The sequence below is a fragment of the Pseudobutyrivibrio xylanivorans genome, assembly GCF_010906925.1.
In the GTDB taxonomy this organism is placed as follows: Bacteria; Bacillota; Clostridia; order Lachnospirales; family Lachnospiraceae; genus Pseudobutyrivibrio.
The window spans coordinates 1-115,343 of sequence record NZ_VTVE01000003.1; the positions used below are offsets into that span (position 1 = coordinate 1).

Below are 115,343 nucleotides of genomic sequence, written 5' to 3' on the forward strand. Positions count from 1 at the left end.
AGATGAGATATCCCCTCCTTCAAGGAGATAAGATCCCTTAAAGACGATAAGGTAGATAGGTTCAAGGTGTAAGTGTGGTAACACATTCAGCTGATGAATACTAATAGATCGAAGGTTTATTCTAAAAGATGTTAGCGTGTTCTCGTGACACTGTATGAAGTTTTGAGGTTGCTATAAATACCTTTTGGCCTCATGGCTCAGTTGGTTAGAGCGCCGCCCTGTCACGGCGGAGGTCGAGGGTTCAAGTCCCTCTGGGGTCGTTGAATTTAATAAACAGTTTGGGATCTTAGCTCAGCTGGGAGAGCATCTGCCTTACAAGCAGAGGGTCACAGGTTCGAGCCCTGTAGGTCCCATTTAAGTGAATATAGAAATATGTTAATAACATGGGCGGTTTCCCGAGTGGCCAAAGGGGACAGACTGTAAATCTGCTGCAAATTGCTTCGGTGGTTCGAATCCACCACCGCCCATCTTTTTTAATATCGCGGGATGGAGCAGTCTGGAAGCTCGCCGGGCTCATAACCCGGAGGTCGGTGGTTCAAATCCATCTCCCGCAACTCGGTGACTCGCCATTATGATTGCCTGACGGCAAAGAGGCTCGTCGCTGTTCATGATTTGCTTCGCAAATCTTGAAATTTTGTGCCCAGATAGCTCAGTTGGTAGAGCAGAGGACTGAAAATCCTCGTGTCGTTGGTTCGATTCCGACTCTGGGCACTATTTTTATGTCAAATATAGTCTTTAGGTTAATTCCTAAAGGCTTTTTTTGTTATATAGTCATAAGAAAACTTTTCGTAATTTTTAAGTAAAGATTACTTTTTGCACCTAAAAGGTAAAAAAAGAGCCACCAAGAAAGCCTAAAATATAGGATAATTCTAAAAGTGGCGAGATTTATTAAGATATTTGGTTTTTTGAAAAATGAATTAAAATTTACAGACTATTGCATCAATAGTTGAAACGTGATACCATGGATTTGCACGCGCCACTAAAGCAGTGCAAAGGAGAGGTGTTATGTTTATAGGTAGAAAGAACGAAGTAGAAAAACTAAGTGGTTTTTACGAAGGGGACAAATGTGCTATCGCGGTTGTATCCGGTCAGATAGGTATTGGAAAGACTACATTACTTCAAGAGTTTGCACAGGATAAAAAGGGGTTATTTTTTGAGGCATATGAGACTACTGGCAAGCACCAGATGGAGCGTCTCAGCTCATACATGGGCAGCAAGAAAACCTTTGATCCAGCAGGCTTCTGCAAAGAAATTTCAAAGAGAGCTGCAAAAGAAAAACAGCTTATTATCATTGATCAATATCCAAATATTGTGAAGGCAGATCCGGAATTTGATAAAGTACTCCATGATTTTGTTGTTGGAGAATGGAAGGATTTACCAATTAAATTAATATTGTGTTCTGATGCTTTTATGCTTGTAGACAAGTATATTAAGGGGAAAAAGGCCATCTGGAGTAAGAATATTGACTTGGATTTAGTATTAGAGCCATTGGGCTTCTATGATTCATGCGAGTTTTTTGATGATGCTAGTCCTAAGGAAGCAGCATTTCTTTATGGTATTACAGGTGGTATTCCTTATAATCTTGCTAGAGTTGCTGCATTACTAGGTGTATCAGGATTTGAAGATTTTGGCCTTACACAGGTTTCAGAAGAGGACAAGATCAAGCAGATTGCTGCTAGACTTTTCTTATGCGGTAGATCAAGTGTTGGTCTTAATCCAGAGCAGGTAATGTCCACAGAGCTTAGAGAGCTAGCATATTATAATTACATGCTTGCAACATTGGCTAGTGGCCTTAATAGAGTTAATCAGATATCAGCTGCAGTAGATAAGCCAAAGGACGTAGTAGTTCCTTATTTGAATTCACTTATGGCAATTGGCGTATGTACTAAAGATACAGCTATTACTGAGGTTACTAATAGAAAAAAGACAAGATATTCAATCGTAAATACAAGTACGCTTTTCTGGTACAAATATGTGGTTCCTAATTTCGATATGTACATGTCAGGTGATATTGACGGTATGTGGGACCATATAAAAGAAAATATTCAAGACTATATGAAAGAGGTATTCATTAAAATTTGTGGAGAATACCTTGAAAATGAAAGTGATAAGAATCAGCTTCCATTCACTGTTGAGGAGATTGGAAACTGGTGGGTTAATGATGATGAAGCCGGCACAACGGATGGCTTTGATTTAGTTTCACTTGGTAAATGCGAGAATAAGGCGGCTACTATATTCGCGCAGTGTTACTACAACAATGAGCCAATTGAGGTTGCACAGCTTAAGTCGCTTATTGAGAAGACAAAACAGCTTCACCGTCAGGGAGATGCATTCTACATAGTATTTGCAAATGCAGGATTCCATGAAAATGCTATTACCATTTCATCAGCAATCAAAAATATTATGTTGATTACCTTAGATGAAATGAGATAATATTGACCCGGTCAGGCAGGCTGACTAGGTACACGTTTTAGGAGGAGAACAATGACAAATCAAGAGCTAAAGAAAACAGCTAATGAGGTTCGCAAGGGCATCATCGAAGGTGTTCACGCAGCTAAGGCTGGTCATCCAGGCGGATCTTTATCAGCAACAGAGGTATTTACTTACCTTTACTTTGAAGAGATGAATATTGACCCAAAGAATCCAAAGAAGGCAGATCGTGATAGATTTGTGCTTTCAAAGGGACATACTGCTCCAGGTCTTTATTCTACACTTGCTCAGAGGGGTTTTTTCCCAGTAGAAGATTTAAAGGGCCTTCGTAGCATTGGCTCACACCTTCAGGGTCATCCATGTGTGCAGCATACACCTGGTATTGACGCATCATCTGGTTCACTTGGACAGGGTATATCTGTTGCAGTAGGAATGGCTCTTTCTGCAAAGCTCTCAAATGAATCATATAGAGTATATACTCTTCTTGGAGATGGTGAGATTCAGGAAGGTCAGGTATGGGAAGCATCAATGTTCGCAGCAGCAAAGAACCTTGATAACCTTTGTGTAATCGTTGATAACAACGGACTCCAGATTGATGGACGTATTGAGGATGTTAACAGCCCATATCCTATTCCAGACAAGTTCAGAGCATTTAATTTCCATGTAGTAGAAGTTGCAGACGGAAATGATTTTGATCAGCTCAGAGCAGCTTTCAAAGAGGCACGTGAGACAAAAGGCCAGCCAACAGCTATCATCATGAAGACTGTTAAGGGCAAGGGCGTTTCATTCATGGAGAACCAGGTGGGATGGCACGGAAAAGCTCCTAACGACGAGGAGTATGCTATCGCTATGGAAGAATTGGGAAAGGCTGGTGAGTAAGTATGGCAGACGTTAAGAAAATCGCAACTCGTGAGAGCTACGGTAATGCTCTTGTCGCTTTAGGCGAAAAATATGATAATCTTGTAGTTTTGGATGCAGACCTTGCAGAGGCTACAAAGACAGGAATTTTTAAGAAAGCTTATCCAGACCGTCACATTGATTGTGGTATTGCAGAGTCAAATATGGTTGGCATTGCAGCTGGTCTTGCTAGTACAGGAAAGGTTCCATTCTGCAGTTCATTCGCAATGTTCGCAGCAGGTCGTGCATTTGAGCAGGTACGTAACTCAGTTGGTTACCCACATCTCAATGTTAAGATTGGTGCTACTCACGCTGGTATTTCAGTAGGTGAGGATGGTGCATCACACCAGTGTAACGAGGATATCGCACTTATGCGTACAATCCCAGGCATGACAATCATCAATCCTTCTGATGATGTAGAGGCAAAGGCTGCAGTTGAGGCAGCATATAAGATGGATGGTCCAGTTTACCTTAGATTTGGACGTCTTGCAGTACCTGTAATCAACGACAACGCTGATTACAAGTTTGAGATTGGTAAGGGCGTAGTTCTTAAAGAGGGCAAGGACCTTACAATCATCGCTACAGGTCTTGAAGTAAATGAGTCTCTTGAGGCTGCTAAGAAGCTTGCAGAGGACGGAATTGATGCAGAAGTAATCAACATCCATACAATCAAGCCAATCGATGCAGACCTTATTGTAAAGAGCGCATCAAAGACAGGAAAGGTTGTTACAGTTGAGGAGCACTCAGTTATCGGTGGTCTCGGCGGTGCTGTAGCAGAAGTTCTTTCTGAGAAGTGCCCAACAAAGATGCTTCGTATCGGTGTTAAGGACACATTTGGTGAGTCAGGTCCAGCTGTTAAGCTTCTTGAAAAGTATGAGCTTGATGCAGCAGGAATTTACAAGCAGATTAAGGCTTTTTTATAAGATAATTATTAAGGGCACATCCATGTGATGTGCCTTTTTTCATTAGAAAATTTTCAATAGATGAAGTTGTAAGTTGATTACGTATAGGTGGGGATTATGTTAAAAGAAGTGTTAACTGTTAATGTAGATATAAAAGAAGAGTATGAAGTAAAGGGACAATCTGGCTCAGCAAAGATGATACTATTTGAAGGCTATATAGATTGTGATGCTTTTAAAGGGAAGATAATGCCGGGAGGAGTAGACACTCAAAGACAAAAGCCAGGAGAAAATGTGACTCTTTCAGCAAGATATATTGTTGAAGGAACTGATAATGAAGGAAAAGAATGTAAACTATTCATCGAGAATAATGGTGAAATATTAGAAGATGGTACTATTGTTACTAGACCAGTAATATATACTGACAGCGAAGCGCTTTCCTACATAGAAAAAGCCGAGCTAACAGGCACTGTAGAGGCAAGTCAGCTCGGCGTAATAATTCATATTTATACGAACTTGTAAATTGTAGTAGAGTGAGCCTTTACGCCAGCCTTTGCAATTGGCTGTGCAAACTCTGGTACATTGATAGCATTTGGGAAGAACTGTGATTCAAAGCAAACACCGTAGCGCTTGTCATATGGGAAATCACCCTTTCCAATATGAGAAGAATCAAGATAGTTACCAGCATAAAGCTGTACGCCAGGTAAATCTGTATAAACTTCCATCTTTCTGCCGCTCTCAGGGTCTTCAAGTGTACAACTTGGCTTAGTGAGAGATGGGTTATTTAAGCAGTAATTGTGGTCAAAACCACCAGCCCATTTAAGCTGATCATAATCTGCTTCTGTATCCTTAATAAGTGGCTTTGGAGTAGTGAAATCCATTGGAGTGCCCTTAACATCGCGGCATTCTCCGTGTGGAATAGACTCAGAATCAGTGTGTGTGTACTTGTCAGCATCAATCCATACAATCTCGTTCATTACGGAACCTGAGTCATGTCCATTAAGGTTAAAGTAAGAATGGTTAGTTGGGTTGAAGATTGTATCAACATTAGAAACCCCTGAATATTCAAGCTTTAAAGCATTGTCATCAGAAAGAGTATATGTGATTGTGATGTCCATCTCACCTGGGAAACCACATTCCATATCTGCTTTGTGACAAGTAAATGTAATATGGCTATCGTCAACTGACTCAACATCCCAAATACGCTTGTGCATTGGATTGAATCCAGAGTGCAAGTTGTTCTTGCCGTCATTGGCATCAAGCTTGTACTCAACACCATTTAAAGTGAATTTAGAATCGCCGATGCGGTTGCCGTTAGGGCAGATGCAGCAGCCAAAACCAGGACCATTTACAAAATAGTCTTCGATTTTCTCATATCCTAAAACAACATCTGAAAGGATACCCTCAGAATCTGGAACCCAAAACTCTAATAGGTTGCATCCATAGTTCATTATTTTAGCTTGCATACCATTTTTATTTACAAGTGTGTAAGCAATGATATCTTCGCCGTTTTTAGTGACGCCTAATTTTTCTTTTTCCACGTGAAAACCTCCCTGAATATTTAAAATAGAATCCCGCTGTGCCATAAAAGACCACATAGATAATGATAAAGGTCTAATGGGGTAAATACAAGATTTAAGCTGTATTTAAGCAAATTTTCGAAGTGTAAATGTCAAAGAAATGCCATTTGTCTTGTTAATGATTTTGAGAATGATTAAAATAAAAATATGAGTGAATCGGCGAAAAAACGAAGGATAGCAGATAAAAAAATCTTTCGATTAATAAAATTGCAAATCGTACTATTACTCATTCTTGTGGCAGGTATTACCTATTACTACGCCAGTGGGTACGCAGCTGAAGTCTCTGCACTGAAAGCAGAGGCTATTAATATTGTAAAACATTCTAGTGTAGATACGTTTAGGCAGATAGAGACTAGCGAAGTTTACGATTCAAATGGTAATACCATTTCAATTCTTAAGGGCGAAAAGGATGTATATTATATTACCTACGATCATATCCCGACTTATGTCTGCGAGGCCCTTATTTCCATTGAGGACAAGAAATTTTATAAGCACAGCGGAGTGGATTATAAAGCTATAGCTAGAGCTATTTTTGCTATGATGAAAGATGGCGAGGTAACTCAGGGAGGAAGTACTATAACTCAGCAGCTTGCCAGAACTATTTTCTTAAGCAATGAGAAAACATGGCAGAGAAAAGTAGAGGAAATATATATAGCTTCAGAAATGGAGAAAAAATACTCCAAGGAGCAAATTCTTGAGTTCTATCTTAACAATGTATATTTTGCCAATGGATATTATGGAATTCAGGCGGCAGCAAAGGGTTATTTCAGCAAGGATGTGACAGAGCTTAGCTTGTCTGAAATATGCTATTTACTAGCGATTCCAAACAGTCCTACATATTATGATCCTGTAATTAATCCTCAGAATACAATTACTAGAAGAGATTTAATTCTTACATCTATGTACAAGGATGGAGTAATAGATGAGAAGACATACAACAATGCAAAAAAACAGGAGATTGTACTTGAAAGGCCTGATAGCGTAAAAAACAATTATGTAGAAACTTACGTATATTATTGTGCTACAAAGGCATTGATGGAGACTGAAGGCTTTGAATTTAAAAATGATTTTGCATCAGAAGAGGCAAAAGAAGCATATGAAAGAGCTTACGAGGAAGCTTACAACAATTGTAATGCAAGTCTTTTTACATCGGGCTATAGAATATACACATCCATAGATTTAAATAAGCAGCAGAAACTACAAACAACCATAGACACAAAGCTAGAGGAATTTACAGATGTAAATGACGAAGGAATACTTGCGCTTCAGGGGGCAGGAGTATGCATAGATAATAGCACTGGAATGACAGTGGCTATAGTTGGTGGTAGGAGTCAGGACGTTTCAGGATACACTTTAAACAGGGCATTTCAAAGCTTTAGACAGCCGGGAAGTTCTATAAAGCCGCTTATTGTTTATACCCCAGCTTTAGAGATGGGCTACACTCCAAATGACATAGTGATGGATGAGAAATTTGAAGGTGGACCTGAAAATGCTGGAGGAAAATATGCTGGAGAAATAACACTTAGAGATGCTGTAGCATATTCAAAGAATACAGTAGCATGGCAGCTATATGAGCAGGTGACACCAGAAAAGGGCATTGGATACTTGAATACCCTTGGATTTAGTCATATAGAAAAGGATGATTATGGAATGGCGGCGTGCCTTGGTGGACTTACAGTAGGTGTAAGCCCTCTAGAGATGGCAAAGGGTTATGCAACCATATTTAACGATGGTTATATGAGAGATCCAGGATGCATCATGAAGATAACAGATGCAGCTGGAAATATCCTATACGAAGCCAACCAGGAAGAGGTGCAAGTTTATCAAGAAAATGCTGCCAGAACTATGACAGATATGCTACAATCAGTAATAGCGGTCGGTACAGCAAAGGGAAATGATTTAGGTGAAATGCCTTGTGCTGGTAAAACAGGAACTACCAATAGTAACCGAGATGGATGGTTTGTTGGATACACTCAGTATTACACCACTAGCGTGTGGGTGGGATATGACATTCCAAAACAGATGCCTGGATTGACAGGGTCATCTTATCCGGCAGCTATTTGGCAGGAATACATGATGGATATTCATGAGGGTTTGCTTCCGGCAGAGTTTTTAAGGCCAGTGGAATACATTGGCACTGAAGAGCAGCAGGAAGAACCGGTGATAGATGAGGAAGAAAGCCCTGAGGACCAGGAGGGCCAGGGGGAATTTGATCAGGAGAATCCTCAAGAAGATGATGATACAGTAACATATCAGCTGGTGACTCAGACATTTGATGGAACTGAGATTCCACCGGGGGTAATTCCTGAGAACGCAACAGATATACAGATTACTACGACTACAGAAGGTCAGTAATAATAAAGTAATGGAGGATTTAGGAGAGTATGGCAAAGTATGGATTTGGGTTGGATTTAGGTGGCACAACATGTAAGTGCGGCTTATTTACAAATGAAGGAGAACTACTTGATAAGTGGGAAGTACCTACAGATACTAGCAATGGTGGAGTTAATATTCTTAAGAACTTAGCTACAGCAGTTAAGGAAAAGATGGCAGAGAAAAACATCTCAGCTGATGATGTTTCAGGTGTAGGTATCGGTATTCCGGGACCTGTATCAGGAGATGGTGTTGTAAATCGCTGTGTAAACTTAGGTTGGGGCGTTTTCAATGTAGAAAAAGAATTCTCAGATGAGCTTGGCGGAATAAAAGTAAAAGCAGGAAATGACGCAAATGTAGCAGCTCTTGGCGAGGCTTGGATGGGAGCAGCTAAGGAATATTCAAGCTCAGTAATGGTTACACTTGGAACTGGTGTAGGCGGCGGAGTAATTATCAATGATGAAATCATCACAGGTGCAGCAGGTGCAGCAGGTGAGATTGGACATATCAGAGTAAACTATACAGAGGAGATGACTTGCGGATGCGGTAATCATGGATGTCTCGAGCAGTATTGCTCAGCTACAGGTATCGCTCGTCTTGCAAAGATTCGCCTTGCTATGAATGAGGATGAAAGCGGACTTAGAGCTATTCCTACAGAGAATATTGATGCAAAGGCAGTATTTGACGAGGCTAAGAAGGGCGATGTAGTTGCAAAAGAAGTTGTAAAGCGCGCATGCGAGTACTTGGCTCAAGGTCTTCAGGTTATCTCAGCCGTTGTAAACCCAGAGGCATTTGTTATTGGAGGCGGTGTTTCTAAGGCTGGACAGATTCTTATCGATGAAGTTGAGTATAGATTCAACCAAATCGCATTCCACGGATGCCGCAATACTAAAATTATTCTTGCAACACTTGGCAACGACGCAGGTATCTATGGAGCGATGAAGCTTATCCTTTAATTTGAAATCAGATTTATAATAACACGAAAAAAAGACTTGTAACTTCAGCCAAAGTTACAAGTCTTTTTTAATCAAGGGTTTAAATTATTTTTTTAAAACTCCTGCATATCCATTCTCTACGATATTTGATGCCTGAGTTGTGAGTGTGTCGAAATCGATTTTACGGCCGCCCTTAAGCCAGTCTCTATAAATAAATGTAATAGAGATTGTGTATGAACGAACGATTGATGGATAGTCAGTTCTTTCAAAGAACTTTGCAAATGGTTCACTGCGAAGTACAGAATCTGTAACTGATTCATAGAAGAATGAATAGTGGTCGTCGCAAAGAAGCTTCTTTTGTACTTCGTTACATGATTCCAAGTAAATATAGAAGTTTTTGATACATCCTGGAAGGTCAAAAGCTTCAGCGTATGAGCCAATGCTTTCGAGAATGTCTGATACAATTTCCTCCTCAATTTCTTTAACTAAATCATCAAGTGATGAATAGTGTAAGTAAAATGTCTTTCTATTGATGCCAGCCCTGTCAGTAAGTTCAGTAATAGAAATCTCGTTGTAATTCTTCTCAAGAACAAGTTCATAAAATGACTTTCTTATAGAAGTTAAAGTTCTTCTAACCCTTAAATCCTTACTTCTTTCTCTCATTATAATACTCCTTCAACATTGTAAGATGTTTATATTGACCCTCAAAAATTGATACATAAATAGAATGCACAACTGCAAGACTAACATATTTGATGTATCTTTGTCTACTATACCACGGAAAAATCAGCCCGAGTAAGTTTTAATAGATTTTTTATAATTTGTTTGTTGATTGGACACATTTAAGAGTGTATACTAACTCTTAGTTCGGAAGCGGACTATTCGGAAACGAACAAGTAGTGCGCAATTAAGTTAAATATAATCGATTAAGAGGATTAAATCAAGGGAAAGAAAGGAAAATTATGATAGGAGAAGAGTTCGATAAGAGAAGGCATTTTGGCTTTATGCTTGATAATGCTGCTCGAGAAATTAAAAAAGCTGTTGGCCGAGGCGTAATAGAAATGGGTGAAGTTCCATGCAATTTAAAGAATGCATGGCTTGTAGGATACATTGAGCGCCAAAGTGACCCAGTATTCCAAAAGGACTTAGAAAAGACATTTCATTTCCCTAAATCCACACTGGCTGACATGATTCAGTGTTTGGAGAAATCAGGATATTTGGCTAAGGCTCCTGTGGATACAGATGCCAGAAAAAAACAGATAGTTGTCACCGAAAAAGGAAAGAACTTCAGCACACTTGCCGAGAAAGAAATAATGGCGGTTGAGGACTACATTACAAGGGGGATTCCAGAGGATCAGATTGATTTACTGGTTGAAATATTTGAGAAAATTCAGCAAAACGCTAAGGACTATAAGTCTTATGTAGAGTTGAAAAAGGAGGATTAAGTTTTGGTTAAAAGGATATTGCATGAAATAAAGGAATATAAAGCAGCCGCTTTTCTCACTCCTTTTTTTATGATTCTTGAAGTTGCAATGGAGATGTATATCCTGCGACTTGTAGGAGATTTAGTAAGTGAAGGAGTAGAAAAAGGCGACTTGTCTGCTATCTATAAAATAGGTGCCATGATGCTTATCAGTGCAGCAGTTGGGCTGTTTGGTGGAATCATGGGTGCTGTATTTGGAAGCAAAGCATCAGCAGGTTTAGCGAAGAACCTGAGAAAGAGCATGTTTGAAAACATCCAGACTTTTTCTTTTGAAAACATTGATAAGTTTTCAACTGCAGGTCTTGTAACTCGTCTTACAACTGATGTTACTAACATTCAAAATGCTTTTATCATGATTCTTCGAATGGGATTTAGAGCCCCTGTGACTGTAATATCAGCTATGATTTTGTCGTTTACTATCAGCCCAAAGATTGCATCTATTTTCTTGGTTGCAATGATTTTACTCCTCATTGTAATGGCTTTTGTAATGACAAAGGCACGTCCGCTTTTTGATACTTTGTTTAAGAAATACGATGCTTTAAATGCATCAGTTCAGGAAAATATTACTGGAATGCGTGTTGTTAAGGCATACGTTAGAGAGGACTACGAGAAGAGCAAATTTAAAGAGGGAAGCGGCGGCATTTACAATTTCGCTACTGCAGCTGAAAAAATGGTTGTATTTACAATGCCATTTATGACCTCTGTTGTTTATACATGTATCGTTCTTATTAGCTGGTTTGGAGCTAAATTTATAGTTATCGACAAGACACTTGAGACAGGTGATTTACTTTCGCTTTATGGATACTGCATGAGTATGCTTATGTCGCTTATGTTCTTTGCTATGATCTTCATCATGGTAACAATGTCTATTGCAAGTATGCAGCGTATCTATGAGGTGCTTGAGGAAAAGACTGCAATCACAAATGGTGATGATCCAATTTATGAAGTGCCAGATGGCTCTATTCAGTTTAAAGATGTAGTATTTGGCTACAACAAGACAGCTGAAAAGCCAGTACTTGACCATATTAATCTAGAGATTAAGTCTGGAGAGACTATAGGAATTCTAGGTGGAACTGGTTCTGCCAAGACTACATTAGTCTCTATGATTTCACGACTTTATGATGTAGATGAGGGTCAGGTTCTAATCGGTGGACACAATGTTAAGGAATACGACGTGGAGACAGTGAGAAATCAGGTCTCTGTAGTACTTCAGAACAATGTGCTTTTCTCAGGTACTATTGCTGAAAACCTTAGATGGGGTGATAAAGAAGCCAGCGATGAGGATATTAAAAGAGCAGCTAGACTGGCATGCGCTGATGAGTTCATTGAAAAGTTCCCTGATGGATATAACACTCACATTGAGCAGGGTGGAACCAACGTATCGGGTGGACAGCGCCAGAGACTTTGTATTGCAAGAGCCCTTCTTAAGAAGCCAAAGATTCTTATCTTAGATGACTCTACATCTGCAGTAGATACAGCTACAGATGCAAGTATAAGACGTGCCTTCAGAGAAGAAATCCCAGGCACAACAAAGCTTATTATCGCACAGCGTATTTCATCTGTTATGGATTCAGACAGAATTATTGTAATGGATGATGGAAAGATAGATGATTTTGGAACTCATGAAGAGTTGCTTGCTAGAAATGAAATCTATCGCGATATATACCAGCAGCAGACAGGTGCTGGAAGCGGTGATTTTGATAAAGTAGACCAGGAAGGAGGTGCCGACAATGCCTAGAAGACCAGTACCAGGACAGATGCCAAAGCTCACAAAAGAGCAGAAGGCCAAAAGACGCGGCGCCCTTGGCCGAGTATTTAAATATGTTGGACAGAGATATTGGCTCGCCATGCTTACAGTAGCGTTTAGTATTTTTGTTGCTGTACAGTGCAACGCAAAGGGTACTGCATTTATGCAGACTCTAGTAGATGACTATATTACACCAATGGTAAAAAGTGGAAGCACCGATTTCACTGGCTTAGCTCATGCTATAAAAACTATTGTTGTCTATTATGCAGTGGGTATAGTAGCCACTTATTTATACAATTATTTGATGATTTATGTAGGACAGGGAACTCTTAGGGATCTTCGAGATGACATGTTTGAGAAGATGGAAGATTTGCCAATACGCTATTTCGACACACATGCCCACGGTGATGTAATGTCGATTTATACCAATGATATTGATACAATGCGACAGATGATTTCCCAGAGTTTTCCTCAGATATTTAACAGTGTAATCTCTATCGTAACAGTATTTATCTACATGGTAAGGACCTCATGGGCACTTACTATTGTAAGTATATTAATGATTGTTCTCATTGCCTTTACAACAGCAAAGGTTGCTGGTAGTTCAGGAAATTATTTCCGCAAGCAGCAGCAGTCCCTTGGTGCTGTAAACGGAAATATCGAGGAAATCATGAACGGCCAGAGGGTCGTTAAGGTATTCTGCCACGAGCAGGAGGCAATTGAAAAATTCAATGAGCTCAATGAAGAGCTTTACAACAATGCATACAAAGCCAACAGACTTGCCAACAGCCTTGGACCTATCAATATGCAAATGGGAAATGTCAGCTACGTAGCATGTGCAGTAGTAGGTGGCACACTTGCAATCAATGGCTGGATGGGTCTTACAATTGGTGCATTAATAGCATTCCTTCAGTTTAACCGTTCATTTAACATGCCTATATTCCAGGTATCACAGCAGTTCCAGTCTATCGTACTTGCAATGGCAGGTGCCGAGCGAGTATTTGACTTAATTGACGAGACTCCTGAGACAGACGAAGGCTACGTAATGCTTGTTAACGCCAAGGAAGAAAACGGACAGATTGTAGAATGCAAGGAGCGCACAGGCATGTGGGCTTGGAAGCATTATCACAAGGCCGAAGGCACAACAACCTACGTTAAGCTTGAAGGTGACATCGTATTCGACGACGTAGACTTTGCATACAATCCAGACAAAACAGTACTTCACAACATCAAGCTATTTGCAACACCAGGTCAGAAAATAGCATTTGTTGGTGCAACAGGTGCAGGTAAAACAACCATCACCAACCTTATCAACAGATTCTACGACATAGCAGACGGTAAAATCCGCTACGACGGAATCAACATTAACAAAATCAAAAAGGCTGACCTACGCCATTCACTTGGAATAGTACTTCAGGATACACACCTTTTTACAGGTACAATCGCTGACAACATCCGCTACGGTAAGCTGGATGCCACAGAAGAAGAGGTAATTGCAGCAGCAAAGCTTGCCAATGCTGACAGCTTCATCAGAAGACTTCCTAATGGTTACGACACAGTAATCAAGGGAGACGGCGGCAACCTCTCACAGGGCCAGAGACAGCTTCTTGCCATAGCAAGAGCTGCTATCGCAGATCCACCAGTACTTATCCTAGATGAGGCTACATCATCAATCGATACACGTACCGAGAAAATCGTGCAGGACGGCATGGACAAGCTTATGCATGGACGTACTACATTCGTCATTGCCCACCGCCTCTCTACCATCCGAAACTCTGATTGCATCATGGTCCTTGACCAAGGTCGCATTATAGAGCGTGGTAGCCACGATGAGCTCATCAAAGAAGGCGGCAAATACTACCAACTATACACTGGCAAAATCCAAAACGCCTAAGCCAACCGCCCTTCATAGCACACAACTGATACCCGGCGCCCCAGCCCCACATCCCGCTTGACTAAGTGTGGCTTATATGGCTTTATACATGCATTAAGAGGCACCTGTGGTATCACAGCATGAATATTTGGTTTTTCTACACGCAAATTGACAACAGACATTTCATGTGTCTTTCTCAAGCCTTTACAGTTTTCAAAAAAGTAGCTTATGTGTGGACACACGGCACATTAAGATGGCAGTTAAAAATGGTTTTGAGGGTGTTTGGAGCGATTTTGGAATGAACTTAGAAAAATATAAAGCAGGTTTTGTAATATATTTGCAGCTGCCGCTAGGATGGCGGCAGCAGTGGTCACGCTGAGACACGATGTCGAATGTGCCACGGTGCAAATATATACAAAACCTGCTTTTTAATTTTTCTTAGTGAATGTATCATGAGCCCCAAACACCCTCTTAGAATCATTTTGAAAACTGCCATAGATATTAATTGGGTGTCCACACAGCAAAGCTACATTTTTGAAAACAGTTCATTCTTAGAAAGACACATGGCTGTTGTCAATTTTTGACGTGAAGAAAAACTACAAATATTCGCTGAATCGATACCACAGGTGCCCTTATGCATATCTAGAGCCATAAAAGTTCCTACAAGCGGGATGTGGGGCTAGGGGCGCCGGATGGAAAACTTGAAATGCTATGAAGGGTGGGGGATGAGGCGGGATTTGGCTAGATAGTTGGTATGTATTTCAACCTAGGTGGGGTGGGTATGAAATGTCAGACAATTGTGATATAATGTAACTAAGTTTTTTGGACCGTTGTTTAGCATTTCGACGTATAAGGTGTTGAAGAATGGAATTTAAGTCGATATCTAAGGAGAGACTAATGTCTACAGATGAAAAAATTGCAAGCGTAAGAGCTTCCTTTGCTATGGAAGACATGATACTCACTCCTGAGGAGATAGAGCGTGGGAGAATGATTATCGAAAAAGAGGTTGATGTGGAGGATGTAGTTCGACAGATTACATCTAGGTATGTTTCGGTAGGATAAGCCCATGATGGATGAATATTATCGCTATGAGTATGAGGATAACGGACAGTACTGCTATCCACACACTCATGTCCTCAAGAACAAACTTGATATTAGGGATAAGGACGAGCTGTTCAAGGTGGAGCAGGAGCTTAGCTCGGCGAGATATTTTGAGATTAGCCAGCGTCCGATTCCAGGAGATTTTTCTTTAGAACATCTTTGTGCCATTCATAGGTATTTGTTTCAGGATATATACGAGTGGGCGGGTCAGATTCGCACCGTAGATATTTCAAAGGGCACTATTTTCTGCCTGACTCAGTTTATAGAGATAGAATTTAAAAGGGTCCATGAGTGGATAATTCATAATAATTATCTAAAGGATGTGGATAATAAGACAGAAATGGCTGAGAAGCTTGCTTACCTGATTGGTGAGATTAATATGATTCATCCATTTAGGGAAGGTAATGGCCGCGCTCAGCGAGTATTTATAGAGTATATCTGCAAGAATAGTAACCACTTTGACATCGATTTTTCTAAGACTACAAAGAACGATATGATACTTGCCAGCAAGGAAAGTTCAGTGCTAAATTATCAGCCTTTTGAGGAACTTTTGTATGGATGTCTTGTGGAAATGGAATAGCGAAATAATACACATGTTTCGGTAAATGTGCCAACATATTCTAAAGCCCCTGTTCTAGGGGCTTTTAACATATTAATTTCACATAAATTTCATAAGAAAAACTGCGTTAATATATAAAATTAATAATAGATTATGCCGATATGGAAATCGTAGTGGTATATCTACGTCTATTTTTTGTATAAAAAATAACAGAAAAAGAGGGTTGGCACATGAATAATAGCATGAATATTTTAAGAAGATTAATGGCTTTCTTGCTAGCATTGTTGCTTGTAACAACAATGGTTGGAGACGACTTTTACACCAGGGCTGAAGGTGAAGTCATAGAAAGCACTGAAGAATCCGGAGGCGAGGAAAGCGCAGCGGCACCTGAGGAGAGTGCTGGAGGCGAGTATACTGCACCAGAGGGAGAAGCTTCTGTAGATGAAGCCGCACAAGTGGATGAGGCTGGAACAGGAGAAATTACGGGAGAACCTGGCATAGATGGTGAAATCGCAGGCCAGGATAATACAGGTATTGATAATCCTGTAATAGTAGACGAAAACGGAAATATTATTACTCCAGAAAATGGAAATGAAGCCTCAAATGAAGATGGGGCTAATAATGATGCCAACAACCCTAATCCTATAGATACACCAAGTGACGAGACAAATAACTCGACTACAGAAAACAATGGCTCTTCAAATGACCAGATAACAGAAGAGGAAACCGAAACTCCTAAGGTTGAGGAAGAGAAAGAATCCGAAAAAGAAGAACTTGAGGAAAAGGAAGACTCTGAAAAAGAAGAGTTAGAAGAAAAGGAAGAGAAGGATAAAGAGTGTAAACACGAGTGGAGCTATATTAGCAATGGCGATGGCACTCATGAGAAGATTTGCGCTCTCTGTGGTGAATCAGTGACTGAAGACTGCTCTATGGAAGATGGAGCATGTATTCACTGTGGATACACTGAAGAAAAAGAAGACGAATACGAATATGAGTACGAATACACACCAAATGGTGATGGAACTCATATTAAGAGAACTATAAAGCGCAATAAGAAAACAGGCGAAGAAGAAATCTCTGACGAAACAGAGGAATGCGAGTTTGATGCTGACGGCGTATGTATCCATTGCGGATTCAAGATGGAAGACATGGGATACAAGCTTGTCTATACAAAAATTTCAAAGACAATCGATGGCGTAGTAATTACTGTAAAGGGTGAAATGCCAGAGAATGCAACTGTAGAGATCCAGCCAATCAGCCTTGATTACGCTGAGCAGATTCTGGACAATGCTGGAAAAGAAAACAACGAAGTATTTAGAGCTTACGATATTACAATTTACGATGCTGATGGAAACAAGTATCAACCACAGACTGATGGTGGTGCTGTTGAAATCACAGTAAGTGGTATTGGTGAGTTAAATGATGTGGATGATAGTGCAGTAGAGGTACACCGTGTAGAGGAAGGCAATGGAGTTACAAAGCTTGACTCTAGTGTAAGTGGTTCTGATGTAACATTTGAGTCAGAGCATTTCTCATACATTATTATTTCTGCAGAGGAGACTTTGCCAGAGGATTCATTTACTGTTCAAGGAGGATCGAAACTAGCAACAAGTGCTCAGGCTACAAAATATACAAGAGTAACAAGTGCATACATATATATAGAGCTAGAAGAGGAGGAGGATGCTCCAACACTTACAGCGACCTTCTATGATAGTAATAGTTCCACAAACGATAAACCAGGAGCCGGAAATGCCATAGCAACAGCAACATGCGCAGGAATTACTGCCTCTAATCCTGGTTGGTATAAGGCAGAGTTTAATTTCACATATACAGCAGGTACCGATTCTTACGTAAATCCAGGTGATTATTATTCAATAGTAATTTCTGGTTTTGCAGGAAGAAATTATGAAGTAAAGATGGGACTAAGCTCGCATAACACTTATACCATGACTGGTAACAATGCTTTGTTACAGCCTGGTGTACTTGGAACTATAGGACTTACTCTTGAAGAAATAGATGCTCCTGATGATGTAACAGGAATTACAATCACATCTCAGAACAAGACATTAGATGGAGACAAGATTTACTATTCAGTTGGTGAGACAGATAAGTTAATTGCCACACTGACACCTAATTATGCAAGATCAATTAAGTGGACAATAGATTCAGGAAGTTGTATTAGCCTAGGCTCAGATGGAAGCATTACAGCTAACTCTGCAGGTACGGCAGTAGTTCAGGCAAAATACAGTGACACTGTGTTTGCAAAGGTAACAATTACAGTATTTGCTATTTCACTTTCTGATACAACATCAGGTTCATACACAACTAATTATTCAGTTGAGTATAATGCTCAGCCACAGAAGCCTCATGTAAAGCTTTCTGATGGAACAACAAACTATGGCGAGGACCAGCTTGGAAGCATTAGCTACTCAAGCAACAAGGATGCTGGTACAGCAACAGTAAATATTCCATATACAAGCTCTGGTGGAGTGACTTACACATTTACAAAAGACTTTACTATTACTCCAAAGCTTTTGACATGGGATGCTAATTTTGTAAGCGCTAATTTTGTAATTGATACATCAAAGAACACTGTATCATCAGTTACTGGAGCAACAAGCGGACTTACAGATGTTCCACTTACACTAGGTACTGATTACACAGTAGCACTTTCTGATAAGACTACTGGTACAGCAGGAATAAGCTATAAAGTTACTATTACAGGTAAGGGTAACTACAAGACAGAAGATGGCTCTAACTATGGAACTTATGTTGTAGACACAAGTGCAGATGATATCTCAAAGTACCTTGAAGTACATTGGGTAAATGATGAAGAGCCTTCATTTGAATATACAGGAAAGGCAATCACAACTCCTACAGACGATTGGGCAAATTACTTTATATTCTACGAAGCAGGCACAAAGAAAGTAGCAAGCTGGGTTGCACCAAAGACATCAACAAGCGGTAATACAACTGCTACATATACAGATAATGAAAATGTAGGTGATGCTACAATTAGCTTTGCTGTAGATGGTTACAAGGGTACACTTACACTTAACTTTAATATTTACGAACTATCAATCAGCAATAACAGTAGTGTAGTAGCTACACTTGCTAAGTCAGAGTACACACGTACAGGCGAAGAAATAAGACCTGCAGAAGATCTTACTGTTACATTTAAGGTAGATGAGTCTACTACAAAGACACTTGTAAAGGATACAGACTATGAGCTTACTTATTCTAATAACACAGCAGCAGGCATAGCTACCATTACAATAAAGGGTATTGGAAACTTTACAGGTCAGCAGACAAAATCATTTACAATTACACCTAACTTTACAGATGATGCTGTAATCTGGGTAAATCAGAATGGTAATTATAAGGCATCTAGCAGTACAGGATGGAAGTCTGGATATTCGAGAGTTTATACTGGAAGCGTGATTCAACCAACTGCTCACTTATATTTGGGCGGTACTCGATTGACACAGACTCAAGTAAATAGTACAGCAGATGGTTACTATGTAGAGTGGGCTGATAGCGTTACCGCTGATAAGCACAAGGCATCTGAGCTTACAACTAATGCAGGCACAAAGTATCTTGTCTGTGTTGGTACTGGTAAATATAATGGATTCTGCGCTGCAGCAGAGTATACAGTTTCAAAGGTAAATATTGGAACAAATACAGATATTAGCTTTAATTTAAATACTACATCCTTTACTTATACAGCAGATCCTGTAGAGCTTAAGAGAACAGACTATACATTATCATTTAATGGAACAGACCTTGTAGAAGGCGCTGATAAGGACTTTACAATTGTTTACAATAACAATCACACTGATGTAACTAATTCAGCAAGCTTTACAATTAAGGCCTCTGAGAACAATTACACAGGTTCATTAAGTGGTACTTTTGCAATTACACCAGCAACAATTAAGGACAGCAATATTACCCTTGAATACACAAGCATTGCTTATACTGGTGCAGAGAATAAGCCAGGTGTTACATTGACACTTGATAATGGGAACTTTGTAAGTGATAGCAATTACACACTTTCATACGCTGATAATATTGCAGCAGGAACAGCTACTGTTACAGTAACTGGTGTTAACAACCTTACTGGTGCAGTGCCAAAGACATTTACAATCACATCTAGAAGTGCGGCTAATTTAACAATAAAGCTCAATGGATATCAGGTAACTGACAGCGAGTTTAGCCCAGCAAGTGGTTCAAGTGATTTATATAAGTACTGCTCAAGCTATAAGCCAAAATATACAGGCAAGAAGCTCAGACCTAGCGTAGAGGTATTTGATGGAGCAACACAGCTTAGCTATGATGACTTCACATATACATACGTTAATAACGAAAACGTTGTTGAATATAATTCATCTAACGTATCTACATTAAAGTCAAGCTATGTAAAGATTAGTGGCCAAGGTAACTACTATGGAACAGGAGATATCTATGTCTTCTTCGAAATCCAGCCTAGAGACCTAAGCGCAAGCACAATAGATATAACAGTTGCTGCACCTGATTGGTCAGCAAGCCACACTGGCACATATAGTCCAGTGATTACAATCGTTGATAATGGCTCAGATTTGATATCAAGTAAGCGTGGTAAGGCTCTTGATCCAGCAACAGCTTACACTGTAACAGCAGATAGCACAGCAACAAAGGCGGGCTCAGGCTATACAGCTACTATTACAGGTAAGGGCAACTATACTGGAACAGTAGAAGAGACCTACGGTGTTGGTCATGATATTTCAAATCCTACAACAGTTGTACTTAAGAATCCTTATGATGCAACAGAGAATTATTCACTTTCAGAGGGATACTATCAGGTTGATTATATAGGCTCTGATAAGACTCCTTACGAAGTGCTTACAGTAGATGGTGCTACTTTGAGCTCATCAGAGACTAGTCCTTCTAATTATCAGTATCTGGTAGAAAGTAGAACTTCTGATGCTGGATATGACCTTTATAATTCACATGGTGATCAGAACATTATCACTGTAGTACTTAAGGGTAATGAGGATAAGGGTTACTACGGTACATACACATACAAGTATAGAATCAAGAGAATTGATTTATCAGTAAACGGAAGCACTCCAAGCAATTCTCATGTTTCAATTACTTGTGAAAATAATCCTGCTACTAGAAAGTTCACAGGCGAAGAGATTAATGTGGCACATACTACTGCTGGAGATGGTGAACTTACTATTACATACAAGGTGGGTTCTTTCTCTGAAGAACTTAAGTATGGTGCAGATAAAGACTATACAATGACTCCAGAAACCATCGGACCAGCAAAGGGGGTTACATCTGTCTCTGTTGCCGCAACAGCAGAAAGCAATTACAAGAATGGATTCAATTACACCTATACAATTGGTGATGGTGAATTAAAGAAAATTGATATTGCAGAAGGTGGTCAGGTTTACAAAGACGACAGTGGCGTATACTGGGTATACTACACAGGCTCTGCAATCAATATTGATTCAAATTTAACTGTATACAATTCTGGCGATAAGCCACTTACACAGGGCAGAGATTATACATTAAGCTATGACACAACAGGTCTTGTAAATGGAATTGGAACAATTACGATCACAGCAACTGGCGCTGGTAATTATGCAACTACATCAACAGCAACGGCTACATTTGAGGTACGTGCAATTGATGTAGGTGGAGATGACTTCAAGATAATAGTAGGTTCTCCTTACTATGAATTTACAGGAAGTCAGATTAAGCCAGCAGATATTACTGTATACTACGGAACAACTCTTCTTAGAGAAGATACAGACTATACATTAAGTTATGGTACAAATACAGTTCCTGGCAAGAACCTTAGCGAAAACTATGTACAAGTAACAGGTAAAGGCAAGTATCAAGGAACGAAAAAGGCAAATATTAATATTTACCTGATGCTTAGAAATATGAGCATTTCCCAGGAGGGAGGCAAGCTTGTTGCTAAGAATGGCCTTGTAAAGGTTGAGCTTGATAACACAACATTTACAGCAGGCGCGACACCTACAGCTTATGTTTACTATTCAACTGGAACTGATACATGGTCATCAGCTATTGAGTCTTCATACACAGTAGGCTCTGCTACAGAGTACAACTACACTGTTACAGGAAGCCAGCGACCAGGTAAGGGCTCGGTAACAGTTACAGGCCAGAGCAGTGGCGCCAAGAATTTCGTCAGTGGAAACATTACATTTGACAATGTTCCATTTAAGACACCTATAAGCAGCGCCGTTGCAAATGCAAGACTGCTCCAGAGTGACTTTGCATACACAGGTGGCGATGTAAATGTTGATGCATACATTGCACTTGCATACGGTGAGAAGGATGTGGACTACACAGTTACATATCCAACAGATATCAAGTCAGTAGGTGCTAAGACAATTACACTTACAGCAAAGCCTGATTCTGCATATTATACTGATTCAGTTCAGCTTACATACAATATTAAATACGATTTGAATGATGCAGAGATTTCTCTTTCTGGAACAGGAATTACTTACGGTGCAGATGGAGTATATCGTGCAGCATACACAGGCGCTGATATTTCATTTAGCGTGACTGCTGTATGTGGAGGAAAGACAGTTCCTTCTGCTTCACTTGCAATCGACCCTAGCTCAAAGACAGTAAAGAATGTTGGAACTCATACTATTACAATTTCCAAGGGCGAAACAGCAACAGATGTAATGGGAGATCCTCAGACAATAGAGCTTGAGGTAAGTGGTATTGATATCACAGATTACTATAAGGCCTTTAAGCAGAGCGATGGCTCATATGCTGAATCATATACTGCAGAATTTACAGGCAGTGATATTAAGCCTAATGTCTTAATTAAGCCTGAAGCAGATAGTGCTACAACACTTGTTAGAAATGTAGACTACACACTTGATTATCATAACTGTATAAATGCTACTCAGACAGAGCGTAGTACATACGTAACAGTTACAGGTATGGGTGCATATTCTGGTACATTTAATATGTACTATACAATTACACCTGTTGATTTATCTAAGTGTACTATAAGCGTAGAGCAGGCAGTATACGCAGGTCCTGGTGTTCCAGTAAAGCCAGCTGTAAGAATTACTTATGGTACTCTTACACTTAAGCGCGGTACAGACTATCAGATTAATGATGAGACGGCATACAAGAACAATGACATCGGTGCGACTGATTATCTTGAGGCTGAGGCCACCAGGATAGGTCAGCTATTTACTGCTTATCCATCAGTAACGATTGCAGAGGGTACAAATGGAAATTATACAATTGCTGGTAAAACATTAAATGTAGACTTTAGGATTAAAAAGCTAGATTTACGTAGCACAACAGTAACTATTGGAAAGACAAGTGCCGAATACACAGGAGATCCTGTGCCACTTGACAGCAGCATGTTAAGTCTTGAGGTAAATGGTACAATACTCGAATACAATAGCGACTATGAATTGACTATCCTTAATTCAAATAATGTTCCTGTATCTGAGATAGTAGATAAGGGAGATTATACAATCACAATTACTGGTATCAGAAGTTGTGACCAGTCAATAACAAAGAGATTTACTGTTACAGACAGATCAATTCCTGCAAACTATTTAAATGGCACAGGAAAAATCTCTATTGCAGTAGGTGATGTATCTACAATTGGCGGTACACCAACAGTTGTTATTAAGGATGCAGGTGTGGCTGGAGCATCAGCAGAGAATCCAGTTACATTGAACGATGGTTCAGATCCTACAAAGCCAACAGACTATACAATTACTGTAGTTGGAAATGATAAATCCGGTGAAGGTGGATGGGATACTTCAAAGACTCAGGATTCTTACGGAAACTATGATGTAAAAGAAGGCTCACCTTATGTGATTATCACAGGTACAGGCAACTATAGCGGCGAGCAATTTAAGGTACCATTTAGTGTTGGTAAGTCACTTTCTGATCTTGCAGCAGAAGGCAAGTTCTCTTACCACAAGGATGGCACATACATTCAGGAGTTTACATATGACGGAGTAAGTCATTTACCTAAGCTTACAGAAGTATATGTTGTAGAGGATGATGGAAGTCACACAATTCTTACAGAAGGTACAGACTTTGAAATCCAGGTAGTAAACGAGTCTGGAGATGTTGATACAGTAAACGCAGGCGTTAAGACTGTAAACATCATCGGTAAGGGAAGATATTACGGCACAGTAACTGACTCTTACAAGATTAATACAAGAATCCTTGAAGGTGAGGTTACATGGAAGAATAGCTATACTCGCGATACAAGTGGAGTAAATATTGATAAGGTTACTCTTAAATTAGAGGGACCTGACCTTACTACACTTACAGCAGCTAAGTCATCTGAGATATTTGGCGATGCTTCATTCGCAGGCTACTATTATCAGGAATATGATGGAAAGCCAATTACACCTACTATCACAATTACTGATGGCGGTCTTGCAAGCGGCTCTACAGCACAGGTGCTTAGAGAAAATGTTGATTACACAGTAAGATACGACGACAACAATAAGTACTATGACCCAACAGTTCCTGATGCTAAGATGGCATGCGTAACAGTTACATTCCCAACAGATTCAGGTAACTATGCAGGTTCAACAACAACTATTAAGGCATACTTCATAATAGGCCAGAGCTCTATTGGAGATGGTAAGTTCAAGGTACAGTTTGAGCGTGAAGATGAGCTTCAGCTATTAGATTATGCATTTGACTACACAGGTACATATATAACTCCAGCAGTTGTAGTATCTAACACATCTGATGCTAAGCTTAAGGAAGGCACAGATTACAAAGTTTACTATACAACTGAGTTGTTGGAAGACACTTCAACTGAAAGCTTGATTGAGGCTAACAAGAAGCAGCCAAGAGATCCAGGCAAGGGATATGTATATGTAGAAGGTATAGGAAGCTACAAGGGAGTCCTTTACAGAGAGTACAAGATTATGGCTAACATGGATCAGTGTACATTTGTAGGCTACAAGCCTGACGGTGTAACAATTGATACATCTGTTGAAGGCATTCCAGATCAGTTCCTTACAGGTCAGGAGATTGACCCAATATTTGCGGTAATTCTCTACAGATCAGATGGAACATACATGACTCTTACAAAGAATACTGATTATACAGTAGTTGTATCTTCTGATGACAACTATACAACAACAGGTAAGGTTACAATTACAGCTAAGAATCCTTACTTCAGAGGAGAAAAGGTAGGTAACTTCAATATCGCTCTTGATAAGAGCCTTATAAAGATTATCAACTTCAATGAGGAGTACATGTACACAGGCCGAGCTATTAAGCCTGACTTTGAGACAAATTATCCTAATATTTTAGTAGATGATAGTCTCACAGAATACTTCAGAAGAACTTACAATCCAAATGGTTCATACACTGACGTACCAGTTACTTCAGATGATGACCTTAAGAATGTAGGTACTATAGCAGCTACAGTTCACTGGTTCGTAGAAAGTGATCCTACTCAGACAGGTGAGCAGACAGTAGAGTACAAGATTATAGAGCGTCCAATCGACGATTGTAAGGTAGTACTTGCTAAGACTCAGAGATACACAGGTAAGGCCCAGACTCCAAGCTTTACAATATTCCTTAAGGTTGAGGATATTGATGGCAAGGCTAGAGTTTATACTCTCAAGGATTCTGACTACACTGTTACATACGGTGGAGAGATAAGCGGCACAGGTACAATTACAATTAAGGGTACTGGCAACTTCTCAGGAACAAGACTTGATAACTTTGAAATAGCTCTTTGGCCAATAGTTAACTTACATGTTACAGCATATACTCAGGATAGCATTTCAGTAGCATGGGCAAGAGATATGTATTCAGAGGGAACAGAGCTTGATATTGAGAACCTTGGAACAGGCGCAACTCAGACAGTCAGAGTAGAAGGCAAGGCAACAAGCTACACATTCAAGAACCTTACAGGTAGCACAAAGTACAGAATTTCAGCACGTGCTTATGTGGGAACTGGAATATTTAGCTCTAAGGATGTAAGCATCGAACAGGCAACTGAGATTTCAACAGCAGCATTTAGAGTTGCAAGTAACTCAGCTGGTTCAATGACAATTACATGTACAAATTCTGCAAGCGTAACCATGTACTACATCTACCGTGATGACAACACAACATCTAAGGCAGACGATACACTTATAGCAGTAATTCCTAAGTCATCTGGTGCAGAAACAAGCTACACCAATTCTGGCTTAACAAGTGGAAAGACCTACTATTACTACGTACAAGGCTACTACCTTGACAGCAACAAAGACCTAGAGCTTGTATCAGAATCTGATTACGTAAGCGCAAAGGCAAAATAAACAAAATTGAGGCAGCCCCATCTTCGGATGGGGCTGTTTTTTTGCCTTAATAAAAATAAGAAAAGTATTGTAAGAACAAGCGTTTTTCTATACAATTTAAGTATCTATTGATATTAGGATAGGGAAGGTATGTCTGAAAGAAAAAAGTTCATCATAGGCGGATTCGAATTTGAGACCTACTATGAGTACCGAGGAGCCCAGGAGGACGTTAGAAAAATAGAGTGCATCAACCAGGAACTTGATATTCAAGACCCTGAGGTGGCATTGCGCCTTTATAATGATATAAGAGACGGTATTATTACTTTTAACAGTCCAATTGGACAGCAGTACGCAGAGCATGTAGCAGATATAGTTGCCAAGAAATCAGCAGGCCTTCTTGATGATAGAGAGATTATCGAGGAAGCAGCTGGTAGAGCCAAGAGTACAAAGGCATTGGGGTATGTTTTTGTGGGACTTGCGGTAGTGCTTATTGGTGTGTTTGCAAGTGTGGAAATCAAGGAAATAATTCACACTAGAAAGTTGGCAAAGCTTGACGACCAGGTACAGAGTGCCGCAAATGCCACAGGAAACACTAATAATTCACAAAATAATGTTAATAATAGTAATGTAATTGACGATATACATTCTGTAGAGAACCAAAATGGGGGTGAATCAGGAAATACTGCACCTGCAAATGAAATTGATGATGATTTTATCCATAGTCAGTGGGATGCAAATTATGCAGCAGGAGAGAGACCGATCCTTCCTGAAATGAATGAATTATACTCTCAAAATAATGATTTTGTAGGAGTTCTTACAGTAGTAGATACAGATATCAACTATCCGGTTATGCAGACACCTAGCGATCCAGAGTACTATTTGAGACGTGATTTTTATGGTGAGAGCAGCACAGCAGGGACTCTATTTGTGGATTATAGGTGTGACATAGTTAATCCTACCACTAATACAATTATCTACGGACATAACATGCGTTCAGGTACCATGTTTGGTGGCCTCAAGAGATATCTTGATTATGATTATTATCAGGCGCATAAGACTATAATATTTAAAACTCTATACGAGGAGCAGACTTATCAGGTAGTAGGCGTGGGACTTTCCGAAGTAGGTTACGAGGACGATGACACCTACAAGTACTATGATTTTATAGATGCCCTGACAGGTGAGGAGCTTCAAGAGTTTATAGATAATATCCAAAGTTTATCGGTATTTGACGAGACTATTGATATTACTAGCGATGACAAATTATTAACTCTAAGCACATGCAATACATACACCGAAAACGGCAGAATGTTTGTTGTGGCTAAGAGAATAAAATAAATACAATAAACTATAATCTTTAAACATTTGGATTTAGGGATGGGAATGCTATGGCTAAGATGAAAAAGGGATTTTTGAAAAAACTAGGATGTATTCTTATTAGCGCATCTATTATTCTGACGGGCTTTACTTTCTTTGGCTCGACAACTTCAGAAGCAGAAGGTACCTGGGAAGGCAGTACCTATGTAGTTACAGATGGACATATCGAGCTAGGAGAGCTGATGGGATATGAAGACACCCTCACAGGAGTTACCTGCGATGGCAATCTTACTATCGATGACAGTGCTCTTTCAGGATTCAATTCACTTTCAACTATAAAAGTAAATGGAAATCTTAATCTAGGTCATAGTGCATTAAAGGGCGACGAAGCATTAAGCAGCGTTTCATGTGAGAGCATGTCAGGTGCAGATGCAACTACATTCCTTGGCTGTACTAATATTGCATTTAGTATTTCTGGCGGTGATTATTACATACACAACAAGGGACTTTATACAGGCACAAAGCTTATATATGTTCCAAGTAAGGCTGTTTCAGACAACAAATACATTATAAAAGAAGGCACAACAGTTATCGGTGATTATGCACTTGATGATACATCAATTACTAATCTTTCATTCCAGAATAACAGTGCTTCTAGCATCCAGACTATTGGAACACATGAAAAATGGCCTACAGATGGAACACACATTAATATAACAGGTGCAGGACCTACAAGTCCTATAGTTGAGTATTTCTCACACAATTATCCAAACGTAATCTTAGACGGTGCTTCAACAACATACACAATCACAGTAAACGCTGTATGCGATGGCACTACATTTGATACATATACAACATTTAAGACAGAGGGCATCGAGCTCACTGTTAATGCAAAATCTTATGATGGCTACACAATTAGCGGAGATTCTTCTAAGGTAATAACAGCAGATGCTGACGACACAATTAGCTTTACTTACACCAAGGATTCTCCAGGACCTACACCACCAGGTCCAGAGCCACCAGGACCTACTCCTACAACCAAGTACAATGTAACTGTTGTAGAGCAGGCGGCAGATGGCACAGTATTTAAGAACGAGACAAATCAATATGAGGCAGGTGCTACAATAAGCGCAACACCTCATGATGGCTATACAGCACAGGCTCCTACAACTTATACAGTAGTGGTAGCTGACAATCAGTCAGTTACATTTACCTACACTAAAAATGGTAGCGGTGGTGGCACCGGTGGAGGTGGTTCCGGCGGTGGCTCATCTAGCGAGAGCAGCACACCTGCTCCTGTTGTGAAACCAGGTACTGTATCAGCTGAGGCACAGACAACAAACAAGTATCACATAACAGAGGGTGCTAACCAGACAGTAGTAGCTGGCTCAGGCCCAGTACGTATCGTATGTGATGGTCCAGTTGACAAATTTGCATATCTATTAATAGATGGCAATGAAGTAGACAAGGCAAACTACACAATGGAGTCTGGTTCTACAATCATTACTCTTACAAAAGAGTACGTAGCTAACCTTGCAAATGGTGATCATGCTGTGCAGTTCCAGTACACAGATGGTTATGCATTTACAACACTTAAGATTACAGGCGGTACAGCAGCTACAACAACTGCTGGCAAGACAACAACCACCGTTACATACAAGGTAAGTTCAGATGGCTCAATTTCTTCAGGACACACACAGGACAGTACTCCTAAGACAGCCGACGGATTTGATAACAGATATCTTCTTTGCCTTGCAATCTTCTTACTTGGAGCAGGCGCAATTCTTTTCAGCCGCCAGAAGAAGTTAGAAGCAATACTTGAAAGCCAGAGAGATGAGTATTAAACAGGTGGAAAAATGATTATTGAAACTATTATTTATGTGGCATTAATAATTGGATTATTTATGGTATGTGATAATAGCTTATCAAGGAGGTACTATGTCCCATTTAAGGTGGTATGTAGTGCCTCCTTTTTGGCTATTCTATTCATTAACCATTACTTTTCAGAGAAGCTGACAATGATGATGTGGGCTCTTTTTGCATGCTTTGTAGGTGATATTCTAATGGGTCTCTACAACACCTACACCCGAAAGGAGTTTATGATACTTGGCATTATATCCTTTATGATAGGTCACGTTGGTCTATTAAACTATATGTGCCGAATTACAGACAGAACTAGTGCCCTAATCTACATTCTGCCTTGTATATCATGTGTCTTACTGGCATGGCTGAGAAGCCACTTTAGGCTCCATATGGGAAGTTTATTCGTGCCATGCCTAATCTACTGCTACTTCATCACTACCATGACGCTAAAGGCCCTAGAATGCGGTTTACAGGGCATGTTATGGCTTGCCATTGCCGGAATCCTCTTTTGGATTAGCGACTTCACAATCATATTCCTATATTTCTATCACTACAGAAGCAAATCAATCAAGCGCATAGTCCACTTCATAAATCTAGCCACATACTATGCAGCCATCTTACTATTTATATTTAGCTTATAACCCATTTATTCACAGCGCCAAGTAGGCTAAAAGCCCTGCCCAGGCCCGCCACCGGGGTGTGGAAACAATTTTGCGAATATTATAGTTTTTCAATATGCAAAGAGTGAACATCTAGCATGCGTCTTTTTAAGGGGTTAAAATGCAGCCAAGGAAAGCTGCATTTTAATCCTCCTTCGGAGGACAGCACATTTAAATAAATGTGCTGCTAGTACAGAAATGATTAAGCTTGATGCTTAATCATTTCTTATACATTGTTTTCAAAAATGTAGGCTACCCGTGCGGACACATAATTAATTTTAATGGCAGTTGTATAAAATGATTCTTAAGAGGGTGTTATGGGCTCATGATACATTCACTAAGAAAAATTAAAAAGCAGGTTTTGTATATATATGCACCGTGGCACATTCGACATCGTGTCTCAGCGTGACCACTGCTGCCGCCATCCTAGCGGCAGCTGCAAATATATTACAAAACCTGCTTTATATTTTTCTAAGTTCATTCCAAAATCGCCCATAACACCCTCAGAACCATTTTTAAACTGCCATCTACGCGTACGGTGTGTCCGCACAGTAGCTACTTTTTTGAAAACTGTGGAGGCTTGAAAAAGACACATGCCTATAAGAGATGTGAACTTTGCATATATGAAAAACATAATATTCATGCAAGGTTTCCACACCCCGGTGGCGGGCCCAGGCAGGGCGGGGCAGGGTAATAAAAAGCATAAGGGCGCTGTGAAAGAAGAGTTATAGCAAATAAAAAACTCCCAGGGGATGCCTGGGAGTATGTGGCTTAGTTGTCGGCGCTTTCTTCCTCTTCGTCTTCTTCGGTGACGATGTCTTCCTCTGCGTAGCTTGGGTCTACAACCACGTATTTGTTGGATTCTCTAAATACGGTGTCGGAGCTACCCATCTGGCATACGGTGATTATGTCGCCGTTTTTAACATCTGAGGCCTTGATTGAAAGAACCTGGCCTGATTCGTATTTGGTAGGTACCTGTTCGCCGTTGACAAATACCTTGGACCATTTAGTAAATTGCTCACCGTAAATGTGGTATCTGCCATTGAAGAAGTAGGCCTTATCAATTGTGACATCAAGTACACCCATTTCGATTTCGGTCGGCTTATATGAGGTACCGTATTTGTAGGTGTAGCGGTTACCATACATGATGTCGTATTGGAGTAAACGCAAATCATTCATGTAGTCGCCTGTGCCGTATTTCTTGCCCTCGGCCATAACACGCTGGTGATATGCGTTGATGTTGCCGTTGTGAATACCAAGTCTGTTAAGGTACTCAGAAATAAGCTGGTATGTAGTGAGGTCCTTGTCCTCTTTTGGCATACCGAAGTTGTTCCATGTGAAGTATTTTGTCTGATAGAGGTCTCCTGTAGCGACTTCATCCTCTGTAAGTCCCATAGTAGGGAGGTGATCTCCGAACATGATAACAAGTGTGTCCTCGCCTCTGGAATCAAGAGCATCAATGTACTGCTTAAGGAAATCATCTACGTTGTAAATACGGTTTACGTAGTATTCCCAAGCGTAATTCTCGCCCTCTGTTTTGCCGTTGGCCTTAACTTTGATAGCTGGATCAGTCTCTACTGGGTAAGTAGGGTAAGAACCGTGACCTTCTACTGTGATTGTGTAAACAAAATCGCTACCATCAGTTGAATCCATGGCATCCATTGTGCCTCCGATGAGAATGTCATCAGTTGGCCAGTTGCCAAGTGGAGTGTATTCTGTAATATCAAGCATTTCCTTAGAAGAGAATGTATCAAATCCCATCATAGAAAATGCGTTAGCTCTAGAGTAGAAGTTACCACCATTGTTGTGGACAATGTGTGTGGCATAGCCATCATCGTGAAGTACGTCGGCATAGCTTTCTACGTCAGTTTCCTTAAGGATAGTCTTCTGTGGGTACTCACCTGGGCCAAAGAAGTTGCAGCTAAGGCCTGTGAGAATCTCAAACTCAGAGTTACATGTACCAGCACCAACAACAGGAACAATACAGTGACCTGTCGAGTAGTTGTCCTCGAGATAGTGAACGAAAGGAATTGGATCTTCGCTTGTCTCAAGGAATTCACACTCAGACACATCATAGAATGACTCGAGGAGCATAACAACGATATTAGGCTTATTGTCACCAGTGTCGATTTCTGTGACTGTAAGATTGCCATCTGACTGACCATCCTCGCCAGCAATATCGTATGTTGTAGTCTGGATTGAATCCACGTAAGCTTGGTCAGCTTCGATGATGGATTTAATCTTTGAGTCTGAATAACCAAATGGTCTGTTCATACCTCTATCAAGTACCGAGGTAGAAAAACCATACAAATAACCGTAATCAAGATAACCCTGTGAAAGGTTGCCAAAGTATGAAGTCATAACACCAGAGCTTCTAAGGAAGATGGTAGTAGGATAAAGAGATATGAAAAGTGCAATTACAAGCACAAGTCTCTGCCAGAAAGGCTTCACATCTTTTTTCTTTGGACCAAACTTTGCGTAAATAACTAATATAATAATGTAGATGATAAGCGCAATAATGGAAATGATTGCTTGTGTTGCTGAAAAGTAATTGCTATCTTGCATAGTCAGCAAATCGCTTATCATATAAAGGTCGGTGTAACCAAAAGGCGATACACGGTTTAGTAGGATAATACAGTTAATAATACCGAGTATTATAAATATCATACTGATAAATAGTCGCCACCAGCCCCTGCGTCTACTGAGGAATACAATGCTAAGTGCAACGAATATACAGTAGGAATTAAATAGGAAAGGACCGGTGTGATCTATTACGAAACCACAGGCCTGAACCAATGAGTGCCTTGATAGCCACTCCATAATAAATACAAGTAACATAGAAAGTGGAATGTGCATCCAAAATGCATAGTCAGTCCACAGTTTTATCCAACCTTTATGAAATTTTGAATCGAAGTACCATTTGGCTGCCTTTGAATTAGCAAGGGCAACAAACGGCTTTTTTATTATCTGACGTCCTTGTTTAAAAAAGGCGCCGATTTTGCCAAAAATCTTTTTCATGAGCCCTCCGATTATGTTAAACTTATCTTTGAAACATAATCCAACGGATTATAACACTTTATTATTTATTAGGCAAGAAAGCGAGATTCGTTTTAAATGAAGCTTCAATTTCACAAGAAGGGTATACCTACAAATATTCTCAAGAGAATGGCAGTGCTATTTGTGGTATTTATCATTTCTGTAGTTTTTTTTGAAATAATAACAAATATATCAGAAAGCGTTAAAGTTAGTAAGCAATCAGATGCAACGCTTCCTATAGTATCTATCAACTTTTTAGGCGATGCATCAACAGAGCTACATGGCTATGTTAATGAGATGGACCCTGCTTATATGAGAGATGCCATTATTCCTCTTGATAGCGAGAGAAATGTTAACATATCTATCCAGTGCAAGGATTTTGACGTGGATTCGTTAGAGTACGCTATTTTATCTCTTGACACTCAGAGAAATATTTCAAAAAACAAGCTAAATTTCAATAAAAAAGGTGACATAATTACAGCTAGCTTTCAGGCTGAGAACCTTATTGAGAAAAATGAAGAGTACCTTCTTGTTTTAACAATTAAAAATGACGAACGTGAAGTATACTATTACACCAGAATTATGCAGCCTGAGGGATGCAATGAAGAAGATATATTGGATTTTGCCCAGTATTTCCACAAAACAGCACTTTCCGATGATGCTGGCGACCTGGCTACATATATAGAGCCTGATCCATATACAACTAGTGAGGATTTAAGCCATGTAACCATTAATTCATCTTTGTCGCAGGTTGCATATGGTACCTTTGATGGCAAACAGGTGGGAGATGTAAGGGTATCGCTTACGGATATCAGTACCAATTACATAACGTTGACATTTAACTACTTGCTCACTAGAAAAAATGATGATAAAAGCGAGTATTATACCTGTTCAGAAGATTTCAGAATTAGATATACAGCGGACAGAATATATTTACTTGCCTATGACAGAACTATGGAGCAGTTGTTAGATGAGGATTCTGTTGTTATCAAGAATAATCTTTTGAATATAGGTATTACAGATCCAAATGTACAATATCTCTCTAATGAGACAGGTACAATCGTATCATTTGTACAAAATGGTAGTTTGTATGAGTACAATCAGACTGACCGTAAGATGAAGGAGATATTTACTTTTGTAGATAACCCAACAGATTCTAGACTTACATATGACCAGCATCAGGTACTTCTTTTAAATATAGATGAATCAGGAACAATGGATTATGTGGTTTATGGATACATGAATTCAGGAAACCACGAGGGTCAGTGTGGAATCAATCTATTCCATTATGATGCTATAAACGATGTCTCTACGGAGCAGGTATTTATCACTACTTCAAGCTCATATCAGATACTGAACGCTAATTTCTCAGAGCTACTGTACGAGACTGCAGATAATGATTTTTACATCATGGTAAATGGTACATTGCTTTACATGTCCCTTAATGAGCTTACAACCAAAGAGCTTATGACTGGTCTTGACGATGCTCAGTATGCCGTATCTGGCTCAAGAAGATATTTAGCATGGATGGATGAAGCCACAGTGGCTGAAGTAATCCACATTATGGATTTGGAGACTGGCTCAAGTTTTGATATAAAAGCTAATGAAGGTGAGGTTCTTAAGCCTCTTGCATTTATAGAAGATGACTTTATTTATGGAGCAGTTAAAAAGAATGACATTATGGTGGATGGTGCAGGATCTACTATCTATCCAATGTACAAGCTAACTATCTCCGGTATCTCTACAGGCAAAGCATATGAGCAAAAGACTTATCAAAAGAGTGGTTACTATATTAATAATATAGATTTACAGTCATATACAATTTATCTGGACCGAATCAAGATAGATGCTGATGGAACAATTCTTCCCGTAGAGGAAGACACTATTAAAAATAGTGTAGGTGAGCAAAACAAGGCAGTTCCAATTAACACAGCCATGGATGATGTAAAACAGCAGGTTGTGATATTTAGTATGACTCCATTGGAGGAAGATGAAAAACTTGGAAAAGTAGATTACGAAATGACTGGTCTTGTGCTTGCTGATGAAAGCAGAACTGTTTCTGTAGCATCGGCAACTAGCTCAACACAGTACTTTGTATATGTAGGAAGTAAGGTATCACTGGCCACAGATGATTTGATATCTGCTATAGCAGAGGCAGATGCTAATATGGGTATCGTACTTGATAACGAGCCTAAATATGTATGGAAACGTGGCCGCAAGTCATACCAGAACACAATTACAGGTATAGCAGTTGGTTCTAGTGATTCCGAGGCTAGTGGAATGGCAAGAGCACTTTCGGCGATGCTGGTTCATGAAGGCGAAAATGTCCAGGTTCATAACCTCATAGAATCAGGAGAGACTCCTATTTCAATACTTTCAAGGACATTGAAGGGATATGACATACTAGACCTTACAGGAGCATCATTAACCCAGGTTCTCTACTATGTAAACCTAGGAAATCCGGTATATGCTTACACCGGTGATGACACAGCAGTCTTAATTGTTGGATATGATGCAGCTAACATTATTTACTTTGATCCTATGACCAATACAAACTCAAAGATGGGATTAAGTGATGCACAAGAATATTTTGAAACATACGGAAATGTATTCGTAAGTTACATAAATTAATAAGATAAAATAAAAGGCCTGGTTCGAAAGAACCAGGCCTTGATTTTAATATTCGCCAGCTTTGTACCTGTTGATAAGCTTTTCGATACGTCCATAAGGATTGAGAAGCTCTGAGATTGAGCAGTCATGATTAAGAGTATCGATGATATATGCGATGTACTTAGACATGTCACACTTAATAAAGTAGTCTCTGTCCTGAATCTCCTGTGGGAGATATGTAAGGTTTGTAGTAACCACCTTGTAGATGATGCCGTCAGCAACTGCCTGATCGAACTTGTCCATTCCGTTTGTGAAAAGACCAAATGTTGCAACTACGAAGATGCGGTTAGCATTACGCTTTTTAAGCTCTGTAGCTACATCAATCATAGACTCGCCTGAAGAAATCATATCATCTACGATGATAACGTCCTTACCTGCTACATCGTTACCTAAGAACTCATGAGCAACGATTGGATTACGTCCGTCAACAATGCGGCTGTAATCACGACGCTTGTAAAACATACCAACATTAACACCAAGTACTGATGCCATGTATACAGCTCTCTTTGTACCGCCCTCATCTGGTGAGATGATCATAAGGTGGTCATTATCAAGAGTTAAATCCTTGCAGTTCTTAAGGATGCCCTTAAGGAACTGATATGTAGGAGAAACAGTCTCAAAGCTGTATAAAGGAATAGCATTCTGAACACGTGGGTCGTGAGCATCAAATGTGATGATGTTATCAACACCCATGTGGATAAGCTCCTGAAGAGCCATAGCACAGTCAAGAGACTCGCGTCCGCTACGACGATGCTGTCTTCCCTCATAGAGGAAAGGAATAATAACAGTGATACGCTTAGCCTTGCCCATTGCAGCTGCAATGATACGCTTTAAGTCACAGTAGATATCGTCTGGACTCATGTGGTTCTCATGACCACATACAGTGTAAGTAAGGCTATAATTAGTAACATCAACAAGAATGTATAAATCAAGTCCACGGACAGATTGATTTATAACACCCTTACCCTCGCCTGAACCGAAACGAGGACACTCTGCGTCTACGATGTAAGAATCGCTGCGATAACCAGCAAGTGTAATAATAGACTGGTCGCTCTTGCGCTCCTGTCTCCACTGAAGGAGATAGTCGTTAACCTTCTCAGCAATCTTTGAACAGCTCTTGTGAGGAATTAATCCTAACTCAGCCATTGGGGGTGTGTTTTCCAACACGATTTCATTGTTTGGCATGTTTTGCTCCTTGAATAATATTTAATTGTTAATTACTTTCTTTATACGAATATCCTCGCCTATTAGTTTGAGAACGTCATAGTTAGAGAATACTCTAGAAGTAATGCGTTCACTGTAAGTGTCCCTCATCTCTTCAAATGAGAGATTAGTAGAAATGATAGTGGATTTGTTCCTAAGGAGTCTCTCATTGAGACACTGGAATAATCTCGCTGTAGTAAAAGAATTCTGGAACTCAGTTCCTAAATCATCAATTATCAATAAATCACAATCAAAAATCTGGTCGTGAATGTCTGCTACATCAGCGTTTTTCTTGAAAGTTTGCTCCTCGAAAACGCGGAAAAGTTCGAAGGCTGTAAAGTAGATTACAGATACGCCATCGTCCAAAAGTGCCTTAGCAATACAGTTAGAAAGGAAAGTCTTTCCGCAACCCGTCTGCCCAAGCAACAAGAGATTACCACCTTTTTCTTTAAAATTCTGCACAAAGTTTTTAGCTCTTTCTAGGGCTATTTGTGCAGTGGCACGGGCGCTAACCTCAGAATTACCCTCAAAATAGTTTTCGTCGTATACATTTAAGTCATAAAAATCAAAGTTTTCCTTTGAAAGGATATTGCTGATGTTAGATTGCTTGTAAATGATATTAATGGCTGCCTGCTTGAAGCAATGGCAACGCTTACCATTGATGAAACCAGTATCCTTACAATCAGGACAATCGTAAGGAGGCTCTAAATAGTCAACAGGAAATCCATGTGATAAAAGAAGGGATTCTCTGCGCTCTTTGAGCTCGTTAAGGCGGCGCTTTGACTCAGCTGCTGCCTCTGATACATCTTTTCCATCTAGTATTGCTGTGATAGAAGTAACTGAAACGGAAGAAGCCTCTGCGTCAAGTTCGGCAAGGGCTGGGATGGCCTCGTACACTTCATCTGTACGATATGAAACAATTTGGTTGTTACGTGACTGCTTATGATTATATTGGCGCATAAGCGCATCATATTGTTCGTTTGATAATGCCATTTTTCTTCTCCCCCTTTATGAAATCTAGTACCCCAATAACTTCTTCTCCAGAGCCTCATAGTTGTAATCGCGCTCTGTAAAATTCTTGAATTTGTTGTTAGTAGGCTTTGACTTAGCTGTAGTAGCAGAAGTCTGACGAGCCTTTGCAAAAGAATCCTTTGCTGAGTTCTTTGCCTGGAAGTCCTCATCAAGCTTAGCAATGTCATCTAAGCTCTTAACAGATGCTTTGTACCATTTAGTAAGAATAGAGTCCGCATACTTAAATGATGGTCTATTAGTCTGTGAGATTGTTCTAGAGCAAGCCTCGCAAATAATATCTAAACTAAGACTATATGTGTTAGCCCATTTATCAATATAGTTGAGCTCAGACTCAACCAAATCTCTTCCTGAGATGCCCATGGCCCTTTTGATGCCATAGACAGTGTTGTTTCTGTCGGCGCTAGTCTTTCTGGCAGCCTCGACTGTGGTGATACCGTCCTCTGCCCAGTTTCTGGCAACAGTATCCATGTAGTGGAAGCTAGTGTGACCGCCGTCGATGCATGTCTCGATAAGATACTGAATCAAATCTGGAGTCATGTGTAAGCTGTCGTACCAGAAAAGTAAAGTAGTTGTATCGCTAGTAGAAAGTGGACGACCAAGATAAGTCTGAGTAACGAAAAGCAAATCGCTAACGTCGGCCTCTTCCTTGAAAGCCTTTAATTCGTCAGGGCTGTAATTTGGTCGTACAACCTCTAGCTTGTTTGTTTTATTAGTGATAGGTGATGGATTATGATCTGGTGCGCTAGCAACAAATGGGCTAGCACACGCAGCATAATCAGCTTGTGGTGCAGAATCGAAGGTGTTCGCATCCACTAAACAGATTCCTGAAAGCTCATTATCTGAAGAATATTCAAGATGAAGCAGGCCCACTTTCTCCCAATAAGTGAAAGCTCGCATTACGTCTTTTTCTGTGTGGTCTAAGCAGTCCGCCAACTGCTCGATGGAAAATTCGTACCCATCTTTATTTAGACAACGAAGTAGATAAAGGTAAGTCTTGACGTATTCCCCATTGGCATCTTTCATGAAATCATCAATAAAAGTATTAGAAACACAAGTAAAACCCGAGTTATTACTAGTGTGCAACATGATGTCAGCCATAAAATTATCCTCTCCTCGTAACTTGAGGCAAATTATATCAAAGGATGAGCAAAAAGAAAAGGGCATGACCCCCGCAAAGCCTTGTAAATAAAGGGTTTGTGAGAATTGTGGACAATGTGGATAACCCGTATACTTACCATAAAAAAGGCAAAAAAAATCCACATTTAGGTCAAGGGAAAAACCCCTTGAAAAATGTGGATAATGTGGATAACTATTTGTTAAGTAGGTTTTCGCCTACTAAATACACGTCTCCGGCGCCCATAGTTATCAACAGGTCATTGTTAATAAGATTTTTTTCTAAAAATTTTTCACAGGCATCGAATGAACCTAAATAATGTACCTCTGTGCCTAACTTTTCTATTCTATCTGCAATGTCTTTTGCGCTGACGCCATAGATATCTGGCTCTCTAGCTGGATAGATATCTGCAAGAACAACCATGTCTGCTGCTGAAAGTGCCTGAGCAAAATCATCAAGGAAGCTCAATGTTCTGGTGTATGTGTGAGACTGGAAGCAAACAATTAATCTACCGTGAGGATAGTTCTTGGCAGCTGCAAGGCTAGCCTTAATCTCTGTTGGGTGATGAGCATAGTCATCAATAACTGTAGCCCCATTAAAAGTACCCTTGTATTCGAAGCGGCGATGAGCGCCACCGAACTTAGCAAGGCCTGCGATAATGTGCTTGTAATCAATACCCATCTCAAGGCAAAGAGCTATAGCAGAAAGGGCATTGCTTATGTTGTGATCGCCAGGTACGTTAAGAGATACTCTCTCAAGAGGTGTGCCATTAAATACAGGAGTGAAGCTAGCATAGCCCTTTTCATTATATGAAATATCAGAAGGGACCATATTAGCATCGCCCTTAAGTGCGTAAGTGATTACCTTGCATTTAACATCCTGAGTGAAGTAGTTAACATCATCTATTTCATTATTAATGATAAGTACACCGTCAGCAGATGTGTTTTCCGCAAATTTCTTAAATGAAGCGCGAACATTTTCAAGGTTCTTGAAGAAATCAAGATGATCTGCTTCTACATTTAAGATAATGTTGTATTTAGGGAAAAATGAGTGATAGCTGTTAGTATACTCACATGCTTCCGTAATAAAGATATCACTGTCGCCAACATGAACGTTGCTGTGGATGGCATCCAAAATACCGCCAACAGAAATAGTTGGGTCACTTGCCGTCTCAAGGAGAATCTGGCTGACCATGGAAGTGGTAGTAGTCTTGCCGTGTGTTCCAGCAACTGTGATAGAGCGACTGTAGTTCTCCATAATTTCGCCAAGTAGCTCGGCTCTAGTAAGCATTGGCTTGCCAGAGGCCTTAGCAGCCTTGAACTCTGGATTATCCTCGTGGATTGCAGCAGTGTATACGATTAGATCGATATCATCTGTAATATTAGCTGCAGCCTGTGGATAATTAATATTAGCTCCAAGGGCACTTAAATGCTCTGTGAGCTCTGATGATGCACGGTCAGATCCTGAAATAGTAAATCCGGCACCAAGTAATATCTCAGCTAAACCACTCATACTGATGCCGCCAATTCCTATAAAATGAACGTGAATCTTGTCGTTAAAGTTTATTTTGTACATTTCAAATCTTCTTCCTTATATTTTAATAAGTAGTAAAAAAATCCAACATATCAACATTACCCCCAATTGGATTTAGTTTCAAGAGTTTTATTGTGCTATTTTAGCAAAACATTTAGTGAAGTTTACTTCAAATTGTCTAACAATTAACAATCCTTTCGTAAAAATTATGAATATTATTGCGTGCAATTGAACACTTTGTTATACTAAATGCATAAGATTGTGAATTTCTTTAGGGATTTGCGTGATTAGGGGGAGTTCTTAGGGGTTTTTATATGGGGACATCCCTCATTGACAGCATGAGAAAGGCAGATGATAGGGATGATTAGAAAAGAAATGATCGCAATGCTTCTTGCTGGCGGGCAGGGGAGCCGCCTGGGCGTGTTGACGTCAGACGTAGCAAAGCCAGCAGTCTCTTTCGGAGGAAAGTATAGGATTATCGATTTTCCTCTTTCAAACTGTATCAATTCGGGGATTGATACCGTTGGCGTTCTAACTCAGTATCAGCCGCTGGTCCTAAATTCTCATATTGGAATTGGTATTCCATGGGATTTGGACAGAAATAATGGTGGTGTAACAGTACTTCCACCATATGAAAAGAGCGATACAAGTGAGTGGTATTCCGGAACGGCCAATGCTATTTTCCAGAACATTAAATACATGGAGAATTATAATCCAGAGTATGTGCTTATCCTTTCAGGTGACCACATATATAAGATGGATTATGAGGCCATGCTTGATTTTCATAAAGCAAAGGGTGCAGATGTAACTATTGCCGTTATTCCTGTGCCAATTGAAGAAGCTTCAAGATTTGGTGTAGTTATTACTGATGATGAAAAGCGCATCAGTGAATTTGAGGAGAAACCTCCTCAGCCACGAAGCAATCTTGCTTCCATGGGTATCTACATTTTCAGCTGGAAGGCTCTTAAGGAATCACTTTTAGCACTTAAGGATCAGAGCAATTGTGATTTTGGTAAGCACGTGCTTCCTTATCTTCACGAGAAGGGCTCACCGATGTATGCTTATGAGTTCAACAGCTATTGGAAGGATGTTGGAACCCTTGGCTCATATTGGGAAGCCAATATGGAGCTTATTGATTTGATTCCAGAGTTTAACTTATATGAAGAGTTCTGGAAGATATACACCAATCAAAATATTATCGAGCCACAGTTTGTTGCTAGTTCAGCAGTGGTTGAAAAGGCAATTATAGGAGCTGGTGCTCAGATATATGGAGAGGTTTATAACTCAGTACTTGGTGCTGGTGTTGTAATAGAAGAAGGAACAGTTATCCGCGATTCAATTATTATGGAAGGTGTTACCATCGGTAAGAATTGCGTGATAGACAAATCGATTATCGCCGAGAATACGGTAGTAGGCGAAGGCACAGGAATAGGTCAAGGAGAAGAGGCACCTAGCAAGTTGAATGCCAGCATATATGGATTTGGTCTTGCGGTTATAGGTGAGAATTCAACTATTCCAGCCCATGTAACTATTGGAAAAAATACAGCTATCAAAGGCGAGACTAGCGATGCAGATTATCCTGACGGACAGCTGGCTAGTGGCGGCTACATTATCAAGGCAGGTGATCGATTATGAAAGCATTAGGAATTATACTAGCGGGTGGAAACTCAAGCAGAATGCAGCAGCTCACCGATAAGAGAGCCATTGCTGCTATGCCAATAGGAGGCAGCTACAGATGTATCGATTTTGTCCTTTCGAATATGACAAACTCGCACATACAGACAGTTGCCGTACTTTCACAGTACAATGCAAGATCTCTTAACGAGCATCTTAATTCGTCAAAATGGTGGAACTTTGGTAGAAAACAGGGAGGTCTCTTCCTATTTACTCCAACAGTTACTACTAATAATAGTTGGTGGTATAGAGGAACCGCAGATGCCATTTGGCAAAATATTGATTTCTTAAAGAAAAGACATGAGCCTTATGTTATTATAGCAAGTGGTGATTGTGTTTATAAATTAGATTTCAACAAGGTTCTTGATTATCACATTGCTAAGCAAGCCGACATTACAGTGGTCTGCGCTAAGTTGCCAGAGGGTGACGATATTAACCGCTACGGAGTAGTGGAAATGGATAGAGATGGCAGAATATTGGAATTCGAGGAGAAGCCAATGGTTGCCAAATCAGACATTGTTTCAGCAGGCGTATATGTAATTAGGCGAAGAGCTCTCATTGATTTGCTTGAAGAATGCAACAAAGAGGGCAGATACAATTTTGTTACAGACATTCTCATAAGATACAAGAGCATGAAGAGAATCTATGGATATCGCATGGAAGGCTATTGGGCTAACATAGCTGACGTAGATAGCTACTTCAAGGCAAACATGGATTTCTTACGCAAGGATGTTAGAGATAGTTTCTTCCATACAGAGCCAGGAGTTTTTTCAAAGACTCACGACCTGCCACCTGCAAAATACAATTCAGGCTCGCGGGTTTCAAATTCTCTGATAGCAGGAGGATGTATTATCAATAGCACAGTAGAGAATTCTGTACTGTTTAAGAAAGCGTTCGTTGGCAACAATTCAGTTGTTAAGAATTGTGTCATCTTGAACGGAGCATACATAGGGGACAACGTGCACGTAGAAAATTGCATTGTTGAAAGCCATGAGACATTGCTCAGCGGATCCACATATATTGGGGAAAATGGAATCCGCATAGTAACCGGAAACAAGAATCGATACGACATGCCAGTTGGGGAGGTATAACACAATGCAAATTACAGACATTAGAATTCGCAAAATTGAGAAGGAAGGCAAAATGAAAGCGGTTGTTTCAGTAACAATCGACGAGGAATTTGTAATTCACGACATCAAGATTATTGAAGGAGATAAGGGACTCTTTATCGCTATGCCATCAAGACGTGGTTCAGAGGGCGGCTATAAAGACATTGCACATCCTATTCGCTCTACCACAAGAGAGCAGATGCAGACAATGATTCTTAATAAATATAAGGAAGAGTTCCCAGAGTAGGATTTATGTTTTTAATTGTTGGTCTAGGCAACCCAGAGAGGAAGTACGAAGGAACCAGACATAATGTAGGCTTTGAAGCTATAGATGTCATTTCTAAAAAATATGGAATAGAAGTCAACCAAAAAGAGCAAAAAGGCTTGGTTGGCAAAGGCATGATAAATGGCTACAAAGTTATTCTGGTAAAGCCTCAGACTTATATGAACCTTAGCGGAGAGTGTGTAGCACCTCTAGCTGATTATTACGATGTGGATCCAGAGACAGAGCTAGTTGTGATATCAGACGACGTTTCACTTTCTACTGGCAATATTAGAGTCAGAAAAAAGGGAAGCGCTGGAGGCCATAATGGTCTTAAAAATATCATTGCTCTTTTAGGCTCTAATGTATTCCCACGTATTAGAGTTGGAGTTGGAGAGTGTACAGATGGGGACATGGTTAGCCATGTGCTTGGTCGCTACGATGCTGAGGATAGAGAGCGCGTTGACGCGTCAATGGAGAAGGTTTTAGGCGCCGTGGAACTGTTTTTAGCAGGTGAATTAGATGCTGCTATGAATAAGTACAACGTTAAAGAAAAGCTTGATTAAATGGTAAAGGGCGTATCTTTTATGGATACTGCCCTTTTTGTGTGTGTTTTATTATTTACAATATGATATAAAAAAATTATACTTTAAAATGTAATGCAAAAAATAACATTATTATCTTGAATAAGAGGGAGATCAGAAGTTGGAAAAAAGTATTAAAATCAAAGCAAAGATGCTAGGCAATGTTGAAATATCATATCAAGGAAAGCCATTTACAATTGAGCGTAATAACACAACAAAAGTAAATCAGCTGTTTCAGATGTTATTATATTTTCCTAATGGATTAACTAGGGATCAGATTATGTACAATCTTTTCCATAACGAGGAGATTGCTGATCCATCTAACAGCCTTAGAGCGCTAGTTTTTCGTCTTAGAAGAGCCCTTCCTAAGGTAGGCCTTCCAGAGGAAGACTATGTATATGTAAAAAGAGGCGTCTACAAAATCAATCCATCAATTGTTGTAGATTGTGATGCTATCGCATTTGAGGAGGCAGCCAAAAAGGCATTGGCATGTGAAGATGCCAAAGAACAGCTTCTTCTTTTACAGGCAGCATGTGATATGTACACAGGAGATTTTTTGCCAGGACTTAGCGGTTCTGATTGGGTAATCACTGTTCAGGTACGCCTTAAAAAGCTATATGATCGATGCGTAAAGCAGATTTGTGAGCTTTCCATTGTATCAAAGGATTTCAAGACTGTTTACGAGGTATCCAGCAGAGCAAATAATTTTTATCCTTATGACGGATGGCAGACATATGAGATGCAGGCTTTGATTGAGCTTGGTAAGTCAAAGGAAGCTCTTAAGCTTTATGAAGATACAGAGAATCTCATGTTTGAGGAATTAGGCGTTTCTATTTCTCCACAGATGACAAGACAGTTAGATCTTCTTGGTGGTCAGATTAAAAACAGCACTGACATGATTAGTGAGGTTAAGAAGAATCTCGACACCTCGAAGGAAGACATAGAGGGTGCCTTCTATTGCACTTATCCTAACTTTGTTGAGAGCTATAGATACATTAAGAGAGTAATTAAGCGTTCTGGTCAGGCTGCATGGCTTATGCTCTGCACTATTACAGACGGCAAGGGATTTGCTCTTGATAGTTCAGATAGATTGACAACACTCGCTGAAGAGCTTTCAGAGGCAATTAGATTAGCTGCCCGCGGTGGTGATATGTACGCGAGATATTCTAATAATCAGTTTGTAGTGCTATTACTTGACATTACACAGGAGGACTGTGTACTAGTTCAGGCTCGAATTAACGAGAATTTGAGCAAGGAATCTAGAAAGAGATATATTAAGTACAATGTTGCTCCAGTTAATCTTCAGAGTGCAGGTACAGATGAGGATACAAGAGAGCTTAATGACATGATTCAAGGAGAAAAGTAATGGCAATTTCAGCGAGAATGGGAAGAGCTGCCAATTGCATTGGCATTATTGTCGATAAGCAAGTTGATGGCTTTTCTGGAAGAATTACCCATAGATTTCAAAAAGATCCGGTGTTGTTCACAGATTTACCAGAGCTTTTTTGTAGAATAATAGAAGTGCTGGATGGATTGAACTATCCTGCCCGTAAAATCAACAAAAGACAGTTTAAGGGCTGCAAGGTGCCAGCTAAAAAAATCAAGCTTAAGCAGGGAATGAAACCTTCGATTCCAGTAAAAGACCTTTTAGGTGGTGAAGAAGGTTTTGTAGTTATGGTAGTTGGTCGTGACAACAGCACGATGCAGGGCGTAGTATATGATTCTGCACTTGATAAAGATTTCAAATTCAACGGGGATGTTGAGCTTTATCGAATACTCTACAAAAATTAAATACTAGGGGACACTGGAGGAAGCAAATGAGAAAAGTCAGCAATTTGCTTTCACTGATTGTTCTATGCGTTAGCTTAGCGGCTTGTGGAACCATGGGAGGTCCAGCCACTGAAGACTCATCAGGCACATCATCAGGTGGAGCACAGGCAAAGGAGTCGAAACAAGGAACTAGGGATAATACTATCCGAGTCCTTACTCCTGAGGCCAGTGGAACGGAAGTCTACGAAAATGATGATGCCTCTATTGATGTGAGCAATGCCAGCGATGGCTATGTGATGGTTGCATATAAAGGCTCGGCGGCTAAAGTAAGAATGCTAATAGAAACACCAGCAGGTAATACGTACAATTACCTAATGGATTTGGACGGTACCTATGATGTCTTTCCACTTTCAGAGGGAAGTGGTACATACAAAATCGGTGTTTACGAGAATCTGCATGATAATCAATATGCAGTGGCATTTTCGCAATCGGTGAATATAACCCTTAAAGATGAATATAGTATGTATCTGTATCCAAATGCTTACGTTCATTTTACTGCAAGTTCTACAGCAGTAAAAAAAGGACAAGAACTTGCTGCTGGAGCAGACACGGATTTAGATGTGGTGGAGAATGTTTATCATTACATTACCAAGAACATCAAATACGATTATGACAAGGCAGAGACAGTTGAATCTGGATATGTGCCAGATGTGGATGAGACACTTGCAACGGGCAAGGGAATTTGCTTTGATTACGCATCTTTAATGGGGGCAATGCTCAGGTCACAGGGAATACCTACAAGACTTGAGATTGGATACGCCGGTACGGAATATCACGCATGGATTTCTGTATATACAAAAGAAACAGGATGGATAGACAAGGTGATCCAGTTTGACGGTAGCAAATGGACCCTTATGGACCCAACACTTGGTTCATATGCCAATTCAAGTACCATTAAGGATCACTTAGCAGATGATACGTATTACCAGTTAAAGTATAAATACTAATTAAGGTGGGGCTATGAGCGATAAAAATAGAAAAAAATTAACTTCTGAGGAACTGTATGCTTTCTCCGATGAAATGGGAATGATGATTTCCAGCGGAGTTTCTGCAATTCAAGGACTTACAATGATGCTAGATGAGTCTGCGGGAGGCGAGGAAAAAGAGCTTCTCACAGAAATGGAGCAGGTTGTAGGTGAGACAGGTTCCCTTTCTAAAGCAATTGATGATTCAAATGTATTTCCAGATTATTTTGTAGAAATGGCAAAGATGGGTGAGACTACCGGTAAAATGGATTCGGTGCTCACTAATTTGGCTGCCCATTATTCACGAGAGATGGCTATCAGCAATGCAATCCGAAGTGCGGTTACATATCCACTTATGATGGTTGCAATGATGCTGATTATCATAATCGTGCTTGTTACTGAGATTATGCCTGTATTTGACCGAGTATTTAAACAGCTGGGTGGTACAATGGATGGTCTTTCTGGCGGCTTCCTTGCCTTTGGTAGTTTCCTTAAAGAGCATGGCATTATCTTTTTGATAATTCTTTTGGCAGTTATTGTGTACCTCATTGTTTTGAACAAATCAAAATGGGGTAAAAATCATAGAAATGGCCTTCTATATAAGAGCCGTCATTTTAAGTCAATTCACTCTAAGATTGCAACTAGCCGATTCGCTTCCGCTATGGCAATGACTCTTTCAAGTGGTATGGATGTAATGACAGCACTTGACGTCAGCAGCCGTATTGTAGAGGCTCCTGAATTTGAGAAAAAGGTTGAAAAGTGCAAGGATGCCTTTGCAGAGAGCATGGACATAGGAAGAGCATTTTCTGCATCTGGCATTTTTGGCGGATTATATGGTCGTATGGCTATTCTTGGCGCAAAGACAGGTAATATGGAAACTGTTCTTGAAAAGGTAGCCACTACATATCAGGAGGAGGCAGATGAGGAGATTAATGACTTAATCGCTGTTGTAGAGCCTACTCTTGTAATAGTTTTATCTGTTATTGTTGGAATTATTCTTTTATCAGTTATGTTGCCACTTTTGAACATCATGTCAGGGATGATTTAGTATGAGCAAGACTAGATTTGGAAGCCTAGACGGCATTCATCAAATTAAAAAGAAAAACTTTGCTAGTACCGCCATGGTATCAGCTTTGCTTTTTGTGCTTATTTTTATAGGCTTTCTGTTTGCTGTGTCAAAAGCTACAGAGGGGTCAGTCTCAGAACAGAGACAGAGTCTATCGGATGCTATTGATAGAGCTGTTATCCAGTGTTATGTAACAGAGGGCAGATATCCTGAGAGTTTTGAATACCTTAAGGAAAATTACGGAATTATCTACGATGATGAGATGTTTAGAGTGGACTATGTAATTTACGGCTCTAACATGAAGCCAGACGTGACAATAATCAATCTACAGTAATTTGGAGGAACAGCTTTGAGTAAAGCGAAGAGTCGAAAACATAATATTGATATCATGTTCCTCATGATTTTATTTTTGATATTCACTTTTTCTGCAGTGAGTGTTCTTTTGATGGCTGTTAATTCCTATAGAAGTGTTGTATCTGCTAACGAAAGCAATGCCAGTGCAAGAACTGCTATTGCATATATTAGGGAGGCAGTAAGACAGCACGATAATGAAGGGGCAGTTGATATCTCAAAGATTGACGGAACAGACTGCATTAGAATGGCCGAGGGAGAGGGCTTCTACTTGTATGTTTATGAGTATGATGGTTATCTTATGGCTCTTGAGGCAAAGGATGGTTCGGGGGTTACAGCTGATTTTGGCGACAAGATTTTAAAAATAAATAGTATGGATTTTGAGAAGGCATCAGATTCCAACACTATATATGTAAATATTGAGGATGAAAGCGGCGAAAAAGAGCAGGTTAGCATAGGAATTAAATCTAGTGTTAATAAAACTCCTTTTATCGAAGAGCCTCAGGAAAAGGAGGGTGACCATGAAGAATAGAAATAATGGCTCCCGAATTTTTCTTACGGAGCTTATGTTTTCAATCTTTTTCTTTATCATAGTAGCGGCTATATGTGTCCAGGCATTTGCTGGAAGTTTTGCTAAGAGCAAGGAAGCAGGTACACTTACGCAGGCAGTCAATGTGGCAACAAATGCAGCAGAAGAATATCTTACTAATGATGATTTTAGTTGCTTTACACAGTACTATGATGACAATTGGCAGAAAATCGACGATGGAAGCAATGCCACCTACAAGGCAACTGGTATAGTGACTGATCCTGAGACAAAGGGCAAATGCCAGTCCATACATTTGGTGGTTTCGACAATAGAGGATGAGGAGATTTATTCGATAGTGGTTGAAAAGGCCCTTAAGGAGTAAATATGGAGCACGCAAAGAAAGAACAGAGATCAATTATTAATATAGGAACAAGCCTGATGGTTGTTATTCTCATTGGTCTTGCATTTGCAGTTATTGCGGCTCTTACTATTTCATCAAGCCACAACAACTACAATCTTAGTAAAAAGCTTGCTGACCACACTGATGAATACTATGAGGCAAGCAATCAGGCTTATGAGAAAATTGCTGAAAGTGACTGGGCAGACCAGGAATTTCAGGTAGATATTAATGACAATCAGATTCTCTCGGTTCAGGTTTCTGGAGGAGAGATTACAAAGTGGCAGGTAGAGAACACTGGTAGCTGGGATGCCGATAGCACTCAGCCTGTTATGACAATAGAAGATTAATCGGGAGGGACTATGGCAATAGACATCGTAAGCTATTTAACAGACGCAGTAAAAAAATATAAGGCATCGGATGTGTTTATTATCACAGGTCGTGAGGTTTCTTTTAGAGTTAATGATCTGGTTATGACACGTTCTGAATTGGAAAATCAGTACTCTGAAAAATCAGAGCCAGATGAAGGCCCGGTTATGCCTGCAAAGGCTGAGGAGCTAGTTGAGCAGATATACAAGTTAGCTGGCCGAGATATTGAAAAATATAAAGAGCATGGGGATGATGATTTCTCATTTGCAATAAAAAATGTATCACGTTTTAGAGTAAATGCTTTCAAACAAAGAGGCACTTATGCAGCAGTAGTGCGTGTGATTACATTTACTTTGCCAGATTATAAGGAGCTTATGATTCCTGAGTCTGTAATTAATCTTGCAAACGAGTCCAAGGGCCTCGTGCTTGTAACAGGTCCTGCCGGAAGTGGTAAGTCTACAACACTTTCTTGCATTGTCGATAGAATTAACAATAATTACAACAAGCATATTATCACTCTTGAGGATCCGGTTGAGTATTTGCACAGGCATAGCAAATCCATCGTTTCTCAAAGAGAGATTCATCTTGATACAGAAAATTACGTGACAGCTCTTCGTGCCTCACTTCGTCAGAGTCCTGATGTTATCTTATTAGGTGAGATGCGTGATGCGGAGACCATTTCTGTTGCTATGACTGCAGCAGAGACCGGTCATTTGATTTTATCTACATTACATACAATCGGTGCAGCTAATACTATCGACCGAATTATCGATGTGTTCCCATCAGAACAGCAGCACCAGATTGCTTTGCAGCTTTCTATGGTTATCAAGGCAGTTGTGTCTCAGCAGCTTGTTCCAGCTGTGGATGGAACTCTTGTGCCTGCCTTTGAAGTAATGACAGTTACTCCTGCCATTCGTAACATGATTCGTGAGAATAAAGTGCCTCAGATTGAGGGTGTAATCTATTCTAGTGACACAGATGAGATGGTTTCTATGGATTCGAGCTTGTATAAATTGGTTCGAGAGGGTAAAATCACTAAGGATACGGCCATGGAATATGCCGTAAACGCAGAAATGTTAGGAAGAAGATTAGGAGTTTAGAGAGAAAATGGAATGTTTTAAACCGATGCTGTTTTCTTGCATGAAAAAGTATAGCAAGGAACAGTTTGCAAAAGACGTAGTATCTGGAATCATTGTGGCAATCATCGCATTGCCACTTTCTATTGCACTTGCACTTGCTTCAGGCGTTGGTCCTGAGCCAGGTCTTTATACTGCAATAGTGGCTGGCTTTTTGATTTCATTTTTTGGTGGTAGTACAGTTCAGATTGCTGGACCTACAGCTGCCTTTGCTACAATTGTTGCTGGAATAATAGCTACAGATGGAATGGATGGACTTATCATCGCTACCATCATGGCTGGTATTATTTTGATTGTGCTTGGACTCATTAAGGCTGGCGCATTAATCAAATTTATTCCTTATACAATCACAACCGGTTTTACAGCCGGTATCGCAGTTACTATTTTGATTGGCCAGTTCAAGGATTTCTTTGGAGTAGATTTCAGGGGTGAAAAGCCAATCGAGACAATTGATAAGTTAAAAGTATTTTTCAGCAATATTGATACAATCAACTATCAGGCAATGATTGTTGGTATTGTATGTCTTGCAGTGCTTATTATCTGGCCTAAGTTTTTCCAGAAAATACCTGCATCAATCATCGCTGTATTTGTTGGAATTGCTATGGTAAAGGGTCTCAATCTTAAAGTAAACACTATTGGTGTTCTTTATCCAGACTTGAAGGCAGGCCTTCCATCTGTTTCAGTTCCACATTTTTCATTTGCACTTATTAAAAATGAGATGCCAAATGCATTCACAATTGCTATCCTTGCTGCTATTGAGTCCCTTCTTTCAGCTGTAGTTGCTGATGGTATGGTAAATAGCAAGCACAGAAGCAACCAGGAGCTTATTGGACAGGGAATTGGTAATATCGGTTCAGTATTGTTTGGCGGTATTCCTGCTACAGGAGCTATTGCTCGTACAGCTGCCAATATCAAAAATGGTGGTCGTACACCAATTGCTGGTATCGTACATTCAATTACACTTTTAGTTATTCTTGTAGTGCTTATGCCATATGCAAAGTTCATTCCAATGCCATGTATCGCAGCTATTCTTTTCCAAGTAGCTTACAATATGTGTCAGTGGAGACCATTTGCAAGACTTGTAAAATATGCTCCAAAGTCAGATATCATCGTACTTGTTTTAACATTTGTACTTACCGTAGTATTTGACCTTGTTGTTGCTATTGAGTGGGGTATGATTGTTGCCTGCATTCTCTTCATTAAGAGAATGAGTGAGGAGACTCATGTCAGCGGTTGGACATACCAGAAGGACGACGAGGAGTTTGTAGATGATCTTCGTCCAGTTGCTAAGGAAATCCGTGTATTTGAGATTACAGGACCACTTTTCTTTGGTGTATCAGATATGCTTGCAGAGAGCATCAATGTAAAGGACTTCACAAAAGTTTTAGTTATCAGAATGCGTTCAGTTCCAGCCATTGATGTAACAGCACTTCGTGCTCTTAGAGATCTTGTGGATGGAGCTGAGAAGAAGGGTGTCACAGTAGTATTCTCACATGTTAACGAGCAGCCTCGTCATATGATGGAAAAGGCTGACTTTATTAATCGAGTTGGTGCGGATAACTTCCAGCCAAATATCGATGCAGCTTTAGATAGGGCTGAAAAATTAGTAAATAATTAGTTTTTTAAATCATGGTTAAATTATGAAAACATTTCTTGAACCATTTAAATCACTTACAGCTGTAGAGTCTCTTAGAGAGGCTCTACATAAATATGGGAAAGTTTACGATTTAACTGGGTGTGCTGATAAGGCACACCTTATTTTTGGTATAGGCGTAGATGCAAAATACAAGCTTATCATCACATCAGATGAACTTAAGGCTAGAGAATTATATGATGAGTACCGTTTCTATGATTCAAATGTAGTGTATTTTCCTGCAAAGGATTTCCTGTTCTATCAGTCTGATATAAGAGGAAATGCTTTGACTAGAGAGCGTATGCAGGCTATTGAGGCGGTTATTTCGGAAAATAGCTGTACAGTAGTGACTACTATCGATGCTTTGATGAACAAGCTACCAGCCCTTTCTTATTTTGAAGATGGAGTTGTTGCTATTTCTGATACAGACACAGTGGAGCTTGAGGCACTTCGTCGCAAGCTTGTAGCTATGGGCTATGAAAATGTAGGCACCTGTGAGCATCCGGGCGAGTTTGCTGTCCGTGGTGGTATTATCGATGTTTTTCCTCTTACCAATGATTTGCCAGTTCGTATAGAGCTGTGGGGTGATGAGGTGGATAGTATTCGCTCCTATGACCCATCAAATCAGAAATCTATTGAAAATATAAATTCTGTTTTAATATTTCCTGCAGTAGAGCTAATATTAAGCGCTGAAGAGGTTGAGGCCGGTCTTAAAAAGATTGAGGCTGAGCGCGATGAGCGCTATGAAGCATACCGCAAGGAAATGAAGACAGAAGAGGCATATCACCTTAAGACTTATGCAGATAGAGTTGTGGAAGAGACTAGAGAATGGGGCTTAAGCCAGGAGCTTGAGACCAACCTCACTTATTTCTGCGACAAGCTAGGTTCCTTTATTGATTTTATGCCAAAGGGCACCTATGTATTTGTAGATGAGATTCAAAAGGTGATAAGCAAAGGCGAGGTAACAGAGACTGAATTTTCCGATGCAATGACTAGACGTGTCGAGTCAGGATATATGCTCAAGGGCCAGATGGACATGCTCTATGGAGTTTCAGAGATAATAGGCAAAATAGAAAAATTCCCTACTACCTTGATGTCTGTTTTAGATGCCAAGAATAAATACATCAAGTCTGCAGATCATTTCAGTATCGCAGTTCAAGGGGTAAACGCATACAACGGCAGCTTTGAGCTTTTGACAAAAGAACTGCTTCAATATAAAAAACGCAAATATAGAGTTCTTCTTGTGACTAGCTCAGCCACTAAGGGACAGCGTCTAGCAGAAGACCTTTTAGAAGAGGGATTGAATGCATATTTTACTATGGATTTAGACCATGAGATTAATCCTGGTGAGACTATGCTATGCGTTGGTAATATTAAAAGAGGATTTGATTACCCTGATTCTGCTTTTGTAATGCTGTCTGATGGAGATATCTTCGGACATGTAAGAAAGAAAAAGCGCCGTGTTAAGAAGTATGAGGGTGAGTCCATATCTTCATTCTCTGACTTGCATGTTGGAGATTTTGTAGTTCACGAAAACTATGGTCTTGGTATCTACAAGGGTACTGAACAGATGGAGCTTGATAAGGTTATCAGGGACTATATCAAGATAGAGTATGCCAAGGGAAGCAATCTCTACGTGCTTACATCCCAGCTTGATCAGATTCAAAAATACTCTGGTCCAGACGGCAAAAAGCCAAAGCTTAATTCTCTTGGAGCAGGTACTCAAGAGTGGAATAGAACAAAGCAAAAGGTTCAGTCTGCTGTAGGTGTGGTTGCAAAGGAGCTTGTTGACCTTTATGCACTTCGCCAGAATACAGACGGATTCGTATATGGGCCTGATACAGTATGGCAGCGTGAGTTTGAGGAAAGTTTCCCTTATGAGGAAACTGATGGCCAGCTGGAGGCAGTTGCAGCTATAAAAAAGGATATGCAGTCTAAAAAAATCATGGATAGACTTATCTGTGGTGATGTAGGTTTCGGTAAGACTGAGGTAGCAATGCGTGCTGCTTTCAAGGCTGTACAAGAGGGCAAGCAGGTTGCGTACTTGGTGCCTACCACAATTCTTGCTCAGCAGCACTACAACAATTTCATCCAGAGAATGGGTGGCTATCCTGTTAATATGGGACTGCTTTGCAGATTTAGAACTCCAGCTGAGCAGAAAAAGACGATTGAAGGCTTGAAAAATGGCATGGTAGATATTGTCATTGGAACTCACAGATTGCTTTCAAAGGATATAGAATTCAAGGATTTGGGACTCCTTATAATAGATGAGGAGCAGCGCTTTGGCGTTAACCATAAGGAACGTATTAAGCAGATGAAAAAGACTGTAGATGTACTTTCCCTATCTGCTACTCCTATTCCTCGTACCCTTCACATGTCTCTTGTTGGAATCAGGGATATGAGTGTTTTGGATGAGCCACCTATGGAGCGTACTCCAATTCAGACCTTTGTTTTTGAATACAATGAAGAGATGGTTCGAGAGGCTATAGTGAGAGAGATGGCTAGAGACGGCCAGGTCTACTATGTCTTTAACAGGGTAAGAGGCATCCAGGATATGGCAGCAGAAATAGAGCGCCTGGTTCCAGAGGCGACTGTTGGCTATATTCATGGACAGATGACAGAAGCCAAGGTTGAGGACGTTATGATGCAGTTTATCAACCATGAGATAGATGTGCTTGTGGCCACAACTATCATTGAAATTGGCCTGGATATTTCTAACGTAAATACGATAATTATTCATGACTCTGACAACATGGGTCTTTCTCAGCTATACCAGCTTAGAGGCCGTGTGGGACGAAGTAACAGAACAGCATACGCATTTTTAATGTATAAAAGGGATAAGCTTCTAAAGGAAGTTGCAGAGAAGAGACTGGCAGCAATCAAGGAATTTACCGACCTTGGTTCTGGATTTAAAATCGCTATGCGAGATCTTGAAATCAGAGGAGCAGGTAATCTTCTTGGAGTAGAGCAGCATGGTAACATGACAGCTGTTGGTTACGACCTATACTGTAAGATGCTTAATGAAGCTGTTAAAATCGAAAAGGGTGAGGTTACAGAGGACCAGTTTAACACCACTGTGGATGTTAATATTGAGGCATATCTTCCTGATACTTATGTTTCAAACGAGGAGCAGCGAATAGATATTTATAAACGAATCGCAGCTATTGATTCTGAGGAAGCAAGGGATGAGATGCTTGATGAGCTTGTGGATAGATTTGGCGAGCCAAAGAGATGTGTTCAGAATCTCCTTTGGGTAGCAATGCTCAGGGTAAAGGCCCACGACGCATATGTTACAGCTATCGAGCAGAAGCAGGATATCATCAGAATTGTTATGTATGAGAAGGCTAAAATCGATGTAACACAGATTCCATCCCTTCTTGAGAGGAACAATCCACATATCACTTTTGCAGCTGATCCAAAGGCTCCTGCGTTTATATTCAACACAAAGGCAAATACAAGAATTAAGCCTAGTGAAATATTTGATTATTTGCAGGATTTCCTAATGGATTTAAAGAGCATTAAAGTTGATAATTAAAACAATATTAACTATAATGAAAAGGCTTGAAAATATATTGGGTGGAAGACACTCAGGAGGAAGTTAGTATAATGAAAAAGGCAGTATTAAAAACAACATGTGTGGCAGCTTTAGCAGGTACAGTTCTTCTTACAGGCTGTGGTAACAAAATCAAGGACAGCGCTACATTAATTACTATAAAAGGGGAGAACACAAAAGAGACTATCACTCTTGGATATGGTAATTTTGTTGCTCGTTATCAGCAGTCGTTATATGAGCAGTTTTATCCAATGATGGGCTATGATGTTTCAACTATGTGGTCTCAGGATATGATGGGCGGTCTTGGATATTCAATGGAGGACCAGACCAAAAGTGGAATCATTACAGATATAGAGCAGATGTATGTTGTAAAGCAGCATGCAGCTGATTACGGCATTACTCTTTCTGATGAGCAGAATAAAGCAATTGCAGATGCTACTGCAAAGTTCATGTCAGATAACTCTAAGGATACACTTGAGGAACTTGGAGCTACAGAGGAGTACGTTAAGAGATACCTTGAGGAGAAGACAATCTACAAGCTTGTGGAGACAGCAGTAGAGGATGCAGAGGATGCTAATATTACAGAGGATGATTGCTGGATGCGTACATTCTCTTATGTACAGATAGATACTTCTGGAACTGACCCAACGACAGGTACTGTAAAGGAGTACACAGATGAGGAGCTAGCAGCATTTAAGGATCAGGCTGATAGCATTGCTGCAGCATCAGATTTTGATGCTGAGGTAGAGGCTCAGGAGCTTACAAGCAGCACATATTCATACCTCAAGGGCGAGGAGTCAGATGAGAAGATGGATATGGCTATTATCTCAGCAGCAGAGGAGCTTGAAGAGGGTGACACTTCTGATGTAATCGAGGTTGAGGGCGTTGGATATTATGTAATCCACCTTACTTCAGACCATGATGAGGATGCATCAGCAGATAAGAAATCATCTCTTAAGACAGACGCATTTAATTCACTTGTAGATACATGGATGTCTGCTTATGAGTTTACTTTAGATGATGATCAGTGGGCTAAGGTTACATTTACTGATCACTTCAAATCTAAGCCAGTAGAGCAGCCTGAAGAGACAGAGGCTCCAGCAGATGATGCAGAAGCAACAGATGAGTCAACTGAATCTACAGAAGTAACAGAGGATGAAGATTCAGCAGAAGAGACTGAAACAACAGAAGATACAGCAGCAGATTCTGAGGAGACACCAGAGGAATCAACTGACGAAACAGCTGAATAATCTGATGTAGAGTAAATATGAGATTTATTCTTAACTACGTTAAAAAATATAAAATAAAAGCAATACTTGCCCCACTTTTCAAAATGCTAGAGGCGATATTTGAGCTTTTGGTACCACTTGTTATGGCATCCATCATCAACAAGGGTATCGCAAACTCAGATACCCACTACATTGTTATGATGAGTGGGGTTTTAATTATATTGGCAGTTGTAGGACTTATGTTTTCTATTACTGCTCAGTATTTTAGTGCCTATGTAGCTGTGTATTCAGCAGCTGAAATCCGAAAGGATTTATTCCAAAAGATTCTAGGACTTTCACAGGGGACCAAAGAAAAAATAGGTGAGGAAGTATTAACTACTAGAATCACTGCTGATATTAACCAGATTCAAAATGGTATCAATATGGTGCTAAGACTTTTTCTTCGTTCACCATTTATAGTGGCTGGCGCTACAATTATGGCATTTATTGTTGATATTAAATCAGCACTTACTTTTATAGCTGTGGTAGTTGCCTTATCTATTTTTGTGTATTTTATTATGAAGTACACTCTTCCTAGATATAAAGCTATAGCAGCTAAACTAGAAAAAGTACTCCATGCAGTTTCTGAAAATCTATCGGGGGCAAGAGTGCTTAGAGCATTTTGTCAGGTTGATGAGGAAGCAGAGGCATTTCAAAATAAGACATCAAATCTAGCAGAAATGCAGATTCATACAGGCAAGATTTCTGCCCTATTGAATCCAGTTACTTATGTAATAGTAAACATTGGAATAGTAGGACTTATATACGTATCAGCACAGAGAGTTGACAGAGGATTTATCCTTAGAGGAGATGTTGTAGCTCTCGTAAATTATATGGGTCAGATTTTAGTTGAGCTTATAAAGCTGGCAAATCTTATTGTTCTTCTTATGAAGGCATTTCCATCTGCAGATAGAGTATGTGAAATAATGGAGATGAAATCAGATGAGAGATGTCATGAAATAACTGCTACAGCAGATGAGACTTTTATTGTAAAGGGTGCTATTTCAATTAAGAATGTATCCTTTAGCTACAACAATTCAAATGAAATGGACTTGGAAGGCATCTCACTTGAAATAGAGCCTGGCTCTACCCTTGGAATAATTGGTGGAACTGGTTCTGGTAAGAGTACATTACTCAAGTTGCTGACTCACACATATGACGTTAGTGAGGGTAGCATTGAAATTGATGGAAGAGATGTAAAGACCCTTAGTGATAGTTCTATAGCTAAAATATTTGGTATAGTGCCTCAAAAGGCATCTCTATTTAGTGGAACAATACGTTCAAATATGACAATGTATAAACAAGACGCATCTGATGATGAAATTAATTCAGCATTAAATATCGCTCAAGCGTCTGATTTTATCGCAAAAAAAGAGGGGCTCGATACTATAGTTTCAGCTAGAGGAAATAATTTTTCTGGTGGTCAGAAGCAACGACTTACGATAGCAAGGGCACTTATGGGAAAGCCTGCTATTTTAGTCCTTGACGACTCTGCCAGCGCTCTTGACTTGAGTACAGAGGCACACCTGAGGAAAGCTTTATCAGAGCTTAGCTGGAATCCTACAATTATAATTGTTTCCCAGAGAGCATCTTCAGTTAAGGATGCAGATCAGATTTTGGTACTAGAGGATGGTAAAGCAGTTGGATTAGGTACACACGCCCAGCTTCTTTCAAAATGTGAGGAATACGAGGAGATATATTACTGTCAGTATCCTAGAGAGGAGGCCGCCAATGAATAAACAGCCTCAATCTAAGATATTTAATCGGATTTTATCAGAGTTAAGAGAATACAGATTTAGCATATTAATATCAGTTGTTTGCGCACTATTTACCGTGTATCTGACCCTTTTGATTCCAATTCTCACTGGTAGGGCAGTGGACTGTATAGTAGCTAAGGAAAATGTAGATTTTGACAAGCTTATCTATATTCTTCAGCTTATGGTTGTAACAGTGGTAGCTACATTTTTCACTCAATGGATTATGAATAGAGTGAACAATCGTATTACCTATAGTGTTACTAAGAATTTGAGAGATAGAGCTTTTGCAAAGTTGCAGCATGCCAAGCTTTCTGATATTGATTCTCACCCTCACGGTGATTTTGTAAGTAGAATAGTCTCTGATGCAGATACTTTTGCAGATGGACTTTTAATGGGATTTACACAGGTATTTACTGGAGTACTGACCATAATAGGCACTATTTATTTTATGATAACAATCTCTTTAAAAATTGCTTTGATTGTTATTATTGCAACACCAGTATCTCTTCTTATTGCGAAGTTTATTTCAGAAAAGACTTACAAGTTTTTTGGAACGCAGGCAAAACTCAGAGGGCAGGAGACATCCTATATAGAGGAGATTATCGTAAATAAAAATATAGTTCGCAATATGGATTATGAGGATGATGCACTAGAGAATTTTGGAAGTATGAATAATGATTTGGCAGATGCATCAATGAAGGCCACATTTTATTCTTCGATTGTCAATCCAAGCACACGCCTGGTTAATAATCTTATATATGCGGCTGTAGGCGTATTTGGGGCTGTTATGGTTACCACAGGAGGTATAACTGTAGGTGGTCTTGCCAGCTTCTTGTCCTATGCAAGCACCTATGCCAAGCCATTTAACGAGATTTCTGGAGTTATAACAGAGTTTCAAAACGCTTTGGCTTGTGCGTCCCGTTTGTTTGAGGTGATTGACGCTGATGTGGAGCTTGATGAGGGAGTGGATAAGCTTATTGAACCTCGAGGCAGCATAGAATTTAAAAACGTATGCTTTTCTTATGATAAAAGTAAAAAGCTTATTGAGAATCTTAATATAAAAGTAGAGCCAGGCCAGAAAGTTGCTATTGTAGGACCGACTGGTGCAGGCAAGAGTACTATCATTAATCTGCTTATGAGGTTTTACGATATTGATTTAGGGCAGATTCTTATAGATGGCAGAGATATAAGAGAAATACCTCTGGATGATTTACGCAGTAATTTCGGAATGGTATTGCAGGAGACATGGCTTAAGAATGCTTCAATAAAAGAAAATCTTAAGATGGCAAATCCTGAGGCTTCTGATGAAGAAATAATAGAGGCAGCCAAGGCTAGTCATGCCCATAGCTTTATTAAGAAGATGCCATATGGTTATGACACTGTGATTAATGCAGGAGAGGGAACCCTATCCCTTGGTCAGTTACAGCTTTTATGTATTACAAGGGTAATGTTAAATATTCCTCCGATGTTAATATTAGATGAGGCGACAAGCTCGATAGATACAAGAACTGAGCAGAGAATACAATCAGCATTTAATAAAATGATGAATGGCCGCACTACATTTGTGGTTGCTCACAGATTGTCAACAATTAAGGGCGCTGACCTGATTTTATTCATCAAAGATGGAGCCATTGTGGAGCAGGGTAATCATTCTCAATTGTTGCAGAAAAACGGCTTTTATGCTAAATTATATCGGAGTGATTTTGAAATTAATTAGGAGATAAAATGGAACAGTATGTAATTAAGGGCGGCACTGCTCTCTCAGGAGAGGTTGAGATCAGTGGTGCTAAAAATGCAGCCTTGGGAATTTTGGCTGGCGCCATTATGACAGACGAAACCGTTACAATTGAAAATTTACCAAATGTTAAAGATATAAATGTTCTTATCGGTGCGATTGAGGATATTGGAGCAACTATTAACCGCGTTGATGACCACACAGTTGAAATCAACGGAGCTAGTATCAACAGACTTTCTGTAGACTATGAGTACATTAAAAAGATTCGTGCTTCTTATTACTTAATGGGAGCTCTTCTTGGTAAGTACAAGAATGCTGAGGTTGCTCTCCCAGGCGGATGCCTCATTGGTTCACGTCCTATCGACCTTCATGTGAAGGGGCTGAAGGCACTAGGAGCTAATGTAGATGTATCTTATGGCCTCTGGTCTGCTCGCGCTGACAAGCTTGTAGGTAACCACATTTTCCTTGATAAGGTATCTGTTGGTGCTACTATCAATATTATGCTTGCTGCAGTTCTTGCAGAGGGCAAGACTACTATTGAGAATGCTGCTAAAGAGCCACACGTAGTAGATGTTGCTTCGTTCCTTAACAGTATGGGTGCTAATATCAGAGGTGCAGGTACAGATGTTATCCGCATTGTTGGTGTAAGCGCACTTCATGGTACTACTTACGCAGTTATTCCAGATCAGATTGAGGCTGGTACATATATGTGTGCGGCAGCAGCTACACATGGCGATGTTTTAATCAAAAATGTTATCCCTAAGCATTTGGAGGCCACTTCAGCCAAGCTTATGGAGGCAGGTTGTATTGTTGAAGAGTATGATGATGCAGTTCGTGTAATTGCTAAGGACCGCAAGCTTACGCATACTCATGTCACAACACTTCCATACCCAGGATTCCCTACAGATATGCAGCCAGAGATTACTGCAGTTCTTGGAATCGCTAGTGGTACTAGTACAGTTACAGAGTCGATTTTTGAGAATCGTTTCAAATATGTTGACGAGCTTGCTCGCATGGGTGCCAATATTAAGGTAGAGAGCACTGTAGCAATTGTCACAGGTGTTGAGAGATATACAGGCGCACAGGTTAGCGCTCCAGACCTTAGAGCAGGTGCTGCTCTTATCATCGCAGGTCTTGCAGCTGATGGCTTTACAGTCATTGACGATATCAAATATATCCAGCGTGGATATGAGGATATCGTTGGTAAATTTACAAAGCTTGGTGCTACATTTGCAGAGGTTGATTCAGAGCATGAGCTTCAGAAGTTCAAGCTTAAAGTTTCATAGTTTTTAGAAATTATGGGTTGCCGAGAGGCAGCCCTTTTTTGTTTGGTAGGAAATATGTTTGAAAATTAAAGAATATAACCACAGGTTAATTGAAATGTGGATAAAAATTTAGGTAAACTTTATATTTAATTTATGTGTCTTAAAAAAGCTATAAAGATATTGAACAGATATTGTAGACATGCAACAATATACCCGTTGCAACAGAAATGAGCATTAAATTGCTCATTTCGAGAATTACTATTTCACAAACCTAATAGAAATGGAGGGCAAAGTTATGAAAAACAAAAAGTATGTATCTTTTGCACTTGCTATGGCAACGGCTATTGGAACTGCCGCATTTAATCCTGACATTGTAAATGCAGAGGAAAATAATGCGTCTGAAGTAGTGGCAGTAGATGAGGCCACAGAAGCAGCACCAGAAGAAACTGCTGTGGAAGAAGCTGTGGATGAAAATGTAGAGTCTACGGCAGATGAAGCAGAACAGCCTGTAGAAGGCTTATCAGATGAAGATGCTGCTCTTATGGAAAAATGCAAGAATCTCACTCCATTTACAGAATTAAATGGGGATAACAAGGATGCTTATCTTGTATTAGTGGAAACAAAAACGGGAATTAACATATATAGAGAAAATGAATTTGTTAAATATAACATCGAACCAACAGATGAATACTACTATAACTGCCAGATAGAAAATCCTGAGGTTCTAGACTTAGTATATTCAACAGATGGAAATGAAGATATTAGTGAGGTCCATCTGATTGGTGAGGTTGGTGCCTTTAACATGAATGGACCTGAAATGCAGTACGAAGTATTTAAGGGATATGAATGCACTGATGCTGTTGACGGAGAATATCTCGACCCAGATGGAAGCTATTTTAAAACCTTGCTGTTAAACCCTCAGGAGTTGGCAGTAAGAGGAGAGATTGAAAGTTTAACACCTGGTACTAGAATGGACTACTCAGATGGGGAAGGCTTCTACGGTGGTGGATATGTTTTCTACTCTAAGTACGATAATGGCGGTGACGTAGAGTGTAACGTGGGTTACGACATTCAGAGAAATGAAGACGGTTCAGTAAAGCTTACAATTGGTGCTTACAATCAGGAGAAAAATTTCGCTACAGCAGTTGAGTATAATCTTCTCCCAGGTGTAATTGCATATAGAGCTAATTTTGAAGCAGAATAAACCTAGATTATTTACTAAGGGGGTCACTTATGTGGCCCTCTTATTTACCTTATACAAAAAATCTAGGAAAAGTGTATAATGGAGACAGTGACTAATAGCAAGGAGAAGATATGGAGCATTACAAATTTTTCCAGAATAAAGAATGTGAATATTTTCCATGTCACAAGACAGATCACCCAGAGGATTTTAATTGTCTGTTTTGCTATTGCCCCCTTTATCATTTAGGGGACAAATGTGGAGGCAATTTTAAGTATACAGATAAGGGTGTAAAATCTTGCGTTAATTGCTTGCGGCCTCATATTAGAGAAAATTACGATGAGATAAATGAGGCACTTCGTAAATTAGAGAAAGAATAGAGGATAGTGAGATGGACATCACAGAAGAAATTGAGTTACACGATTGTCCTATTTGTGCAGGAGCAGGATTAATCGAGGAAGAGGACCATGGATATTATGTGGCATGCCTTGATTGCGGTAGCTATACTGGCACAGTTGGATACAAGGACGAGGATGGCAGAAAGCAGGCGGCGGAGCGAGCAGCTATGCTTTGGAATACAGGAAAAGTTATTAATAGTGCACCTGGCGAGTAGATGCAGAAAGAGGGGGCGTTATGCGACAGACTCAAGATAAAGCAAGAAATTTAACAATGATGATGGATGAGTACGAGCTTACAATGGCTAATGCGTACTTCAATGATCCTACAATTGACAACAACACAAAGGTAAGCTTTGATGTGTTCTACAGAGTCAATCCAGACGGCGGTGGTTTTGCGATTTTTGCTGGATTGCAGCAGATTAAGGACTACCTTCTTAATATGCACTTTGATGATGAGGATATTGAATACTTAAGAAGTGTTGGACACTTCACCGAGGATTTCTTAGCATATCTTAAGGATTTCAAGTTCACGGGTGATGTGGATGCATTTCCTGAGGGAACAATCATGTATCCAAATGAGCCTATAATTACTGTTACAGCACCTATTATCCAGGCTCAGCTTGTGGAGACAGAGATTTTAGCCCAGGTAAATCATCAGTCTCTTATTGCCACAAAGGCTAGTCGTATTGTAAGGGCAGCAGCAGGTCGTGCAGTATCTGATTTTGGTGCCAGAAGAGCCCACAATAATGATGCCGCTATATATGGAGCAAGAGCTGCCTATATCGGTGGCGCGAGTGGTACAGCTACAGTTTCTGCGGGTCAGTATTTTGATATCCCTATTGGCGGTACTATGGCTCATAGCTACGTAATGTATTTCACATCCGATGATAATGACTATAGGAAATCAGAGTTAGAGGCTTTTAGAAGTTTTGCAAAGAGCTATCCTAACAACTGTATTTTGCTTGTAGATACCTATAATGTGCTGAAATCTGGCGTTCCAAATGCAATAAAAGTGTTCCAGGAAATGAAAAATGCAGGAATTCTTTCAAAAAGCTATGGTATACGCATAGATTCTGGCGATTTAGCGTATTTAACAAAAAAGTCTAGACAATTATTAGATAAAGCTGGATTTGTAGACGCAAAAATAATTGTTAGCAATTCACTTGACGAATATACAATCACATCTATCCTTCAACAGGGTGGACAGGTTAATTCGTTTGGAGTTGGCGAGCGACTTATTACTGCAAAATCTGAGCCAGTGTTTGGAGCTGTTTACAAATTATGTGCAGTGACTGATGCAGCCACAGGAGATGTGATTCCAAAGATTAAAATCTCTGAAACTGTAGAGAAAATCACTAATCCAGGCCTCAAAGACGTGTATCGTATAAAGGATGAAACAGGTCGTGCTGTAGCAGATTTAATAGCAATTAAGGGAGAAAGGGTTGACATGAGCGCAAAAGGAGGGTATAAATTTGTAGACCCCGAGCAGCCATGGAAGAGCACTCATATATTTGAGGGCTGCACGGCGGAGCTTTTGCAACAACCACTTATTAGGGGAGGTAGCGCGGTATCTGACGACGAGCCAATCCAGACTATCCGTGACAGAGTACAACAGCAGCTTGATACAAGCGTATGGCCAGAGGAGCAGCGATTTGAGAATCCTCATCGCCACTATCTTGATATGACACCTGCTTATTATAATATGAAAATGGATCTTCTTAGAAAAGAAGATAGGTAACTTGTGTGGCGAAATTAAAGGGAGATATAATAATGCCTTTGTATCTTTTTGTTTGCGAGAATTGCAAGAAAAAAGTCTACCTGAATATGGAAGACTATAAGAAATTCATTGATACTGGAAGACAGCGTCTATGTCCTGAATGTAAGAGGATTAAGGCGGCTGCAGCTGGTCAGCAGACCATGACTCACAGTGTAAGTTAAAAAGAGGCGGTTTTGAACCGCCTCTTTACTATTGTTTAAAATTATTCATCTTCAGAATAATCTGCCACAAATTGTTCTTCGTTTTCGAAATCCTCTGCCTTATATGTTGGTGGTACAGTTTTGAATCTATTTGTTTTTTCCATCAAGATATTTGCTTCGGCAGAAAGTTCTTCAAAAACAGCTCGCATCTCTTCTATGTCACTAGTCTCGTTGATACCCATTGCAAAACTCTGCAGGTTAATTGCGGAGAATTGAATATCCGAAATAATGTCATTAAATGTTTCTTTTATTGAATTAAGTGCAATAGAAGTTTCTTTTAAATCGCCAGGAAATTCAGGGATATCATCCACAGTCAAATTGCCCTTTTCCATTTCCACAATCATAGATTTCTGCTGGGAAATCATGGTAGATAGCTGCTTGATGATTTCATATAATTTATCCTGAAGCTCGCCTAGCTCATCTTCCTTGTTGGAAATATTTAAGTTGGTAGAGAAATCTCCGGCTAAAATTCTATCTAGCGCAGGATTAATCTTTTCAATTGGCTTTAATATACGTGTAATGGCAAGTGTCATTTCTCCAGCAATAAGGAATGCACAGAATATTGCAATGAATAAACTGATGCGAATGCCTCTATCAACAGTCTTGTAGAGCAATTTCTGTGAGTATGCAACGCCAATTCTCCAATCGCAATTCTCTAGTTTTGAAACAGAATAGGTAACTTTATCTCCGTTATAATCTCTTCCAGTAGATAGACCATGTTCAGTTTTAGATTCAAGAATATCTTTAATCTCAGGAATAACATCAGCGGCTGAGGTGACTTTATTAATATTTGGTTGATAGTCAGGATTTTTATGGGCGACAATCCTATCTTCTGAGTCAATCAAAAATCCGTAAGAGCCATTCTCAAAGTCAAGAGAGCTAACATATTCATTGATGGTTGAAACATCAGCATCTGCACCTACTACACCTACTAATTTTCCATCTAGATAAATAGGACTAGCAGCAGTTGCAAGCATTAAATCAGGTCTTGTTGCGCTGATATATGGATCAATAATGCTAGATGCTCCAGTTTCTTTTACGGTTTTATACCAAGTGCGCTCTCTAGGATCTACACCAGATGCATATGTAACACCTCTAGCCATATACATGTCACCCTCTTCGGTGGCAACGTAAAGAAAAACTAGATTCTGATGAGATTCCCCAAATTCATCTAGAAGAGCGATTATCTCATCTTTTTCTAGTTCGCCATCGGCTTCCAATGTATCTGCAATATCGATAGTAACACCTCTTATTTGATTAACCCATGCATCTACCTGTGAACCGCAGAGTTCTGTAGCTATAGTGAGCTCTCTATTTTGCCCTTTTATGATTCTGCGGGTCATATAAGTCATGTTGACTATAGAAACTAAAATTATGGATATAAGAAGAGATATAACCACGTGCTTAGTCACTCTAGCACGGACGGTTGTCCTGTATTCTTTTTCCATTAGTGCCCTCCGTAAAAATATTGCTGACGAATCCATGAACTCATGCATTCGAAAAAATCGGTACACTGCGGGAATATATCCCGCATTATCATGTACTGTCATTTTATGACATAAATAAGGGCATTTCGTGAAAAAACTATTGAAATTTAAAAAATTTTAGGAACGAGAAAATACAAAACAATCGTAACGGATTGCTTTGCCTTCAAGAGAATAGCTTGGCTTTTTGTCAGCAAGAAATGGTCCCTTAAGGGGACGCTTTATAATGATTCGCTTTGGATTAGCGGCAATTGCAGCATTTAAAAGTTCTTCCTCAACAGAGCAAGGGCTTTCGATTTTTTGCAAAAGTTGGAACTTCTTTTTTATCATGGCGCTTTTGCTTCTGCTAGGAAACATAGGGTCAAGTAAGATGCTATCTGGCAAATAATCAAGGTTTTGCATAGCCTGTATGCTATCAGCGTGATGAAAATGCATCCTTGCCACAATTGGTGCAAGCTCTGGTATATTTTTAGCTCTATCAAGTCCGTCCTCTAGAAGGAGTGCAATTATATCATCGAATTCATATAAATCAACATCAAAGCCTGCAGCGGCAAGGATTAGAGAGTCTTCCCCAAAGCCTGCAGTGGCATCGATTATTTTTTGAGGCATTGGCTGACCTTTTATTCGAGCAGCCTTTACCTGCATCTCGTTTTGCAAATTGCTTTGCTTTAGGCGTGGAAGCATATCTTTAAAGTCAACCATGATGGATAATTTTCCATCTGTGAGAGTTAGACCATCCTCTGTATATTTAAGCTCAAGACCTACTTCTCTAAGCTTTTCATTTTGCGTGGTAAGATTTGTGTTAACCATAAATATCCTCTGTTAAGAACCTTTTTTGAAATCTCAAAAATAATAATAACATAAATTGATTATAGGTTTTTGTGGGGATTTTACAAAATTACGCGCAACCGATTGCAAATAGAAGATTTTTGTGTTAGTTTTCTAAATTGCAAGGGTTCCAAATGCAAAAGGATGTGCAAAGAGGTTGGAGAAAATGGGACATACATTAGACTCAATAGCAAAAGAGCTTGGAATGAGCAAAACAACAGTCAGTCGAGCAATTTCTGGAAAAGGACGTATTTCCGAGGAGACTAGACGAAAGGTAAATGAATATATTAAAGAAATCAACTACAGTCCTAGCGCTGTGGCTCGTTCTTTGGCTGCAAACCGCACATTTAATGTGGGGCTTGTTTTTCCTGCAGACTCGGCATTGGGGGAGATGCCATATTTCCAAACCCTTATGACTGGTGTATGTGATAGAGCTATAGATTTCGAGTACGACGTACTTATAATATTAGCCGATAATGATGGAATTCTACCTCTTAAACATGCAGTTCAAAATAAAAAAATTGATGCTGTAATTGTCAGCCGTTGCGAGAAAGATTCAAAGGTTATTAATTTCTTAAAGCAATGTGATATTCCATATATTGTAGTTGGAAACCCAATGGACCCAGAGGTTCCTTATGTTGATCATGACAATGAGGGGGCTACATCTAGAATGATAGAAACCCTCATAGATGCCGGCATTAAAAAGATGGCTCTTATCGGTGGTGGAGAAAATATAAATGTTACTCTTAGCCGATTACAGGGCTTTAAAAATGGTTTCAAGAATAAGGGATTACCAGTAGATGAATCTCTTATTTTCTTAAATATGCATAAAAGTGTGCGCTTAGACTCTGTTTTAAAAGAGGCGTTATCTGAAGGAGCGGAGTGTATTGTTTGTATGGACGATATGCTGTGCAACTCGGTGTTAAATTGCCTCCATAACGATGGGATATCGGTGCCAGAGGATGTAAAGTTGTGCTCTTTTTATGATTCTAATTTGCTTTCAACATCAAAACCATCAGTGACAAGTCTTTATTTTGACGCCAAAAAACTTGGCGCTCTTGGACTTGAGCTTTTGATGCGCAATCTAGATGGTGAAAGTATCGCAAATCAAACCCTAAAAGACTTTAATATCCAAATGAGAGACAGTACAACTTAGTATATTTTCACAAAATAATCACATAAAAGTGGTGAAAAATGCTTAGTTGACGAACAACAAACCTAAGGATAGTATAATATTCAAAGGACAACCGGTTGCTCAAAATGCGCAACTAGAGGGATAAACAATTAGAGAAAATGGAGGATGGTTAGATGAAGAAGAAATTAGTTTCAGCGCTTCTAATTTCAACAATGACACTTACAGCTTTTGTAGGTTGCGGAGAGAAAAAGGAAGAGAAACCAGCTGAAGGTGGCAGTGGAACAGAGAGTCAAGGGGAAGTGTCATCAGAGGATGCAATTGCAAATCTTATTGCTTCAACAGAGGGAACAGTTGACATTGAGCTTTGGTGCTCAGAGACAGAGGCATATCAGAAAGTTATGAAGGAACGCTGCGATGCTTTTGAGGCACAGTATCCTGATGTTGATTTCAATATTACAATTGGTTCAGTTTCTGAAGCTGATATGAAGGACAAGGTTTTAGAGGACCCAGAGAAGGCAGCAGATGTGTTTGTATTCCCTGATGATCAGCTTGAGGCACTTGTAAAGGCTGGAGCTATTAATGAGATTCAGGCTCAGTACACATACAATATTGATGAAGTAGATACAGAGACAACAATTGAGCCAGGAAGTTATGATGGAAAGCAGTATGGTTACCCATTCACAGCTTCTAATGGATATTTCTTATATTATGATTCATCAGCACTTTCAGAGGAGGATGTAGCTTCTTGGGAGGCACTTACGGCAAAGGCTGATGAGCTTGGCAAGCAGGTAGGATTCGAAGTAGCCAATGGTTGGTATTTATATGGTTGGTTTGCAGGCGCAGGCTGCAGCCTTACAGAAAATGCTGATATGTCAAACAACTGTGACTGGAATTCTGAGGCTGGACTTGCGGCAGCAGAGTCTCTTGCAAAGGTTACATCAGCAAAATCATTCAAGAGCTATGGCAATGACGATTTGCTTGCAAACTTAAATGATGGCAAGGTAGTAGCTTATGTTTCAGGAACATGGAATGTAAATGCTTTTTCTGACGCTTATGGCGATGGATACGCTGCAGCAAAGCTTCCAACATTTGATGTAAATGGTGAGGCAAAACAGATGGGTTCATACTGTGGATACAAATACGTAGGTGTAAACTCATTCGCAGCAAATAAGGGATGGTCAATGCTTTTGGCTGAGTTCCTTTCAAATGAAGAGTCACAGGTAGCAGTATATAAGGCAACAGGTGAGGGCCCTTCTAACAAGGCTGCACTTGCTGAGGCATCTTCACCAGCTCTCGATGCACTTGCAGAGCAGTCATACTATGCAACACTGCAGCGTGTAGGCGGAAATTATTGGACACCAGCAGAATCACTTGGAAAGAATATTCTTGAAGGCAATGTATCACAGCAGCTTCTTGATGAGGCAGTAGCAGGAATTGAGCAGCCAGTTGATGCGGCACAATAATAGTTCAATGAAATAAAAAATGACCATGTTAAGCAAACAGGCTTTGATTAGAGGTCAAAGCTTGTTGCTACATGGTTTTTTATTGATGATGAAATGATGTCTTAAGAATAGGGATAATTTATGAGAAACTTTTTTAAGAAAAGAGCTGCTAGTCTAAAGGAATTTGGCAGTGCTGTGAAAAATGGTGATATCTGGGTAAAGCTCTCACTTTTAATCATGGGAATGGGATACTTCGGAAGAAAACAAATTCTTAAGGGAATTCTCATGATATTACTTGAGGTGGGAGTAATTGCGTCATTTGTTTCGGTATTTTTACCATATATGTCAAAACTCTCAACACTTGGTACAGTGCAAAGAGAAATGATATTTGACCCACTTACAATGTCAGAGACGGTCAATGACTATGATAATTCGCTTTTGATATTGTTGTATGGAATCATTGGAATCTTGATTATTATTGCGTTTATCGCTTTATATATTGGAAATATTAAGGCTGTTTATAGGCTTCAGGAAATGAAGAAGAATGGTGAGCATATAAATAGCTTTAAAGAAGATTTAATGAGTTTTAAGAATGACAAATTCCATATTACTCTACTTACAATTCCTGCTATTGGAGTAATTATTATCAATGTCATTCCAATTCTATTTATGATTTGTATCGCATTTACGAATTATGACGAAACTCATCAGCCACCAGCTTATTTATTTACCTGGGTAGGTATTAAAAATTTTGTACGACTATTTACAAATAGCCAGACATTAACTTTTGGATACACATTTGTAAGAGTCCTTGCCTGGACACTTATATGGGCTATTCTAGCAACAGCCACTACATTTATAGGAGGTATTCTTTTAGCGCAATTCATCAATCATGAGCACACAATGGCAAAGGGGCTATGGAGAACACTGTTTGTAATTACAATAGGTATTCCTCAGTTTGTGACACTTCTTCTTGTGGGTAAGATGTTTGGTGATTACGGTATCGTAAATACCATATGCGAGAATGTTGGAATATTAGATTTCTTTAAACATATAGGACTGTTAAAACAAAGCGCAGGATACATACCATTTTTGTCTCAGCCAGGCTGGGCCCACGTGACAATTATCCTGGTAAATATATGGGTAGGTGTTCCATATCAGATGCTTGTTGCTACAGGAATTTTGATGAACATTCCATCAGATCAGATTGAATCGGCAAAAATAGATGGTGCAACAAAATTCCAGACATTCTGGAAGATAACAATGCCATATGTACTATTTATAACAGGACCTTCATTGATACAGTCAGTAATACAAAATATCAATAACTTCAACGTAATTTATTTGCTGACACATACATATAAGACTACAAATATGGCACTTGCTAACTCAAATGCCAATGAAGTAGATCTTCTTATAACATGGTTATTTAGACTGACAAACGAATACAGTAACTTTAAGATGGCGTCAGTTATTGGAATTATTACATTCTTGATTAGTGCGGCACTTTCACTTTTGACATTCTCTAGAATGATTGGTGGAGATAAAGAGGAGGTGTATAGATAATGAAAAAGACAAGTAAAATCGTGGCAAGACATATTTTTCTAGCACTTCTAGCATTTATATGGTTAATACCAATTATCTGGCTTGTAGTCACTACATTTAGTGCACAAAAGGGAATTAATACTAATCATTTCTTCCCTGAACATTGGACCCTAGCAAATTATCACCAACTGTTTTTTGAACCTGATAGCGCTGCCAATTTTCCAGCATGGTTCAAAAACTCAATGATAATCGGTGTATGTTGCTGCATTATTTCGTCCCTTTTTGTAATAATGACAGCCTACGCATTTTCATTTCTCAGATTTAAGGGAAGAAAGCAGCTGATGAGTTTTTCATTGATTCTTGGAATGTTTCCAGGAGTACTATCGATGATAGCGATTTATTTTGTATTAAAACTCATTGGACTTACTGATAGTTTATTAGGTCTTATTGTTGTATATTCTGGTGCATCTGGTTTAGGATATCTGATTTTAAAGGGCTTTTTTGATACTATTCCAGTGTCATTGCACGAGGCTGCAAAACTGGAAGGGGCATCAGAGGCAACAATTTTTAGTCGAATAGTTGTGCCACTGTCAAAGCCTATGATCGTATATACGGTAATTAATTCATTCTTGAATCCATGGATGGATTTTGTAATGGCTCGACTTATGATTAAGTCAAAAGATCCATCTCAGTGGACTATGGCTATCGGATTATTCAACTTGCTTCAGAGAGCGCTCATCAATCAGTACTTTGCATATTTCTGCTGCGGTGGATTGATGGTTGCTTTGCCTATAGCAATTCTGTTTATAGTTATGCAGAAATTCTATGTAGAAGGTGTAACAGGTGGCGCTGTAAAAGGATAAGGATAACTTACAGTTATCCTTATCCTACGACGCAACCTTTGCGAAGCAAATAACAAATGGTTGCGTCTTCCCGTAGATAGAAGAGGAAGTAAAGGCTAGCCGCCTTATCATACGACGCAACCTTACAGACGGAGGATAATTAATTGAATTTACCAGCAATAAGTCATGACCCATTTGGAAAAGATGCGTACATGATAAAAGATGATACATTAGTTGTAGTCCTCAAGGCAGCAAAGGGAGACTTGAAAAAAGTCTCCCTCTTTTTTGGGGATAGAGTAGATATTCATAAAGAGGTTCAGGTAAATGAAGTACCTATGGAGCTTACTGGCTCAGATGAATTATATGATTATTTTGAGTGTATAGTATCAAGTCCGTTGACTAGGATTTGCTATTATTTTCAAATAGAAGATTTCTTTAGTGTGAGTCTGTTTTATAGCGAATATGGATTTACAGAGCAGATGAATAGACAGCGAATTGAATATTTCCAATATCCGTATTTACGTAGAGAAGATATGATTGAAATGCCTGAATGGACAAAGGATATGGTGATGTATCAGATTTTTCCTGACAGCTTTGCCAGCGAAAAAGGAGGCATTTCAGGACAATCCAAGAGAATAAAAGAGAGAATAGGGGCTGATGAGACAGATGGATTGGTAGAGTATAGGTCTAATCTCGGTGGAAATATAAAAGGAATTGTGGAAAACCTTGATTATATTGAAGACCTTGGTGCAAACTGCATCTATATCAATCCGATTTTCAAGGCTAACAGCTATCATAAATATGACACTGTAGACTACATGGATATAGACCCATGCTTTGGAACAATTGATGATTTTAAAACCTTAGTAAAGGCTGCTCATAAACGGGGAATTAAAATTATATTAGATGGTGTATTTAATCACTGTGGCCCAGATTTTTTTGCATTTAAGGATGTACTAAAAAAGGGAAAAGAATCAAAGTATGTAGACTGGTTTTATAAGCTTAGATTCCCAATTGAGACCAATCCATATCCTAATTATGAGGCTTTTGCATATGTGGCGAGCATGCCAAAACTTAACACAGGCAATCCAGAGGTTTTAGAGTATTGTTGTAATGTTGGAAGATTTTGGATTCGTGAATGCGGTATTGATGGATGGCGTATGGATGTCGCCAATGAAATAAATCATGAATTCTTTAGAGAATTTAAAAAGGCAATTAGAGAAGAGAATCCAGACAGCTTTTTAATTGGAGAGATATGGGAAAATTCGGAGAACTGGCTGTTGGGCGATCAGTTTGACTCTACTATGAATTACACATTTATTAGTGTATGCAAGGAGTTTTTCGCTGAGGAGTCAATAAATGTACAGCAGTTTGATGAAAAGATTCAAAAGATGATTCATAGATATCCATATCCTGTAAGTCTGGCTCAGATGAATTTTCTTGATACCCACGATGTAGGCAGATTCTTAAGCTTTTGCCATGGAGATGAGAGGAAACTAGAGCTTGCCTTAGCATTTATGATGTGCGCCCCTGGCATTCCATCTATTTTCTACGGAGATGAAAAAGCCATGGAAGGATTAGAAGAATGGGAATACAGACGACCTATGGAATGGGATAGAAAAACATCAGTATTTGATTTCTACAAGAAATGGACGCATATACGAAAAGGCAGCAAAGCCCTTAGCCGAGGCAATTATCACACGGAATATATTGATAATGAAAACAGAGTATATGCATTTTCTCGTCAGTATGAAGATGAGAAGAAAACTGTGATTTTCAATGCTTCAGAGAAGCAAGTGTGTCTAAATCTTGGGAAAAATGTGAATTGCGCCCCATGGTCTGTAGCGATTCTAGAATAGTTCATATTTTTTGCTTAAACTCATCACAAATATATTGTACAATAGTGCCTGCGATGGGGGGAATTTGTTACCTAAAGGAGGACACCTGTGATGGCTAATGAATTCAAAGAGTATATTACATTTGTAGTTAATACTAAAGACGGCGCAGAAGTTGAAATGGCAGTAATCGACCAGTTCGAATTTGAGAATAAAGGATATGTTGCAGCAGCATTAGTTGATGGTGATACTGTCAGCGACGAGGGTTGCTTCATCTACCGAGTAAAGGTTGGGGAAGACGATTTCAAGGTAGAGAAGATTACAAACCAGATTGATTATAATCGCATTGCTGAAGCATACATGGACATGATTTAGCAGTTACTTTAGTAGAAATGATGGCTCCGGAGTTTTCCGGAGCTTTTTTATGTGGGGGAGATGTGAAAAGTACCATACCATCTCATGTGAGGCGCAAAATGAGCCGGGGAGCAGAATAAAAGAGAAATAATATAAAGAGTTAATGAGGAAGATGCACCAGTTAAAAAGTAGTTTAAGTGAAAAGAGAATGATATAATGAAATTCAATGTAAAAGGGTTCAAATCAAAGCTAGCATGGAATCAATAATAACCTAGAGGTGCAAAATATGTTTTTTATAATGGGAATCACAGATGGGAGAAAGGATTTAGATTTCACCCAGACTGTCATATGCGATAATTGTGGTAAATATGGAAGGTATCAGGTGTTTATGCTATATACGGTGCTGTCACTGTTTTTCATACCAACCTTCAAATGGAATAAAAGGTATTATGTGCAAATGAGTTGTTGTGGGACAGTCTATGAGCTTAATCCTGAAATAGGAAGACGTATTGCAGCAGGGGAGGATTTACAAATTAGATCTCAGGATATGACAAAAGTTAATCAGGGAAGAAGCTATGGATTGAAGCATTGTAATAATTGTGGTTATGAGACTACAGAGGATTTTGATTTTTGCCCAAAATGCGGTATTCATTTTTAAAATAAACTAGAAAAGGGAGAGAGTTAATGAAAGCAAAAAGATTCGCATATACGATATTAGTGATAATATCACTTATTTATTCGGTGATAGTGTACATGGTAGGAAGCGGCACTTTTTCATTTGCCATATGGCTGGCAGTTGCGGCATTTTTTGCATTCCTACTATTTATGAATAGTAAGGATAGATGGAAAAAGGTACCTAAAGGAATCAGTGGTATATTTAATGGTGTAGTGGCAGCTTCTCTTGTGGTGTTTATCATCTGCCAGGGGTGTATCCTTAGCCAGTTCTTTTCAAAGGGAGAGGCGGATGCTGACTACCTAATAGTCCTTGGGGCACAGATGAGAGATAATGGCCCTAGCATTGTGTTTAGGTATAGGCTTGATGCAGCAGCTGATTATCTAAAGAAAAATCCTGATGCAAAAGTTGTAGTCACAGGCGGACAGGGAGCAAATGAATCCATCAGCGAGGGTGAAGGCGGAAAAGCCTATCTTATTGAACAAGGTATATCTGAGGATAGGATTATAGTGGAAGATGAGTCTGTTAATACAGAGGAAAATATCGTAAATGCGTTAGCCCTCATTAAGAAAGATACCACAACAAGTGAGAGTGATTTAAAATTTGCTGTAGTGACCAACAATTTCCATCTGTATAGGGGCACACTTTTGGCCAAGAGACATACAGATGCTAAGATCACTGGAATTGCAGCACGTACAGAATATCTGTATATTCCAAACAACATGGTACGAGAATCTTTTGGGATACTAAAAGATTTAGTATAAATCTGAACTATTACTTTTAGGAGGTGGAGTATGATAAAAGTATATGGCAGTAGACATTGCCCAGATTGCATCAATTTTGAGCATAATCTAAATAAAAATGGATTGGAATTTGAGTTTGTAGATATCAACGAGAACATGCCTAATCTCAAGGCCTTTCTCAATATGAGAGACAATAATCCAGCATTTGAAAAGACAATTAAATATGGATATGTAGGAATACCTGCAATTGTCTACGAGGATGGCAGCGTTGACTTGCATTGGAAAAATTATTTAGAGGATAAGGGGATTACAATTGAGTATGTAGCTGGAGAACAGCAAGCGTGCTCAATTGATGGAAAAGGTTGCTAACATGAAGTCGGACTTGATGAAAAATAAACTAGTTGTATGTTTGCTTGCAATACTTTGCTGTTTGCTGTGGGGCAGTGCTTTTCCAAGTATAAAGATAGGTTACAAGATATTTGAAATAGGACAGGAAAGCAGTATGTCCCAGGTATTATTTGCAGGGACCAGGTTTTTTCTAGCTGGAATTCTTGCAATAGTATTTGGCAGTATCCTGCAGAAAAAGTTTTTATTTCCTAAAAAAGAATCCTGGAAAATGGTGTGTACACTTAGCTTTTTCCAGACAGTGTTGCAGTACTTTTTCTTCTATATGGGACTTGCCCATGCATCGGGAGTGAAATCTTCCATAATAAATGGAATGAGTACTTTTTTTGCTATCTTGCTTGCTTGCCTAGTTAGAAAGCAGGAAAAATTAACTGGCAACAAAATTGCCGGCTGCATACTAGGGGCAATAGGTGTGATAATTGTAAGCCTTGCAGGAGGAAGCCTTGGAGATGGCTTTGCCATAAATGGAGAGGGATTTATCCTTGTGTCATCCATTTCCTACGCCATTTCATCGGTGCTTATTAAGGAATACTCCCTGAGAGAAAATCCTGTTACCTTAAGTGGATATCAGTTTGCCATTGGGGGACTTTTCATGATGATTGTAGGTTTTTTAGCAGGCGGCAGTCTTCATATGACATCGGCAGCGGGGATTCCACTTATAATCTACATGGCACTTATTTCATCAGTATCCTACTCAATTTGGGGCATACTTTTGAAATATAATCCGGTGTCATCTGTCACCATCTATGGATTTACCAATCCTATATTTGGAGCAATCCTCTCAGCAGTTTTCTTAGCCGAGTGGAACACAATTAACATCCGATATTTAGTGGCCCTTGGGCTAGTAAGCCTTGGAATATATATAGTTAATCGAGAGTAAAGCATTAAAATCAGGCGGGCAATTTGGCTGGCCTGTTTTTTTCTGCCTAAATTTGATAAATTTAATAGCTATTTGATATAAACGGTTATAAAATTTGAGGTAAGATGCATAATGTTAAAAGATGGAGGAAATAAATGAGCAACAAACTATTTGATGTAGAAAAATTTGCAGCAGTGGCAAGACGTGCTGTGGCAGAAGGAATAGTATTACTCAAAAATGATGATAATGCGCTTCCGCTGAAAAAGGGTGCTAAGATTGCCCTATTTGGCAGAAGCCAGTTTAACTATTATAAAAGCGGAACAGGCTCAGGAGGTATGGTAAACACAGCCTATGTTGTAGGTGTGAGAGAAGCCCTTGAGTCAGACGATAGATTTAGCCTTAATGCAAAGCTTAAGGATACATATGATGAGTGGATTAAGGATCATCCTTATGAGCTTGGAGAGGGATGGGCAGCAGAGCCATGGTTCCAGGAGGAGATGCCTATCTCAGCAGATTTTGCTAAGGAAATCTCAGAAGAATCAGATGTGGCAATTGTGCTTATTGGACGTACTGCAGGTGAGGATCAGGACAATAGCAATAAGCAGGGCAGCTATCTTCTCACAGATGATGAGAGGGAAATTCTTAAAAATGTAACAGCAGCATTTAAGCAGACAGTAGTTCTTTTAAATGTTGGAAACATCATAGATATGAAGTGGGTTGAAGAGTACAATCCAAGCGCTGTTGCATACATTTGGCAGGGCGGTCAAGAAGGTGGAAATGGCGCTCTTGATGTGCTTTCTGGCGATGTGAATCCATCAGGTCGACTTACAGATACAATCGCAAGGGATATTACTGATTATCCTTCAGATGCTAATTTTGGCGGGGAAAAATGTAATATTCAGCAGGAAGATATCTATGTAGGCTATAGATATTTTGAGACCTTTGCAAAGGAAAAGGTACTTTACCCATTTGGATTTGGACTTTCATACACAACTTTTTCTATAGAAGCAAAGAAATTTGAAGGTGAAGACGATAAAGGCTATTTCACTGTTACAGTTACAAATACTGGAAAGAGAAAGGGACAGCAGGTTGTTCAGGTCTATGTTTCAAAACCACAGGGAGTCCTTGGAAATCCAGTAAGAGAACTTATAGCATTCGGAAAAACTAAGGAGCTTGAGCCAGGAGAGTCACAGGATCTTCAGTTTACTTTCACTTCATATCAATTATCCAGCTTCGACGACAGTGGCGTTACAGGACATAAAAATTCCTATGTATTGCAGGAGGGAGAATATACTTTTTACGTTGGTGACAATGTTCGCTGTGAAGAGATTGCAGGAGTTTATAGTGCAGCTGAAACAAGGGTTGCAAAGCAGCTTTCAGAGGCACTTGCGCCAGTTGTTGATTTTGAGAGGATGAAGCCAGTTCCACAGGAAGATGGCACATTCAAGGTATCATATGAGCCAGCTCCAAAGGCCACCATTGATGGGGATGACATAAGAAAAAATAACATGCCACAAGAGCTGACAGGAAACAAAAGTGGCCTGAAGCTTCTTGATGTATTTGACAATAAGTGCACTATGGAAGAGTTCATTTCACAGCTTTCTAATGAAGAACTCTTTTGCATAGTTCGCGGTGAGGGGATGAGTTCTCCAAAGGTAACACCAGGTTGTGGAGGAGCATTTGGCGGTGTGACAGATTCTCTCCTAGAAAAGGGGATTCCTGTTGCATGCTGTACTGACGGCCCTTCTGGAATCAGAATGGATTGTGGTAAAAAAGCATTTGCAATGCCAAATGGAGCTTGCCTTGCCAGCGGATGGAATCTTGAGCTTTCAGAGGAGCTATATAATTGGGAAGGTCTTGAAGTCAGAAAAAATAAAGTTGATGTGCTTTTAGGACCGGGCATGAATATTCACAGACATCCACTTAATGGACGCAACTTTGAGTACTTCTCAGAAGACCCATATGTAACAGGAAAAAATGCAATAGCCCAGCTTAAGGGAATGCATAAATATGGTGTGACAGGAACAATCAAGCATTTTGCTCTTAACACTCAGGAAACTGGAAGACATACAGTTGAGCATGTGGCATCGGCTAGAGCCATTCGAGAAATATATCTAAAGGGATTTGAAATGGCTGTAAAGGAAGGTGGCGCTCACGCATTGATGACCACATACGGTTCTGTAAATGGTTATTACACATCATCAAGCTATGATTTGGTCACAAGAATTCTCAGAGAAGAATGGGGATTTGATGGAATCGTCATGACTGACTGGTGGGCAAAAGGCGGCAAGTCTTACCATGGTGATAATTCAAATATGGCAGCTATTGTTAGAGCACAGAATGATTTGTACATGGTTACAGGAAATGCTGAGCTCAACACAAATAAAGACAATCTTGAAGAGGCAATTAAAACAGGTGATATCACAAGAGAAGAGCTTCAGAGATGTGCTGCAAATATTTGCAAGTTCATTATGAATAAGCCTGTGTTTGCACGCTACATAGATAGAGACAATGACGTAGATAAAAAGCTGGCAGAGGAAGCTGACGATGAGGAGCTTGCTTTTGACAAGATGGTGCTATGTGATGTTGATGAAACAGGAGTTGCAACAATTAATCCTGCTGATATTAACACAGGAAGAAATAGCACTACTATGTTTACAGTTTCATTTAAGGAGCGAGGAGATTACAAGCTAAAAATGACTGTAAGGGCAAATGCTACAAGCGAGCTGGCACAGATACCACTTAGCATTTTCAGAGATAAATTGCTTGTGAAAATGATTACTCTCACAGGAGAGGACAGTGATTGGCAGACAATAGAAGTGCCTTTCGACGCATGCGCAATGACATTCTTCATGAAGTTCTATTTCGCTCAAGACGGAATGGAAATTAAGGACATTAAATTTGAATTAGTCAAATCTAGGGAGGAAGAATTTAGGCTTATGTTTGCTCGAATGGGCGAAGAATAAAATCAAGGGGATTGGTATGCTTAATAACAGTACAAAGGGAAAAATCGTATTTACGGATAATAATGGTTCATTCAAAATAGGAAAGCCAGAAGATACAAGCTATCTGTATTTTCCTATAGCATCAGAGGCTGGATTAAAATCAAGCCTTACACCCAATTTAGGTGGTGACTCAATGGTGGACCAGGAGACATTTATCCTAGAGCCTACCAGTGTGGAGAATCTTCATAACAATAAAAATACCAGAAATTTTTGGCTCTATATGGAAGACGGAAAAGTATGGTCTGCCACTGGCTCATCAGCTGAGCAGGAGAGTCAAAAGTTTACAATGGACCAGGATGAAAGTGCGGTGGAGGCAGGTTTCATGTGGCACAAAGCTACTCGAATTAGCAACTGCTTCGATATCAGCGCTGAGATTTTATCCTTTGTACCTGTAAATGAAAATGTTGAAATCATGTCTGTAACTATTAGAAATACAGGCAGTGAAGAAAAGCTAATAACACCTATTGCGGCAGTGCCAATATACGGCCGCTCAGCAGATAATCTCAGGGACCATAGAAATGTTACTTCCATGCTCCATCGAATCGCAACTACAGAAGAGGGAGTACTTGTTAAGCCAACTATGTCTTTTGATGAAAAGGGACATAGACCTAATAATAAAACCTATTTTGTAATTGGACACAGAGAGGATGGAATAAATCCAGAATCATTTTTCCCTACAGTTGAGACATTTGTAGGAGAAGGTGGCAGTTTCTTTAAGCCTAGATCTGTATATAGGCAGGAGGAAGGACTAAGGGCTGGAGAAAAGCTGGCGGGACTTGAGGCTGTAGGTGGACTTAAGTTTTCTAAGATAAAGCTTGCTCCTGATGAATCTGTAACATTTAATATCTTGATTGGAGTTACAGAGGATGAAAAAGAAATAGAAAAACTTTCTAAAAAATATGCGTATAAATCGGCAGTGGAAAAAGAGTTTCAGACCACAAAAGAGTACTGGCAGAAAAAGGTAAATGTTAGCTTTCACACTGGTGATAAAAACTTTGATGAGTTTATGGCATGGGTTGCTTTCCAGCCATTTCTTCGCCGAGTATACGGCTGTTCATTTTTGCCTTATCACGATTATGGACGCGGTGGACGAGGCTGGCGAGACTTGTGGCAGGACTGTTTGTCCCTTCTTTTCATGGAGCCAGACAATGTGCGCCAGATGATAGTTGCCAATTTTGGTGGTGTCCGCATGGATGGAACCAATGCAACCATTATTGGTGAAGGACTTGGCAATTTTATAGCCGACAGAAATGGAATTGCTAGAGTGTGGATGGACCATGCATTTTGGCCATTTAGAACACTACTTTTATACATCAATCAAACAGGCGACTACAGCATTTTAAAGGCGAAAGTCCCTTATTTTAAGGACTCAATTGTACGCCGTGGTACCGTAGTTGATAAAAAATATGAGGTGGTGGATAACAAGCAGCACACAGAGGATGATAGTGTATATCTTGGTTCGATCATTGAACATTTGCTGGTGGAAAACCTGTGCGCCTTCTATGAGGTAGGACAGCACAATGTTTTAAAACTAAGAGGTGCCGACTGGAACGATGCACTTGATATGGCATCAACAAATGGCGAATCCAGCGCATTTTCATATGCCTATGCTGGCAATCTTTTGGAGCTTGCAAATCTGATTTTTGCAGTATCAAAAGAGGATGGAATAGATGAGATACATATTGCAACAGAGCTAAAGCGTCTACTTGACTTAGATAGTTACGACTCGGTAGAGGAAAAAACTAATAGACTTGCAGAATACTGTCGGTCATGTGAGGGGAATATTAAAGGAACTCAGGCATCAATTCCTGTAAATGTTCTTGTGGAAAAACTAAGAGGCATGTCTTCTTGGATGACAAACCATTTGAACAAGCAAGAATGGCTTGAGGGTAATAAAGGCGAAGGCTGGTTTAATAGTTATTATGATGACAGCTGTCGCATGGTAGAGCGCTTTAGCGATTCTGATGAAGAAACACGCATGATGCTGACTGGTCAGGTCTTTGCCATAATGGGCAATGTGGCCACTGACGAGCAGATTCATAAAATAGTTCAAGCAGCTGATCACTATCTGTATAAGGAGGCTATTGGTGGCTACCGTTTGAATACGGATTTTAGAGAAGTGAAGTATGACCTAGGCAGGATGTTTGGATTTGCCTACGGGGAGAAGGAAAATGGCGCGGTATTTTCACATATGTCTGTTATGTACGCAAATGCGTTATATGGCAGAGGTTTCGCAAAAGAAGGTTTCAAATCACTCAATGCCCTTTTTGCAACAGCCATGAATTTTAATGTCAGTCACATGTATCCGGGAATACCAGAGTATTTCGACAGCAAAGGTAGAGGAAAGTATCCATACCTGACAGGTGCAGCATCATGGTATTTACTGACAATGATTACAGAGGTGTTTGGCGTAAAAGGAGAGGCTGGAAATCTTGTAATCGCACCGGCTCTTTTGAAGGAGCAGTTTGATGAAGAAGGTAAGGCGAGAATCAATCTTACATTTGCAGAAAAGAAGTTTGATATCGTATATACGAATCCATCAAAGCTTCAGTTTGGAGAGTATAAAATAAAAGAAGCAAGCTTAAATGGAGTTAAACTTGCTGTAGAAAACAATAAAATATTAATCCCTCAAAAAAACGTTGAGAACCACGAGAACAACGAAATCCTGGTGGTGTTAGGGTAACCTACAGACTAGCGATGAGCTGGTTTAGATAGTAACCCCTTTCCTTTACGGAGCTGGTAGGTAACAAGCTCTTAGGTCTATGAACGAGGCATGTTAGCCGAGAGAATAGACTCTAAGGCTTGTGGCCGTAACCAGCGGACAAAAGTAACCAGCGGACTAGGTCTTGGCTAGCCTTCAGTTTTCATAATATCACGAGGGGTTCCCTTCCAATGAGTACCGTAGTATTTTTCGCGGTACTTTTTTGGTGTAAGCCCAGTTTCCTTCTGGAAAAGCTGACTGAAGTGACTCTGGGATGTAAATGAAAAATAATTAGCAATGTCAGCCAGTGAATAATCGCTGTATCGAAGCAGATTCATCGACGCTTCTATTTTAGCTTGGCGAATGTAATCGCTGGTGGATGTGCCAAGCTCATCCTTGAAAAGTCTGGAAATATAGCTGGCGGAATTGCTAGTGTACTCGGCTAAATCTTTAACTGTAATTCGTTCCTTCAGATGAGAGTAGATGTAATTTAAGCACTCTGTCATTGGACGAGAAAGGTTAGCACTTCGATTGATGATAATCATCTTATTTGTATAGTCTAAAACCATCTTGTCGTGGAGCTTTTCCAAGTCCTCAAGAGTAGAAATATCGTCAAGCTTTTGAATGTAAAAATCACTGAGACGATAGGCTCTTTCCATCTCCATTCCGTTGTCTACACAAAGTCTTGTTATGAGAGCAATAGAAACAACAAAATGATATTTAAAATTCTGAACAATATCTCTAGAAAGCTTGCCTATTCCCTTTGGATTTAAAAACTCATGATTCTCAATATTCTTATGAATTTCCTCTAAATTACCCTCAGCTACGTAGCGGTAAAAAAGCAATTCCCTGTTCTGGTGATTATGAGTCTGAACATCGTTTTTATCATCATATTCATTTGCTAACCAATCAGTGGAACTTGTCATGATAGCCTCCAAAAATATAAAGACGCTTTAATAAGCGGTGAATTCAACAAACAAAAAAACAATAGCATGGATTTTGTATTTTATCAATGAATTTGATATAGAAAAAAATCCAGGAAACTTAAGATAGTAAGCGTCTAAGAGATACTTGATTTATCAATCAAAGGAGGAAAACGTAATGAAAAAAAGAGTAGTTAGTCTTGCGCTTGCACTTTCTATGGTAGCAGGGCTCACAGCTTGCGGGGGTAATCCAGAAGGCGGTAGCGCCGGAGCTGAAGGCGGCTATGTGGCTGAAGGCGAAGAAGGAAAAGTAATTAATATTTACTGCTGGAACGATGAGTTCAGAACAAGAGTAGAGGCAGTATATGACAAGGTAGACCACACATCTGAGGATGGCACAATCACATACCTTACAGATGGTTGCGAGATTCACTGGACAGTAAATCCTAACCAGGATGGTGTATACCAGAAGAAGTTAGATGAGGCACTCCTTAATCAGGGTTCTGCAGCAGCTGATGACAAGATTGATATGTTCCTTTCAGAGACAGATTATGTAGTAAAGTACACAGATGCTGAGGCAGATATTGCTATTCCACTTACAGAGCTTGGAATTGACCCAGATAAGGATTTAGCAGATCAGTACGATTTTACAAAGACAGTTGCTTCTGATGCAAATGGCGTACAGAGAGGTTCTACATGGCAGGCTTGCCCATGCCTCTTTGTTTACAGACGTGACATTGCACTTGATACATTTGGAACAGATGATCCAGATGAGATTCATGCACTTTGCTCAGACTGGGACAAGATGAAGTCTGCAGGTGAGGAGCTTAAGGCAAAGGGTTACTACACATTTGCAACATATGCAGATACATTCCGTGCGTATGGAAACAGCATTTCTGCTCCATGGGTAGAGGAAGGCAGTACAGAGATTAACGTAGATCCACAGATTATCAACTGGATTAACGATTCTAAGGAATGGCTTGATGCTGGTCTTATAGACAGCAACATCAAGGGACAGTGGACAGATGACTGGAACAAGTCAATGGGTTCTGAGTCAAAGGTATTTGGTTTCTTACTTCCAGCATGGGGAATTGACTTCGTTCTTAATCCAAACTGGGATGGAGAAGCAGGTGCTTGGGCAGTAACAGACGGACCACAGGCATTTAACTGGGGTGGTTCATTTGTACACGGTTGTGTAGGTACAGATAATGCTGAGCACGTTAAGGAAATCATGCTTGCTGTAACTGCAAACAAGGATAACCTTATGAAGATTACAAAGGATTACCTTGATTTCACAAATACACAGTCAGGTATGGAAGAGATTGCAAATGATGAGAGCTTCGGAGCAGAGTTCCTTGGTGGAGAGAATCCATTCAAGTACTTCCAGCCAGCAGCTTCATCAATCCAGATGACAACACTTTCACCATATGATCAGGGATGCGTAGAGCTTATCCAGAGTTCATTTGGCGATTACTTCCAGGGTCAGGTAGATTTCGATACAGCAAAGGCTAACTTCGAGCGCGCTATCAAAGAACGTTATCCAGAGATAACAGCAGTTAACTGGCCTGAATAGGAATTTTTAGATTTTTAAGTGAGCTGGTAGGCATCAAGCTCTGAGGTCTCCCTAGGGAAGCTTTTTATGCTGACTCTGGGAGGCTCTCAGGCTTGTAGCCGTGACCAGCGGATTTCTTTAGGAGATAAATGCTATGAAAAAAACTAAAAGTATAAGCCGTGCAAAGTGGGGCTACATCTGCATTCTGCCTTTCTTTGTGACTTATTTCATTTTTTCATTTCTGCCACTAGTAGACACGATTAGGTATAGTTTTTATGAATATTACCGCTCAGGTATCCGCACAATCGGACCAAATTTCGTGGGATTTGATAACTATATCAGTGTTATGGGACCTGATTTCTTTACTTACCTTAAAAACACTTTCATCTTATGGATAATCGGATTTGTTCCACAGATTGTAATCGCTCTATTACTTGCATCATGGTTTGTAGATGCAAGACTTAAGATTCGCGGTGAGCAGTTTTTTAAGGTTGTGATATATTTACCAAATCTTATCATGGCATCTGCATTCGCTATGTTATTTTTTACATTGTTCTCAACATCAGGACCAGTAAATTCAATTCTTGCCAACCTAGGGTTGGTAGATGGCCCAATCGATTTCATGGGAACACCTACAGGTACCAGACTTCTTGTAGCACTAATGAACTTTCTCATGTGGTTCGGCAATACAACAATTATGTTGATGGCCGCAATCATGGGAATTAGTCAGGACGTCTTTGAAGCTGCGTCAATCGATGGATGTACTCCTCGACAGACATTCTTCCATATTACCCTACCGCTGATAAGACCAATCCTGACATACACCCTTATAACGTCACTTATTGGTGGTTTACAGATGTTTGATGTACCACAGATTCTCACTAACGGCCAAGGTAATCCGAACCGTACAAGCTACACTTTAATCATGTGGCTTAACAATTTGCTTCGTGCACCAGATTACGGTCGCGCAGGTGCCCTTTCCGTATACTTGTTTGTCGTTAGTGGAATTCTCTGCATTATGGTTTACAGAATGGTAAACAGAGATGACGAGAAAAAAATCAGAAGAAGATTTAATAGAAATTGAGGTGGAGCCATATGATAAGAAAAAATAATAGCAATATAGCAAGAAGCTTTGTGGCTCATTTTACACTTATAATTCTTTCGTTTATGTGCTTGTTCTTCTTCTATATTTTGATAGTAAATTCAACATGTTCCCATGCTGAGCTTCAAAAGGGATTTTCGGCATTGCCAAAATCAAATGCCTTGGTCAATTTTAGAAATGTTGCAAATGATGGCACCTTCCCTATGCTCAAAGGCATTGTAAACAGTATTATCGTTTCCAGCCTTTGCGCTGCCATCTGCACATATTTCTCAGCACTTACTGCATTTGGATTATATGTTTATGACTTTAAGCTTAAAAAAGTGGCATTTACATTTATCATGGTTATCCTTGTAATGCCAACTCAGGTTACTGCACTAGGTTTCCTTAGATTGATTAGAAATATGGGATTCTATGATACTTTGATTCCACTTATTTTACCTTCAATTGCAAGCCCAGCGGTGTTCTATTTCATGTATAGCTATTTGAAGTCTAATCTTCAGTTATCCCTTGTGGAGGCGGCCAGAATAGATGGTTGTGGCGAGATAAAGATTTTCAATCAAATAGTATTTCCTATCATGAAACCAGCCATTGCAGTTCAGGCAATATTTACATTCGTAGGTTCATGGAACAATTACTTCGTTCCTGCTCTTGTACTTGAGTCAAAGGACAAGGCTACAGTGCCAATTCTTATAGCTACTCTTCGAGGCGCTGATTATATGAACTTTGACATGGGTAAAATATATATGATGATAACAGTTGCAATTGTTCCTATTATCATTGCATATCTGTTCCTCTCAAAATTCATCATAGCTGGTGTTGCCCTTGGTGGTGTAAAAGAGTAAAAGTTGTCTTTTTGTAGGGAGAAAATAATTATTGGTAAAAAAGGGAACCTGTCATATGGCAGGTTCCCCCTTTTAGTTATCTAATCTTTTTACCTTCATACATTTTTTTATCAGCCGCATCAAGAGCCTTTTTTATGTCGTTGTAGTCTGAGAAAAATGCATATCCTTTTGATACAGTAATTTTTATATTTTCGCTTTCAATCTGCTTTATCTGGGCCATGTTAATGTCAATTTCCTGCATAATGCTTTCCACTTCTGATGGATGAGCATATTGATGTAAGACAACAAACTCATCACCGCCATAGCGGATGACTACGCTGCTACTTCCAGCAATTCGTTTGAGTTTTTCACTGACAGTAGTTAAAACTGTGTCACCAAAAGTATGACCATAAATATCGTTATATTGCTTAAACTTATTTACATCTATGACAATAACTGCAAAATCAAGTTTTTCCTGCTCATATTGCTTAATAAACTTAGGTATGATTTCATCAAAGCCACGTCTATTCATAAGGCCTGTAAGAGAATCGGTAGAAGCGAGCTTTTTCATTTCTCCGCTTTTCTGCAGGTGCTCAGTAACATCGATAAAATAGCCTACCAAACCTATAATGTTTCCATTTACCACGTATGGATGTTTGGTAGCAAGGATATTTCTGACCTGACCCTGGACGATGCATTCTCCAGGTGCATCTATGATAGAGCGGCCTTCCTTGATAATCTTAAGCTCGTCTTGTTTAAATGGTTCAGGATTAATGTGCCAACCCATATCTTCATCAGTTTTTCCAATAATATAATCTACAGATGGGAAACCATAGTATTCCAAAAATATATGATTTGCACCTAAAAATCTGCGGTCAGAATCCTTCCAGAATACACCGATAGGTAAATGATTAAGAATGTTTCTAAATGAAAACTGCTCAGTTGTATTTAAAGAACTGTGATTTTTCTTGCTCATCAAATTAGTTACCTGTGAAATTCTAGAAACAACATATTGGCTTACAGGAAGAACACAGGATAACATCATTTTCTGGTTCATAACATAAACCACTTTAAGAGTGACGGCTTTAAGCACATAGTTGTCGTACACATCATTGAGATAGAAGAAGCCCTCTAGCAAATTTGTATTGCTTTGAATAAGTCGTTCCTCAATGGTATCTATATTCATAAAGTCTTTAAAGGATTCACGGTCCTCTTCATGAACACGATTAAGGGCAATATCCTCTATTACTTCTCTTGCGGGTTTGTTTAGGTTATTTATATGGACTTTGCTATTGAACAGGTAAATGTTTTCAAAGTAATCAGTATCAATACCGAATAAATCAACGCATTCAAACAGTGAAAACATATATTTACCAACAGTATTGGTTATTTCCTCGTAGCTTTCATTTACATAATGAGTAAGCATTCTGATAGAGAGAAGATAAGCGTCAAATCCAAGAGCATTTTCTGTGGTAACATGCTTGATTCGCATATTTACAATCTTGCCATTTTCGACAAATTCAATACTTTCTGGAAGACCACTTTGCTTACTTTGGAAGCACAATTCCCAGAACATAGAAAGTGGACCGGGGCCTGATTTATAGGTGTTAATCATTTTTTCAACAGACTCTAAAGAGCCTTGAGCGTTAGGATGTGAATCTATTATTTCTTGGAAAGCATCATTAATGTATAAGAAACTCCATTTTTTATTTTTTACGATACCGATAGCAAGAGGCAGGGCATCTGATTTTTGACTAGTAACGTGTCGAAGCGGATTCTGTTTTAATAGGTCGATTAAACCAAGTTTATTGTAAAAATGGCGTTCGTCTAATTTCTCAAAATCTCTGTCATCAAGATGCATTTGCTCGCATCCCTCTTCAAGAGGAACAGGCCTACCTATGTAGTATCCCTGTATAAGCTCACAGCCTAAGCTGCGTAAGAAATCATATTGCTCCTTGGTTTCAACACCCTCCGCCAATGTATGAAAACCAAGGTTTTTTAACATAGAAATAGCATGCTTCAGGATGATTTTACCGTTGTCATTTACATCGAATCCTCTCAAGAATTCCATATCGATTTTGACCAAATCAAATTCGTAATTCTTTAGGACATTAAGAGATGAATATCCACTTCCAAAGTCATCCATCCAAACTTTTATACCGCAATTACGGATTCTTGAAATTTGCTCACGGATAAACTCTGGATTTTTAGTAAGTGCAGATTCAGTGATTTCCAGATGGAAGAGCTCCTTTTTTACCTGATATTTATCTAGGAGTTCATTCATATAGCTTGCGATATCAATAATCTCAAAATCGATTCTAGACAGGTTGATAGAAACAGGAACAGCCTCACGCATACCTGCCTTTTCCATTTTTGCGAAGGTTGAAATAACCTCTTCCATAACATAGCAATCAAGCTTATGGATAAGATGGTATTCCTCTAACACGGAGATAAATTCATTTGGGTAAACAGTACCCTTATTTGGATCTATCCAGCGAACCAAAGCCTCCCAGCCGCAGACTTCGCCTGTAAGAGAGCGGACAATTGGCTGGTAATATATTTGAATATATTTATTGGCAAGAGCCTCTACAAGATTATCAATGATGAATTGTTTTCTGGCTAAATGACCGCCTAGCTCAGCGTCATAGAATTTATAATCGATGTCATATTTTTTTTTGATAGATGCGCAGGCAATACGAGCTCTATCGGTGCAGCGTATTACATTTGTGACCTCGCCATCGTATAAATAAACACCGGCCTTAAGCTCTAAGTTTATATCTTGTTGAAGGGATTTTACCTGTTTTTTAACTTCTAAAATAGCTGGCACAACCTGAGTGATATCTGAGCACACAACAAAATGGTCTCCAGAAAATCTAGAAACCAACTGACTATCAAATACTGTTCTAAGGATGTGGGCAATATCTTTTAGCAGGTCATCGCCCTTTTCAAATCCATAGTTAGCATTGAACTGTTTGAAATTTTCCATATCAAGGAAAATAAAAGCGTAGTTACTACCCTCTTCGGCATCATCGATGAGTTCTTGACCCCATTCATAAAAAGCGGGCTTGTCTAATAAACCGGTGAGTTCGTCACGACTTTCCTTGAAAATCTCTCTTTCGTCCATAGTTAAACCCCAGTATCTTCTATTGTGTGTTTTGATATTCTAGCACCTAAATGTGAAGAATTTTTATAAAAATTGTTGTCTAATCTTGAGAAAAAATGATTGTTAATGGACTAATAATCTGATGCGTCTTCTAATCAACAATAATGCTGTCTGAGCCAGTTGAATTCTTTTGAACTTTTTAACCAAAAAGGAGAGGTCGAAAATGGTTATTTTAACAAAAATTGAGCGATTGTGATTATTTATGAGCATTAATGATTGATAAGTGAAAATTATCGTGCTATATTTTGATTGTGTTAATCACAAATAATCATAATATTGCAGGGGTGGGATATATGTTAACTGAAGAGAGACGGACAAAGATTATTGAAATTGTAAACGAGAAAAAAGCGGTTTCGGTTAATGAACTTGTTGAATTGCTTGATACATCCGCAGCTACAATTCGACGAGATATTAATGCTCTTAATGCATCAAAACAATTGATCAAAGTTTTCGGTGGGGCTACATCTATGAGTTCTTTAGATGTTAATACCAAAGAAGACGCCGTAAAAATAAAAGCGCAAAAAAACATCCACGAAAAAGATTCAATAAGCAAATACGCAGCAAGTCTTATTCAGGACAATGATTTTGTCTACATAGATGCCGGAACAACAACCCTTGCAATGATTGATTACATTGACAACTATAAAGCAAAGTTTATTACCAATGGTATTGTTCACGCCAAGAAGCTTATAGACAAAGGTCTTGAGACAATTATGATTGGCGGAAGATTAAAGAAAGCAACAGAGGCGGTTGTTGGTCCTGATTGTGTGGAGATAATCAAAAAATATCATTTCACAAAGGCGTTTATGGGAACAAATGGTATTTCCATAAGAGCGGGATTTACAACTCCAGATGTAGACGAGGCAATGATTAAAACCGAGGCAATAAGACATGCATATATGGCTTACGTCCTCGCTGACCATACAAAGTTCGATCAAATCAATTCGGTGACATTTGCAGAGATTAATGATTGCTGCATAATCACAGATTCGCTTTCTGCAAAGGAATATTCAAATCATACGGTTGTTAAGGTTTGTGAAGAATAAATGGAGGAAAAAGAATGATTTATACTGTTACATTTAACCCGGCGCTAGATTATGTGGTTCGAATGGATGGTGATTTACTCCCAGGAATGACAAACCGCTCATGTAGTGAGGAGTACTACTTCGGTGGCAAGGGTATTAATGTTTCCATGGTTCTCGCAGAGCTTGGAATAAAATCAACAGCCCTTGGATTCGTGGCAGGCTTCACCGGAAGAGCTATTGATGAAGGGGTTCAGGCAGCAGGAATCGATACAGATTTCATAATGCTCAAAGAAGGAATTTCCAGAATCAATGTAAAGCTCAAGGCAGCAGAGGAAACTGAGATTAACGCTCAGGGACCAAAGATTGACGAGGAGTCACAGATGCAGCTCTTCAACAAGCTTTCAAGACTTGTTCCAGGAGATATGCTTATTCTGGCAGGTTCTATTCCAAATTCACTTCCAGATGATGTATATGAAAGAATTCTTTCTATGCTTGATGGAAAGGGTATTGAGTTTGTAGTAGACGCAACAAAGGATTTACTCACAAATGTTCTTAAGTATCATCCATTCTTGATTAAGCCAAACAATTTTGAGCTTGGTGAAATCGTGGGAAAGACACTTGAGAATGATGATGAGATATATGAAGGAGCCCTCAAGCTTCAGGAAATGGGAGCAAGAAATGTTCTGATTTCTATGGCTGGTGACGGTGCAATGCTTGTTGATGAAAACAAGAAGCGCTATCGCATAGGTGTTCCAAAGGGGAAGGTTAGAAATTCGGTAGGAGCTGGTGATTCGATGGTAGCAGGTTTTGTAGCTGGCTACATGAAGTCAAAGGATTATGAAACCGCTCTTAAAATGGGTACAGCAGCTGGAAGCGCAACGGCTTTCTCAGATGGCCTAGCTAAAGCTGTTGATATAAATAATTTATACAAAGGGTTAAATTAGGAGGGAATATGAAAATTTCAGAATTCATTGATCCTAGGGGAATCCAACTTGGTGTTTCTCTTGCTGATCAAAACGAAGCAATCGACAAGCTTATTGCTCTTCATGAGGCAGTAGGCAACTTGAATGATGCGGCAGCATTCAAGACAGCTATTTTAGAGCGTGAGGCTAAGGGCTCTACAGCAATAGGTAACGGTATAGCTGTTCCACACGGTAAGTCAGCAGCTGTTGCAAAGGCTGGTCTCGTTGGTATTACATGTCCAGATGGTGTTGATTACAAGGCACTTGATGGCAAAAACAGTGATTTACTTTTCATGATTGCAGCTCCAGAAGGTGGCGCAGACACACATCTTGAAGTTCTTTCAAAGCTTATGACAATGCTTATGGATGCTTCATTCTGTAAGAAGCTTGTTGCAGCAAAGTCAGTTGATGAGTTCTTAGGACTTATTGATGAGAAGGAAGCTGAAAAGGATGCTAGCCAGTCTACATCTGCAGCAGCAACTGGTTCAAAGAAGCTTGTTGCTGTAACAGCATGTCCTACTGGTATTGCTCATACATTTATGGCAGCTGAGGCTCTTGAGCTCAAGGCTAAAGAGTTAGGCTATGGAATCAAGGTTGAAAAAGATGGTTCCGGTGGAGCAAAAGATGTGCTTTCATCTAAGGAAATTGAAGAGGCTGATGCTGTTATTATCGCATGTGACAAGAACATCGATATGCAGAGATTCCATGGCAAGAAAGTTGTTATGGCATCTACAAAGGAAGCTATCCACAGCCCAGAGACACTTATTGAAAAAGCTGACAAGGCTTCTGTATATCAGCATGCAAGTGGTGCAGCTAGGGTGACAGATTCATCTAACGAATCAGTAGGTCGTAAGATTTACAAGCACTTAATGAATGGTGTATCTCATATGCTTCCATTCGTTATCGGTGGTGGTGTACTTATTGCTATCGCATTCTTGCTTGATGATTATTCAATTGACCCAAGTAACTTTGGTTCAAATACACCAGTTGCAGCATGGTTTAAGACAATTGGTGGTGGTGCATTTGGATTCATGCTTCCAATCCTTGCTGGATTCATTGCAATGTCAATTGCTGACAGACCAGGTCTTGCAGTTGGTTTCGTAGGTGGTTATCTTGCTTCTACTGGTGCAACATTTGCATCACCAGGTGGAGATATTCCATCAGCATTCCTTGGAGCATTAGTTGCAGGTTTTGCAGCAGGTTATATTGTTCTTGGTTTAAGAAAGCTTTGTGAGGCTCTTCCAGCTTCACTGGAAGGTATCAAACCGGTATTCATTTATCCATTATTTGGTACACTTTTGATATCAGTAGTAATGTGTGCAATCAATCCTATCATGGGTGCGTTGAACTCAGGACTTACTTCATTGCTTGAGGGTATGGGAACAAGCTCAATGATAGCTCTTGGAGTACTTCTTGGCGCAATGATGGCTACAGATATGGGTGGTCCTTTCAACAAGGCAGCTTATGTATTTGGTACAGCATCTCTTGCAGCAGCAAATGAGACAGGCTGGATGATTATGGCAGCAGTTATGGTTGGTGGTATGGTTCCTCCAATCGCAATCGCACTTGCTACAATTTTCTTCCCAAAGAAGTTTACAGAGAATGAAAGAAAGTCTGGTCCAGTTAACTTTATCATGGGATTCTGCTTCATCACAGAAGGTGCTATTCCATTTGCAGCAGCAGATCCACTTCGTGTAATTCCTTCACTTATGGTTGGTTCTGGTCTTGCAGGTGCTCTTTCAATGGCATTTAAGTGTACACTTATGGCTCCACATGGTGGAATCTTCGTATTCCCAGTTGTTGGTAACGTAGCACTTTACCTTGTTGCACTTTTAGCAGGTTCAGCAGCTAGCTGCCTATTACTTGGAATTTTAAAGAAGAATGTAGCACAGTAAATTCCGGTTATTCCGTATATAAAAACATTTCATTTTAATTCCGAGGGGCGACCCTCGGAATTATTGTTTGTAAAAATTGTTTGATTTTTTCTAATTTTTTATGTATTTTTTAGAAGAACAATTATAGACAAATCAATTGATTTTCTATAAAGTATATAAGTACATTTTTACGCTTATAAGGTATTATAAGATACAGGCATGAAACGAAAGGAGTTTTATATTATGGTTTCAAAAGTAGTTAAGGTAACAAATGAGCAGGGACTTCACATGCGTCCAGCTACAGTTTTCAGCGCAGCTGTTACACCATTTGATTCAGACGTTAAGATCTTATTCAATGGTAATCAGTACGATGGAAAGAGCGTTATGATGCTTATGGCAGCTTGCATTAAGTGTGGTGCTGAGATCGAGATTCAGGCAGATGGTCCAGATGAGGAAGCAGCACTTGCAAAGGCTGTAGAGCTTGTTGAGAGCGGTCTCGGAGATTAATTCTAAGGAGGAACCTATGTACAAAGGCATAGAAGCGTCTAGGGGAATTGGTATTGGTAGCATTTGTCTCATTACTGAGCACGATTTATCGTTTGATTCTAAGCCAGTAGCAGACAAAGATGCTGAAAAGGCAAGATTTAATGATGCCATTGAAAAGTTTAAGGCTGAGACAGCCGAGATGGCAGAGAATATCAGAAAGAATATTGGTCCTAAGGAAGCTGAAATCATGGAGGGTCACTTAGCTATGATCGCTGATCCTACAATGGCAGGCGAGATGACTAAGATGATTGAGGCTGGACAGTGCGCAGAGGCTGCTGTTACTGCAGTATGCGATATGTTCATCGGTATGTTCTCTAAGATGGAGGACGATATGATGCGTCAGCGTGCATCAGATATTTCTGATATCAAAATCAGCTTGCTTAAGATATTACTTGGGGTAGAAGACGTAGATATCAGCAAGGTTGCACCAGGTACTGTTTTGGTTGCACATGACTTGACTCCATCTATGACTTCACAGATCGTAAAAGAAAATGTAGTTGGAATTATTACAGAGGTTGGTGGCAAGACATCTCATTCTGCTATTCTTGCTAGAGCCTTAGAGATTCCTGCAGTTCTTTCAATTCCTAATATTTGTGAGATTGTTAAGGACAAGGACACTGCTATCGTTGATGGTACAGAGGGTGATGTATATATCAATCCAGACGGGGATGTTATTTCTCAGTACGTTATCAAGCGTGAGGAGTTCATCCGTGCACAGGCAGAGCTTAAGAACTTCGTTGGCAAGGCTACACTTACAGCTGATGGCAAGGAAGTAGAGCTTTTCTGTAACATCGGTACCCCTAAGGATGCTAAGAAGGCAATTGAGTGCGACGGCGAGGGCATCGGTCTTTTCCGTTCAGAGTTCTTATTCATGGACAAGCCACATCTTCCTACAGAGGATGAGCAGTTCGAGGCGTACAAAGAGGCTGTTGAGACTATGTCAGGCAAGACAGTTATCATCCGTACACTTGACATCGGTGGTGACAAGGAAATCCCTTACATGAACCTTGAGAAGGAAGAGAATCCATTCCTTGGTTATAGAGCAGTACGTTATTGCCTCGCCAACACAGACATTTACAAGACACAGCTTAGAGGAATCTTAAGAGCCAGCGCATTTGGTACAGTTAAGATCATGGTTCCTTTAGTAACATGTGTTGATGAAATTAGAGCCGTTAAGGCACTTGTTGAAGAGTGCAAGATGGAGCTTACTAACGAGGGTATTAGCTTCGATCCTAGCATTCAGGTTGGTTGCATGATTGAGACAGCAGCAGCTTCACTTATTGCTGATATGCTTGCAAAGGAAGCAGATTTCTTCTCAATCGGAACAAACGACTTAACACAGTATACAATGAGTGTTGACCGTGGAAATGCTAAGGTAGCTTACCTTTATTCAGCATTCCAGCCTGCAGTTCTTCGTTCAATCAAGAACATCATCGCAGCAGCTAACGAAGCAGGTATTCCTGTTGGCATGTGCGGTGAGGCAGCAGCTGATCCACTCATGATTCCACTTTTGATTTCATTTGGACTTGATGAGTACTCTGTTAACCCAGTTCTTGTACTTACAGCTCGTGCAATCATTTCTAAGTGGTCAAAGGCTGATGCAGACGCTTTAGCAGAGAAGGTTCTTAGCCTTTCTACTGAAAAGGAAATCGTTGAATTACTTAAAGCTTCAGCTAAATAATTAGATTGTTTTATATCCCTATACCAGTCATCGGTATAGGGATTTTTTTGTGCAATGAATCTTTTGTGAAAATTCTGCTAATTCATACAAATTTCAGACTATTATTGATATACTGTTAATTACTAGCAGTGTGTTTAGCGTTATTGATTTTTAATTGCATACATAGTGTGGAGGAAAAAATATGAGTGAAGCCCAAGGAAAGATGGAAATCGAGAAAAGACAGATGTCCGAGAGAAATAAGCTTGCTAGATACTGCGGTACAATAGCAGCTATAGCAATTGCCTTTTTTGCAATACGTGCATTGTGTTTTAATGGGGTAAATCCTCTTGATACAGTAAGACTTGTTGTGGCGATTGTAGTTATTATCCTATTACAAGTAGGGGCTATTATGTATGGGGAAAAATATATTTACAAATACTGCGTCACCCTATCAATGGTGGTTCTATTTGTTCTTAATATATTTAAGCCAAGTGATTCTCACATGTATATTTTCATGTATACCATTATTTTGATAGTAATGATTTATGGTGAGGCAAACACTGTAAGAATAGGATGTATTATCGCCAATGTATGTCTTTTGGCTTCAGGATTTATGCAGGTAAGTGAGGGGGCAATCACAGGACAAAATCTTACCACACAGTTTTTATTTAGTATTATTGCATGTACAATGGCAGTTATCGTTTGTAGACAGCAGCGTCGCCAGACTACAGAGACACTTGATACTATTAAGGACAAGGCAACAGATATCAAAGAGACATCTGAGGCAATTGTTGATTTAGCAGAGCAGCTTAATAATAAATTCGTAGAAGCTAATGAAGTATCTAATAATCTTAATGACCATATGAATGTAGTACATGACTCAGTTGTTGAGATTGTTGAGGGTACAAAAAATACAGCAGAGGCTATAGAAAACCAGACAAATAAGACAGCCGTAATCCAGGAAAGCATTCAGGCTGTAGGTGAAGAGGCCAACACAATCGATGAAGTCTCTAGTCAGGTGGAAAGCACTGTAAATGACGGTGTATCACTTATTAATCAGCTTAAGAGGCAGGCTGAGGAAGTTGCAAATATCAACATAGAAACAGCAAGCACAACCCAGGCACTTAATGACAGTATTCAAGATGTACAGGCTATCACAGAGACAATCCTTGGTATTTCAAGTCAGACTAACTTGCTGGCGCTTAATGCATCCATTGAGGCTGCTAGAGCCGGTGAAGCAGGAAAAGGCTTTGCTGTAGTTGCTGATGAAATCAGAGCTCTTTCTGAAAGCACTAGAGAGGCAACAGAAGAGATTTCGAGAATCATAGAGCGTCTTACATCAGACGCTAGATCAGCATCAGCTGCCATGTCAAAATCTGCTGAGTATGCCGCAAAGCAAAATGAACTCATCACAGAGACAGGCACAAAGCTTGATGCAATCAAGACAGGTACAGACGACCTTCGCTCTGGAGTAGTTCAGGTCAAGGCATCTGTGGATGATGTAATCAATGCCAACACTCAGATTATGGACAACATCACCAACCTCTCTGCTACCTCAGAGGAAGTAGCGGCAGCCACAGATACTGTTGGCTCAGTTAGTGATGACGCCATGGAAGCTCTTAGCAATATGAATAATACCCTTGAGGTAATCAATAAGATAGCTAAGGAAATGGAAGAAATGGCTTTAAAATAATTTAAATAGTAAAACTATCAGAGGTCTAACTACACGGACCTCTGATTTTTTTGCCATTTTTAGATAAAAGTGTAAAATAAAGATATTAGAGTCATTTTGTATGAACGGGAGGAGAAAGATGGCTGACAGACCTATATCAAGAAAAAAGAATGTAACAGGAAGTGGAAGTGTTCATCGTCGTCCAACGGGGACTAGTGGCGGTTCAGGTGGCAACCGTGGTGTAAATGGCGGCGGAGGCGGTGGCCTTGGAAAGCTACTGATATTTGCACTTATTATATTGCTTGGTGGAGGCGGCGGTCTTGGCGCCTTTCTAGGAGGCGGTGGCTCAGGCGGAAGCTCCGGTGGTAGCACAGGAGGTAGCACTGCAGGCAATACAATATCTACTTTAGCATCTACTCTTTTAGGTGGAGGCTATACTAGCATGTCTCAAAGTGGTAATTCTACATGGAGCATGAAGTCCAATGCAGGAGTGTTAGACGAGTCTGTAGCAAGTTCAGCCCGTGAGAAGTACACAAAAATAAAGGGCAATGGCGCTGATACCATGACTATTATGGTGTATATGTGCGGCACTGACCTTGAATCTAGAGCGGCTATGGCATCAAAGGACATTCAGGAGATGCTTAATGCTACTGTGTCTGGAAATATTAATCTTCTTGTGTATACAGGTGGTTGTGCAGGCTGGAAGAACTCTGTTGTAAGTAATAGAACCAACCAGATTTACCAGATTAAGAATGGTAAGATGGCATTGCTTAAAGACAATATCGGAGACCTTCCAATGACTGACCCAAATACACTGTCTAGTTTTATTAAGTGGGGCGGACAGAATTTTCCTGCCAATAGATATGCTCTTATCTTCTGGGATCACGGCGGCGGTTCAGTAACTGGATACGGCTACGATGAAAAGCATAAAAATGCAGGTTCAATGGACTTGGCTGAGATTAATAAGGCACTTACAGATGGTGGCTTGAAGTATGATTTCATTGGATTTGATGCTTGTCTTATGGCCACAGTTGAAACAGGTCTTATGCTTGATTCCCACAGTGATTATATGATTGCATCTGAGGAAACAGAGCCTGGTATCGGTTGGTATTATACCAATTGGCTTACAAATTTAAGTGGCAATTCTTCACAGTCTACTCTTGAGATAGGAAAGACAATTGTGGATGATTTTGTGGCTCAGTGTGGTCAGCAGTGCCCAGGCCAGAAGACTACTCTTTCCCTTATAGATTTGGCGGAGCTTTCTGCAACTGTTCCTGAGGATTTGAAGGGATTTGCAAATTCAACAACTTCATTGATTGAGAAAAAGGAATACAAAGTTGTTTCCGATGCAAGAGCAAGCACAAGAGAGTTTGCTAGTTCATCTAGAATCGATCAGATTGACCTTATCGATTTTGCAGTAAAGCTTGATAATAGTGAAGGCAAGGAATTGGCACAGTCGCTTTTAGGGGCAGTTAAATATAACAAGACCTCTTCAAATATGACAAATGCCTATGGTCTTTCAATCTATTTCCCATACCGTCAGACTAGCAAGGTAGATAATATGGTGTCTACCTATGATGAGATTGGCATGGATGATAGCTATAGTGAGTGCATTCAGAAGTTTGCTTCCATGGAATACTATGGTCAGCAGGCTACAAACAATAACCAATTCCCAAGCAGCATATTTAGTAGTTCAGGCAGCAGTTCTGGAATCGATTTAACTAGCCCAGAGGCTATTGGTCAGATTCTTGGAATGCTTTCATCCGCAAGCGGAAATAAGTTCCTTGAAAATGGTGTGGATAGAGAAATTGCAGCAGAGTATATTGCTGAAAACAACTTGGATTTATCTAATCTTCAATGGACAAAAAATGATGCTGGGGATACAGTTATCGCCCTAGATGAAAATCAGTGGGAAAACGTTCAGGATATAGAGCTTTCCACACTTGTAAAAGACGGTGATGGATATATCGATTTAGGACTTGATAATACATTTGAGTGGGATGAAGAAGGAAATCTTATCGCAAATACGGATAGAAGTTGGCTTGCAATAGATGGTCAGATTGTTGCTTATTATCATATCGATACAACTGGCACATCTGATAACTACACTATCACAGGCCGAGTTCCAGTTATGCTAAATGGTCAGAGAGCAGATTTGATTTTGGTATTTGATTCAGCTCATGAAGATGGTTATGTAGCTGGAGCTGTCTTTGGATATGATGAAAATACAGAAGTTATTGCAAAGAATCTTACTGAGCTTCAGCCAGGAGATACAATCGATTTTATCTGCAAATATTATGCCAAGGCGGGGGATGATGTTAGCATCGAAGAGGAATATTATCTCGGTGAGCAGATGACAATTGATAAGGATATGTCTGAGATGCAGATTACAAATCTTGTTATTGAGGACAGTGAACTTTTAATCTCATACGTATTTACGGATATTTATGGAAACGAATACTACACTGACGCTCTAAAACAATAGAAGCCTTAGCCAATTGTTCACACAAAAAGCACACTTTCCAAATCCCGTTGAGCTAATATAAAAATAGTGACACTACTTTTGCAAAGCACGCTGTTTTGACGAAGTAAAGGGAGTAACTATTACAAACAAGGAGGCGACGGCGATTATGGGAAAGGAAAGGGCTAAACGGGGAGTGAAAAAGGGTATAGCTTGGAGCAAAAGTATTAAAACCAAATTGATTGTAGCCATGCTTTTGGTGGCGATGGTTCCACTTGTTATTGCAGTAGGAATCAGTTACTACACATCTACGGAAAAGGCAAAACTGGATGCAATCGATTCATTGGAATGGCAGACTTGGTACGTGGAGGCTGCTATTGCACAGGTTATTACTACTAACCAGTCAGCTATTACTTCATTTGCTGATTCACCAACAGTTATCGCTTTTATGAAGGGCGAAGAGGTGGACATGAATGATCTGAAGGCTCAGATGAAATCCATCGATGAGTTTTTAGATGATGGAAATGTAGTAGTTTTAACAAATGACAAGGGTTGGATGGTACTGCGAGATGATGATGGCAAGCTAGTTGATATTAGTGAACGAGAATATTGGCAGCAGGCCATGAAGGGTGAATTTGCAGTATCAAATGTAATCACCAGCCAATCTACAGGTGTACGAAGTATTAGTATGGCAGCACCTGTAAAAGATCCTGACACAGGAAGAATTCTTGGTACAGTACACAGAAATTACAATGTAAATGATTTCCATACTATCCTAGAAGCAGAGAGTGATGAAGGATTTATCGTAGATAGAGATGGTGATTTAGTAGCACATTCTCAGTATGAGATTACGTCAGAAGATCAGGTGATGAATTTCAGCTCATCACCTTATATGAATAGTGATGCTATTGAGGGAACATATAGGTCTACTGCAGTTGGCTATCCTACATATGTATCATTTGCTAAGGATACACTTTCTGGATTTACAGTTTGTGTGGCAATAAAAGAAAGTGCAATTATGGCAGCAGCAAGACAGTCTGCATACATAGTTATTGGTATTGGTCTTGTGTTGTTAATCATTGTTGCTATTATCTCAGTAATATTGGCAAATGGATTTACAAAGCCAATCAATGCAGTTAATGATTCTTTATCAGAGCTTGCAGATGGTAAGTTCAAACGTATATCCGGATTTTCTAAGAGGAAGGATGAGTTTGGAGAGATTGTAAAGAGCTCAAATACTGTAATAGAAAAGCTGGATGAGATAGTAGGACATATTAAGCAGTCGGCCTCTACAGTCGGCAATTCATCTGAAGAATTATCAGATATGGCTAATCAGATTTCTGCAACAACAGCAGGAGTTTCAACTGCAGTGCAGGAGATTGCAACAGGAGCAGTTCAGCAGGCAGAGGAAATTCAGCAGGCAGCAGAGAATGTTGGAAAGATTACAGATGCTGTAGGCGGAGTGCAGAGTTCTACAGATGATATGGAAAATCTTGCAGCGAGAATGAAGGATGCATCAGAGGCTTCTAGCAAGTCCCTTATAAATCTTCAGGATTCAAGCAGCGAGATGACTCTTAAGATTGAAGAGATTGCAAAGACAATCGGTGCTACGCAAAAGGCAGTAGGAGATATTAATGAGAGAGTAGAAGGTATTTCTGGAATCGCCTCCCAGACCAATCTTCTTTCGCTTAACGCATCAATAGAGGCAGCAAGAGCTGGTGAGGCAGGTAAGGGCTTCGCCGTTGTAGCAGAGGAGATTAGAAAGCTTGCTGACGATTCAGAGAATATGGCTCAGGAGATTCGTCAGGTAATGGATGTTCTTTTGTCTGAGGCAGAGCAGGCTGTTGCAGCAGCAGAGCAGGTTCGCCAGGGTAATATTGAACAGCAGGAAGCATTGGGAGAGACGCTTAGCTCTGTAAATGGAATGCTTGCTGATATCGAAGAGACAGTAGAGGGCGTAAAGAGCATAGCTGATGGAGCAAGCACTTGCGTGGCTTCAAATGATGTCGTATCAGATGCAATGTCATCACTTTCTGCCATATCTCAGCAGAACGCAGCTTCTTCTGAGACAACAGGTGCATCAGTTCAAGAACTTTCAGCTACAGTATCTAACCTTGCTGATTCAGCTACAGGACTTAGAGATGTTGCAGAACAGCTGAATAACGAGATGTCATTCTTTAAATAAAATATTAGTAATAGAAGCATTAGGCTGGCACTTAAGGTGTCAGCCTTTTCTTGCTTAATAGGAAATTGCTTTGTAATATCCTATTAAGCAAAACTCTTTTTTGTGAAGATATTTCGCTCTGCGACAAAAATTAAATTGTGGTATATTATTACAGTACAAAAGATTTAAAGGGAGAATTATCGTGGCAAGACGAAATGATAGAAGAAGTCGCAGAAGACGCAAAATGATACAGAGAAGACTAGTGATAGTTGGTATGTTTCTAGTTATTCTTTTGGTGGCAGTTGGCGGAGCTTTTTTGCTAATTAATATAGTCACAAAGGTTACAGAAGATGAGCCAGTTGAGGAGAAGGTTGAAGCAGTTAAAACTGAAGAAGAAGCAATTCATGAAGAACCTGAAGAAGAAATAGTAGTTACGGAAGAAGATGCAACTGACCCTCAGATTACAGTGACAGTGGAAACTGGTCAGGCGCTAGAAGTATCAGATTTAGTTAGTTCAAATGTGGCAGGGGAAAATACATCAATTACATATGGTATTGATGTTTCAAAATTCCAGGGCACTATAGACTGGGCTCAGGTGGCAGGCTCGGGAATTGATTTTGCAATGGTACGTGTTGGATATAGAGATTCCACAACAGGTGAGATAAAGGCAGATAGCAATGCAAAATATAATATGCAAGAGGCCGAGAAAAATGGAATAAAAGTTGGCGCATATTTTTTCTCCACAGCTGTAACAACTGATGAGGCAGTTGAGGAGGCAGACTGGGTGGCCAACTACATTTCAAAATATTCAATCACTTATCCCGTAGGATATAACTGCGAGGGATTTGAAAATAGCTCAAGCCGTCAGTATGGACTTTCAGTAGATCAGCGAAGCAATATTGCCATGGCATTTTTAAAGGAGATTGGAGCCAAGGGATATACACCGATGTTCTACGCTTCAAGAAATGAGCTGTCTGCTGATGCAAAATGGAAGACAAGCACAATCGAAAAGAGCTACAAGATATGGATGGCTTGGTACAATCAAGATACAAGCAACATTGCTAATGGACCTGCTTATGATGGACAGTGCGCAATGTGGCAGTACACCAATCAGGGCTCAGTGCCAGGAATAAAGCAAAAGGTGGATGTTGATGTGGCGTATTTTGGTTATGATGCCACAGCATCTGCTCAGGACACGTCTGGTCGTGAGGAGGCATCAGCTGACGTAGAGGCCTTGATGAAATTTGATGAAGTAAACGAGACAGTCACAGCTAAGAGTCAGACTAATCTAAGAAATATCCCAAGCCAAGGGGCAGACAGCATGGTAATGCTGACTCTTACAAATGGACAGATAGCAACACGTACAGGTGTCAGCTCCAGTGGCTGGTCTAGAGTTGTCTATGATGGTGTGACTTACTATGCTGTTTCAAGCTATTTGACTACAGATCTAAGTGCCCCAGCTCAAACTACACAGCCGGCAGCTCAGGAACAGCCTGCGGCAGACCAGTCTACATCTACTGATACTGGCTTTAGAACAAAGTTTACTGATGTAAATGAAGTGGTAACACCAAAGGAAGTAATTAACTTGCGCTCTAAGCCAAGTGTTACTGATACAGATTCTGTAGTGGTGGCAACAGTCTATGCAGGAACCACTTTTACAAGAACAGGAATTAATAATGAATATGGTTGGTCCAGAGTAGAGTACAATGGGCAGGTTCTCTACTGTGTAAGCAGTTACTTGAAGGCGGCAGAATAGCGTTAAGTATAAAATACCATGTGGCGATATAAGTGGTGAAAAAGAAATAGTTGTAGGATTCTAAAAATCATGTTAGAATTCAGATGCTGTTAAAAATTTAACGCTTGCTATGTTTTTTAGCAGGAGGAGACCCGTGGAGGCTTCTACCAAAAGGAGGAACAAAATGCAAAGCAAAAATTCTAAGACCTATGAGCTCGTGCTCACAGCGTTATTTATGGCCATTATTATTGCAATGGCTGTCACACCACTCGGATATATTCCACTCGTAGTTATTAATGCAACAACACTTCATATTCCAGTTATCATTGGTTCTTTATTTTTAGGACCTAAGAAAGGCGGATTTCTTGGAGGAGTATTTGGCGTAACAAGTTTTGTTAAGAGTTCACTTACCCCAACTCCATCAGCATTTGCTTTTTCACCAGTGGCTGCACTTACTATGCTTCCACATGATGGAATAGGAGAGGCACTTCTTTTAGTATTCAAGAGTACATTTATTGCAATTGTGCCAAGAATTATTATTGGAGTAGTTCCATATTTTGTATTCATTGGAATTAAGAAGGCTATTGCCACAGACAAAAAAGTAATCTACGGCTCAATTATTAATGCAGTAGTTTCATTTATTGTTGGATTTGGTGTTTTCGCCTTTACTAACAAGATGATTACAGAAGGAAAATTTGCAATCAGTGCTTCTACAGCAAAGGTAATCGCTGTGATTATCGGTATAGTTGTGTTTGTAGCAATCGAGTTTTTATTTATGAAAAAGGATGCTAAGACTCTTGCTTTTGTTACAGCAGGTATCACAGGCGCAATGACAAATACACTTCTTGTTATGGGAAGCATTTATCTTTTCTATAAGGACCCATATGCAGAGGTTTTACAGATTGACCCTAGTGCACTTATGGCAGTAATTGGTGGAATCATCAGCTTTAATGGTGTAATCGAAGCTGTAGTTGGCGCAATTATTGTTTACCTTGTGGGTATCGTACTTGATAAAATTCACCCAGCAGGGGCAGTGGCAGGAAAGAACTAATTAATTTTTTAAGAAATAGCAGATGGCTCATAATATGTGAGCCATCGTAGCAAGTGATATAAACAGCAATACTAACTTATTCTTCTTTGGAGGTAAGGATTTATGTTAAAAGGAAAATGCGTTGTTCTTGGAGTTACAGGCTCAATAGCAGCATATAAGATTGCCAATCTGGCATCAGCCCTTGTTAAGCTTGGGGCAGATGTCAATGTAATCATGACTAAAAATGCTACCAATTTTATAAATCCTATTACCTTCGAGACACTTACATCAAACAAATGTCTTGTTGATACATTTGACAGGAATTTTCAGTTTAATGTGGAGCATGTAGCCTTGGCAAAGCGTGCAGATATTTTTATGGTTGCACCAGCCAGCGCCAATGTTATAGCCAAGATGGCTCATGGCATTGCAGATGATATGCTTACCACTACCATTCTAGCGGCTAAATGTAAAAAGCTTGTTAGTCCAGCTATGAATACAAATATGTTTGAAAATCAGATTGTCCAGGATAATCTTGAGACTCTTAAGAAATATGGATTTGAAATAATTAATCCAGCTAGTGGATATTTAGCATGCGGTGACACAGGTGCGGGCAAGATGCCAGAGCCAGATGTTCTGCTTGCTTATATTCTCAGAGAAATTGGTCACGAACATGATTTGGCAGGAAAAAGGGTGTTAGTCACTGCTGGTCCTACAGAGGAGGCAATTGACCCAGTACGTTTCATTACTAATCACAGCACAGGCAAGATGGGATACGCCATTGCCAAGGTAGCTATGGAACGTGGTGCAGAGGTTACTTTGGTGTCTGGTCCAGTAAGTATAGAGCCACCAATGTTTGTGGATGTAGTTAATATTAGAAGCGCCGCAGAGATGGCTGAGGCAGTTAAATCAAGAGCTGCTGATTGTGACATTATAATAAAATCTGCAGCAGTTGCTGACTATAGACCTATCAATGTAGCGGCAGAGAAAATCAAGAAAAAAGACGGTGAGGGCTCAACTATTGAGCTTGAGAGAACCGAGGATATTCTTTCTTATTTAGGAGAGCATAAGAAAGAGGGCCAGTTTATTTGTGGTTTCTCAATGGAGACAGAGAACATGCTTGAGAACTCAAAGAAAAAGCTGGACAAGAAAAAGGTAGATATGATTGTGGCTAATAATCTTCGCACCCAGGGTGCTGGATTTGGCACAGATACCAATGTAGTTACCTTGATTACAAAGGGCGACACAAGACAGTTACCTATCATGTCAAAGGATGATGTGGCACACGCCATCTTTGATACAATTATAGGCAAGTAGAAATAATTGGCATTGCGATTGCAATGCCTTTTTTATTTTATAGAATTATTATCTACATTGATGCAATCAAGTATAGAAAAGGATATAATGAAGTTAATCATTTAATGTAGGAGGATAAGTTATGGGAGCTTTGTTAATTATTTTATTGATTATTTTCGTGCTTTTATGCATGGGAATTCGGATTGTCCCTCAGGGATATGTATTTGTAGTTGAGAATTTGGGAAAATATCATGCAACACTTCAGGCTGGTTTTCATGTGATTATTCCATTTATTCAGAGGGTGGCAAAGAGAGTTTCTTTAAAGGAACAGGTGGCTGATTTCCCACCACAGGGCGTTATCACAAAGGATAACGTTATCATGCAGATTGATACAGTAGTTTATTTCAAGGTCGCAGATCCTAAGCTTTACGCGTATGGAGCAGAGCGTCCAATACTTGCTCTTGAGAACCTTACAGCTACAACACTTCGAAATCTTGTTGGTGAGTTAGAGCTTGATCAGACACTTACATCTCGTGACAACATCAATTCAAAGATGCGTGTTATTCTTGATGAAGCTACTGATCCATGGGGTATCAAGGTAGGTAGAGTTGAGCTTAAGAATATTATTCCACCAGAGGAAATTCAGCGCTCAATGGAGAAGCAGATGAAGGCTGAGCGTGATCGCCGTGAGACACTTCTTGAGGCAGAGGGTCACAAGCAGGCATCTATCACTAGGGCAGAAGGTGACAAGCAGGCACTTGTACTTAAGGCTGAGGCAGAAAGAGATGCTGCCATTGCTCGTGCAACAGGTCAGGCTGAGTCTATCCGCCTTGTATATGAGGCAGAGGCAAAGGGTATCGAGATGCTCAAGGAAGCCAACATGGATGAGCGAGTTCTTCTTATTAAGAAACTTGAGGCTCTTGAGAAGATGGGAGACGGTAGAGCTACAAAAATTGTGGTTCCAACAGACCTTGCTACTGCAGCAGCTGATCTCACATTCAAGACAGAGATGCTTGGTTTTGGCAACAATACACCTATAGACACCAAGGCAGTTAAGCCTGCCAAAGCAAAGGCAGAAGACCCATGCTGCATCGATGATGACAAGGGTGCTACAACACAGCACTTTGCCAAGGGTGAGCATGTAGATTTTCAGGCATAATAATATATAAGCAGCTAAGATGCGGCCCCAGAGATATTCTGGGGCCTTATTTTTACTCCAGGCATTAAAAAATAAAGAAATTTTAAAATTTAACTATAAACTTTTGTAATTATCGTCCGATACAGGAATTAGAAGACTATACAAATATAGTTTTGTAGACTGTAATCCGAGCACAACAGCTGAGTGTTCGGAGGACATAATTTCCCATAGGTACACGGATGTATGTTGTCCTAAAGGATTGAGGAGTGGGACCGAAATCTTAAGGACGTAAGGAGGAAAGAGCAATGAAAATAGGCGAAGTAAGTAGTTCAGTAAGTAACTACCAGGGACAGGGAAGTTCAGCAAAAGCGCCAGTACAGCAGGTAACAGAGAGTAAGCCAGTTGATTTTACAACTGCAGCAAAAGAAATACGTGCCAGCGAGGCTGAATATAAAAACCCTAGTTTTGAACAGAATGAAGATGAAAACAGTGCAGCACAAGCAACTTCTTCATTAAAAGAAGCTATTAGCAAGATTAATTCTGCACAGGGTAACGCCGAAGCAGTATTCGGTATTCACGAAGGAACAAATCGTGTAATGATTAAGATGGTTGATAAAGAGACCAGAAAAGTCATTAAGGAATTTCCAGCAGAAGAGACTCTTGACCTTATTGCAAAGGCATGGGAGCTCGCAGGAATTATGGTTGATGAGAAGAGATAGATTTTGGAGGTAGTATATGCCTATTAGATTATCAGGTTTAGCATCGGGATTAGATACCGAGGCCCTTGTAGGTGCTTTAGTATCTGCCTATAGCTATAAAAAGGAAAAATATACTAAGGCTCAGACCAAGCTATCTTGGAAGCAGGATGCTTGGAAGACCCTTAATAGCAAAGTCTATAGCCTTTATACCGAAGTTGGTAACATGCGCTACTCATCTAACTATGCAATCAAGAAAGCAACAGTTAGCGATACAACAAAGGCTACAGCTACAGCAAGTGGTAATGCCATCAACGGCACGCAGTCACTTGAGGTAAAAAAGCTTTCTACATCAGCTTATGTAACTGGTGGTAAGTTAGCAGATAGTATCAAAATGGATTCTAATCTTTCAGAGCTTGGAATTGTTTCTGGTACAACAGACAAGGGAGCTATTACTGTTCGTACAGGAACAAAGGTTACCAAGATTGAGCTTGATATGACAATGACAGTTAACCAGCTTGTTTCCAAATTCAAAGAAGCTGGATTAGATGCCAATTACGATGAGAAGAATAATAGATTCTTCATAAGTGCACAAAAATCAGGCAAAGATGGTGATTTTTCAATCTCCGCAGATAATACTAAGGGACTTAGTGACCTTATGAAGCTGGGACTATTGTCTGATTCTGAGATTAAGTCTATCAAGAGCACAGTAAATACAGAGGGCTTAGTTAAGAGAAAATACGGCAGTGTAGTAAGTGATGCTGACGGTTTCGCAAGCTTAATTAGAGCTGTAAAAGGTTACAAGGACATAATTAATAGTTCTACAGCTACTGATGAGGAAAAGCAGGAAGCTTCAGATGCAATTAATGCAGAGCCTAGCTATAGAGAGATTGCAGAGTATCTTGATGGTAAGAATGTAGATTGGTCTACTCTTACAGAAAGTGATATTGTAGCTTACGGCAAGGAAATCTATAATGCAGGAAAATACGATGACGATGCTGCGGCAGCAACCGAAAGCGAGATGACAGCAGCCCTTAACGCCATCCGAGATGAATATGTAAAACTTTCAGCGGCCAAGGCTATGCCAGAGACAACAGACGCCGAGAAGGCTGCTAAAAACACTGCAATTGCAAAGGCAAAGGCTGATGTGGATGCAGTATTAGAGAATCCTGTAAATGCAAAATGGGCTTCATATATTGAGAAAAACTTTGGCGCAGCAAATGATGGCTCATTTGAAGACGATAAGTACAGATATAGTGATTTCTGGACTCAGTCAGATAACTTAGAGCTGGCAAATAGCGTTTCCTATAGAATGAAGCTTGCTTATACACTTAGTGCAGATGATGCAGCTTTAGATAATGCTAATGCAGCAGTTAAAATTGATGGTTCTGATTCAGAGATTATTTTAAATGGTGTTACATATAAGGGTAGCACAAACTCAATTACTGTAAATGGACTTACTATTGAAGCAAAGGCCCTTACAGCAGAAAATAGTCCTATCAGTATAACAGTTGCAACAGATACAGATAGCTTATATGACAAGGTAAAGGATTTCCTCACATCATATAATACTCTCATGAATGAAATGCAGAAGCTCTACAATGCAGATTCTGCAAAGGATTATGAGCCACTTACAGATGATGAGAAGAATGAAATGTCTGAGACTGAAATCGAAAAGTGGGAGCAGAAGATCAAAGACTCCTTACTTAGAAGGGATAATAGTCTTAGCAGTTTGATTTCTACAATGACTATGTCAATGATGAAGTCATATACCATTAATGGTCAGTCTGTTTCATGGTCTACATTTGGCATTCATACACTTGGAACATTGAACGCCGCAAAAAATGAGAACTATGCTTACCATATTGATGGTGATACAGAGGATTCAAAGACATCTGGTAACCCTGAGAAGCTTCGTGCAGCTCTAGCAGAAGATCCAGAAAAAGTTATCGAATTTCTCAAGCAGATGACTAAAGGTCTTTACGAAGACTTAGATAAGAAGATGAAGTCTACATCTGTTAAATCTATGTACACAGTTTACAATGATAAGGAAATGGCATCAGAGTACTCTAACTATAACAACCTTATCAAGACATGGACTGATAGAGTTACAGAAATGGAAGACTCATATTATAAGAAGTTTGCTCAAATGGAAAAAGCGCTTTCACAATTACAGAGCAATTCATCTTCTATCACATCATTACTTGGAGGCTAAGCTTTGCCGGGCAAGTAATAAAAGGCATTATTAGAAATTCATGGAGGCGATCTTTATGACACCAATGAACGGTTACGACGCTTACGCAAGAAACAGAATTTTAACAGCTTCTCCCGCAGAGCTGACCCTTATGCTCTATGAAGGTGCAATCAAGTTTTGCAATATAGCCATAGTAGCATGCGAAAATAATGATATTGAAAAGGCTCACAATAATATCAGAAAGACTGATAGAATTATTGAAGAGTTTGAGATTACATTGGATGAAAAGTATCCTGTAGCTAAGGACTTCCAGGCAGTATATACATATCTCAGAAGTTGCCTTAGACATGCAATGATTGACAAGGATCCAGAGACATTGCAGGAGGTGTTAAAGCATCTTCGTACAATGCGAGATACTTGGAAGGATGTTATGAAGCTTACAGCAAATGGCAAAAAGCTTGATGGCACAAATGAAATCGCTGGATAATGATTTTTATGACCCCTCTAAAATGAGGGGTCGTTTTTTTGTGTTCAAACATTTATTATATAAATAGAAGAAATGATAATCAGATTCTGAACCTAGATGCGGAGAAAAGGGGTAAATCATGGAAAACATGGATTATGTAGTAATGCTTAGAGAATCACTTGAAAAGAAAGCAGATATCTTACGAGTTCTTCAGATAAGGAATCAGGAGCAGGCAGCTATTCTTCAGGATCCAAATACAACACCGGATGATTTGGAAAAGAATATGAATATGAAGTCAGAGCTCATCGATAGAATCATTATGCTTGACGAAGGCTTCCAGCAGCTTTTTGGCAGGGTAAAGACTATTATAGAAGCTGATAGAGAGACTTATGCTGATGAGATTCGCACGATGCAGGAGCTTATTAAAAAGGTAACTGACCTGACTGCTGATGTGGAGGCTTCAGAATATAGAAATAAAGAGTACGCTAAAGCTCGATTTGCCAATATCAAAAAAGAGGTTCGTGAAATCAAAAAATCAAATGACGTGGTTACCTCTTATTATAAAAATATGATGGCCCATAATAAGGCTGACGACCCTTCTTTCCTAGATAAAAAGAAATAAATTAGCCTCTAAAACATGGGGATTTTAATGAAATTTAGATTAAATTAACAAATTATTTGACCTATTTTCAGATAAATTTTCGGCTCGCAGAAACCTAGTAAAATCAAGGCTTCTGCGAGTTTTTTATATTGCACATAAAATGAGAAAATTGATACAAAATGAAAATTTTTTTTAAAAAGGGGTAAAGTTTTTGGACACGCAAACGATAAATAAGGTGTAAGGAACAATTACCCTTGCAAAATCGAATTCGAATCTTTAGAAAAATCAAATTTAATAACCAGGCCAGACACGGATGTTGGGCTATCAAGAAAAACGGATTTAAAAGCTAAATGGACTTAGCTGAATCTCATGGAGGAATTTATTATGGTAGTACAACACAACATGCAGGCAGCGAACTCATCAAGAACGCTCAACATTACAACAGACGCACAGTCAAAGAGCACAGAGAAGCTTTCTTCAGGATACAAGATTAACAGAGCAGCTGATGATGCAGCAGGACTTTCAATTTCTGAGAAGATGAGAAAGCAGATTCGTGGTTTAGGCCAGGCTTCTACAAACGCTTCAGATGGTGTTTCTTCAGTACAGACAGCTGAAGGTGCCCTCACAGAAGTTCATGACATGCTTCAGAGAATGAACGAATTAGCAGTTCAGGCAGCTAATGGTACAAACTCAGAATCAGATCGTAGTGATATCCAGAACGAAATTGATCAGCTTACACAGGAAATCGATCGTATCGCTTCTACAACAAAGTTCAACGAGACATTCCTTCTTAAAGGTGATGTAGGACTTAGAAGAATGTATATCAACGCACATGATGCAGGTTTGGATGGAACATTAATCCAGAATACTACTAGAGCAACATTCACCATGGAATCACTTGAGGCAGGCGAAAGATATACAATCGGTGGTACACAGTACACAATCGGTGCTTCTACAAACCAGGAAGTAGCAGAAGCTCTTCACTTAACACAGTACTATACAGCAGGTGCTTCACCTACAGAAGCAGGTACATGGAAGCTTACAGCTGGCGATACAATTTCAATCGATGGCAAGACATACACAATTAATGCTGACGATATCGGAACAGATATTGCAAATGCAAAGGTTACAAACGGATACCTTTCAAAGCTTATTACAGCTGGTTCTACAGTAAAATATAACGGTAATGAAGTAACAAGATTCTCTACTTCATACAACAAGTCAACAGGTATTGATGATGCTAACGTAACACTTATCAAGGCTACAGCAGCATACAAGATGGTAGCAATCGAGCTTAAGGCAGCTTCATCAATCGGCGCAACAGATGGCCCTGCATCAATGGATACAGCAAAGACAACATCTGCAGACGGAAAGATTAAAGCTGGTGACTACATTTGGGAGAAGCACAACATTAAGAAGACTGTTGATGGTAAGGAAATTACATCTACAACATACAGCTTCTCAATCACAAAGGGCTTCGTAAATATCCAGAACGCACTTACACTTAACCTTCACGTAGGTGCTGACGCAGCCATGACAAACAAGATTAACGTTACTCTTGAAGCTATGAACGCTAAGTCAATCGGTATTGCAGGTATCAACGTATCAGATGCAACAGGTAAGAACGCAACATACGCAATCGATGCAATCACAGATGCTATCCAGAGAGTATCAGCACAGAGAGCAGAACTTGGTGCCGTACAGAACAGACTTGAGCACTCTATCAAGAACTTAGACAACGTAGTTGAGAACACAGAGGCAGCTGAATCAAGAATCCGTGATACAGATATGGCTGACACAATGGTTGAGTACTCAAAGAACAACATCTTACAGCAGGCTGGACAGTCAATGCTCGCTCAGGCTAACCAGGCTACACAGGGTGTACTTCAGCTCTTACAGTAAGATTTATAAAAGTGCTTAATCTACCGGAATTATATAACTAGAATAATTAATCCCCACCTCTTATAAGGGGTGGGGATATTTAAACAAAAAATCAACTAAATAGTAACTTTGAAAATAGCGCCTACAACAATTTGGTAGGGTTTTACATAGAAAAGAGGTAAAGCGTATGGCATACTTTACAAGAAACAAAATGGAAATGATGGTTTTGGAGCTTTACTCAGCAAATGCCAGATTTGCAAACGGGGGAACAGAAGATTTACAAGGCGATTTAAGAGTTCTAATCGAATGCCAGCAGAAAGCTTTAGTTCTCGGTGAATATCTTGAATCAATGGGAATGGATTACTCAGATATCGTTGAAAAATTTGAAAAATATTGCAATTTGATTTACGATATAAGTGAGAATTTAAATGACAGAGAATTAGTCATTGATCATAAGCTCGATATCGAACCTATCCTATCAAGGATTCTTAATGATATCGAAGAGAGAATTATCGAAATAAGAAGTATAGATGTATACGACTTCAGAGGATTGGTTGACGCACCAGGTGAAAAGCTAATCGTCAGCAAGGAAATCAATCGATTGATTGATAGCTGTCTTGGCAATGTACCTGGACTCACAGAAGGAGAGGAAATGTACAGACCACTTGTAGTTGGAACATACTAAATAAAATTCAAAGGCTCGTCAGATGACGGGCCTTTTTGACTTTATTAAAAGGAGAAACGATGAACACAAAAGAGAAAACAAAACTTCTTACAATTAGCCTTTTATGTTGTGGCAGACCGGATACAACCGAGCGCTGCCTTAAATCTTTGATGCCAATTCGTGAGGCTATTGACTCAGAGATACAGGTTGTA

At 39.7% G+C, this 115,343-nt stretch carries 87 protein-coding genes, 5 tRNA genes and 1 rRNA gene (1 of these 93 running past the window's edge); 82 read left to right on the top strand and 11 right to left on the bottom strand.

Translation table 11 applies throughout. From position 1 onward, the window contains the following. The 10 genes from F0Q01_RS09475 to F0Q01_RS09520 form a co-directional block, all read left to right on the top strand. A 23S ribosomal RNA gene (locus F0Q01_RS09475) occupies positions 1–124 on the top strand; the annotation flags it as partial. 62 nt (positions 125–186) lie between these two features. After that, positions 187–260 (top strand) — tRNA-Asp (locus F0Q01_RS09480). 20 nt (positions 261–280) lie between these two features. Continuing rightward, positions 281–353 (top strand) — tRNA-Val (locus F0Q01_RS09485). A 32-nt stretch (positions 354–385) separates the two neighbouring features. Next, positions 386–467 (top strand) — tRNA-Tyr (locus F0Q01_RS09490). Positions 468–480: 13 nt separating this feature from the next. Beyond that, a tRNA-Met gene (locus F0Q01_RS09495) sits at positions 481–554 on the top strand. A gap of 84 nt (positions 555–638) precedes the next feature. After that, positions 639–711 (top strand) — tRNA-Phe (locus tag F0Q01_RS09500). A 294-nt stretch (positions 712–1,005) separates the two neighbouring features. Continuing rightward, positions 1,006–2,433: an ATP-binding protein gene (locus F0Q01_RS09505; protein ID WP_090488424.1), complete on the top strand. Its 1,428-nt coding sequence runs from the start codon at positions 1,006–1,008 to the stop codon at positions 2,431–2,433. Positions 2,434–2,484: 51 nt separating this feature from the next. Then, complete coding sequence (locus tag F0Q01_RS09510) at positions 2,485–3,309, top strand: transketolase (RefSeq protein WP_090155722.1); 825 nt, start codon at positions 2,485–2,487, stop codon at positions 3,307–3,309. 2 nt (positions 3,310–3,311) lie between these two features. Further along, entirely contained in the window at positions 3,312–4,250 is a 939-nt protein-coding gene (locus tag F0Q01_RS09515) for a transketolase family protein (protein ID WP_090155720.1), read from the top strand. A 96-nt stretch (positions 4,251–4,346) separates the two neighbouring features. Next, entirely contained in the window at positions 4,347–4,748 is a 402-nt protein-coding gene (locus F0Q01_RS09520) for a DUF3237 family protein (protein ID WP_090488427.1), read from the top strand. Here the strand turns inward: F0Q01_RS09520 and F0Q01_RS09525 are convergent. After that, complete coding sequence (locus F0Q01_RS09525) at positions 4,733–5,767, bottom strand: aldose epimerase family protein (protein ID WP_242941863.1); 1,035 nt, start codon at positions 5,765–5,767, stop codon at positions 4,733–4,735. The two genes, F0Q01_RS09520 and F0Q01_RS09525, sit on opposite strands and share 16 nt — an antisense overlap. 246 nt (positions 5,768–6,013) lie before the next feature. On the opposite strand from F0Q01_RS09525, the gene F0Q01_RS09530 reads away from it, so the two are divergent. Together F0Q01_RS09530 and F0Q01_RS09535 are read left to right on the top strand one after the other, a co-directional pair. Then, positions 6,014–8,161: a transglycosylase domain-containing protein gene (locus F0Q01_RS09530; protein ID WP_242941864.1), complete on the top strand. Its 2,148-nt coding sequence runs from the start codon at positions 6,014–6,016 to the stop codon at positions 8,159–8,161. 29 nt (positions 8,162–8,190) lie between these two features. After that, the gene (locus F0Q01_RS09535; RefSeq protein ID WP_090488433.1) at positions 8,191–9,135 is read left to right on the top strand and encodes an ROK family glucokinase; all 945 of its coding nucleotides are present in this window, start codon (positions 8,191–8,193) and stop codon (positions 9,133–9,135) included. An 84-nt stretch (positions 9,136–9,219) separates the two neighbouring features. Here the strand turns inward: F0Q01_RS09535 and F0Q01_RS09540 are convergent, their stop codons facing one another. Further along, positions 9,220–9,777 (bottom strand): TetR/AcrR family transcriptional regulator, encoded by a 558-nt coding sequence (locus F0Q01_RS09540; protein ID WP_090488435.1) that lies wholly within the window; start codon positions 9,775–9,777, stop codon positions 9,220–9,222. A gap of 299 nt (positions 9,778–10,076) precedes the next feature. Between F0Q01_RS09540 and F0Q01_RS09545 the strand changes: the two genes are divergently transcribed. From F0Q01_RS09545 to F0Q01_RS09590, 11 genes are all read left to right on the top strand, one after another. After that, a complete protein-coding gene (locus F0Q01_RS09545; RefSeq protein WP_090488438.1) occupies positions 10,077–10,559 on the top strand; it encodes a MarR family winged helix-turn-helix transcriptional regulator in 483 nt (160 codons plus the stop codon). A 3-nt stretch (positions 10,560–10,562) separates the two neighbouring features. Then, on the top strand, positions 10,563–12,335 hold the full coding sequence (locus tag F0Q01_RS09550; protein WP_090488440.1) for an ABC transporter ATP-binding protein: 1,773 nt from the start codon (positions 10,563–10,565) through the stop codon (positions 12,333–12,335). Continuing rightward, on the top strand, positions 12,328–14,238 hold the full coding sequence (locus F0Q01_RS09555) for an ABC transporter ATP-binding protein (RefSeq protein WP_090488442.1): 1,911 nt from the start codon (positions 12,328–12,330) through the stop codon (positions 14,236–14,238). Before F0Q01_RS09550 ends, F0Q01_RS09555 begins: the two co-directional genes overlap by 8 nt. Positions 14,239–14,470: 232 nt before the next feature. Further along, positions 14,471–14,596 (top strand): hypothetical protein, encoded by a 126-nt coding sequence (locus F0Q01_RS13940; protein ID WP_278335945.1) that lies wholly within the window; start codon positions 14,471–14,473, stop codon positions 14,594–14,596. Positions 14,597–15,114: 518 nt separating this feature from the next. Next, on the top strand, positions 15,115–15,279 hold the full coding sequence (locus F0Q01_RS09560; RefSeq protein ID WP_163927216.1) for an antitoxin VbhA family protein: 165 nt from the start codon (positions 15,115–15,117) through the stop codon (positions 15,277–15,279). A gap of 4 nt (positions 15,280–15,283) precedes the next feature. Continuing rightward, a complete protein-coding gene (locus tag F0Q01_RS09565) occupies positions 15,284–15,898 on the top strand; it encodes a Fic/DOC family protein (RefSeq protein ID WP_090488444.1) in 615 nt (204 codons plus the stop codon). A 209-nt stretch (positions 15,899–16,107) separates the two neighbouring features. Beyond that, positions 16,108–26,214, top strand: a complete 10,107-nt coding sequence (locus F0Q01_RS09570) for a fibronectin type III domain-containing protein (protein WP_090488446.1) — start codon at positions 16,108–16,110, stop codon at positions 26,212–26,214. A gap of 129 nt (positions 26,215–26,343) precedes the next feature. Then, entirely contained in the window at positions 26,344–27,531 is a 1,188-nt protein-coding gene (locus F0Q01_RS09575) for a class B sortase (protein ID WP_090488448.1), read from the top strand. Between the two features lie 50 nt (positions 27,532–27,581). Further along, positions 27,582–29,354 carry a hypothetical protein gene (locus F0Q01_RS09580; protein ID WP_090488450.1) on the top strand — a complete coding sequence of 591 codons (1,773 nt, stop codon included), beginning with the start codon at positions 27,582–27,584 and terminating at the stop codon, positions 29,352–29,354. Positions 29,355–29,366: 12 nt separating this feature from the next. After that, a complete protein-coding gene (locus F0Q01_RS09585; protein WP_090488452.1) occupies positions 29,367–30,014 on the top strand; it encodes a lysoplasmalogenase family protein in 648 nt (215 codons plus the stop codon). 611 nt (positions 30,015–30,625) lie between these two features. After that, positions 30,626–30,763 (top strand): hypothetical protein, encoded by a 138-nt coding sequence (locus F0Q01_RS09590; RefSeq protein WP_163927217.1) that lies wholly within the window; start codon positions 30,626–30,628, stop codon positions 30,761–30,763. Positions 30,764–30,803: 40 nt separating this feature from the next. Here F0Q01_RS09590 and F0Q01_RS09595 read toward each other — a convergent pair whose 3' ends face one another. Beyond that, the gene (locus tag F0Q01_RS09595; protein WP_090488456.1) at positions 30,804–33,050 is read right to left on the bottom strand and encodes an LTA synthase family protein; all 2,247 of its coding nucleotides are present in this window, start codon (positions 33,048–33,050) and stop codon (positions 30,804–30,806) included. 96 nt (positions 33,051–33,146) lie between these two features. Between F0Q01_RS09595 and F0Q01_RS09600 the strand changes: the two genes are divergently transcribed. Next, the gene (locus F0Q01_RS09600; protein ID WP_090488458.1) at positions 33,147–35,699 is read left to right on the top strand and encodes a hypothetical protein; all 2,553 of its coding nucleotides are present in this window, start codon (positions 33,147–33,149) and stop codon (positions 35,697–35,699) included. Between the two features lie 45 nt (positions 35,700–35,744). On the opposite strand, the gene F0Q01_RS09605 is transcribed toward F0Q01_RS09600, so the two are convergent. From F0Q01_RS09605 to murC, 4 genes are all read right to left on the bottom strand, one after another. Beyond that, positions 35,745–36,923 (bottom strand): ribose-phosphate pyrophosphokinase, encoded by a 1,179-nt coding sequence (locus F0Q01_RS09605; protein WP_090154542.1) that lies wholly within the window; start codon positions 36,921–36,923, stop codon positions 35,745–35,747. Positions 36,924–36,944: 21 nt separating this feature from the next. Then, on the bottom strand, positions 36,945–37,934 hold the full coding sequence (locus tag F0Q01_RS09610; RefSeq protein WP_090488460.1) for an ATP-binding protein: 990 nt from the start codon (positions 37,932–37,934) through the stop codon (positions 36,945–36,947). A gap of 24 nt (positions 37,935–37,958) precedes the next feature. Next, complete coding sequence (locus F0Q01_RS09615) at positions 37,959–39,071, bottom strand: DnaD domain protein (protein WP_163927219.1); 1,113 nt, start codon at positions 39,069–39,071, stop codon at positions 37,959–37,961. A gap of 211 nt (positions 39,072–39,282) precedes the next feature. Beyond that, the gene (murC, locus tag F0Q01_RS09620; protein WP_090488463.1) at positions 39,283–40,662 is read right to left on the bottom strand and encodes a UDP-N-acetylmuramate--L-alanine ligase; all 1,380 of its coding nucleotides are present in this window, start codon (positions 40,660–40,662) and stop codon (positions 39,283–39,285) included. 318 nt (positions 40,663–40,980) lie between these two features. Here murC and F0Q01_RS09625 point away from each other — a divergent pair, with 318 nt between their 5' ends. The 24 genes from F0Q01_RS09625 (at position 40,981) to F0Q01_RS09740 (ending at position 65,619) form a co-directional block, all read left to right on the top strand. Further along, positions 40,981–42,255, top strand: a complete 1,275-nt coding sequence (locus F0Q01_RS09625; RefSeq protein ID WP_177209284.1) for a glucose-1-phosphate adenylyltransferase — start codon at positions 40,981–40,983, stop codon at positions 42,253–42,255. Continuing rightward, positions 42,252–43,385, top strand: a complete 1,134-nt coding sequence (gene glgD / locus F0Q01_RS09630) for a glucose-1-phosphate adenylyltransferase subunit GlgD (protein WP_090154532.1) — start codon at positions 42,252–42,254, stop codon at positions 43,383–43,385. The genes F0Q01_RS09625 and glgD overlap by 4 nt, the downstream gene beginning before the upstream one ends. 4 nt (positions 43,386–43,389) lie before the next feature. Beyond that, the gene (spoVG, locus tag F0Q01_RS09635) at positions 43,390–43,650 is read left to right on the top strand and encodes a septation regulator SpoVG (RefSeq protein WP_028235339.1); all 261 of its coding nucleotides are present in this window, start codon (positions 43,390–43,392) and stop codon (positions 43,648–43,650) included. A 5-nt stretch (positions 43,651–43,655) separates the two neighbouring features. After that, complete coding sequence (gene pth / locus F0Q01_RS09640) at positions 43,656–44,231, top strand: aminoacyl-tRNA hydrolase (protein WP_090154530.1); 576 nt, start codon at positions 43,656–43,658, stop codon at positions 44,229–44,231. 139 nt (positions 44,232–44,370) lie between these two features. After that, on the top strand, positions 44,371–45,615 hold the full coding sequence (locus tag F0Q01_RS09645; protein WP_090488466.1) for a BTAD domain-containing putative transcriptional regulator: 1,245 nt from the start codon (positions 44,371–44,373) through the stop codon (positions 45,613–45,615). After that, positions 45,615–46,040 carry a hypothetical protein gene (locus F0Q01_RS09650; protein ID WP_090488468.1) on the top strand — a complete coding sequence of 142 codons (426 nt, stop codon included), beginning with the start codon at positions 45,615–45,617 and terminating at the stop codon, positions 46,038–46,040. The genes F0Q01_RS09645 and F0Q01_RS09650 overlap by 1 nt, the downstream gene beginning before the upstream one ends. A gap of 26 nt (positions 46,041–46,066) precedes the next feature. Then, the gene (locus tag F0Q01_RS09655; protein WP_090488470.1) at positions 46,067–47,026 is read left to right on the top strand and encodes a transglutaminase-like domain-containing protein; all 960 of its coding nucleotides are present in this window, start codon (positions 46,067–46,069) and stop codon (positions 47,024–47,026) included. A gap of 13 nt (positions 47,027–47,039) precedes the next feature. Next, positions 47,040–48,092, top strand: coding sequence for a type II secretion system F family protein (locus F0Q01_RS09660; protein WP_090154522.1), 1,053 nt, complete (start codon positions 47,040–47,042; stop codon positions 48,090–48,092). Between the two features lies 1 nt (position 48,093). Next, complete coding sequence (locus F0Q01_RS09665) at positions 48,094–48,444, top strand: hypothetical protein (RefSeq protein ID WP_090154520.1); 351 nt, start codon at positions 48,094–48,096, stop codon at positions 48,442–48,444. Positions 48,445–48,459: 15 nt separating this feature from the next. After that, positions 48,460–48,993, top strand: a complete 534-nt coding sequence (locus F0Q01_RS09670; protein ID WP_090488472.1) for a DUF4860 domain-containing protein — start codon at positions 48,460–48,462, stop codon at positions 48,991–48,993. Continuing rightward, on the top strand, positions 48,983–49,372 hold the full coding sequence (locus F0Q01_RS09675) for a type II secretion system protein (protein ID WP_090488474.1): 390 nt from the start codon (positions 48,983–48,985) through the stop codon (positions 49,370–49,372). The genes F0Q01_RS09670 and F0Q01_RS09675 overlap by 11 nt, the downstream gene beginning before the upstream one ends. A 2-nt stretch (positions 49,373–49,374) precedes the next feature. Beyond that, positions 49,375–49,737: a hypothetical protein gene (locus tag F0Q01_RS09680; protein ID WP_090154513.1), complete on the top strand. Its 363-nt coding sequence runs from the start codon at positions 49,375–49,377 to the stop codon at positions 49,735–49,737. Positions 49,738–49,749: 12 nt separating this feature from the next. After that, positions 49,750–50,856 (top strand): type IV pilus twitching motility protein PilT, encoded by a 1,107-nt coding sequence (locus F0Q01_RS09685; protein WP_090154511.1) that lies wholly within the window; start codon positions 49,750–49,752, stop codon positions 50,854–50,856. Between the two features lie 7 nt (positions 50,857–50,863). Further along, the gene (locus tag F0Q01_RS09690; RefSeq protein WP_090488477.1) at positions 50,864–52,510 is read left to right on the top strand and encodes a SulP family inorganic anion transporter; all 1,647 of its coding nucleotides are present in this window, start codon (positions 50,864–50,866) and stop codon (positions 52,508–52,510) included. Between the two features lie 22 nt (positions 52,511–52,532). Then, positions 52,533–56,060 (top strand): transcription-repair coupling factor, encoded by a 3,528-nt coding sequence (mfd, locus tag F0Q01_RS09695; RefSeq protein WP_090488478.1) that lies wholly within the window; start codon positions 52,533–52,535, stop codon positions 56,058–56,060. A gap of 71 nt (positions 56,061–56,131) precedes the next feature. Further along, positions 56,132–57,328 (top strand): peptidyl-prolyl cis-trans isomerase, encoded by a 1,197-nt coding sequence (locus F0Q01_RS09700; RefSeq protein ID WP_090488481.1) that lies wholly within the window; start codon positions 56,132–56,134, stop codon positions 57,326–57,328. A gap of 17 nt (positions 57,329–57,345) precedes the next feature. Further along, a complete protein-coding gene (locus F0Q01_RS09705; protein ID WP_090488483.1) occupies positions 57,346–59,085 on the top strand; it encodes an ABC transporter ATP-binding protein in 1,740 nt (579 codons plus the stop codon). Beyond that, positions 59,078–60,820, top strand: a complete 1,743-nt coding sequence (locus F0Q01_RS09710; RefSeq protein WP_090488485.1) for an ABC transporter ATP-binding protein — start codon at positions 59,078–59,080, stop codon at positions 60,818–60,820. The genes F0Q01_RS09705 and F0Q01_RS09710 overlap by 8 nt, the downstream gene beginning before the upstream one ends. An 8-nt stretch (positions 60,821–60,828) precedes the next feature. Further along, positions 60,829–62,124, top strand: a complete 1,296-nt coding sequence (locus F0Q01_RS09715) for a UDP-N-acetylglucosamine 1-carboxyvinyltransferase (RefSeq protein WP_090154498.1) — start codon at positions 60,829–60,831, stop codon at positions 62,122–62,124. A 274-nt stretch (positions 62,125–62,398) separates the two neighbouring features. Next, positions 62,399–63,307, top strand: a complete 909-nt coding sequence (locus F0Q01_RS09720) for a hypothetical protein (RefSeq protein WP_090488486.1) — start codon at positions 62,399–62,401, stop codon at positions 63,305–63,307. A 110-nt stretch (positions 63,308–63,417) separates the two neighbouring features. Further along, positions 63,418–63,663 (top strand): cysteine-rich small domain-containing protein, encoded by a 246-nt coding sequence (locus tag F0Q01_RS09725; RefSeq protein ID WP_090154493.1) that lies wholly within the window; start codon positions 63,418–63,420, stop codon positions 63,661–63,663. Positions 63,664–63,674: 11 nt separating this feature from the next. Continuing rightward, complete coding sequence (locus tag F0Q01_RS09730) at positions 63,675–63,896, top strand: Lar family restriction alleviation protein (protein WP_090488488.1); 222 nt, start codon at positions 63,675–63,677, stop codon at positions 63,894–63,896. Between the two features lie 20 nt (positions 63,897–63,916). Next, positions 63,917–65,419: a nicotinate phosphoribosyltransferase gene (locus F0Q01_RS09735; protein ID WP_090488490.1), complete on the top strand. Its 1,503-nt coding sequence runs from the start codon at positions 63,917–63,919 to the stop codon at positions 65,417–65,419. 32 nt (positions 65,420–65,451) lie between these two features. Next, positions 65,452–65,619 (top strand): hypothetical protein, encoded by a 168-nt coding sequence (locus F0Q01_RS09740; protein WP_163927221.1) that lies wholly within the window; start codon positions 65,452–65,454, stop codon positions 65,617–65,619. Between the two features lie 41 nt (positions 65,620–65,660). Here F0Q01_RS09740 and F0Q01_RS09745 read toward each other — a convergent pair whose 3' ends face one another. Both F0Q01_RS09745 and F0Q01_RS09750 read right to left on the bottom strand, forming a co-directional pair. Beyond that, positions 65,661–67,106, bottom strand: a complete 1,446-nt coding sequence (locus tag F0Q01_RS09745) for a cache domain-containing protein (protein WP_163927223.1) — start codon at positions 67,104–67,106, stop codon at positions 65,661–65,663. Positions 67,107–67,262: 156 nt separating this feature from the next. Further along, positions 67,263–67,952: a class I SAM-dependent methyltransferase gene (locus F0Q01_RS09750; RefSeq protein ID WP_090488493.1), complete on the bottom strand. Its 690-nt coding sequence runs from the start codon at positions 67,950–67,952 to the stop codon at positions 67,263–67,265. Positions 67,953–68,127: 175 nt separating this feature from the next. Here F0Q01_RS09750 and F0Q01_RS09755 point away from each other — a divergent pair, with 175 nt between their 5' ends. The 12 genes from F0Q01_RS09755 to F0Q01_RS09810 all read left to right on the top strand — a co-directional run bounded on the left by F0Q01_RS09755 (position 68,128) and on the right by F0Q01_RS09810 (position 83,491). Beyond that, entirely contained in the window at positions 68,128–69,126 is a 999-nt protein-coding gene (locus tag F0Q01_RS09755) for a LacI family DNA-binding transcriptional regulator (protein WP_278335706.1), read from the top strand. A 152-nt stretch (positions 69,127–69,278) separates the two neighbouring features. Continuing rightward, positions 69,279–70,568: an extracellular solute-binding protein gene (locus F0Q01_RS09760; protein ID WP_090488495.1), complete on the top strand. Its 1,290-nt coding sequence runs from the start codon at positions 69,279–69,281 to the stop codon at positions 70,566–70,568. Between the two features lie 120 nt (positions 70,569–70,688). Beyond that, positions 70,689–72,113 carry a carbohydrate ABC transporter permease gene (locus F0Q01_RS09765; protein ID WP_090488496.1) on the top strand — a complete coding sequence of 475 codons (1,425 nt, stop codon included), beginning with the start codon at positions 70,689–70,691 and terminating at the stop codon, positions 72,111–72,113. After that, positions 72,113–72,955 carry a sugar ABC transporter permease gene (locus tag F0Q01_RS09770; RefSeq protein ID WP_177209285.1) on the top strand — a complete coding sequence of 281 codons (843 nt, stop codon included), beginning with the start codon at positions 72,113–72,115 and terminating at the stop codon, positions 72,953–72,955. Before F0Q01_RS09765 ends, F0Q01_RS09770 begins: the two co-directional genes overlap by 1 nt. 143 nt (positions 72,956–73,098) lie before the next feature. After that, a complete protein-coding gene (locus F0Q01_RS09775) occupies positions 73,099–74,793 on the top strand; it encodes a glycoside hydrolase family 13 protein (protein WP_090488498.1) in 1,695 nt (564 codons plus the stop codon). Positions 74,794–74,883: 90 nt separating this feature from the next. After that, a complete protein-coding gene (locus tag F0Q01_RS09780; RefSeq protein WP_090154472.1) occupies positions 74,884–75,144 on the top strand; it encodes a DUF1292 domain-containing protein in 261 nt (86 codons plus the stop codon). Positions 75,145–75,409: 265 nt separating this feature from the next. Next, a complete protein-coding gene (locus F0Q01_RS09785; RefSeq protein WP_090488499.1) occupies positions 75,410–75,781 on the top strand; it encodes a zinc ribbon domain-containing protein in 372 nt (123 codons plus the stop codon). A 26-nt stretch (positions 75,782–75,807) separates the two neighbouring features. Beyond that, positions 75,808–76,560: a YdcF family protein gene (locus F0Q01_RS09790; protein WP_090488500.1), complete on the top strand. Its 753-nt coding sequence runs from the start codon at positions 75,808–75,810 to the stop codon at positions 76,558–76,560. A 30-nt stretch (positions 76,561–76,590) separates the two neighbouring features. Then, a complete protein-coding gene (locus tag F0Q01_RS09795; protein ID WP_090488501.1) occupies positions 76,591–76,908 on the top strand; it encodes a glutaredoxin domain-containing protein in 318 nt (105 codons plus the stop codon). Then, positions 76,892–77,824, top strand: a complete 933-nt coding sequence (locus F0Q01_RS09800) for a DMT family transporter (protein ID WP_090488502.1) — start codon at positions 76,892–76,894, stop codon at positions 77,822–77,824. Before F0Q01_RS09795 ends, F0Q01_RS09800 begins: the two co-directional genes overlap by 17 nt. 134 nt (positions 77,825–77,958) lie before the next feature. Further along, on the top strand, positions 77,959–80,769 hold the full coding sequence (locus F0Q01_RS09805; RefSeq protein ID WP_090488504.1) for a glycoside hydrolase family 3 protein: 2,811 nt from the start codon (positions 77,959–77,961) through the stop codon (positions 80,767–80,769). Between the two features lie 16 nt (positions 80,770–80,785). After that, positions 80,786–83,491 (top strand): GH36-type glycosyl hydrolase domain-containing protein, encoded by a 2,706-nt coding sequence (locus tag F0Q01_RS09810; RefSeq protein ID WP_090488506.1) that lies wholly within the window; start codon positions 80,786–80,788, stop codon positions 83,489–83,491. A 167-nt stretch (positions 83,492–83,658) separates the two neighbouring features. Here the strand turns inward: F0Q01_RS09810 and F0Q01_RS09815 are convergent, their stop codons facing one another. After that, entirely contained in the window at positions 83,659–84,435 is a 777-nt protein-coding gene (locus F0Q01_RS09815; protein WP_090488508.1) for a helix-turn-helix domain-containing protein, read from the bottom strand. Positions 84,436–84,610: 175 nt separating this feature from the next. On the opposite strand from F0Q01_RS09815, the gene F0Q01_RS09820 reads away from it, so the two are divergent. The 3 genes from F0Q01_RS09820 (at position 84,611) to F0Q01_RS09830 (ending at position 87,928) form a co-directional block, all read left to right on the top strand. Next, a complete protein-coding gene (locus tag F0Q01_RS09820) occupies positions 84,611–86,005 on the top strand; it encodes an ABC transporter substrate-binding protein (protein ID WP_090488510.1) in 1,395 nt (464 codons plus the stop codon). A gap of 133 nt (positions 86,006–86,138) precedes the next feature. Beyond that, positions 86,139–87,068, top strand: a complete 930-nt coding sequence (locus F0Q01_RS09825; RefSeq protein ID WP_090154450.1) for a carbohydrate ABC transporter permease — start codon at positions 86,139–86,141, stop codon at positions 87,066–87,068. Between the two features lie 11 nt (positions 87,069–87,079). Continuing rightward, complete coding sequence (locus F0Q01_RS09830; protein WP_090488512.1) at positions 87,080–87,928, top strand: carbohydrate ABC transporter permease; 849 nt, start codon at positions 87,080–87,082, stop codon at positions 87,926–87,928. A gap of 76 nt (positions 87,929–88,004) precedes the next feature. Here F0Q01_RS09830 and F0Q01_RS09835 read toward each other — a convergent pair whose 3' ends face one another. Then, the gene (locus tag F0Q01_RS09835) at positions 88,005–91,031 is read right to left on the bottom strand and encodes an EAL domain-containing protein (protein WP_090488514.1); all 3,027 of its coding nucleotides are present in this window, start codon (positions 91,029–91,031) and stop codon (positions 88,005–88,007) included. Between the two features lie 332 nt (positions 91,032–91,363). Between F0Q01_RS09835 and F0Q01_RS09840 the strand changes: the two genes are divergently transcribed. The 19 genes from F0Q01_RS09840 to F0Q01_RS09930 all read left to right on the top strand — a co-directional run. Next, complete coding sequence (locus F0Q01_RS09840; protein WP_090154445.1) at positions 91,364–92,116, top strand: DeoR/GlpR family DNA-binding transcription regulator; 753 nt, start codon at positions 91,364–91,366, stop codon at positions 92,114–92,116. Between the two features lie 14 nt (positions 92,117–92,130). Next, the gene (pfkB, locus tag F0Q01_RS09845; protein WP_090488516.1) at positions 92,131–93,039 is read left to right on the top strand and encodes a 1-phosphofructokinase; all 909 of its coding nucleotides are present in this window, start codon (positions 92,131–92,133) and stop codon (positions 93,037–93,039) included. An 8-nt stretch (positions 93,040–93,047) separates the two neighbouring features. Next, complete coding sequence (locus tag F0Q01_RS09850) at positions 93,048–94,952, top strand: PTS fructose transporter subunit IIABC (RefSeq protein WP_090488518.1); 1,905 nt, start codon at positions 93,048–93,050, stop codon at positions 94,950–94,952. A gap of 222 nt (positions 94,953–95,174) precedes the next feature. Then, positions 95,175–95,438 (top strand): HPr family phosphocarrier protein, encoded by a 264-nt coding sequence (locus F0Q01_RS09855; protein WP_090154439.1) that lies wholly within the window; start codon positions 95,175–95,177, stop codon positions 95,436–95,438. Between the two features lie 16 nt (positions 95,439–95,454). Continuing rightward, positions 95,455–97,158, top strand: coding sequence for a phosphoenolpyruvate--protein phosphotransferase (gene ptsP / locus F0Q01_RS09860; protein ID WP_090154436.1), 1,704 nt, complete (start codon positions 95,455–95,457; stop codon positions 97,156–97,158). Between the two features lie 181 nt (positions 97,159–97,339). Then, entirely contained in the window at positions 97,340–98,830 is a 1,491-nt protein-coding gene (locus F0Q01_RS09865; RefSeq protein ID WP_090488520.1) for a methyl-accepting chemotaxis protein, read from the top strand. 118 nt (positions 98,831–98,948) lie between these two features. Continuing rightward, positions 98,949–101,294 (top strand): clostripain-related cysteine peptidase, encoded by a 2,346-nt coding sequence (locus F0Q01_RS09870; protein ID WP_090488522.1) that lies wholly within the window; start codon positions 98,949–98,951, stop codon positions 101,292–101,294. 145 nt (positions 101,295–101,439) lie between these two features. Next, the gene (locus tag F0Q01_RS09875) at positions 101,440–103,455 is read left to right on the top strand and encodes a methyl-accepting chemotaxis protein (RefSeq protein WP_090488525.1); all 2,016 of its coding nucleotides are present in this window, start codon (positions 101,440–101,442) and stop codon (positions 103,453–103,455) included. Between the two features lie 181 nt (positions 103,456–103,636). Further along, complete coding sequence (locus F0Q01_RS09880) at positions 103,637–105,190, top strand: GH25 family lysozyme (protein WP_242941865.1); 1,554 nt, start codon at positions 103,637–103,639, stop codon at positions 105,188–105,190. Positions 105,191–105,353: 163 nt separating this feature from the next. After that, a complete protein-coding gene (locus F0Q01_RS09885) occupies positions 105,354–106,220 on the top strand; it encodes an ECF transporter S component (protein WP_090488529.1) in 867 nt (288 codons plus the stop codon). Between the two features lie 102 nt (positions 106,221–106,322). Then, positions 106,323–107,513: a bifunctional phosphopantothenoylcysteine decarboxylase/phosphopantothenate--cysteine ligase CoaBC gene (coaBC, locus tag F0Q01_RS09890; RefSeq protein ID WP_090488531.1), complete on the top strand. Its 1,191-nt coding sequence runs from the start codon at positions 106,323–106,325 to the stop codon at positions 107,511–107,513. A gap of 121 nt (positions 107,514–107,634) precedes the next feature. Beyond that, positions 107,635–108,651, top strand: a complete 1,017-nt coding sequence (locus F0Q01_RS09895; protein WP_090488533.1) for an SPFH domain-containing protein — start codon at positions 107,635–107,637, stop codon at positions 108,649–108,651. A 284-nt stretch (positions 108,652–108,935) separates the two neighbouring features. After that, the gene (locus F0Q01_RS09900; protein WP_090154420.1) at positions 108,936–109,349 is read left to right on the top strand and encodes a flagellar protein FlaG; all 414 of its coding nucleotides are present in this window, start codon (positions 108,936–108,938) and stop codon (positions 109,347–109,349) included. A 16-nt stretch (positions 109,350–109,365) separates the two neighbouring features. Next, positions 109,366–111,540: a flagellar filament capping protein FliD gene (fliD, locus tag F0Q01_RS09905; protein WP_090488535.1), complete on the top strand. Its 2,175-nt coding sequence runs from the start codon at positions 109,366–109,368 to the stop codon at positions 111,538–111,540. A 55-nt stretch (positions 111,541–111,595) separates the two neighbouring features. Continuing rightward, positions 111,596–112,006, top strand: coding sequence for a flagellar export chaperone FliS (gene fliS / locus F0Q01_RS09910; protein ID WP_090154416.1), 411 nt, complete (start codon positions 111,596–111,598; stop codon positions 112,004–112,006). Between the two features lie 118 nt (positions 112,007–112,124). Next, positions 112,125–112,607: a hypothetical protein gene (locus F0Q01_RS09915; RefSeq protein WP_090488537.1), complete on the top strand. Its 483-nt coding sequence runs from the start codon at positions 112,125–112,127 to the stop codon at positions 112,605–112,607. 363 nt (positions 112,608–112,970) lie between these two features. Then, positions 112,971–114,488 (top strand): flagellin, encoded by a 1,518-nt coding sequence (locus F0Q01_RS09920; RefSeq protein ID WP_090488539.1) that lies wholly within the window; start codon positions 112,971–112,973, stop codon positions 114,486–114,488. A 166-nt stretch (positions 114,489–114,654) separates the two neighbouring features. After that, a complete protein-coding gene (locus F0Q01_RS09925; RefSeq protein WP_090488541.1) occupies positions 114,655–115,152 on the top strand; it encodes a hypothetical protein in 498 nt (165 codons plus the stop codon). 59 nt (positions 115,153–115,211) lie between these two features. After that, positions 115,212–115,343, top strand: the start of a protein-coding gene (locus F0Q01_RS09930) for a glycosyltransferase (protein WP_090488543.1). 1,731 nt of this gene lie beyond the right edge of the window; only the first 132 of its 1,863 coding nucleotides appear in the window; the start codon lies at positions 115,212–115,214; the stop codon falls past the right edge of the window.

Coding starts and splice junctions, on each gene's coding strand:
- F0Q01_RS09770 (WP_177209285.1), top strand. CDS start 72,113: ATGAAAAAGACAAGTAAAATCGTGGCAAGACATATTTTTCTAGCACTT.
- F0Q01_RS09675 (WP_090488474.1), top strand. CDS start 48,983: ATGAAGAATAGAAATAATGGCTCCCGAATTTTTCTTACGGAGCTTATG.
- F0Q01_RS09870 (WP_090488522.1), top strand. CDS start 98,949: ATGGCTGACAGACCTATATCAAGAAAAAAGAATGTAACAGGAAGTGGA.
- F0Q01_RS09575 (WP_090488448.1), top strand. CDS start 26,344: ATGTCTGAAAGAAAAAAGTTCATCATAGGCGGATTCGAATTTGAGACC.
- F0Q01_RS09730 (WP_090488488.1), top strand. CDS start 63,675: ATGGACATCACAGAAGAAATTGAGTTACACGATTGTCCTATTTGTGCA.
- F0Q01_RS09895 (WP_090488533.1), top strand. CDS start 107,635: ATGGGAGCTTTGTTAATTATTTTATTGATTATTTTCGTGCTTTTATGC.
- F0Q01_RS09760 (WP_090488495.1), top strand. CDS start 69,279: ATGAAGAAGAAATTAGTTTCAGCGCTTCTAATTTCAACAATGACACTT.
- F0Q01_RS09690 (WP_090488477.1), top strand. CDS start 50,864: ATGGAATGTTTTAAACCGATGCTGTTTTCTTGCATGAAAAAGTATAGC.
- spoVG (WP_028235339.1), top strand. CDS start 43,390: ATGCAAATTACAGACATTAGAATTCGCAAAATTGAGAAGGAAGGCAAA.
- fliS (WP_090154416.1), top strand. CDS start 111,596: ATGACACCAATGAACGGTTACGACGCTTACGCAAGAAACAGAATTTTA.
- F0Q01_RS09540 (WP_090488435.1), bottom strand. CDS start 9,777: ATGAGAGAAAGAAGTAAGGATTTAAGGGTTAGAAGAACTTTAACTTCT.
- F0Q01_RS09625 (WP_177209284.1), top strand. CDS start 40,981: ATGATTAGAAAAGAAATGATCGCAATGCTTCTTGCTGGCGGGCAGGGG.
- F0Q01_RS09825 (WP_090154450.1), top strand. CDS start 86,139: ATGAAAAAAACTAAAAGTATAAGCCGTGCAAAGTGGGGCTACATCTGC.
- F0Q01_RS09740 (WP_163927221.1), top strand. CDS start 65,452: ATGCCTTTGTATCTTTTTGTTTGCGAGAATTGCAAGAAAAAAGTCTAC.
- F0Q01_RS09750 (WP_090488493.1), bottom strand. CDS start 67,952: ATGGTTAACACAAATCTTACCACGCAAAATGAAAAGCTTAGAGAAGTA.
- F0Q01_RS09875 (WP_090488525.1), top strand. CDS start 101,440: ATGGGAAAGGAAAGGGCTAAACGGGGAGTGAAAAAGGGTATAGCTTGG.
- ptsP (WP_090154436.1), top strand. CDS start 95,455: ATGTACAAAGGCATAGAAGCGTCTAGGGGAATTGGTATTGGTAGCATT.
- F0Q01_RS09780 (WP_090154472.1), top strand. CDS start 74,884: ATGGCTAATGAATTCAAAGAGTATATTACATTTGTAGTTAATACTAAA.
- F0Q01_RS09785 (WP_090488499.1), top strand. CDS start 75,410: ATGTTTTTTATAATGGGAATCACAGATGGGAGAAAGGATTTAGATTTC.
- F0Q01_RS09805 (WP_090488504.1), top strand. CDS start 77,959: ATGAGCAACAAACTATTTGATGTAGAAAAATTTGCAGCAGTGGCAAGA.
- F0Q01_RS09830 (WP_090488512.1), top strand. CDS start 87,080: ATGATAAGAAAAAATAATAGCAATATAGCAAGAAGCTTTGTGGCTCAT.
- F0Q01_RS09885 (WP_090488529.1), top strand. CDS start 105,354: ATGCAAAGCAAAAATTCTAAGACCTATGAGCTCGTGCTCACAGCGTTA.
- F0Q01_RS09710 (WP_090488485.1), top strand. CDS start 59,078: ATGAATAAACAGCCTCAATCTAAGATATTTAATCGGATTTTATCAGAG.
- F0Q01_RS09565 (WP_090488444.1), top strand. CDS start 15,284: ATGATGGATGAATATTATCGCTATGAGTATGAGGATAACGGACAGTAC.
- glgD (WP_090154532.1), top strand. CDS start 42,252: ATGAAAGCATTAGGAATTATACTAGCGGGTGGAAACTCAAGCAGAATG.
- F0Q01_RS09835 (WP_090488514.1), bottom strand. CDS start 91,031: ATGGACGAAAGAGAGATTTTCAAGGAAAGTCGTGACGAACTCACCGGT.
- F0Q01_RS09925 (WP_090488541.1), top strand. CDS start 114,655: ATGGCATACTTTACAAGAAACAAAATGGAAATGATGGTTTTGGAGCTT.
- F0Q01_RS09505 (WP_090488424.1), top strand. CDS start 1,006: ATGTTTATAGGTAGAAAGAACGAAGTAGAAAAACTAAGTGGTTTTTAC.
- F0Q01_RS09545 (WP_090488438.1), top strand. CDS start 10,077: ATGATAGGAGAAGAGTTCGATAAGAGAAGGCATTTTGGCTTTATGCTT.
- F0Q01_RS09560 (WP_163927216.1), top strand. CDS start 15,115: ATGTCTACAGATGAAAAAATTGCAAGCGTAAGAGCTTCCTTTGCTATG.
- F0Q01_RS09515 (WP_090155720.1), top strand. CDS start 3,312: ATGGCAGACGTTAAGAAAATCGCAACTCGTGAGAGCTACGGTAATGCT.
- pfkB (WP_090488516.1), top strand. CDS start 92,131: ATGATTTATACTGTTACATTTAACCCGGCGCTAGATTATGTGGTTCGA.
- F0Q01_RS09660 (WP_090154522.1), top strand. CDS start 47,040: ATGAGCGATAAAAATAGAAAAAAATTAACTTCTGAGGAACTGTATGCT.
- F0Q01_RS09855 (WP_090154439.1), top strand. CDS start 95,175: ATGGTTTCAAAAGTAGTTAAGGTAACAAATGAGCAGGGACTTCACATG.
- F0Q01_RS09800 (WP_090488502.1), top strand. CDS start 76,892: ATGGAAAAGGTTGCTAACATGAAGTCGGACTTGATGAAAAATAAACTA.
- F0Q01_RS09595 (WP_090488456.1), bottom strand. CDS start 33,050: ATGAAAAAGATTTTTGGCAAAATCGGCGCCTTTTTTAAACAAGGACGT.
- F0Q01_RS09655 (WP_090488470.1), top strand. CDS start 46,067: ATGAGAAAAGTCAGCAATTTGCTTTCACTGATTGTTCTATGCGTTAGC.
- F0Q01_RS09725 (WP_090154493.1), top strand. CDS start 63,418: ATGGAGCATTACAAATTTTTCCAGAATAAAGAATGTGAATATTTTCCA.
- F0Q01_RS09600 (WP_090488458.1), top strand. CDS start 33,147: ATGAAGCTTCAATTTCACAAGAAGGGTATACCTACAAATATTCTCAAG.
- F0Q01_RS09570 (WP_090488446.1), top strand. CDS start 16,108: ATGAATAATAGCATGAATATTTTAAGAAGATTAATGGCTTTCTTGCTA.
- F0Q01_RS09510 (WP_090155722.1), top strand. CDS start 2,485: ATGACAAATCAAGAGCTAAAGAAAACAGCTAATGAGGTTCGCAAGGGC.
- F0Q01_RS09610 (WP_090488460.1), bottom strand. CDS start 37,934: ATGGCATTATCAAACGAACAATATGATGCGCTTATGCGCCAATATAAT.
- fliD (WP_090488535.1), top strand. CDS start 109,366: ATGCCTATTAGATTATCAGGTTTAGCATCGGGATTAGATACCGAGGCC.
- F0Q01_RS09865 (WP_090488520.1), top strand. CDS start 97,340: ATGAGTGAAGCCCAAGGAAAGATGGAAATCGAGAAAAGACAGATGTCC.
- F0Q01_RS09615 (WP_163927219.1), bottom strand. CDS start 39,071: ATGGCTGACATCATGTTGCACACTAGTAATAACTCGGGTTTTACTTGT.
- F0Q01_RS09765 (WP_090488496.1), top strand. CDS start 70,689: ATGAGAAACTTTTTTAAGAAAAGAGCTGCTAGTCTAAAGGAATTTGGC.
- F0Q01_RS09650 (WP_090488468.1), top strand. CDS start 45,615: ATGGCAATTTCAGCGAGAATGGGAAGAGCTGCCAATTGCATTGGCATT.
- mfd (WP_090488478.1), top strand. CDS start 52,533: ATGAAAACATTTCTTGAACCATTTAAATCACTTACAGCTGTAGAGTCT.
- F0Q01_RS09810 (WP_090488506.1), top strand. CDS start 80,786: ATGCTTAATAACAGTACAAAGGGAAAAATCGTATTTACGGATAATAAT.
- F0Q01_RS09555 (WP_090488442.1), top strand. CDS start 12,328: ATGCCTAGAAGACCAGTACCAGGACAGATGCCAAAGCTCACAAAAGAG.
- F0Q01_RS09520 (WP_090488427.1), top strand. CDS start 4,347: ATGTTAAAAGAAGTGTTAACTGTTAATGTAGATATAAAAGAAGAGTAT.
- F0Q01_RS09700 (WP_090488481.1), top strand. CDS start 56,132: ATGAAAAAGGCAGTATTAAAAACAACATGTGTGGCAGCTTTAGCAGGT.
- F0Q01_RS09665 (WP_090154520.1), top strand. CDS start 48,094: ATGAGCAAGACTAGATTTGGAAGCCTAGACGGCATTCATCAAATTAAA.
- F0Q01_RS09920 (WP_090488539.1), top strand. CDS start 112,971: ATGGTAGTACAACACAACATGCAGGCAGCGAACTCATCAAGAACGCTC.
- F0Q01_RS09915 (WP_090488537.1), top strand. CDS start 112,125: ATGGAAAACATGGATTATGTAGTAATGCTTAGAGAATCACTTGAAAAG.
- F0Q01_RS09680 (WP_090154513.1), top strand. CDS start 49,375: ATGGAGCACGCAAAGAAAGAACAGAGATCAATTATTAATATAGGAACA.
- F0Q01_RS09605 (WP_090154542.1), bottom strand. CDS start 36,923: ATGCCAAACAATGAAATCGTGTTGGAAAACACACCCCCAATGGCTGAG.
- F0Q01_RS09815 (WP_090488508.1), bottom strand. CDS start 84,435: ATGACAAGTTCCACTGATTGGTTAGCAAATGAATATGATGATAAAAAC.
- F0Q01_RS09840 (WP_090154445.1), top strand. CDS start 91,364: ATGTTAACTGAAGAGAGACGGACAAAGATTATTGAAATTGTAAACGAG.
- murC (WP_090488463.1), bottom strand. CDS start 40,662: ATGTACAAAATAAACTTTAACGACAAGATTCACGTTCATTTTATAGGA.
- pth (WP_090154530.1), top strand. CDS start 43,656: ATGTTTTTAATTGTTGGTCTAGGCAACCCAGAGAGGAAGTACGAAGGA.
- F0Q01_RS09720 (WP_090488486.1), top strand. CDS start 62,399: ATGAAAAACAAAAAGTATGTATCTTTTGCACTTGCTATGGCAACGGCT.
- F0Q01_RS09850 (WP_090488518.1), top strand. CDS start 93,048: ATGAAAATTTCAGAATTCATTGATCCTAGGGGAATCCAACTTGGTGTT.
- F0Q01_RS09585 (WP_090488452.1), top strand. CDS start 29,367: ATGATTATTGAAACTATTATTTATGTGGCATTAATAATTGGATTATTT.
- F0Q01_RS09735 (WP_090488490.1), top strand. CDS start 63,917: ATGCGACAGACTCAAGATAAAGCAAGAAATTTAACAATGATGATGGAT.
- F0Q01_RS09590 (WP_163927217.1), top strand. CDS start 30,626: ATGCCTATAAGAGATGTGAACTTTGCATATATGAAAAACATAATATTC.
- F0Q01_RS09900 (WP_090154420.1), top strand. CDS start 108,936: ATGAAAATAGGCGAAGTAAGTAGTTCAGTAAGTAACTACCAGGGACAG.
- F0Q01_RS09685 (WP_090154511.1), top strand. CDS start 49,750: ATGGCAATAGACATCGTAAGCTATTTAACAGACGCAGTAAAAAAATAT.
- F0Q01_RS09715 (WP_090154498.1), top strand. CDS start 60,829: ATGGAACAGTATGTAATTAAGGGCGGCACTGCTCTCTCAGGAGAGGTT.
- F0Q01_RS09790 (WP_090488500.1), top strand. CDS start 75,808: ATGAAAGCAAAAAGATTCGCATATACGATATTAGTGATAATATCACTT.
- F0Q01_RS09705 (WP_090488483.1), top strand. CDS start 57,346: ATGAGATTTATTCTTAACTACGTTAAAAAATATAAAATAAAAGCAATA.
- F0Q01_RS09745 (WP_163927223.1), bottom strand. CDS start 67,106: ATGGAAAAAGAATACAGGACAACCGTCCGTGCTAGAGTGACTAAGCAC.
- F0Q01_RS09795 (WP_090488501.1), top strand. CDS start 76,591: ATGATAAAAGTATATGGCAGTAGACATTGCCCAGATTGCATCAATTTT.
- F0Q01_RS09820 (WP_090488510.1), top strand. CDS start 84,611: ATGAAAAAAAGAGTAGTTAGTCTTGCGCTTGCACTTTCTATGGTAGCA.
- F0Q01_RS09535 (WP_090488433.1), top strand. CDS start 8,191: ATGGCAAAGTATGGATTTGGGTTGGATTTAGGTGGCACAACATGTAAG.
- F0Q01_RS09580 (WP_090488450.1), top strand. CDS start 27,582: ATGGCTAAGATGAAAAAGGGATTTTTGAAAAAACTAGGATGTATTCTT.
- F0Q01_RS13940 (WP_278335945.1), top strand. CDS start 14,471: ATGGCAGTTAAAAATGGTTTTGAGGGTGTTTGGAGCGATTTTGGAATG.
- coaBC (WP_090488531.1), top strand. CDS start 106,323: ATGTTAAAAGGAAAATGCGTTGTTCTTGGAGTTACAGGCTCAATAGCA.